The 112,559-nt window shown below is 60.3% G+C and carries 116 protein-coding genes (2 of these 116 running past the window's edge); 45 read left to right on the top strand and 71 right to left on the bottom strand.

The genetic code is table 11. The annotated features are described in order from the left end of the window. On the bottom strand, positions 1-317 hold the 5' portion of the coding sequence (gene ppc, locus C4J94_RS06515; RefSeq protein WP_124385420.1) for a phosphoenolpyruvate carboxylase. It extends 2,311 nt beyond the left edge of the window; only the first 317 of its 2,628 coding nucleotides appear in the window; it begins with the start codon at positions 315-317; its stop codon lies beyond the left edge, outside the window. A gap of 164 nt (positions 318-481) precedes the next feature. On the opposite strand from ppc, the gene C4J94_RS06510 reads away from it, so the two are divergent. The 3 genes from C4J94_RS06510 (at position 482) to C4J94_RS06500 (ending at position 2,373) form a co-directional block, all read left to right on the top strand. Continuing rightward, positions 482-826: a pilin assembly protein gene (locus C4J94_RS06510; protein ID WP_124385419.1), complete on the top strand. Its 345-nt coding sequence runs from the start codon at positions 482-484 to the stop codon at positions 824-826. A 279-nt stretch (positions 827-1,105) separates the two neighbouring features. Further along, positions 1,106-1,531, top strand: coding sequence for a DUF4398 domain-containing protein (locus C4J94_RS06505; protein ID WP_124385418.1), 426 nt, complete (start codon positions 1,106-1,108; stop codon positions 1,529-1,531). 56 nt (positions 1,532-1,587) lie between these two features. After that, entirely contained in the window at positions 1,588-2,373 is a 786-nt protein-coding gene (locus tag C4J94_RS06500) for an OmpA family protein (RefSeq protein WP_104501912.1), read from the top strand. A 29-nt stretch (positions 2,374-2,402) separates the two neighbouring features. Here the strand turns inward: C4J94_RS06500 and C4J94_RS27560 are convergent, their stop codons facing one another. The 16 genes from C4J94_RS27560 to C4J94_RS06425 form a co-directional block, all read right to left on the bottom strand. Beyond that, a complete protein-coding gene (locus C4J94_RS27560; RefSeq protein ID WP_164485558.1) occupies positions 2,403-2,579 on the bottom strand; it encodes a hypothetical protein in 177 nt (58 codons plus the stop codon). Between the two features lie 173 nt (positions 2,580-2,752). Then, a complete protein-coding gene (locus C4J94_RS06495) occupies positions 2,753-3,115 on the bottom strand; it encodes a hypothetical protein (protein WP_177413442.1) in 363 nt (120 codons plus the stop codon). A 170-nt stretch (positions 3,116-3,285) separates the two neighbouring features. Beyond that, positions 3,286-3,612, bottom strand: a complete 327-nt coding sequence (locus C4J94_RS06490; protein ID WP_124385417.1) for a hypothetical protein — start codon at positions 3,610-3,612, stop codon at positions 3,286-3,288. Further along, complete coding sequence (locus tag C4J94_RS06485) at positions 3,609-4,514, bottom strand: alpha/beta hydrolase (RefSeq protein WP_124385416.1); 906 nt, start codon at positions 4,512-4,514, stop codon at positions 3,609-3,611. The genes C4J94_RS06490 and C4J94_RS06485 overlap by 4 nt, the downstream gene beginning before the upstream one ends. A 29-nt stretch (positions 4,515-4,543) precedes the next feature. Continuing rightward, positions 4,544-5,821, bottom strand: a complete 1,278-nt coding sequence (locus tag C4J94_RS06480) for a flavohemoglobin expression-modulating QEGLA motif protein (protein ID WP_057723241.1) — start codon at positions 5,819-5,821, stop codon at positions 4,544-4,546. Positions 5,822-5,868: 47 nt separating this feature from the next. Further along, positions 5,869-6,585 (bottom strand): TetR/AcrR family transcriptional regulator, encoded by a 717-nt coding sequence (locus tag C4J94_RS06475; RefSeq protein WP_124385415.1) that lies wholly within the window; start codon positions 6,583-6,585, stop codon positions 5,869-5,871. A 106-nt stretch (positions 6,586-6,691) separates the two neighbouring features. After that, the gene (lysS, locus tag C4J94_RS06470; protein ID WP_124385414.1) at positions 6,692-8,194 is read right to left on the bottom strand and encodes a lysine--tRNA ligase; all 1,503 of its coding nucleotides are present in this window, start codon (positions 8,192-8,194) and stop codon (positions 6,692-6,694) included. 96 nt (positions 8,195-8,290) lie between these two features. After that, a protein-coding gene (prfB, locus tag C4J94_RS06465) for a peptide chain release factor 2 (protein WP_098465888.1) occupies positions 8,291-9,386 on the bottom strand; the annotation gives its coding sequence in 2 pieces (ribosomal slippage) (positions 8,291-9,313 and positions 9,315-9,386; 1,095 coding nt in all). Between the two features lie 240 nt (positions 9,387-9,626). Next, entirely contained in the window at positions 9,627-10,628 is a 1,002-nt protein-coding gene (locus C4J94_RS06460; protein WP_124385413.1) for a PleD family two-component system response regulator, read from the bottom strand. A gap of 52 nt (positions 10,629-10,680) precedes the next feature. Continuing rightward, complete coding sequence (locus C4J94_RS06455) at positions 10,681-11,691, bottom strand: chemotaxis response regulator protein-glutamate methylesterase (protein WP_124385412.1); 1,011 nt, start codon at positions 11,689-11,691, stop codon at positions 10,681-10,683. Next, the gene (locus C4J94_RS06450) at positions 11,688-13,961 is read right to left on the bottom strand and encodes a hybrid sensor histidine kinase/response regulator (RefSeq protein ID WP_124385411.1); all 2,274 of its coding nucleotides are present in this window, start codon (positions 13,959-13,961) and stop codon (positions 11,688-11,690) included. Before C4J94_RS06450 ends, C4J94_RS06455 begins: the two co-directional genes overlap by 4 nt. Continuing rightward, positions 13,958-14,659 carry a chemotaxis protein CheW gene (locus C4J94_RS06445; RefSeq protein WP_124385410.1) on the bottom strand — a complete coding sequence of 234 codons (702 nt, stop codon included), beginning with the start codon at positions 14,657-14,659 and terminating at the stop codon, positions 13,958-13,960. The genes C4J94_RS06450 and C4J94_RS06445 overlap by 4 nt, the downstream gene beginning before the upstream one ends. Further along, positions 14,656-15,915, bottom strand: a complete 1,260-nt coding sequence (locus C4J94_RS06440) for a protein-glutamate O-methyltransferase CheR (protein ID WP_124385409.1) — start codon at positions 15,913-15,915, stop codon at positions 14,656-14,658. The genes C4J94_RS06445 and C4J94_RS06440 overlap by 4 nt, the downstream gene beginning before the upstream one ends. Further along, positions 15,912-16,424, bottom strand: a complete 513-nt coding sequence (locus C4J94_RS06435) for a chemotaxis protein CheW (RefSeq protein WP_124385408.1) — start codon at positions 16,422-16,424, stop codon at positions 15,912-15,914. Before C4J94_RS06435 ends, C4J94_RS06440 begins: the two co-directional genes overlap by 4 nt. Continuing rightward, positions 16,424-18,046 carry a methyl-accepting chemotaxis protein gene (locus C4J94_RS06430; protein ID WP_124385407.1) on the bottom strand — a complete coding sequence of 541 codons (1,623 nt, stop codon included), beginning with the start codon at positions 18,044-18,046 and terminating at the stop codon, positions 16,424-16,426. Before C4J94_RS06430 ends, C4J94_RS06435 begins: the two co-directional genes overlap by 1 nt. A gap of 147 nt (positions 18,047-18,193) precedes the next feature. Beyond that, entirely contained in the window at positions 18,194-18,901 is a 708-nt protein-coding gene (locus C4J94_RS06425) for a tellurite resistance TerB family protein (RefSeq protein ID WP_124385406.1), read from the bottom strand. A 303-nt stretch (positions 18,902-19,204) separates the two neighbouring features. On the opposite strand from C4J94_RS06425, the gene C4J94_RS06420 reads away from it, so the two are divergent. Then, on the top strand, positions 19,205-20,830 hold the full coding sequence (locus tag C4J94_RS06420; RefSeq protein WP_124385405.1) for a glucan biosynthesis protein D: 1,626 nt from the start codon (positions 19,205-19,207) through the stop codon (positions 20,828-20,830). Positions 20,831-20,985: 155 nt separating this feature from the next. On the opposite strand, the gene C4J94_RS06415 is transcribed toward C4J94_RS06420, so the two are convergent. From C4J94_RS06415 to C4J94_RS06405, 3 genes are all read right to left on the bottom strand, one after another. Next, positions 20,986-21,171, bottom strand: coding sequence for a hypothetical protein (locus tag C4J94_RS06415; RefSeq protein ID WP_124385404.1), 186 nt, complete (start codon positions 21,169-21,171; stop codon positions 20,986-20,988). Between the two features lie 281 nt (positions 21,172-21,452). Next, positions 21,453-22,559, bottom strand: coding sequence for an NADH:flavin oxidoreductase/NADH oxidase (locus C4J94_RS06410; protein WP_124385403.1), 1,107 nt, complete (start codon positions 22,557-22,559; stop codon positions 21,453-21,455). A gap of 136 nt (positions 22,560-22,695) precedes the next feature. Next, positions 22,696-24,597: a potassium transporter Kup gene (locus C4J94_RS06405; protein ID WP_124385402.1), complete on the bottom strand. Its 1,902-nt coding sequence runs from the start codon at positions 24,595-24,597 to the stop codon at positions 22,696-22,698. Between the two features lie 289 nt (positions 24,598-24,886). Here C4J94_RS06405 and rimO point away from each other — a divergent pair, with 289 nt between their 5' ends. The 5 genes from rimO to tsaA all read left to right on the top strand — a co-directional run bounded on the left by rimO (position 24,887) and on the right by tsaA (position 28,904). Beyond that, positions 24,887-26,227 (top strand): 30S ribosomal protein S12 methylthiotransferase RimO, encoded by a 1,341-nt coding sequence (rimO, locus tag C4J94_RS06400; protein WP_046384502.1) that lies wholly within the window; start codon positions 24,887-24,889, stop codon positions 26,225-26,227. A 98-nt stretch (positions 26,228-26,325) separates the two neighbouring features. Beyond that, positions 26,326-26,793, top strand: a complete 468-nt coding sequence (locus tag C4J94_RS06395; RefSeq protein ID WP_124385401.1) for a GNAT family N-acetyltransferase — start codon at positions 26,326-26,328, stop codon at positions 26,791-26,793. A gap of 103 nt (positions 26,794-26,896) precedes the next feature. Continuing rightward, positions 26,897-27,607, top strand: coding sequence for an rRNA pseudouridine synthase (locus tag C4J94_RS06390; protein WP_124385400.1), 711 nt, complete (start codon positions 26,897-26,899; stop codon positions 27,605-27,607). A 71-nt stretch (positions 27,608-27,678) separates the two neighbouring features. Further along, the gene (locus tag C4J94_RS06385) at positions 27,679-28,140 is read left to right on the top strand and encodes a DUF1456 family protein (RefSeq protein WP_005785469.1); all 462 of its coding nucleotides are present in this window, start codon (positions 27,679-27,681) and stop codon (positions 28,138-28,140) included. Positions 28,141-28,208: 68 nt separating this feature from the next. Further along, a complete protein-coding gene (tsaA, locus tag C4J94_RS06380) occupies positions 28,209-28,904 on the top strand; it encodes a tRNA (N6-threonylcarbamoyladenosine(37)-N6)-methyltransferase TrmO (RefSeq protein ID WP_124385399.1) in 696 nt (231 codons plus the stop codon). Positions 28,905-29,022: 118 nt separating this feature from the next. On the opposite strand, the gene fpr is transcribed toward tsaA, so the two are convergent. Continuing rightward, positions 29,023-29,802: a ferredoxin-NADP reductase gene (gene fpr / locus C4J94_RS06375; protein WP_003189055.1), complete on the bottom strand. Its 780-nt coding sequence runs from the start codon at positions 29,800-29,802 to the stop codon at positions 29,023-29,025. Positions 29,803-29,926: 124 nt separating this feature from the next. Between fpr and C4J94_RS06370 the strand changes: the two genes are divergently transcribed. Further along, complete coding sequence (locus C4J94_RS06370) at positions 29,927-30,853, top strand: LysR family transcriptional regulator (RefSeq protein ID WP_010212678.1); 927 nt, start codon at positions 29,927-29,929, stop codon at positions 30,851-30,853. A gap of 3 nt (positions 30,854-30,856) precedes the next feature. Here the strand turns inward: C4J94_RS06370 and C4J94_RS06365 are convergent, their stop codons facing one another. The 3 genes from C4J94_RS06365 to C4J94_RS06355 all read right to left on the bottom strand — a co-directional run bounded on the left by C4J94_RS06365 (position 30,857) and on the right by C4J94_RS06355 (position 32,917). After that, positions 30,857-31,219, bottom strand: a complete 363-nt coding sequence (locus C4J94_RS06365) for a diacylglycerol kinase (RefSeq protein ID WP_017137081.1) — start codon at positions 31,217-31,219, stop codon at positions 30,857-30,859. Positions 31,220-31,294: 75 nt separating this feature from the next. Continuing rightward, complete coding sequence (gene erdR / locus C4J94_RS06360; protein ID WP_124385398.1) at positions 31,295-31,945, bottom strand: response regulator transcription factor ErdR; 651 nt, start codon at positions 31,943-31,945, stop codon at positions 31,295-31,297. Positions 31,946-32,197: 252 nt separating this feature from the next. Beyond that, a complete protein-coding gene (locus C4J94_RS06355) occupies positions 32,198-32,917 on the bottom strand; it encodes a tRNA-uridine aminocarboxypropyltransferase (RefSeq protein ID WP_124385397.1) in 720 nt (239 codons plus the stop codon). A gap of 178 nt (positions 32,918-33,095) precedes the next feature. Here C4J94_RS06355 and C4J94_RS06350 point away from each other — a divergent pair, with 178 nt between their 5' ends. Both C4J94_RS06350 and C4J94_RS06345 read left to right on the top strand, forming a co-directional pair. Further along, positions 33,096-33,530, top strand: coding sequence for a PA3611 family quorum-sensing-regulated virulence factor (locus tag C4J94_RS06350; RefSeq protein ID WP_124385396.1), 435 nt, complete (start codon positions 33,096-33,098; stop codon positions 33,528-33,530). Between the two features lie 294 nt (positions 33,531-33,824). Further along, on the top strand, positions 33,825-34,937 hold the full coding sequence (locus C4J94_RS06345; protein ID WP_124385395.1) for a TIGR00730 family Rossman fold protein: 1,113 nt from the start codon (positions 33,825-33,827) through the stop codon (positions 34,935-34,937). A 62-nt stretch (positions 34,938-34,999) separates the two neighbouring features. Here C4J94_RS06345 and recX read toward each other — a convergent pair whose 3' ends face one another. The 24 genes from recX to C4J94_RS06235 form a co-directional block, all read right to left on the bottom strand. Continuing rightward, positions 35,000-35,467: a recombination regulator RecX gene (gene recX / locus C4J94_RS06340; RefSeq protein ID WP_124385394.1), complete on the bottom strand. Its 468-nt coding sequence runs from the start codon at positions 35,465-35,467 to the stop codon at positions 35,000-35,002. An 8-nt stretch (positions 35,468-35,475) separates the two neighbouring features. Then, a complete protein-coding gene (gene recA / locus C4J94_RS06335) occupies positions 35,476-36,534 on the bottom strand; it encodes a recombinase RecA (protein ID WP_124385393.1) in 1,059 nt (352 codons plus the stop codon). Positions 36,535-36,617: 83 nt separating this feature from the next. After that, positions 36,618-37,118 (bottom strand): CinA family protein, encoded by a 501-nt coding sequence (locus C4J94_RS06330; protein WP_124385392.1) that lies wholly within the window; start codon positions 37,116-37,118, stop codon positions 36,618-36,620. A gap of 81 nt (positions 37,119-37,199) precedes the next feature. Further along, a complete protein-coding gene (locus C4J94_RS06325) occupies positions 37,200-37,700 on the bottom strand; it encodes a lysis system i-spanin subunit Rz (RefSeq protein ID WP_124385391.1) in 501 nt (166 codons plus the stop codon). Further along, positions 37,688-38,245, bottom strand: coding sequence for a glycoside hydrolase family 19 protein (locus C4J94_RS06320; protein WP_124385390.1), 558 nt, complete (start codon positions 38,243-38,245; stop codon positions 37,688-37,690). The genes C4J94_RS06325 and C4J94_RS06320 overlap by 13 nt, the downstream gene beginning before the upstream one ends. A gap of 22 nt (positions 38,246-38,267) precedes the next feature. After that, positions 38,268-39,269: a contractile injection system protein, VgrG/Pvc8 family gene (locus C4J94_RS06315; RefSeq protein WP_124385389.1), complete on the bottom strand. Its 1,002-nt coding sequence runs from the start codon at positions 39,267-39,269 to the stop codon at positions 38,268-38,270. 9 nt (positions 39,270-39,278) lie between these two features. Further along, the gene (locus tag C4J94_RS06310) at positions 39,279-39,491 is read right to left on the bottom strand and encodes a tail protein X (RefSeq protein ID WP_124385388.1); all 213 of its coding nucleotides are present in this window, start codon (positions 39,489-39,491) and stop codon (positions 39,279-39,281) included. Beyond that, positions 39,484-39,867: a phage tail protein gene (locus tag C4J94_RS06305; protein WP_124385387.1), complete on the bottom strand. Its 384-nt coding sequence runs from the start codon at positions 39,865-39,867 to the stop codon at positions 39,484-39,486. Before C4J94_RS06305 ends, C4J94_RS06310 begins: the two co-directional genes overlap by 8 nt. Then, positions 39,867-42,086, bottom strand: coding sequence for a phage tail tape measure protein (locus C4J94_RS06300; RefSeq protein WP_124385386.1), 2,220 nt, complete (start codon positions 42,084-42,086; stop codon positions 39,867-39,869). Before C4J94_RS06300 ends, C4J94_RS06305 begins: the two co-directional genes overlap by 1 nt. Positions 42,087-42,092: 6 nt before the next feature. Then, entirely contained in the window at positions 42,093-42,218 is a 126-nt protein-coding gene (locus tag C4J94_RS27775; RefSeq protein WP_256657658.1) for a hypothetical protein, read from the bottom strand. After that, complete coding sequence (locus C4J94_RS06295) at positions 42,215-42,796, bottom strand: phage tail assembly protein (RefSeq protein ID WP_124385385.1); 582 nt, start codon at positions 42,794-42,796, stop codon at positions 42,215-42,217. Before C4J94_RS06295 ends, C4J94_RS27775 begins: the two co-directional genes overlap by 4 nt. A 165-nt stretch (positions 42,797-42,961) precedes the next feature. Further along, positions 42,962-43,468 carry a phage major tail tube protein gene (locus C4J94_RS06290; protein ID WP_124385384.1) on the bottom strand — a complete coding sequence of 169 codons (507 nt, stop codon included), beginning with the start codon at positions 43,466-43,468 and terminating at the stop codon, positions 42,962-42,964. Continuing rightward, the gene (locus C4J94_RS06285) at positions 43,468-44,634 is read right to left on the bottom strand and encodes a phage tail protein (protein ID WP_124385383.1); all 1,167 of its coding nucleotides are present in this window, start codon (positions 44,632-44,634) and stop codon (positions 43,468-43,470) included. Before C4J94_RS06285 ends, C4J94_RS06290 begins: the two co-directional genes overlap by 1 nt. A 2-nt stretch (positions 44,635-44,636) precedes the next feature. Continuing rightward, a complete protein-coding gene (locus tag C4J94_RS27555) occupies positions 44,637-44,810 on the bottom strand; it encodes a hypothetical protein (RefSeq protein ID WP_164485557.1) in 174 nt (57 codons plus the stop codon). An 87-nt stretch (positions 44,811-44,897) separates the two neighbouring features. Then, positions 44,898-45,158 (bottom strand): phage tail assembly chaperone, encoded by a 261-nt coding sequence (locus tag C4J94_RS06280; RefSeq protein ID WP_256657657.1) that lies wholly within the window; start codon positions 45,156-45,158, stop codon positions 44,898-44,900. Next, entirely contained in the window at positions 45,159-45,776 is a 618-nt protein-coding gene (locus tag C4J94_RS06275) for a hypothetical protein (RefSeq protein ID WP_124385382.1), read from the bottom strand. 83 nt (positions 45,777-45,859) lie between these two features. Further along, complete coding sequence (locus tag C4J94_RS06270) at positions 45,860-46,390, bottom strand: hypothetical protein (RefSeq protein WP_124385381.1); 531 nt, start codon at positions 46,388-46,390, stop codon at positions 45,860-45,862. Continuing rightward, positions 46,387-47,115, bottom strand: a complete 729-nt coding sequence (locus C4J94_RS06265) for a phage tail protein I (RefSeq protein ID WP_124385380.1) — start codon at positions 47,113-47,115, stop codon at positions 46,387-46,389. The genes C4J94_RS06270 and C4J94_RS06265 overlap by 4 nt, the downstream gene beginning before the upstream one ends. Continuing rightward, complete coding sequence (locus C4J94_RS06260; RefSeq protein WP_124385379.1) at positions 47,112-48,107, bottom strand: baseplate J/gp47 family protein; 996 nt, start codon at positions 48,105-48,107, stop codon at positions 47,112-47,114. Before C4J94_RS06260 ends, C4J94_RS06265 begins: the two co-directional genes overlap by 4 nt. Continuing rightward, complete coding sequence (locus tag C4J94_RS06255; protein WP_124385378.1) at positions 48,104-48,436, bottom strand: phage baseplate protein; 333 nt, start codon at positions 48,434-48,436, stop codon at positions 48,104-48,106. The genes C4J94_RS06260 and C4J94_RS06255 overlap by 4 nt, the downstream gene beginning before the upstream one ends. A 12-nt stretch (positions 48,437-48,448) precedes the next feature. Then, the gene (locus C4J94_RS06250; protein WP_124385377.1) at positions 48,449-49,057 is read right to left on the bottom strand and encodes a phage baseplate assembly protein V; all 609 of its coding nucleotides are present in this window, start codon (positions 49,055-49,057) and stop codon (positions 48,449-48,451) included. Between the two features lie 3 nt (positions 49,058-49,060). Then, on the bottom strand, positions 49,061-49,576 hold the full coding sequence (locus C4J94_RS06245; RefSeq protein ID WP_124385376.1) for a hypothetical protein: 516 nt from the start codon (positions 49,574-49,576) through the stop codon (positions 49,061-49,063). A gap of 19 nt (positions 49,577-49,595) precedes the next feature. Next, positions 49,596-49,934 (bottom strand): phage holin family protein, encoded by a 339-nt coding sequence (locus tag C4J94_RS06240; protein ID WP_124385375.1) that lies wholly within the window; start codon positions 49,932-49,934, stop codon positions 49,596-49,598. 590 nt (positions 49,935-50,524) lie between these two features. After that, positions 50,525-51,268 carry an XRE family transcriptional regulator gene (locus tag C4J94_RS06235; RefSeq protein WP_177413476.1) on the bottom strand — a complete coding sequence of 248 codons (744 nt, stop codon included), beginning with the start codon at positions 51,266-51,268 and terminating at the stop codon, positions 50,525-50,527. A gap of 255 nt (positions 51,269-51,523) precedes the next feature. On the opposite strand from C4J94_RS06235, the gene C4J94_RS06230 reads away from it, so the two are divergent. From C4J94_RS06230 to fdxA, 4 genes are all read left to right on the top strand, one after another. Continuing rightward, entirely contained in the window at positions 51,524-52,012 is a 489-nt protein-coding gene (locus tag C4J94_RS06230) for a Panacea domain-containing protein (protein WP_124385374.1), read from the top strand. Beyond that, positions 52,005-52,376, top strand: coding sequence for a hypothetical protein (locus C4J94_RS06225; RefSeq protein WP_124385373.1), 372 nt, complete (start codon positions 52,005-52,007; stop codon positions 52,374-52,376). Before C4J94_RS06230 ends, C4J94_RS06225 begins: the two co-directional genes overlap by 8 nt. Before the next feature lie 184 nt (positions 52,377-52,560). Beyond that, positions 52,561-55,152 (top strand): DNA mismatch repair protein MutS, encoded by a 2,592-nt coding sequence (gene mutS, locus C4J94_RS06220; protein WP_124385372.1) that lies wholly within the window; start codon positions 52,561-52,563, stop codon positions 55,150-55,152. Between the two features lie 142 nt (positions 55,153-55,294). Beyond that, a complete protein-coding gene (gene fdxA / locus C4J94_RS06215) occupies positions 55,295-55,618 on the top strand; it encodes a ferredoxin FdxA (protein ID WP_124385371.1) in 324 nt (107 codons plus the stop codon). 459 nt (positions 55,619-56,077) lie between these two features. On the opposite strand, the gene apbC is transcribed toward fdxA, so the two are convergent. Further along, complete coding sequence (gene apbC / locus C4J94_RS06210) at positions 56,078-57,172, bottom strand: iron-sulfur cluster carrier protein ApbC (RefSeq protein ID WP_124385370.1); 1,095 nt, start codon at positions 57,170-57,172, stop codon at positions 56,078-56,080. Between the two features lie 171 nt (positions 57,173-57,343). On the opposite strand from apbC, the gene metG reads away from it, so the two are divergent. From metG to C4J94_RS06190, 4 genes are all read left to right on the top strand, one after another. Further along, positions 57,344-59,395, top strand: a complete 2,052-nt coding sequence (gene metG / locus C4J94_RS06205; protein ID WP_124385369.1) for a methionine--tRNA ligase — start codon at positions 57,344-57,346, stop codon at positions 59,393-59,395. An 87-nt stretch (positions 59,396-59,482) separates the two neighbouring features. After that, on the top strand, positions 59,483-60,436 hold the full coding sequence (gene rsxB / locus C4J94_RS06200) for an electron transport complex subunit RsxB (RefSeq protein ID WP_124385368.1): 954 nt from the start codon (positions 59,483-59,485) through the stop codon (positions 60,434-60,436). Between the two features lie 90 nt (positions 60,437-60,526). Next, positions 60,527-61,165, top strand: a complete 639-nt coding sequence (gene nth, locus C4J94_RS06195) for an endonuclease III (protein WP_124385367.1) — start codon at positions 60,527-60,529, stop codon at positions 61,163-61,165. A gap of 107 nt (positions 61,166-61,272) precedes the next feature. Next, positions 61,273-61,455, top strand: coding sequence for a PA3496 family putative envelope integrity protein (locus C4J94_RS06190; protein ID WP_124385366.1), 183 nt, complete (start codon positions 61,273-61,275; stop codon positions 61,453-61,455). 86 nt (positions 61,456-61,541) lie between these two features. On the opposite strand, the gene C4J94_RS06185 is transcribed toward C4J94_RS06190, so the two are convergent. From C4J94_RS06185 to C4J94_RS06175, 3 genes are all read right to left on the bottom strand, one after another. Beyond that, positions 61,542-62,174, bottom strand: a complete 633-nt coding sequence (locus C4J94_RS06185) for a response regulator transcription factor (protein WP_003188986.1) — start codon at positions 62,172-62,174, stop codon at positions 61,542-61,544. 625 nt (positions 62,175-62,799) lie between these two features. Next, positions 62,800-64,017, bottom strand: coding sequence for an argininosuccinate synthase (locus C4J94_RS06180; protein ID WP_065886002.1), 1,218 nt, complete (start codon positions 64,015-64,017; stop codon positions 62,800-62,802). Positions 64,018-64,145: 128 nt separating this feature from the next. After that, on the bottom strand, positions 64,146-65,054 hold the full coding sequence (locus C4J94_RS06175; protein WP_124385365.1) for an OmpA family protein: 909 nt from the start codon (positions 65,052-65,054) through the stop codon (positions 64,146-64,148). Positions 65,055-65,210: 156 nt separating this feature from the next. Between C4J94_RS06175 and pyrC the strand changes: the two genes are divergently transcribed. Further along, positions 65,211-66,257, top strand: coding sequence for a dihydroorotase (gene pyrC, locus C4J94_RS06170; RefSeq protein WP_124385364.1), 1,047 nt, complete (start codon positions 65,211-65,213; stop codon positions 66,255-66,257). Further along, positions 66,254-66,928, top strand: a complete 675-nt coding sequence (gene rnt / locus C4J94_RS06165; protein ID WP_124385363.1) for a ribonuclease T — start codon at positions 66,254-66,256, stop codon at positions 66,926-66,928. Before pyrC ends, rnt begins: the two co-directional genes overlap by 4 nt. A 63-nt stretch (positions 66,929-66,991) precedes the next feature. Here the strand turns inward: rnt and C4J94_RS06160 are convergent, their stop codons facing one another. Beyond that, positions 66,992-67,594: a peroxiredoxin gene (locus C4J94_RS06160; protein WP_057724790.1), complete on the bottom strand. Its 603-nt coding sequence runs from the start codon at positions 67,592-67,594 to the stop codon at positions 66,992-66,994. 245 nt (positions 67,595-67,839) lie between these two features. Between C4J94_RS06160 and C4J94_RS06155 the strand changes: the two genes are divergently transcribed. Further along, a complete protein-coding gene (locus C4J94_RS06155) occupies positions 67,840-68,058 on the top strand; it encodes a bacterioferritin-associated ferredoxin (protein ID WP_124385362.1) in 219 nt (72 codons plus the stop codon). 200 nt (positions 68,059-68,258) lie between these two features. Next, complete coding sequence (gene bfr / locus C4J94_RS06150; protein ID WP_124385361.1) at positions 68,259-68,729, top strand: bacterioferritin; 471 nt, start codon at positions 68,259-68,261, stop codon at positions 68,727-68,729. 196 nt (positions 68,730-68,925) lie between these two features. On the opposite strand, the gene grxD is transcribed toward bfr, so the two are convergent. Both grxD and C4J94_RS06140 read right to left on the bottom strand, forming a co-directional pair. Beyond that, complete coding sequence (grxD, locus tag C4J94_RS06145; protein WP_124385360.1) at positions 68,926-69,264, bottom strand: Grx4 family monothiol glutaredoxin; 339 nt, start codon at positions 69,262-69,264, stop codon at positions 68,926-68,928. Between the two features lie 99 nt (positions 69,265-69,363). Next, positions 69,364-71,472, bottom strand: coding sequence for a molybdopterin oxidoreductase family protein (locus C4J94_RS06140; RefSeq protein WP_124385359.1), 2,109 nt, complete (start codon positions 71,470-71,472; stop codon positions 69,364-69,366). Positions 71,473-71,904: 432 nt separating this feature from the next. Here C4J94_RS06140 and argF point away from each other — a divergent pair, with 432 nt between their 5' ends. Then, on the top strand, positions 71,905-72,825 hold the full coding sequence (gene argF, locus C4J94_RS06130) for an ornithine carbamoyltransferase (RefSeq protein ID WP_124385358.1): 921 nt from the start codon (positions 71,905-71,907) through the stop codon (positions 72,823-72,825). Next, positions 72,822-73,892 carry an ABC transporter ATP-binding protein gene (locus C4J94_RS06125; protein ID WP_124385357.1) on the top strand — a complete coding sequence of 357 codons (1,071 nt, stop codon included), beginning with the start codon at positions 72,822-72,824 and terminating at the stop codon, positions 73,890-73,892. The genes argF and C4J94_RS06125 overlap by 4 nt, the downstream gene beginning before the upstream one ends. A gap of 61 nt (positions 73,893-73,953) precedes the next feature. On the opposite strand, the gene ybaK is transcribed toward C4J94_RS06125, so the two are convergent. Further along, entirely contained in the window at positions 73,954-74,424 is a 471-nt protein-coding gene (gene ybaK, locus C4J94_RS06120; protein ID WP_124385356.1) for a Cys-tRNA(Pro) deacylase, read from the bottom strand. 325 nt (positions 74,425-74,749) lie between these two features. On the opposite strand from ybaK, the gene C4J94_RS06115 reads away from it, so the two are divergent. The 11 genes from C4J94_RS06115 (at position 74,750) to C4J94_RS06065 (ending at position 87,249) form a co-directional block, all read left to right on the top strand. After that, the gene (locus C4J94_RS06115) at positions 74,750-75,604 is read left to right on the top strand and encodes an MIP/aquaporin family protein (RefSeq protein WP_065891903.1); all 855 of its coding nucleotides are present in this window, start codon (positions 74,750-74,752) and stop codon (positions 75,602-75,604) included. A 76-nt stretch (positions 75,605-75,680) separates the two neighbouring features. Then, entirely contained in the window at positions 75,681-77,186 is a 1,506-nt protein-coding gene (gene glpK / locus C4J94_RS06110; protein ID WP_124385355.1) for a glycerol kinase GlpK, read from the top strand. Between the two features lie 95 nt (positions 77,187-77,281). After that, positions 77,282-78,037, top strand: coding sequence for a DeoR/GlpR family transcriptional regulator (locus C4J94_RS06105; protein ID WP_010212755.1), 756 nt, complete (start codon positions 77,282-77,284; stop codon positions 78,035-78,037). 276 nt (positions 78,038-78,313) lie between these two features. Further along, positions 78,314-79,852 (top strand): glycerol-3-phosphate dehydrogenase, encoded by a 1,539-nt coding sequence (gene glpD / locus C4J94_RS06100; protein ID WP_124385354.1) that lies wholly within the window; start codon positions 78,314-78,316, stop codon positions 79,850-79,852. 382 nt (positions 79,853-80,234) lie between these two features. Further along, positions 80,235-81,161: a glutamate/aspartate ABC transporter substrate-binding protein gene (locus tag C4J94_RS06095; RefSeq protein ID WP_124385353.1), complete on the top strand. Its 927-nt coding sequence runs from the start codon at positions 80,235-80,237 to the stop codon at positions 81,159-81,161. A gap of 195 nt (positions 81,162-81,356) precedes the next feature. Next, positions 81,357-82,103, top strand: coding sequence for an amino acid ABC transporter permease (locus C4J94_RS06090; RefSeq protein WP_010564125.1), 747 nt, complete (start codon positions 81,357-81,359; stop codon positions 82,101-82,103). Next, entirely contained in the window at positions 82,103-82,774 is a 672-nt protein-coding gene (locus tag C4J94_RS06085; RefSeq protein ID WP_046071144.1) for an amino acid ABC transporter permease, read from the top strand. The genes C4J94_RS06090 and C4J94_RS06085 overlap by 1 nt, the downstream gene beginning before the upstream one ends. Then, a complete protein-coding gene (locus C4J94_RS06080) occupies positions 82,771-83,505 on the top strand; it encodes an amino acid ABC transporter ATP-binding protein (RefSeq protein WP_124385352.1) in 735 nt (244 codons plus the stop codon). Before C4J94_RS06085 ends, C4J94_RS06080 begins: the two co-directional genes overlap by 4 nt. A 170-nt stretch (positions 83,506-83,675) precedes the next feature. Continuing rightward, a complete protein-coding gene (locus tag C4J94_RS06075; RefSeq protein WP_124385351.1) occupies positions 83,676-85,577 on the top strand; it encodes a sensor histidine kinase in 1,902 nt (633 codons plus the stop codon). Beyond that, the gene (locus C4J94_RS06070; protein ID WP_124385350.1) at positions 85,574-86,911 is read left to right on the top strand and encodes a sigma-54 dependent transcriptional regulator; all 1,338 of its coding nucleotides are present in this window, start codon (positions 85,574-85,576) and stop codon (positions 86,909-86,911) included. The genes C4J94_RS06075 and C4J94_RS06070 overlap by 4 nt, the downstream gene beginning before the upstream one ends. Then, complete coding sequence (locus C4J94_RS06065; RefSeq protein WP_124385349.1) at positions 86,911-87,249, top strand: GlpM family protein; 339 nt, start codon at positions 86,911-86,913, stop codon at positions 87,247-87,249. Before C4J94_RS06070 ends, C4J94_RS06065 begins: the two co-directional genes overlap by 1 nt. 122 nt (positions 87,250-87,371) lie before the next feature. Here the strand turns inward: C4J94_RS06065 and C4J94_RS06060 are convergent, their stop codons facing one another. The 6 genes from C4J94_RS06060 to C4J94_RS06035 all read right to left on the bottom strand — a co-directional run bounded on the left by C4J94_RS06060 (position 87,372) and on the right by C4J94_RS06035 (position 94,729). Then, entirely contained in the window at positions 87,372-88,769 is a 1,398-nt protein-coding gene (locus C4J94_RS06060) for a sigma-54 dependent transcriptional regulator (RefSeq protein ID WP_124385348.1), read from the bottom strand. Continuing rightward, positions 88,759-90,537 carry a HAMP domain-containing sensor histidine kinase gene (locus tag C4J94_RS06055; RefSeq protein WP_124385347.1) on the bottom strand — a complete coding sequence of 593 codons (1,779 nt, stop codon included), beginning with the start codon at positions 90,535-90,537 and terminating at the stop codon, positions 88,759-88,761. The genes C4J94_RS06060 and C4J94_RS06055 overlap by 11 nt, the downstream gene beginning before the upstream one ends. Further along, a complete protein-coding gene (locus C4J94_RS06050) occupies positions 90,537-91,661 on the bottom strand; it encodes a GNAT family N-acetyltransferase (protein ID WP_124385346.1) in 1,125 nt (374 codons plus the stop codon). Before C4J94_RS06050 ends, C4J94_RS06055 begins: the two co-directional genes overlap by 1 nt. 137 nt (positions 91,662-91,798) lie before the next feature. Beyond that, entirely contained in the window at positions 91,799-92,647 is an 849-nt protein-coding gene (locus C4J94_RS06045; protein ID WP_124385345.1) for a carboxylesterase, read from the bottom strand. Then, on the bottom strand, positions 92,644-94,038 hold the full coding sequence (locus C4J94_RS06040) for an aspartate aminotransferase family protein (RefSeq protein WP_124385344.1): 1,395 nt from the start codon (positions 94,036-94,038) through the stop codon (positions 92,644-92,646). Before C4J94_RS06040 ends, C4J94_RS06045 begins: the two co-directional genes overlap by 4 nt. After that, entirely contained in the window at positions 94,031-94,729 is a 699-nt protein-coding gene (locus tag C4J94_RS06035; RefSeq protein ID WP_124385343.1) for an MtnX-like HAD-IB family phosphatase, read from the bottom strand. Before C4J94_RS06035 ends, C4J94_RS06040 begins: the two co-directional genes overlap by 8 nt. A 229-nt stretch (positions 94,730-94,958) precedes the next feature. On the opposite strand from C4J94_RS06035, the gene C4J94_RS06030 reads away from it, so the two are divergent. Continuing rightward, on the top strand, positions 94,959-95,729 hold the full coding sequence (locus C4J94_RS06030; RefSeq protein WP_124385342.1) for a MipA/OmpV family protein: 771 nt from the start codon (positions 94,959-94,961) through the stop codon (positions 95,727-95,729). Positions 95,730-95,869: 140 nt separating this feature from the next. On the opposite strand, the gene C4J94_RS06025 is transcribed toward C4J94_RS06030, so the two are convergent. The 5 genes from C4J94_RS06025 to C4J94_RS06005 all read right to left on the bottom strand — a co-directional run bounded on the left by C4J94_RS06025 (position 95,870) and on the right by C4J94_RS06005 (position 99,514). Further along, a complete protein-coding gene (locus tag C4J94_RS06025) occupies positions 95,870-96,274 on the bottom strand; it encodes an EamA family transporter (protein WP_124385341.1) in 405 nt (134 codons plus the stop codon). Next, the gene (locus tag C4J94_RS06020; RefSeq protein ID WP_124385340.1) at positions 96,271-96,651 is read right to left on the bottom strand and encodes an EamA family transporter; all 381 of its coding nucleotides are present in this window, start codon (positions 96,649-96,651) and stop codon (positions 96,271-96,273) included. Before C4J94_RS06020 ends, C4J94_RS06025 begins: the two co-directional genes overlap by 4 nt. Beyond that, positions 96,648-97,568 (bottom strand): arginase, encoded by a 921-nt coding sequence (locus C4J94_RS06015; RefSeq protein WP_124385339.1) that lies wholly within the window; start codon positions 97,566-97,568, stop codon positions 96,648-96,650. Before C4J94_RS06015 ends, C4J94_RS06020 begins: the two co-directional genes overlap by 4 nt. 215 nt (positions 97,569-97,783) lie before the next feature. Then, positions 97,784-98,437: a DsbA family oxidoreductase gene (locus C4J94_RS06010; RefSeq protein WP_124385338.1), complete on the bottom strand. Its 654-nt coding sequence runs from the start codon at positions 98,435-98,437 to the stop codon at positions 97,784-97,786. 57 nt (positions 98,438-98,494) lie between these two features. Then, entirely contained in the window at positions 98,495-99,514 is a 1,020-nt protein-coding gene (locus C4J94_RS06005; RefSeq protein ID WP_124385337.1) for an alpha/beta fold hydrolase, read from the bottom strand. Positions 99,515-99,696: 182 nt separating this feature from the next. Between C4J94_RS06005 and metR the strand changes: the two genes are divergently transcribed. Further along, positions 99,697-100,614 carry a transcriptional regulator MetR gene (gene metR / locus C4J94_RS06000; RefSeq protein WP_124385336.1) on the top strand — a complete coding sequence of 306 codons (918 nt, stop codon included), beginning with the start codon at positions 99,697-99,699 and terminating at the stop codon, positions 100,612-100,614. A gap of 185 nt (positions 100,615-100,799) precedes the next feature. On the opposite strand, the gene C4J94_RS05995 is transcribed toward metR, so the two are convergent. The 3 genes from C4J94_RS05995 to C4J94_RS05985 are packed head-to-tail and all read right to left on the bottom strand — an operon-like array spanning position 100,800 to position 103,026. Then, a complete protein-coding gene (locus C4J94_RS05995) occupies positions 100,800-101,306 on the bottom strand; it encodes a GNAT family N-acetyltransferase (RefSeq protein WP_124385335.1) in 507 nt (168 codons plus the stop codon). Continuing rightward, positions 101,303-101,716 carry an NUDIX domain-containing protein gene (locus C4J94_RS05990; RefSeq protein ID WP_124385334.1) on the bottom strand — a complete coding sequence of 138 codons (414 nt, stop codon included), beginning with the start codon at positions 101,714-101,716 and terminating at the stop codon, positions 101,303-101,305. The genes C4J94_RS05995 and C4J94_RS05990 overlap by 4 nt, the downstream gene beginning before the upstream one ends. Continuing rightward, positions 101,713-103,026 (bottom strand): HD domain-containing phosphohydrolase, encoded by a 1,314-nt coding sequence (locus tag C4J94_RS05985; protein ID WP_124385333.1) that lies wholly within the window; start codon positions 103,024-103,026, stop codon positions 101,713-101,715. Before C4J94_RS05985 ends, C4J94_RS05990 begins: the two co-directional genes overlap by 4 nt. 221 nt (positions 103,027-103,247) lie before the next feature. Between C4J94_RS05985 and C4J94_RS05980 the strand changes: the two genes are divergently transcribed. The 4 genes from C4J94_RS05980 to C4J94_RS05965 are packed head-to-tail and all read left to right on the top strand — an operon-like array spanning position 103,248 to position 109,314. Then, complete coding sequence (locus tag C4J94_RS05980) at positions 103,248-105,122, top strand: bifunctional diguanylate cyclase/phosphodiesterase (RefSeq protein WP_124385332.1); 1,875 nt, start codon at positions 103,248-103,250, stop codon at positions 105,120-105,122. 24 nt (positions 105,123-105,146) lie between these two features. Continuing rightward, the gene (locus C4J94_RS05975; protein WP_124385331.1) at positions 105,147-106,115 is read left to right on the top strand and encodes a cytochrome-c peroxidase; all 969 of its coding nucleotides are present in this window, start codon (positions 105,147-105,149) and stop codon (positions 106,113-106,115) included. Continuing rightward, positions 106,112-107,938 carry a DAHL domain-containing protein gene (locus tag C4J94_RS05970; protein ID WP_164485556.1) on the top strand — a complete coding sequence of 609 codons (1,827 nt, stop codon included), beginning with the start codon at positions 106,112-106,114 and terminating at the stop codon, positions 107,936-107,938. The genes C4J94_RS05975 and C4J94_RS05970 overlap by 4 nt, the downstream gene beginning before the upstream one ends. Further along, positions 107,935-109,314, top strand: a complete 1,380-nt coding sequence (locus tag C4J94_RS05965) for an ATP-binding protein (protein ID WP_124385330.1) — start codon at positions 107,935-107,937, stop codon at positions 109,312-109,314. Before C4J94_RS05970 ends, C4J94_RS05965 begins: the two co-directional genes overlap by 4 nt. Positions 109,315-109,336: 22 nt before the next feature. Here C4J94_RS05965 and C4J94_RS05960 read toward each other — a convergent pair whose 3' ends face one another. Then, a complete protein-coding gene (locus tag C4J94_RS05960) occupies positions 109,337-109,828 on the bottom strand; it encodes a hypothetical protein (protein WP_124385329.1) in 492 nt (163 codons plus the stop codon). 184 nt (positions 109,829-110,012) lie between these two features. Here C4J94_RS05960 and C4J94_RS05955 point away from each other — a divergent pair, with 184 nt between their 5' ends. Both C4J94_RS05955 and C4J94_RS05950 read left to right on the top strand, forming a co-directional pair. Continuing rightward, on the top strand, positions 110,013-111,632 hold the full coding sequence (locus C4J94_RS05955) for an FMN-binding glutamate synthase family protein (protein ID WP_124385328.1): 1,620 nt from the start codon (positions 110,013-110,015) through the stop codon (positions 111,630-111,632). A 173-nt stretch (positions 111,633-111,805) separates the two neighbouring features. Beyond that, positions 111,806-112,559 carry the 5' portion of an OpgC family protein gene (locus tag C4J94_RS05950; protein ID WP_124385327.1) on the top strand. The gene runs 380 nt beyond the window's last position, so the window shows 754 of its 1,134 coding nt (coding positions 1-754); the start codon lies at positions 111,806-111,808; the stop codon falls past the right edge of the window.

Here is a 112,559-nt window from a genome sequence, read left to right as displayed (position 1 = left end):
TGCGGCAACACGCGGGACTCGAACGGCGCCGGCTGCGATTCATCGCGCCGATGAATCAACTGGTACTGCTCGGCAATGTTGGCCAGGTTGAGGAACTGGTTGAAGGCCCGCGCTACGGGCAGCAGTTCGTCTTCCTGCAGCTGATTGAGGCTCGCGCTGAGCTCATCGCCCGCACCGCGCCGGTCAGCCTTGGCGCCTTTACGGATCTGCTCGATCTTGTCGAGAAAATCATCGCCGTATTGCTCTCGAATCGTGTTGCCCAGCAGTTCACCCAGCAGGTGAACATCCTCACGCAAGCGTGCATCGATATCACTCATCAGCCAATCTCCAGCCAGAAATCCAGGACGCGCAGGTGTTCCAGAGTGCCGTCGGCGCCGGTTTCTGACAAGACACTTTAAACCTTGCCGCTTCCAGCTAGTCTCAACATCAAGCCACCGCGTCATCCACACCGGCGGCTGGTCACTCATTAATTGAGGTTGCCATGAAGATTCGAGACTTGCCCCAGCATTGGGAAGAAACCGCCAAGGGTCAGCTGACCAAAACCCAATACGCGATCCATCTGGATGTAGAGGCCGCCGCAAGGCTGGCCGCCCTCGCCGAGATGTACCCCAAGCGCCACACCGAGGAACTGCTCGGCGAACTGATCGGCGCTGCCCTCGAAGAGCTGGAAGCCAGCTTTCCCTACATCAAGGGACAGCAGGTGATTGCCACTGATGAGGAAGGTGATCCGCTGTATGAAGACGTCGGGGCCACCCCGCGATTTCTTACCCTATCGCGCCGATATCTGCATGATTTGTCAGCGAGTGCTGACGAACAGAAGCACTGAATACCTCTTGTTTAAACCCATTCACCCTTGTATTCCGGGCCTTTCAGCGGCTCGGAGTACCTCTGCGCACAGGGAAAGTTCCAATTTTCCGACCCTGACCGTTCAGTCAGATATTTTTTTAGGCAAATCGCCATCTCCGCTGAACTTTTGAAAAAAGCATCCGGTCACAGCCAGTAAGCCATCACTTGGAACGGTCGTTTGAACTGGCGTCATGTGCTTTGGCACCGGGCCCGCAAACGAACACCAAGATGGATTTTGATGTATTTCAGGAGTTAACCAATGGAGTTGAAGACGATGAAGACCAGCACTGCCAAATCCTCGTTTAACCACCTGCGCGGGCTTAAATTGGCCGCGCTGGCAATCGGCACCAGCTTCATCCTGGCTGGTTGCGCCGGCAACCCGCCGACCGAGCAATACGCAGTGACCCAGTCAGCGGTCAACAGCGCGGTCAGCGCCGGCGGCACCGAGTTCGCAGCCGTGGAAATGAAGTCGGCCCAGGACAAGCTCAAAGAAGCCGAAATCGCCATGCATGACAAGAACTACGACAAAGCTCGTCAGTTGGCTGAACAAGCCGAGTGGGACGCTCGTGTTGCTGAGCGTAAAGCCCAGGCTGCCAAGGCTGAGCAAGCGGTGAAGGATTCCCAGAAAGCAGTTGACGAGTTGCGTAAGGAAGGCATGCGCCCGGCTGCTATCCAGCAGAAGTAAGCCGCTGCCCCTTGACTGCATCGCACCTGATATCGAATTGAAAGGACGACACGACTATGCGTAAACAATTGATGATCCCTGCTCTGCTGGCGATGAGCGTTGCCTTGGCAGCCTGCTCCACCCCGCCGAACGCGAACCTGGAAAACGCACGGACCAACTTCACGGCCCTGCAAACCAACCCGCAGGCCACCAAGCTGGCCGCGCTGGAAACCAAAGATGCCAGCGAGTGGCTGGACAAGGCAGACAAGGCCTACCGCGACAAGGAAGACGAGAAGAAAGTCGACCAACTGGCCTACCTGACCAACCAGCGCGTAGAAGTGGCCAAAGACACCATTTCCCTGCGTGAATCCGAAGCCAAGCTGAAAAACGCTGGCGACGAACGCGCCCGCGCCCTGCTGGATGCCCGCGACGCACAGATCAAGCAACTGCAAGACAGCTTGAACGCCAAGCAAACCGATCGCGGCACCCTGGTGACCTTCGGTGACGTGCTGTTCGCCACCAACAAGTCCGACCTGAAGTCCAGCGGCCTGGTGAACATCACCAAGCTGGCTCAGTTCCTGCGCGACAACCCGGATCGTAAAGTGATCGTCGAAGGCTACACCGACAGCACCGGTTCCGACTCGTACAACCAGAGCCTGTCCGAACGCCGTGCGGCCTCCGTACAGCGTGCGCTGGCACAGCAAGGCGTGGACATCTCGCGCATCGTGACCCAGGGCTACGGCAAGGAATATCCGGTTGCCGACAACGGCAGCGTATCGGGCCGTGCAATGAACCGTCGCGTTGAAGTCACCATTTCCAACGACAATCAACCGGTCAAGCCACGTTCTTCCGTCGCTAACTGATTGAATGCAGCAGTATGAAAAAACCCACCTTACGGTGGGTTTTTTTTCGGTTCGTCAAACTGGATGGTGCGGTGAGTATCGTCGGCGGGCATTTGGATTTTCGAGCCATAAGTATTCTGCGACAGCTTATCCATCAGTTGCTTGAGTTCATCGTCCTCGGCGCCTTCCCGCTCCAGCGCCTGTTGCCCCCTGGCCATGTCCAGCATGTTGCGTATTGCAGCAATAGTTATCGCCACATTCTTGGCCCCGCTTTGTGTAAATTACATCGCTGTGTGGCATCTGCCGCGATGCGGTTCCAGATAGCCGGGTCAAGAACGACGGCCGGTCGCTTGTGGACATGAAAAACCGCCAATGAAGGCGGTTTTCTGGAAGGCACTAATCAGAAGCCGACCGGGCCTGTACCTTGCGATTGCGGAGACTGGATCTGGCCCTGGCCCTCGTCCTGTCCACCGCTCTGGCCATCCTGTGCGCCTTGACCACCCTGAGCACCGCCAGCCTTCTGCGCGAGCAGTTTCTTGAGTAACTCCTCCAGTGCCGTCAGGGGATCTTCCCCACCCGCACCGCTATTGCCCTGGTTTCCTTGAGAGCCTTTGGATTTGAGTTCCTGAATCTGATTCTTTACGTCTTGAATCTGCTGATCCAGACCTTGCCCAGAGCCTCCCTGGCTATTGCCAGTGTTACCCACACCGCCCATGCCGCCCATATTTGCGCCACCACCCGATACTCCGTTGATTCCCGCCATAAACGCTCACTCCAACCAATGAATAAAAATGGACTGGTCAGCATCGCTGATCAGTCCATGATCTGTGGCAGGTGAGTCAGGATGGTTCCGCTCAGCGGGGCTGGCTGACAGGCGTCAAATCGATAATCTGTGGAAGTAACGGCACTTTCCCACGGCGGGGAAGCCTGCGCTCACTGCTGCAGTTGCGGAGTTTCCTGCCCGATGCAACGCACGGCCTGCTTCTTGTTGTTCACCAGTACGCCGCTCAGGCCTTTCTGCTCGGTATCGAACATCACCAGTACACCCTCTACGCATTGGGCCACTTGAGCGGCCGGGGTCAGTGAGACTTTGTAGTCTTCGCCCGGCACGGTCTTGAGCATAGTGAAATCGCTGAGCAACAGCGCATCCTCTGGCTTGGCGAAGTGCAGGTAACCGTAGTACCACAAGCAACCGACGGTACCGATGATGGTGCCAATGCCAGTAAGTATCAGCGGGATCATGTTGCGCTCTTCACTCATTGCGGGCTCTCTGATGGGGCAGCTTTGGGAACGGGATAATTCGGAATTTCGCCGAGACGTCGCAGACCGTTGAAATGCAGCGGGTCATCCAGGTAACGCAGCATCACGGTTTGCCAGGTCTTGTCAGCGAACGTCTGCACATGCCCACCTCGCGTCAGTTGCAACACCCTGGGTGGGGGCGCCGCCTGGTACAGGCGGATGCCGTTGGACACGGGCACGATCGGATCATCCAGGCTGTGAAACAGTAACTTGGGCACGCCTGTCAGTCGGGGCATGGCGTTGACCGCGCTGTCGGCGTCGGGCACCAGCCAGGAAAGGGGCACCTGGAACGGCCAGGTTAACCAGGAAGTGCTTAGGGCGAATTGTCCTACGTCACGATAACTGGCAGGCACGCCATCCAGCACCAGGGCCTTGAGCTGGAGCTGGCGCTCGGGGTGAGCCGCCAGGTAATGCACCGCCAACGCGCCGCCCAGGCTCTGGCCAAGCACGATCAGTGGCTGGCCACGGGCTTCGGGCGCCTTGTCCAGCCAACTGAAGGCGGCGTCCACGTCCTGATAGATGGCCGGCAACGACGGCTTGCCTTCGGAGAGCCCATAGCCGCGGTAGTCCAGCAACAGCACTTGGTAGCCCTGCTCCGGCAACCACCAACTGCCGCCCAGATGCCAGGCCAGGTTGCCGCCGTTGCCGTGCAGGTGCAGCACCGTGCCTTTGACGGGCACGCCGGGCTTGGCCGGCAGCCACCAGGCATGCAGTTTCACGCCGTCGACGGTGGTGAGGCTGACGTCACGGTACGCCAGATGGGCTTTTTCCGGCGTGAACGGCAGGCCGGGCTCCGGGTAGAACAGCAACGAGCTGCAGCCGTTCAGTGTGAGTAGCAGGCAAAGAATGCCGAGGATTCTCATCCGTTGAAGCCTCGTGATTGAGATGAAATTCAGAGGATATTGGAGTAATCCGCCTCGATGCGATCCAGGCTCAAATGGTTGAGGAAGTTGGAGAAGCACATCCATGCCGCCAGTGCGTTCATATCGCGGAACTGTTCGGGCAGGTACTTGGGTGGCACTACCAGGCCTTCATCGACCAGTTGGCGCAAGGTGCGCATGTCTTCGAGCGTGGTCTTGCCGCAGAACAACAGCGGCACTTGTTCCAGCTTGCCCTTGCGCACCGCCAGCTGGATGTAGTTGTAGACCATGATGAAGCCCTTGAGGTAGGACAGGTCCTTGGTAAACGGCAGGCCGGTCGGCACCGAGCCACGGAACACCCGGCTGGCGTTGCCGTAGCTTTCCGCCATTTCAAAGCCTTGCTCGCGGAAGAACTCGAACACCTGCAGGAAGTCGGCGCCCTCCTCCACCATATGAATGGCGCGGGTACGGTTGGTCAGTTTGCGCAGCCGGCTGGGGTAAGAGGCAAACGTGATGATCTCCATCAGGATCGCCAGGCCTTCCTGGGTCACGGTGGAGGACGGTGGGCCCTTGGACAGGAACGTGCAGATCGGCTGGTTCTGGCCATTGAGGGTTGTGCCCACATGCACCAGGCCTTCGTGTACTTCCAGGGCGCGCACGTCACGGTCGTTGAACATCGCGTCGGCGCGGATCTTGATGTAGTCGGCGCCCGCCGCCGCATCGGCGACGATGCCATCGGATTCGAACACACGGATGGTTTCTTCAGCCTCGCCGAACACCTTGTTCAAGCGCGTTTGCAGCAAGGCGACGGCGTCCTTGGCGGTCAGGGTCTTGGCTTCGTCCTTGAGGTCGCCACGGCCGTCGATATTGTTCAGATAGTCCGAGAGCATCAGGCCCAGGTCGGCCAGGGTCGGGTCGCCAGCGTGGAAGGCGTCGGACGCAGCGCCGTAGAGTTCCTGGGAAATCAGGCCGAAATCCTCGGTGCCACGGGCTTCGAGCATGCGCACGACCATGCGGTACTCACGGCACATCCGACGCATGATCTGCCCCACCGGGCTGAACTGGCCAAGGCGGCGAGTGATGTCGCGCTCGATGTTCTGGAATTCCAGCTTGACCGCGCTGGAGTCGAACGACAACGGTCGGTTCAGGTAGTAATCGCGGTCCACGGCAGGCATGGCCTTGCCCTTGGCCTTGAGAAAGCCCTGGCGAATATTCTCATCCCACTTCACGGCGTCGAGGACGCGGATCGGCGTTTGCGCCAGCACAATGCGGTCGGACAAGCTGCGTATCGTCTGCTGGTAATCGTCCACCCGGTGCTTCCTCTTTAAACGTGGCCTTTATCGAACATCCCTGGTGATCAGACCGAGGCCAACACCAGGTGCATGTAGCGCTTGAGTATCTCCAGCATCTCGTCAGCGGCCAGAGGCTCTGCGCCGCCCAACAGGCCCTGATATTCCATCCGACTGATAATCGCCGTCAACACCTTGGCATCCTGTTGCGGCTCACGGGAGCCCAGTACCTGGAAAAACTGCCCGGTGCCCTGCAACAGGATCTGTTGGTGGGAGCGTACCAGTTCGGCAAGTCGCGGGTTCAACAAGGCTTCCTGGCGAAAGGCCTGCTCGGCCATCAGGTATTCGCGGCGGTTGACCAGTTGGCGCTGCACATAGTCGGCGGTCAGCCGCGCAATGTCATCGGCCAGTTGCGAGCGCGACGCCGGGCTGCCGTCACCGTAGGCGACCATCTCACGCAGCAGGCCTTCGTTGCGCACCCACAGCTTGCCCATGAAGGCCGCACTGCGTTCGACGTATTGGGCGAAGGTGTCGGTGAGCAGGTCGTCAATGTCCTTGAAGTAGTAGGTGGTCGCCGACAACGGTACGCCGGCCTCCGCCGCCACGGCCCGGTGGCGCACGGCCCGCACGCCATCGCGCACGACGATGCGCATGGCTGCATCGAGAATGTCTTGCCGGCGCTGTTCACTGCCCCGGCGGCTGGCCTTGCGGCCTTGGTACTGGACGCTTTCTGCCACGGCAGCGGCAATGCCGGCGGCGCCTTCTTGAGCCATTACGCGGTTCACCACACACATCCTTGACTGGAAAAAAATCTGGCGCTGTTTGCTTGACGCGAGTTCACGCCACATAAAAAAGCCGCCTTATAAAAGGCGGCTTCTGATTTCGCTACGGTTACGCTTGTGGCCGCATATGCGGGAACAGGATCACATCGCGGATCGACGGCGAGTTGGTCAACAGCATCACCAGGCGGTCGATGCCGATACCTTCACCAGCGGTTGGCGGCATGCCGTATTCCAAGGCACGTACGAAGTCGGCGTCGTAGTGCATGGCTTCGTCATCACCTGCATCCTTGTCGGCCACCTGGGCCATGAAGCGCTCGGCCTGATCTTCTGCGTCGTTGAGCTCGGAGTAGGCGTTGGCGATTTCGCGGCCACCGATGAACAGCTCGAAACGGTCGGTGACGTTCGGGTTGTCGTCGTTGCGACGGGCCAGCGGCGATACCTCGAACGGGTACTGGGTAATGAAGTGCGGCTGTTCCAGCTTGTGCTCCACCAACTCTTCGAAAATCATCACCTGCAGTTTGCCCAGGCCTTCGAAGCCCAGCACCTTGGCGCCGGCTTTCTTGGCAATGGCACGCGCCTTGTCGATGTCGTTCAGATCATCGGCGGTCAGCTCAGGGTTGTACTTGAGGATCGAGTCGAACACCGAGAGGCGCACGAATGGCTCGCCGAAGTGGAAGACCTTGTCGCCGTACGGCACGTCGGTGCTGCCCAGTACCAGCTGCGCCAGCTCGCGGAACAGTTCTTCGGTGAGGTCCATGTTATCTTCGTAGTCGGCGTAGGCCTGGTAGAACTCCAACATGGTGAATTCAGGGTTGTGACGGGTCGAGACGCCTTCGTTACGGAAGTTGCGGTTGATCTCGAAGACCTTTTCGAAGCCGCCAACCACCAGCCGCTTGAGGTACAGCTCCGGCGCGATACGCAGGAACATTGGCAGGTCCAGCGCATTGTGGTGGGTTTCGAACGGCTTGGCTGCGGCACCACCGGGGATGGTTTGCAGCATCGGCGTTTCCACCTCGAGGAAGTCACGCTGCATCAGGAAGCTGCGGATGTGAGCGATGACCTGCGAGCGCACGCGGAAGGTCTGGCGCACGTCTTCGTTGACGATCAGGTCAACGTAGCGCTGGCGGTAGCGCTGCTCGGTGTCGGTCAGGCCGTGGTGCTTGTCCGGCAGCGGGCGCAGCGACTTGGTCAGCAGGCGCACGTTGGTCATCTCGACGTACAGGTCGCCCTTGCCGGAACGGGCCAGGGTGCCTTCGGCTGCGATGATGTCGCCCATGTCCCAGGTTTTCACCGAGGCCAGAGTTTCTTCGGACAGGGTCTTGCGGTTGACGTAGACCTGGATACGCCCGGTCATGTCCTGGATCACCATGAACGAGCCACGGTTGAGCATGATGCGACCCGCCACCTTGACCGGGATCGCCAGTTCCGCCAGCTCTTCCTTGGTCTTGTCCGCGTACTGTTTCTGCAGGGCATCGCAGTAATTGTCGCGGCGGAAGTCGTTGGGGAAGGCGTTACCCTTGGCGCGCTCGGCAGCAAGCTTTTCCTTGCGCAGGGCGATCAGGGAGTTTTCTTCCTGTTGCAGGGCTTGCGGGTCGAGTTGTTGGTCGCTCATGTCTTTTGAAATTCCATCACAGGTACGTTTTCCCCAGCCTTCGGCTGGGGATCGCGAGGCAAGGACTAGGCGTCCCCCCCGCTCCTACAGGGTTCTTTAGAGGCCGGATTTGAGGCTGGCTTCCAGGTATTCGTCGATATCGCCGTCGAGCACCTTGTCGCAGTCGCTGCGTTCGATGTTAGTGCGCAAATCCTTGATCCGCGACGCATCGAGCACATAAGAACGGATCTGGTGACCCCAGCCGATGTCCGACTTGGTGTCTTCCAGCGCCTGGGAAGCCGCGTTGCGCTTCTGCATTTCCTGCTCGTACAACTTGGCCCGCAGCATTTTCATGGCGGTGTCCTTGTTCGCGTGCTGGGAACGCTCGTTCTGGCAGCTGACCACGGTGTTGGTCGGTACGTGGGTGATACGCACGGCCGAGTCGGTGGTGTTTACGTGCTGGCCACCGGCACCCGAGGAGCGGTAGGTGTCGATGCGCAGGTCGGCCGGGTTGATCTCGATTTCCACCTTGTCATCGATCTCTGGCGAGACGAAAACAGCGCTGAACGAGGTATGGCGGCGGTTGCCGGAGTCGAACGGGCTCTTGCGCACCAGGCGGTGTACGCCGATTTCGGTACGCAACCAGCCAAAGGCGTATTCGCCCTTGATATGCACGGTCGCGCCCTTGATGCCAGCCACTTCACCGGCCGACAGTTCCATGATGGTCGCGTCGAAACCGCGCTTGTCGGCCCAGCGCAGGTACATGCGCAGCAGGATGTTGGCCCAGTCCTGGGCCTCGGTACCACCGGAGCCGGCCTGGATGTCCAGGTAGGCGTTGTTCGGGTCCATTTCGTGGCTGAACATGCGGCGGAATTCAAGCTTGGCGAGGTTTTCCTCGAGACGGGCCAGCTCGGCGACGACATCGCCCACTGCACCTTCGTCGTTTTCTTCAACGGCCATGTCCAACAGGTCGCGGCAGTCGGCCAGGCCGGTGTTCAGTTCGTCGAGCGTGTCGACGATCTGCGCCAGCGCAGCGCGCTCGCGGCCCAGTTCCTGGGCATATTCAGGTTTGTTCCAGACGCTCGGATCTTCAAGCTCGCGATTGACTTCGGTCAGGCGCTCATGCTTTTGATCGTAGTCAAAGATACCCCCGAATAGTTTCGGAGCGCTCGGACAGGTCCTTGATGGTGTTAAGGATCGGGTTGATTTCCATGGCGGGCAGCACTCGTTGGCGAACTTTTGAAAGCCGGCGAGTATACCGGCAAACGCCTGGAAACGGCAGTCCGCCTGGTCGAAAAGGCAGGGATTTGTACACAATCCCAAGCCCCATGAAGATCTAAATGTGGGAGGGGGCTTGCCCCCGATGACGGTGGATCAGTTAGATAATCTTTGAGTGACCCACCGCTATCGGGGGCAAGCCCCCTCCCACATTTGGCTTTGAGCCGGCCTTGAGTTATTCGATGCCGACCTGGTTGCGCCCATTGTGCTTGGCGGTATACAGGCCTTTGTCCGCCGCCATGATCAACTGGCGGCAATCGGTGCCTTGCACCGGCGTCAGGGTCGACAAGCCGATGCTGATAGTCAGGCTCGAACCTTCAGCCGGCGCGATATGCGGAATGTTCAGCGCGGCCACGGCCATGCGCAGTTTCTCCGCGACCAGCCGCGCACCGCCAGGCGACGTATTGGGCAGCACCAACGCGAACTCTTCACCGCCGTAGCGCGCCGGCAGGTCCGAGGGACGGCTGCTGGCTTCGCGGATGGTGGCGGCGACCTTGCGCAGGGCTTCGTCGCCTTCGACGTGACCGAAGCTGTCGTTGAATGTCTTGAAGAAATCCACGTCGATCATCAGCAAGGAGAGCTGGGTCTGGTCGCGCATGGCACGGCGCCATTCCAGTTCCAGGTACTCGTCGAAGTGACGGCGATTGGACAGCCCGGTCAAGCCATCGGAGTTCATCAGCCGTTGCAGCACCAGGTTGGTGTCCAGCAATTGTTGCTGGCTAACCCGCAGCGCACGGTAGGCCGCGTCACGCTGGAGCAGGGTCATGTAGGAGCGCGAGTGATAGCGAATGCGCGCCACCAGTTCGATGTTGTCCGGCAGCTTGACCAGGTAATCGTTGGCCCCGGCCGCAAAGGCTGCGCTCTTGATCAGCGGATCCTCTTTGGTGGAGAGCACGATGATCGGGATATTCGCCGTTGCCGGATGATTGCGGTATTCGCGCACCAGGGTCAGGCCGTCGAGGCCGGGCATTACCAGGTCTTGCAGGATCACCGTCGGCTTGATGCGAATCGCCTGGGCGATCGCCTGGTGCGGGTCGGCGCAAAAGTGGAAGTCGATGTTTTCTTCATGGGCCAGGCCGCGCCGCACGGCCTCGCCAATCATGGCCTGGTCGTCGACCAGCAGCACCATGGCGGCGTTTTCGTCGGTCTTGAAGTCGTCGAGCTGTAAATCATTCATGTGCAGTCACCTGAATTACTACCTGCAAGCCAGCACTGCGGGAGATGTTCGATCATTTTGCAAAGACCTCCAGCAGTCGGGGCGCAATTCTATCCAGTGGGCGAATTTCAACAGCGGCGTCAATCGCCGCCGCCGCTTTGGGCATGCCGTACACCGCCGAACTGTGCTGGTCCTGGGCGATGGTCAAATATCCTTGTTCGCGCATCAACTTGAGGCCTTGGGCCCCGTCGCGCCCCATGCCGGTCAGCAATACGCCGACGGCGTCACCGTTCCAATGGCTGGCGACACTTTCAAAAAACACATCGATCGAAGGCCGGTAGATTTCGTTCACCGGCTCTGCGGTATAGGCTAGCGTGCCATTTTTCAACAAGCGAATATGGTGGTTGGTGCCGGCCAGCAAGACCACGCCGCTTTGCGGTGGCTCGCCTTCACGGGCCAGGCGCACCGGCAAGCCGGACGCACTGCTCAACCACTCGGCCATACCGGCGGCGAACACCTGGTCCACATGCTGGACCAGCACGATGGCGGCGGGAAAGTCACGGGGCAACCCCTTGAGCAGCACTTCCAGGGCCGCCGGGCCACCCGCCGAAGAGCCAATGGCCACCAGGCTTTGCCGCTTGCCGGTGCTGCGCTGCGGCGCGGTCTCGGCGCGCACGCGGCTGCCTCGCTGGCCGATCAGCCAGCCGATATTGAGGATCTTGCGCAACAACGGCGCCGCCGCATCCCTGGGATTACCCACGCCCAGCGCCGGCGTGTCCACCACATCCAACGCGCCGTGCCCCATGGCTTCAAAGACGCGGCTGACATTGGCCTGGCGGTCCACGGTGACGATCACGATCGGGCACGGCGTGTCGGCCATGATCTGGCGGGTCGCTTCCACACCATCCATCACCGGCATGATCAAGTCCATCAGGATCAGATCCGGCGTCACCTCCGCGCAACGCTGCACCGCTTCAAGTCCATTGCTGGCGACCCACACCACTTCATGGGCCGGCTCGAAACTCAAGGCGCGGCGTAATGCCTCGACGGCCAGGGGCATGTCATTGACGATCGCGATCCTCATGTCCGGGCGCCTCCAATCAATTCAACCACGGCGTCGAGCAAGGCGTCGTCATGGAAACTGGCTTTGGCTAGATAATAGTCGGCGCCGGCGTCGAGGCCACGGCGTCGGTCTTCTTCACGATCCTTGTAGGAAACCACCATCACCGGCAACGATTGCAGGCGACTGTCACGGCGCAAGAGTGTGACCAATTCAATACCGTCCATGCGTGGCATATCAATGTCAGTGATAAGCAGGTCGAAATCCTCGGAACGCAATGCGTTCCACCCATCCATGCCGTCGACCGCGACCGCCACTTCATAACCGCGATTGAGCAATAACTTGCGTTGCAGCTCACGCACGGTCAGCGAGTCGTCCACCACCAGCACCCGCTTGCGCGGTGCTTCGGTGGCCTGCTGGCTGCGCCTGGCGATTCGTTCCAGGCGGCCGGTGTTAAGCAGTTTGTCCACCGAGCGCAGCATGTCTTCCACGTCGACGATCAATACCACGGAGCCATCATCGAGCAGGGCCCCGGCGGAAATGTCCTGGACCTTGCCCAGGCGATCATCCAGCGGCAACACCACCAGCGTGCGCTCGCCGACAAAGCGCTCCACGGCAATCCCATACACGGCATCGCGTTCGCGGATCACCACCACTTTCAAGGTATCCGAAGGGGTTTGCCCCGGCGGGCGCTGCAACAGCTGGCTGGCCGCGACCAGGCCGACATGCCGGCCCTCGTGCCAGAAGTGCTGGCGACCTTCCAGTTGCACAATGTCCTCGGGGGCCAGGTCGCACATGCGCTCGATGTGCGCCAGCGGGAAGGCATAGGCCTCTTCGCCGACTTCCACCACCAGGCTGCGCACCACCGACAAGGTCAACGGCACCTCCAGATGAAAGCGACTGCCCTGCCCCGCCGTTTGCTCCAGTACCACTGCGCCGCGAAGTTGCCGCACCATATGCTGCACCGCATCCAGGCCCACGCCACGGCCGGAGACCTCGGTCACCTTGTCGCGCAAGCTGAAACCCGGCAGGAACAGGAACGTCAGCAGTTCCTCCTCGCTCAGGCGCAGCGCGGTTTCCACCGGGGACAGGTGCCGGTCGACGATGGTGCCGCGCAGGCGCTCAAGATCCACACCGTTACCGTCATCGCTCAACTCCAGCACCAGCAGCCCGGCCTGGTGCGACGCGCGCAGGCGAATCAAGCCTTCCGCCGGCTTGCCCGCCAGCAGCCGCTGCTCGGGCATTTCGATGCCATGGTCGACGGCATTGCGTAATAAATGCGTCAGTGGCGCCTCGAGCTTTTCCAGCACGTCGCGGTCGACCTGGGTCTTTTCCCCCTCGATCTCCAGACGCACTTGCTTGCCCAGGCTGCGACCGAGGTCGCGCACCATGCGCACCTGCCCGGCCAGCACATCGGCAAACGGGCGCATGCGGCAGGCCAGCGCGGTGTCGTAAAGCACCTGGGCGCGTTGGCCGGCCTGCCAGCCGTATTCGTCCAGCTCGGCATTTTTCTCCGCCAGCAGCGCCTGGGCTTCGCTCAACAGGCGGCGGGTATCGGCCAGGGCTTCCTGGGCCTCAAGGTTCAAGTCGACGACCTTGAGGTGCCCCTCCAGCACATCCAAGGCGCGCAGGCTGTTGCTTTGGATGCGTTTGAGGCGCTGCATGCTGGCCAGATAAGGCTTGAGTCGCTGGGTTTCCACCAGCGACTTGCTGGACAAGTCCAGCAGGCTGTTCAAGCGCTCGGCCGTGACCCGCAGCACGCGCTCGCCGCCTTCGGTCATACGCTTTCCCTGACGCGGCGGCTCGCTCATCACGGCAGGCGCTGGCTCAGGCTCAGGCGGCAGTGCTTCGACCACCGGTGCAGGCGCTGGCTCAGCTTTCAGCGCGACCATGGCGGTGGGCTGCGACGGGTCGAGCAGGCGCTCCATCAGCGCCACATAGGCTTGGATATCCGCCGCCCCAACGTTATTGCCCGGCGTGGCGATACGCATCAGCAAGTCAGTGCCCTGCAGCAGCGCGTCGATATGTTCGGGTTGCAGGCACAACCGGCCTTCCTGGGCGCTGACCAGGCAATCCTCCATCACATGGGCCACGCTGACGCCCGCATCCACGCCAACGATCCGCGCCGCGCCCTTGAGCGAGTGCGCGGCGCGCATGCAGGCTTCGAGCTGATCAGCCTGGGTCGGGTTGCGTTCCAGGGCCAGCAGGCCTGCGCTGAGCACCTGGGTTTGCGCATCGGCTTCCAGGCTGAACAGCTCCAACAGCGAGGCATCGCGCATCTGGTCGGGGGTCATGCGAGGCTCCGGGTCACGGCGGACAGCAACTGAGCCTCGTCCAGCCAGCGCAGGCTGCGGCCTTTCCACTGCAAAACACCCTGGGTGAAGCGTGCGCTGGCCTGGGTGCCGGAGGCCGATGCGGCGTTCAAGATGCGCTCATCGATGGCATGGATGCCATCCACTTCGTCCACCGGGACCACCACTGGGCCGTCCTGCGCGGCGATGATCAGCATGCGCGGCATGATGCGCCCGCCCGTAGCGCCGGTACCGGTGCTGTCCAGGCCGAGCAATTCCACCAGCGACAGGCAGGCCACCAATGCTCCGCGTACGTTGGCCACGCCCAGCAATGCCCGGGAGCGTTGGTGCGGCAGAGAGTGGATCGGTTGCAAGGGTGCCACTTCCACCAGGCAACGGGTGGCGATGCCAAGCCACTCTTCGCCGAGGCGGAACATCAGCAACGAGCGGGTGATTACTTGGTTATCGAGTGTTTCAGTCGCCTGCGCACGCTGGTCGTCCTGCTGCAGCGCATAGCGGTCGAGCAGGCGCGTGGCGGCGGCGGAATAGACCGAGCAATTGCGGCAATGGATGTGGTCTGCCAGCAGCGGGCAGGATTTGTCGCCGTGAATGCCGATGCGGTTCCAGCAATCATCGATGGCGTTGGTTTCAGCCAGGGTCAGGTCCAGGCCTGCGGTGTCGAGCGCGTCAGGGCTACTCATCGTTTGGACTCACTGTCAGCTCGCTCGCTACGCGCGGCGCGCGCCTGCAAACGGCGCGCTCCTGCACTGTCGCCCTGGGAGTCGAGCAACGCGGCCAGGTGCATCAAGGCCTGCGGGTGCTGCGGTTCCAGGTACAAGGCTTTGCGGTAATAACTCTGGGCTTGCTGGGCGCTGCCGGCTACATCGCTGAGCAAGCCCAGCCAGTAGAACACCTGCGCGGCCGGCGGATGGCTGCTCAGGTAGCGCTCGCAGGCAGCACGGGCCTCGGCACTCTTGCCTTCATTGGCCAAGGTGGCGATCTGGTCGAGCAACTCGCTGGCCTGCGTAGGCGGCGCCTTGACCGGCGCCGGTTGGGCGCTGAGCGTACTGAACGGGCGCGGCTTGAGCGCTACCGGCGCCGAGCTGCGCTGCCGCGTGGGTGCCGGCGTTGGTACAAACACTGGGACGGGGGCGGCCGGCTCCACATGTCGACTGAACGCAAAGGACTGCGGCACGCCAATCGAACGCATGCCATGGCGCCCGAGCAGGCCGCCTTCGGCCGGGCCGATAAACAGCACGCCGTCGACGTGGGTCAATTCCTTGAGCACATCGAAGACTTGCTTCTGGGTAGGCTGGTCGAAGTAGATCAGCAGGTTGCGACAGAACACAAAGTCGTAGGTGGGCTCATTGGCCAGCAGCGTCGGGTCGAGGAGGTTGCCGACTTGCAGGCGCACTTGTTCGCGAACCCGGTCATTGATGCGGTAAGCACCGCCGTCCTCAGTGAAATGACGGTCGCGAAACTCGATATCGGCGCCGCGAAACGAGTTCTTGCCGTACACACCGCGGCGGGCACGCTCCACGGACAGCGGGCTGACGTCCAGCCCTTGTACTTTGAACTGGTGCGGCGCCAAGCCCGCGTCAAGCAGAGCCATGGCGATCGAATAGGGTTCTTCGCCGGTGGAACACGGCAGGCTGAGGATGCGCAAGGCACGCATCTGCTTGATCTCGGCCAATCGTGCGTGCGCCAGGCGGGCCAAGGTGGCGAAGGACTCGGGATAGCGGAAAAACCAGGTTTCAGGGACGATCACCGCTTCGATCAGCGCCTGCTGCTCGTCATGGGAGCTGTGCAGGAGCTGCCAGTACGCCTCCGCCGTCTGTGCCTGGGACACCTGGCAACGCTGGCGCACCGCACGTTCGATGATCGCCTCGCCCACCGAGGCGACATCCAGGCCGATGCGTTCCTTCAGGAAGGCCGAGAAGCGCGGGTCATTGCTCATAGGCTCAACTCACTGGAAAACAGCAAGGCGCGTACGTCATCGGTCAACAGTTCGGCGACGCCAATCCATTGCATCAAGCCCAGCGCATCTTCGCGCACCGGCCCCAGGTAAGGCGCCTGGCGGTTATCCAGGCCATAGGGCTGGAATTCGGCCGGGTCGCAACGCAGGGTGTCGGTGGCCTGCTCCAGGATCAGCCCCAACCAACGCGGATCGCTCCAAGGCTGCGGCTGATAATTGACCAGCACCAGTCGTGTACTGGTACGAGCCTGGGACGGGGTGCCGAAGGTCAGGGCGCTCAGGTCGATGACCGGCACCAGCGCGCCCCGGTGGGCAAAGATGCCCGCCACCCACACAGGGGCATGGGCGATGGGTTTGAGCAGCAGGCGCGGCAGCACTTCGACCACTTCGGTCGCCTTGAGGGCAAAGCGCTCATTGCCGATGTGGAACACCAGGAACAACGCCTTTTTCGCTGCCGGGACGGCGCCGCGTTTAGCCGCGAGGTCGCTCATCACACTTTGAAACGCGACACGCCGCTGCGCAGACCGACCGCAACCTGGCTCAGTTCATCGATGGCAAAGCTGGCCTGGCGCAGGGACTCGACGGTCTGGCTGCTGGCATCCCCCAGTTGCACGAGTGCGTGGTTGATCTGCTCGGCGCCGGTGGCCTGAGCCTGCATCCCTTCGTTGACCATCAACACCCGCGGCGCGAGGGCCTGGACCTGATGGATGATTTGCGACAGTTGCTCCCCCACTTGCTGCACTTCGAACATGCCTCGGCGCACTTCCTCGGAAAACTTGTCCATGCCCATCACGCCTGCCGACACCGCCGACTGGATCTCGCGCACCATCTGCTCGATGTCGTACGTCGCCACGGCGGTCTGGTCGGCCAGGCGGCGTACTTCGGTGGCGACCACGGCAAAGCCGCGCCCGTATTCACCGGCTTTCTCGGCTTCGATGGCAGCGTTGAGGGACAACAGGTTGGTCTGGTCAGCCACCTTGACGATGGTCACCACCACCTGGTTGATGTTGCCGGCCTTTTCATTGAGGATCGCAAGCTTAGCGTTGACCAGGTCGGCAGCGCCCATCACCGAGTGCATGGTTTCTTCCATGCGTGCCAGGCCCTGCTGGCCGGAACCGGCGGCGACCGAGGCTTGGTCGGCGGCGGTAGACACTTCGGTCATGGTGCGAACCAGGTCCTTGGATGTCGCGGCGATTTCCCGGGACGTGGCGCCGATTTCAGTGGTGGTGGCCGCGGTTTCAGTGGCGGTGGCCTGTTGCTGCTTGGAGGTGGCGGCAATCTCGGTCACCGACGTAGTGACCTGCACCGACGAGCGCTGCGCCTGGGAAACCAGGGCGGTCAGCTCGGCCATCATGTCGTTGAAGCCGGTTTCCACGACATTGAATTCGTCCTTGCGCTCAAGGTTCAGGCGCTTGCTCAGGTCGCCGGTACGCATGGTTTCGAGGATATCGACGATGCGTTTCATCGGCGCCATGATTGCGCGCATCAACAGCAGGCCACACAGCGCGGCGGCAAGAATCGCCAGCAGCAGCGAGACGCCCATGCTGATCTTCGCAGCCTCGACCGCACTGTCGATGGCAGCGGTGGCGTCGTCGGCGACCTGTTTGTTCTCGTAAATGATGTCATTGAGTTTCATGCGGCCTGCGACCCAGGCGGGCGTCAGTTGCTCGTTGAATAGCCGCAGCGCCTCGGCGGCATTGTTGCCCTGATGCGCCTCCAACACCTGTGCGAGAGCCTGATTGTAGCGTTGATGCAATTTTTCAAAGGCATCGAATTCGGTGCGGTCCTGGCCCAAATTGATCGTCTTCACGTAGCTGGCCATGTGCTGCTCAAGGCGCTCCTCGAAAGACTTGTAGTCCTGTTTGTCGACGTCGGAGAGGCCCTGGTTCTTGTGGATCCCGACCAACTCCTGGGTTTGCAGGTAGCTGTCGACCCAGGCGCTACGAATCATCGAGCTGAAAAACACGCCAGGCACGGCGTCGTCCCGCACGGAACTCTCGCTGGTTTCGATTTTCAACAGCCGCGAATACGAGAGCACGACCATCAGCAGCATGATCGCGATAATTACCGCAAAGCTCGCCAAAATCCGTTGGCGCAGGGTCCAGTTCTTCACAGTAATTCCTCGAAGGGCCATTCAAATGGAGGGGAGTATAGCTGAGCGATGGTGTCTATTAATCAATGGTTTTCGGGTGGTGAAGAACATTGTGGCCGGTAGCGCCGCCATTGCAGCAGACGCCCCAGACCTGCGTGCCAAAACGGGTTATGTGTTCAGACGCACCTGCTTTTCCAATTCAAGCTTCAAACCCGGCTCAAGTTTGAGTTGGCGCGCCAGTTCGTCCAGGTAGGCTTTCTCCATGAAGTTTTCCTCGTCCACCAGCATCACGCTGGCGATGTACATTTCGGCGGCCATTTCCGGGGTGCTGGCGGCGCGGGCGACGTCGGCGGGATCGAGGGGTTTGTTCAATTCGGCGTGCAGCCAGGTTTGCAGTTCGCGGTCGTTGTCGAGCTTGGTGAACTCGCCTTCGATCAGCGCGCGCTCACGGTCATCCACATGCCCGTCGGCCTTGGCCGCAGCCACCAGCGCCTTGAGAATGCCCTGGCTGTGTTGCTCGACCTGAGCCGGCGGCAGGCGGTCAATGGTTTGTGGTTCGCCCTGGGGCGCGCTGGCCTGCTGCGCCTGCCAATTGCCGTAGGCTTTGTAGGCGATCACCCCCAAGGCGGCCAAGCCTCCGTAGGTCAGGGCCTTGCCGCCGAATTTGCGCGCCTTTTTGTTGCCCAGCAGCAAGCCCATGGCGCCGGCCGCCAGTGCACCGCCGCCTGCGCCACCGAGCAAACTACCGAGCCCGCCCTTGCCAAGCAAGCCGCCGAGGGCACCGTTGTCGGTTGATGGGCGCTGGCCGCCAGCTTTGTTCTGCAACATGTCCTGACCAGACTTGAGCAACTGATCGAGCAATCCACGGGTGTTCATTCGTAGCCTCCAGACACTTGGGTTCGTAGGACCAATAGGCCCCCAGCGTAAAACTAAGTGCCAAAAAGGCGCTGCCTAGAGTGCTTCCAGATGTAACGCCTTGCCCTGATCTCGGAAATGTCTTGTTGCATAGGGGCGCCATCACCCCGCCATCAATGATTTTTCCTTCATCATCGAACCGCTTAAGCTATCAGGCGTCTGTTAATTGTCCGTTGCGTTTGGCCGAAGGCATGTCCGAACCGTTATTTCTGATCCGTTACGTGCCAGGAACGGCGCGGGATTTGCTCACGACAGGTTGTCTCTATGCATCGCAGGAATTTGCTCAAAGCGTCCATGGCCATTGCGGCTTACACCGGTTTGTCGGCCAGTGGCCTGCTGGCCGCACAGGCCTGGGCCGGGAACCGTGCCGCCGATGGCAAGGCCGTGGCATTCGATTTCGAAGCGCTCAAGGCCCAGGCCAAACAGCTCGCTGGCACCGCGTATAAAGACACTAAACAGGTGCTGCCGCCGACCTTGGCGACCATGACCCCACAGAACTTCAACGCCATCGGCTATGACGGTAACCATTCGTTGTGGAAGGAATTGAAGGGGCAGTTGGACGTGCAGTTTTTCCACGTCGGCATGGGCTTCAAGACGCCGGTGCGCATGCACAGCGTCGATCCGAAGACTCGCGAGGCACGCGAAGTACATTTTCGCCCTTCGCTGTTCAATTATGAAAAAACCACGGTCGACACTAAACAACTGACCGGCGATCTTGGTTTCTCCGGATTCAAACTGTTCAAGGCGCCGGAACTGGACCGTCATGACGTGCTGTCGTTTCTGGGTGCCAGTTACTTCCGTGCCGTGGATTCCACCGGCCAGTACGGCCTGTCGGCGCGCGGTCTGGCGATTGATACCTACGCGAAACAACGCGAGGAATTTCCTGACTTCACGCAGTTCTGGTTCGAAACCCCGGACAAGGACGCCACCCGCTTCGTGGTCTACGCCCTGCTCGATTCGCCCAGTGCGACCGGCGCCTACCGCTTCGATATCGATTGCCAGGCCAATCAAGTGGTGATGGCCATCGACGCGCATATCAACGCGCGCACCGCCATCGAGCAACTGGGCATTGCACCAATGACCAGCATGTTCAGTTGCGGCACGCACGAACGCCGCATGTGCGACACCATCCACCCGCAAATCCACGACTCGGACCGCTTGGCCATGTGGCGCGGCAACGGCGAGTGGATCTGCCGTCCGCTGAACAATCCGGCCAAGCTGCAATTCAACGCCTTCGCCGACACCAACCCCAAGGGCTTTGGTCTGGTGCAGACCGACCATGAATTCGCCAGCTACCAGGACACCGTGGACTGGTACAGCAAGCGTCCAAGCCTGTGGGTAGAACCCACCACCGCCTGGGGTGAAGGCTCGATCGACCTGCTGGAAATCCCGACCACCGGCGAAACCCTGGATAACATCGTGGCCTTCTGGACCCCGAAAAAACCCGTGGCGGCCGGTGATTCGCTCAATTACGGCTACAAGCTCTACTGGAGCGCCCTGCCGCCAGTCAGCACACCGCTGGCCCAGGTCGACGCGACCCGCTCAGGCATGGGCGGCTTTACCGAAGGCTGGGCGCCAGGCGAGCATTACCCAGAGGTATGGGCACGCCGCTTTGCCGTGGACTTCAAGGGCGGCGGCCTGGACCGCTTACCCGCCGGCACGGGCATCGAGCCGGTGGTCACCTGCTCCCACGGCGAGGTGAAAGATTTCAGCGTGCTGGTGCTCGATAACATCAAGGGCTATCGCATTCTGTTCGACTGGTACCCCACCAGCGACAGCGTAGAGCCGGTGGAACTGCGCCTGTTTATCCGCACCCAGGACCGCACCTTGAGTGAAACCTGGTTGTATCAATACTTCCCGCCCGCGCCGGACAAGCGCAAGTACACCTGACATCCTGCCAGTCAGTTAAGAAGCAGCAGAAGCAAGCAATCATCTGTGGCGAGGGAGCAAGCTCGCGCTGGACTGCGCAGCAGGCCCATTGTTAGGGGCCGCTTCGCGGCCCAGCGCGAGCTTGCTCCCTCGCCACAGTTAGCCCGCTTCGTCATTCAGAACCGCGACACGGTTTTCATCGCCCCAATCAAATAGCGCATCGCTACCTGGTCGTTCTCGGTCAGGGCGCGATAATGCGCCAGCAATTCCATTTCATCCGAACTCAACCTGCGGCCACGCAAGGACAGCCTGCGGGTCAGAAAAGACACCACCACACCCGCTACACCATAGGACTTGGCCATGGACTGCTTCTCCTGATATCGATCCAATACTCCTGCCGCCCATTCCCCGCGTGCCGTGAAGCGTACTGCCTTCAAGGGCGAACCGACTGACTTCCCGGGCCGGAAATCAGGCTTACCTTAAGCGTAGAAACAATCCGGTTACCTGTGGGATTTTTTTAGAGTATTAACTTAAATAATTGCATCAGTAATCAATACCTACAGTGGATTCCCACGCACTTGCTGCTTGCACGAGCAAAAAAACCCACCGGGTCAGGGTGGGTTCTGTACGAACAAGCGAAGGGTCAATCCCTGAGATCCGACTCATGAATCGGCTGGTCGCGGTGCGTCGCTCGCTGATATTGTGCCGGCCAGATGGCTTTGCGCCCGCCCAGGTCATCGTCGGCATGCAGTGGCCAGTACGGGTCACGCAACAGCTCGCGGGCGAGGAAGATGATATCGGCCTGGCAGGTGCGCAGGATGTGTTCGGCCTGGGCCGGCTCGGTGATCATGCCGACGGTGCCGGTGGCGATACCCGACTCTTTGCGCACACGCTCGGCAAAGCGCGTCTGGTAACCGGGGCCGGTGGGGATTTCGGCGTTGGCGGCGGTGCCACCGGAGGACACGTCGATCAGGTCCACGCCGAGGTCTTTCAGGCGGCGCGCCAGTTCGACGGTTTCATCGGGGTTCCAGCCGTCCTCCACCCAGTCGGTGGCCGACACGCGTACAAACAGCGGCAGGTCCTGGGGCCAGACTTCGCGCACCGCGCGGGTCACCTCCAGCACCAGGCGGATGCGGTTTTCGAACGAACCGCCGTACTGGTCCTGACGCTGGTTACTGATGGGCGACAGGAACTGATGCAGCAGGTAGCCGTGGGCGGCATGGATCTCCACCACTTCGAAACCGGCCGTCAAGGCGCGCTTGGCGGCGGCGACAAAATCGGCGATCACTTGCTGGATCTGCCCTTCGTCCAGCGGTGTGGGTTGGGTGTGCTGCGGGTCGAATGCGATGGGCGATGGCCCTACCGGCACCCAACCACCGTCTGCTGGTTTGACGCTGCCATGCTTGCCGAGCCAGGGCCGATAAGTGCTGGCCTTACGACCAGCGTGGGCCAACTGGATACCGGCCACCGCGCCTTGCGCCGCAATGAAGCGTGTAATGCGCTGCAACGGTTCGATCTGTTCGTCCTTCCACAGGCCCAGGTCCTGGGCGGTGATGCGCCCATCGGCGGTCACGGCGGTGGCTTCGGTGAAGATCAGCCCGGCGCCACCGACGGCGCGGCTGCCCAGATGCACCAGGTGCCAGTCGTTGGCCAGGCCGTCCTCGCTTGAATATTGGCACATCGGTGATACCGCGATGCGGTTCAGCAGGGTGAGTTGACGCAGGGTATAGGGTTCGAGCAGCTGACTCATGGCGCACCTCTTCGGGTTCTGTGGGCAAGCTCCAAGGCTCTCTTTCATGGTGCTTAGAGCCTAGTCGACAACAACCGTTTGCACAGGGTTCAGAAGTAAACCGGGAGCCGATTGCCGGCTCCCCCACTGCAGCGCGTTACATTTCGACCTGGGTGCCCAGCTCGATCACCCGGTTGACCGGGAGTTTGAAGAAGCGCAGGTTGCCGTTGGCATTCTTGAGCATGAACGCGAACAACGCCTCGCGCCAACGAGCCATCCCTTTGATGCGCGAAGCGATCACGGTTTCCCGGCTGAGGAAGTAGGTAGTGCGCATCGGGCTGAAATCCAGATCATCCAGATGGCACAGTTTCAGCGCCTCAGGCACGTCCGGCTCATCGGTAAAGCCGAAGTGCAGGATCACCCGGAAGAAACCTTCGCCGTAGGCATCCACTTCGAAACGCCGCGCCGCGGGTACGCGGGGAATGTCTTCATAGACCACCGTCAGCAGCACCACCTGCTCGTGCAGCACCTGGTTATGCAGCAGGTTGTGCAACAGCGCATGGGGCACAGCGTCGGGCCGCGCGGTGAGGAACACCGCCGTGCCCTGCACGCGATGGGGCGGCTGCACGCGGATACTGCTGATAAAGATCGGCAGCGGCAGGCCGCCTTCGTCAAGGCGTTCCACCAGCAATTGCTTGCCGCGCTTCCAGGTGGTCATCAGCACGAACAGCACGATGCCGGCCAATACCGGGAAGGCGCCGCCCTGGATGATCTTCGGCACGTTGGCGGCAAAGTACAGCCCGTCCACCAGCAGGCAGCAGAGCAACACCGGCACCGCCAGTATCGGTGGCCACTTCCACAGCAGCAGCATCACCGCAGACACCAGGATCGTGGTCATCAGCATGGTGCCGGTCACCGCCACGCCATAGGCGGAGGCCAGCGCGCCGGAGGATTCGAAGCCCAGCACCAGCAGGATCACGCCGACCATCAGCGACCAGTTCACCGCGCCAATATAGATCTGGCCCTGTTCGGCGCTGGAGGTGTGCTGGATGTGCATGCGCGGGATATAACCCAGCTGGATCGCCTGGCGTGTCAACGAGAATGCACCGGAAATCACTGCCTGGGAGGCAATCACCGTGGCCAGGGTCGACAGCACCACCAGCGGGATCAGCGCCCAGCTCGGCGCCAGCAGGAAGAACGGGTTGCGCGCCGCTTCCGGATCGCCCAGCAGCATGGCGCCCTGGCCAAAATAGTTGAGCACCAGCGCCGGCAACACCAGGATGAACCAGGCACGGGCGATGGGCTTGCGGCCGAAGTGGCCCATGTCGGCGTACAGCGCTTCGGCACCGGTCAGTGCCAGCACCACCGCGCCGAGAATGGCCACGCCGATACCCGGATGAGCCTCGAAGAAGCGCACCGCCCACATCGGGTTCAACGCACTGAGCACCTCAGGGTGCAAGGTGATGCCATACACACCGAGGCCGCCCAGCACCAGGAACCAGGTGACCATCACCGGCCCGAACAGCTTGCCGATACGGTCGGTGCCGTGTTTCTGGATCAGGAACAGCGCCACCAGCACCACCAGCGCCATAGGCACGACCCATTTTTCCAGGCCGTCGAATGCCAGCTCCAGGCCTTCGATTGCCGATAGCACGGAGATCGCCGGGGTGATCATGCTGTCGCCGTAAAACAGCGCAGCGCCGCACAAGCCGCACACCACCAGAAAGCTGCGCAATTTCCTGCGCGTGCCTGCCGCACGGCGTGCCAGGGCGGTCAGCGCCATGATGCCGCCCTCGCCCTGGTTATCAGCACGCAGCACGAACAGCATGTACTTGATCGATACGACCCAGATCAGCGACCAGAAGATCAACGCCAGGATCCCCAATACACCGTCATGGTTGACCTGCACTCCATAACCGCCGTTGAACACCTCTTTAAGGGTGTAAAGCGGGCTGGTGCCGATATCGCCATACACCACCCCGACAGCTGCTACCAGCATGCCAATCGGTTTAGCGTTCGAATGCTCGGCACCCGCTGCCTGACTGCTTGCCTGACCCATCAACCACTCCTGCCTTTTGACCTGAGGTCTCTTATAAACAACGTGCTCATACTGCGCCTAGCATGCGCTGTTTTACTTCTCGTAACAGACGTTTTGTTGACGTTAGGTTTTTACTCACGCGCAACGGCGCGAAGCATAGCGCAGCACTCGTCGCATTTCCCTGCATAAAGCTGGTCAAGTGCGTTGCCCACCGCTAGAATTGCGCACTTTTTGATCAGAGGCGTCACAAACGCCCGTCTACCGCCGTGTCGTGCCCGACCGGCGGCGTCATTCAATACCGAGGTTAGACATGTCCACCACCATCGCAAAAGCCAACCCCAAGGTCGGCTTTGTATCCCTGGGTTGCCCGAAGGCTCTCGTTGACTCCGAGCGCATCCTCACGCAACTGCGTATGGAAGGCTATGACGTCGTGTCCACTTACCAGGACGCGGACGTGGTGGTGGTCAACACCTGCGGTTTCATCGACTCGGCCAAGGCAGAGTCGCTGGAAGTAATCGGCGAAGCCATCAAGGAAAACGGCAAGGTCATCGTGACCGGCTGCATGGGCGTGGAAGAAGGCAATATCCGCAACGTGCACCCAAGCGTGCTCGCCGTGACCGGCCCGCAACAGTATGAGCAAGTGGTCAACGCCGTGCACCAAGTGGTGCCGCCACGTCAGGACCACAACCCGCTGATCGACCTGGTGCCGCCGCAAGGCATCAAGCTGACGCCGCGCCACTACGCCTACCTGAAGATCTCCGAAGGCTGCAACCACAGCTGCAGCTTCTGCATCATTCCGTCGATGCGCGGCAAGCTGGTCAGTCGCCCGGTCGGCGACGTGCTGGACGAAGCCCAGCGCCTGGTCAAATCCGGCGTGAAAGAGCTGCTGGTGATTTCCCAGGACACCAGCGCCTATGGCGTCGACGTGAAATATCGCACCGGTTTCTGGAATGGCGCGCCGGTGAAAACCCGCATGACCGAACTCTGCGAAGCGCTCAGCAGCCTGGGCGTGTGGGTGCGCCTGCACTACGTTTACCCGTACCCGCACGTGGACGAGCTGATCCCGTTGATGGCCGCCGGCAAGATCCTGCCGTACCTGGACATCCCGTTCCAGCACGCCAGCCCCAAGGTGCTCAAGGCGATGAAACGCCCGGCGTTCGAAGACAAGACTCTGGCGCGCATCAAGAACTGGCGCGAAATCTGCCCGGAACTGATCATCCGCTCGACCTTCATCGTCGGCTTCCCCGGCGAAACCGAAGAAGACTTCCAGTACCTGCTGGACTGGCTGACCGAGGCCCAGCTGGACCGCGTTGGCTGCTTCCAGTACTCGCCGGTTGAAGGCGCTCCGGCCAACCTGCTGGACCTGGCCGTGGTGCCGGATGACGTCAAGCAGGACCGTTGGGAGCGTTTCATGGCGCACCAGCAGGCGATCAGCTCGGCCCGCCTGCAACTGCGCATCGGCAAGGAGATCGAAGTGCTGATCGACGAAGTCGACGAGCAAGGCGCGGTAGGCCGTTGCTTCTTCGATGCACCGGAAATCGACGGTAACGTGTTTATCGACGACGCCAGTGGTTTGAAGCCGGGCGACAAGGTGTGGTGCACTGTCACCGATGCCGACGAATACGACCTGTGGGCTGAAAAGCGCGACTGATCGCCGGTAACGTAAAAAGCCCTGCATCTGATCAAGATGCGGGGCTTTTTTACGTCTATCGTTTGCCCCATCGCCATTCATCGGCAGGGGCAGCGAGCATGCGTCGGCATTCGGTTATCCACACACCCAAAACCAGCGATTATCAAAAGTTGACGGACATCTGGGAGTCCTCTGTCCGGGCCACCCATGATTTTTTACCGGACAGCTACATCGAATTGCTGAGGAACCTGGTGCTGACGCATTACCTGGACAAGGTGATGCTGATCTGCACCAGGGACGCGAACCAACGCATCACCGGGTTTGCCGGAGTGGCCGCCGGCAAGGTCGAAATGCTGTTCATCGACCCGCAGTACCGGGGCCAGGGGCTGGGGCGGCAATTGCTGCATTATGCGATCGAGCACCTGAATGCCGATGAGCTGGAAGTCAACGAGCAGAACCCCCAGGCATTGGGCTTTTACCTCAAGCTGGGCTTCGAGGTGATCGGGCGCACGGAACATGACGGCCTGGGCCAGCCCTACCCGTTGCTGCATATGCGTCTGCGCCAGCAGCAGATGCACAGCGGCTGACGAAACGCATTCCCCACAAAAAACCGGCAGCACTGAAATGGGGCCGGGATTAACCGGCCCCACACAGGTACAATAGTCGCCCCCTTTTGTTACGGCCCTTGTCATGACTGACCCTATACGCCTCTCCAAACGCCTTATCGAACTGGTCGGTTGCTCCCGTCGGGAGGCTGAGCTGTTTATCGAAGGCGGCTGGGTCTTGGTGGACGGTGAAGTAATCGACGAGCCGCAGTTCAAGGTCACGACCCAGAAGGTCGAGCTGGACCCTGAAGCCAAAGCCACCGTGCCAGAGCCGGTGACCATCCTGCTGCATGCCCCGGCGGGCATGGATGCCGAGACGGCCATGGCGACGATCAGCGCCGAGAGCCTGTCGGAAGAACACCGCTTCAGCAAGCGCCCGCTCAAGGGCCATTTCCTGCGTCTGACCGCCAGCGCCGACCTGCAAGCCAAGGCCAGCGGCCTGCTGGTCTTTACTCAGGATTGGAAAATCCTGCGCAAGTTGACCGCCGATGCCGCCAAGATCGAGCAGGAATACGTGGTGGAAGTCGAAGGCGACATGGTGGCCCACGGCCTCAACCGCCTGAACCACGGCCTGACCTACAAAGGCAAGGAGCTGCCGGCAGTCAAAGCCAGCTGGCAGAACGAGAACCGCCTGCGTTTTGCGCTGAAAAACCCGCAACCGGGTGTGATCGCGCTGTTCTGCGAAGCCGTTGGTTTGAAAGTCGTCGCTATCCGTCGCATCCGCATTGGCGGCGTGTCCATTGGCAAAGTGCCGGTGGGCCAATGGCGCTACCTGTCCAGCAAAGAGAAATTCTGAACCGTAGCCCTTTTTCCCGACACGGCCTGATTGGGCAGTGTCTACCCCGTTGAAAACCAGGATTGCCCACCATGATTCACAACGACGTACTGCGCAGCGTGCGCTACATGCTCGACATCAGCGACAACAAGATGGTCGAGATCATCAAGCTCGGCGGCATGGACGTGACCAAGGAAGACTTGCTGACCTACCTCAAGAAAGATGAGGAAGAAGGCTTTGTGTTCTGCCCGGATGAGGTGATGGCACATTTCCTCGATGGCTTGGTCATCTTCAAGCGCGGCAAGGATGAGAGCCGTCCGCCGCAGCCGATCGAAACCCCGGTGACCAACAACATCATCCTGAAAAAACTGCGCGTCGCCTTCGAACTGAAGGAAGACGACATGCACGCCATCCTCAAGGCCGCCGAGTTCCCGGTGTCCAAGCCCGAGCTGAGCGCGCTGTTCCGCAAGTTCGGCCACACCAACTACCGCACGTGTGGTGACCAGTTGCTGCGCAATTTCCTCAAGGGGCTGACGCTGCGCGTCAGAGCCTAAGAACAGCCATGAGCTTCGAGCGGCAAGTTAAAGCTTGCGGCTTGCAGCTCGCAACTTGAGGCTCAGAAATGGCTTACTCCGTCGCGCCCGTCGGCTTCGTACGCTCCTGCTTCAAGGAGAAGTTCGCCATCCCGCGTCAGCCGCAACTGGCGCCGGCCGCCCGCGGCGTGCTGGAGCTGGTGGCGCCGTTCGATAATGGCGACGCGGTGCAGGGACTGGAGCAGGTCAGCCACGTGTGGCTGCTGTTTCTGTTCCACCAGGCGCTGGAAGACAAGCCACGCCTTAAAGTGCGCCCGCCCCGCCTGGGCGGCAACACCTCCATGGGCGTGTTTGCCACGCGTGCGACCCATCGCCCGAATGGCATCGGCCAGTCGGTGGTGAAGCTGGACAAGGTGGAACCGGGGCGACTGTGGATTTCCGGGATCGACTTGCTCGACGGTACGCCAGTGCTGGATATCAAGCCGTATGTGCCCTATGCCGATATCGTTGATACGGCGACCAACCGGATCGCCAGCGCTGCGCCGCAGTTGATTGAGGTGCAATGGCTCAAGGCCGCGCTGCGGCAGGCGCAGAACCATGCCCAGCGTCTGGGTGAACCGCTGGTGGAGTTGATTGACCAGTGCCTGGCGCAGGATCCGCGCCCGGCCTATCAGACACCCGGGCCTGAGCGTGAGTACGGCGTGCAGTTCTGGGATGTGGATGTGCGTTGGCACTATCCCGAGGCGGGGCTGATCTGTGTGCTTGAAGTGGTGCCGGCCACATAAACCGGGACACAGAAATGTGGGAGGGGGCTTGCTCCCGATTGCGGTGGATCAGTCACAGATGAGTTGACTGGCACACTGCTATCGGGGGCAAGCCCCCTCCCACATTTTTTGATTGCGGTTATTTTTCGACGAACGCGCGCTCGATCAGGTAATCACCCGGCTCACGCATGCGTGGCGAAACTTTCAGGCCGAAGCTGTTCAGCACTTCGCTGGTCTCGTCCAACATGCTTGGGCTACCGCACAACATGGCGCGGTCGTCCTCGGGGTTGATCGGCGGCAGGCCGATGTCGCTGAACAGCTTGCCGCTGCGCATCAGGTCGGTCAGGCGGCCTTCGTTTTCGAACGGCTCGCGGGTCACGGTGGGGTAGTAAATCAACTTGTCACGCAGGGCCTCGCCGAAAAATTCGTTCTGCGGCAGGTGCTCGGTGATGAATTCACGGTAGGCGACTTCGTTGACGTAACGCACGCCGTGGCACAGGATCACTTTTTCGAAGCGCTCGTAGGTCTCCGGGTCCTGGATCACGCTCATGAATGGCGCGAGCCCCGTACCGGTGCTGAGCAGGTACAGGTGTTTGCCCGGCTTCAAATCGTCAAGCACCAGGGTGCCCGTCGGCTTTTTGCTGATGATGATCTCGTCGCCTTCCTTCAAGTGCTGCAACTGGGAAGTCAGCGGGCCATCGGGCACCTTGATGCTGAAGAACTCCAGATGCTCTTCCCAGTTCGGGCTGGCAATGGAGTAGGCGCGCATGAGCGGGCGGCCGTTGGGCTGTTGCAGGCCGATCATCACGAACTGACCGTTCTCGAAGCGCAAACCCGGATCGCGGGTGCACTTGAAGCTGAACAGAGTGTCGTTCCAGTGATGAACACTGAGGACACGCTCGTGGTTCATGTTGCTCATGTACGGGGAACTCCTGGAAATGGGTCTGCGCCAAAGGTGAAGTGCGCAATTGCACAGCATTCTAATGGCGGCGACAATATCTGTTAACTGGATTATTAAGATAAGGGTTATCGGTTATATCGATATGCGATTCACTCTCCGTCAACTGCAAGTCTTCGTCGCCGTCGCCCAGCAGGAAAGCGTGTCCCGCGCTGCTGGCCTTCTGGCCTTATCTCAATCCGCCGCCAGCACGTCGATTACCGAGCTGGAGCGTCAATCCAGCTGCCAATTATTCGACCGCGCCGGCAAACGCCTGAGCCTTAACGCGCTCGGGCATCAATTGTTGCCTCAAGCGGTGGCGCTGCTGGACCAGGCCAAGGAGATCGAGGACCTGCTCAACGGCAAGTCCGGCTTCGGCTCACTGGCAGTGGGCGCCACCCTGACCATCGGCAATTACCTGGCCACCCTGTTGATCGGCAGCTTCATGCAGCAGCACCCCGAGAGCCAGGTGAAACTGCACGTGCAAAACACTGCGCATATCGTGCATCAGGTGGCGCATTACGAAATTGACCTGGGTCTAATCGAAGGCGACTGCAGCCATCCGGACATCGAGGTGCAAACCTGGGTGGAGGATGAACTGGTGGTGTTTTGCGCGCCCCAGCATCATTTGGCCAAGCGTGGCGTGGCGAGCATGGATGAATTGACCCATGAGGCGTGGATCCTGCGCGAACAAGGCTCTGGTACACGCCTGACGTTTGACCAGGCCATGCGCCATCACCGCAGTGCGCTGAATATCCGCCTGGAGCTGGAGCACACCGAGGCGATCAAACGGGCAGTGGAGTCAGGCTTGGGGATTGGCTGCATTTCGCGGCTGGCACTGCGCGATGCGTTCCGTCGCGGCAGCCTGGTGCCGGTAGAAACTCCGGACCTGGACCTGGCCCGGCAGTTCTACTTTATCTGGCACAAACAGAAGTACCAGACTTCGGCGATGCGCGAGTTCCTGGAACTGTGCCGCGCGTTTACCGCCGGGGTTCAGCGCAGCGACGAAATCGTGCTGCCGAGCATCGCCTGATCGCTAGATCAGGATGACCGCCCACACCAGCGTGATCATGGTCAAGGCCACGAACTGCGCGGCGCTGCCCATGTCCTTGGCGTTTTTCGACAGCGGGTGGCGGTCAAGGGAAATGCGGTCGATAGCCGCTTCCACCGCCGAATTGAGCAATTCGACAATCAGGGCCAGCAGGCACACGGCAATCAGCAAGGCCCGTTCGACGCGACTGACGTGCAGGAAGAAACTCAACGGAATCAGGATGACGTTCAGCAGTACCAACTGACGGAACGCCGCCTCGCCGGTGAAAGCCGCGCGCAGGCCATCCAGGGAATAGCCCCCTGCGTTGAAGATACGTTTGATACCGGTTTGACCCTTGAAAGGCGACATAGATGTAGGCAACTGAACCAGAGGAGTGGGGAAGCTAGAGCACGCAAAGTCAAAAAAGCGTGAATCGGTTGTAACTTAATGCTGCGAAATTGACTCAAGTTGTTGCAAGAGCAACGCCGCCTGGGTGCGCGTACGTACGCCTAGCTTGCGAAAAATCGCGGTGACGTGGGCCTTGATAGTCGCTTCCGACACGCTCAGTTCGTAGGCAATCTGCTTGTTCAACAAGCCTTCACAGACCATGGTCAACACCCGGAACTGCTGAGGCGTCAAGCTGGCCAGGCCATCACGGGCTGCCTTGGCTTCGTCGGACACATTGATTTGTTCAAACGCTTGCGGCGGCCACGACACATCGCCGTCCAATACGGCACGCACAGCCTTCTGGATATCTTCCATCGCGCTCGACTTGGGAATGAAGCCGCTGGCGCCGAACTCCTTGGAGCGCACCACCACGTCAGCTTCTTCCTGGGCCGAAACCATCACTACCGGGATCTGCGGGTATTGCCCGCGCAGCAGCACCAACCCGGAGAAACCATAGGCACCGGGCATGTTCAGGTCGAGCAGCACCAGGTCCCAGTCGGATTTTTCGGTCAGGCGCGCTTCCAGCTCGGCAATGCTGGCGACTTCGACCATGCGCACATCCGGGCCAAGGCCCAGCGTTACGGCCTGATGCAGCGCACTGCGAAACAGCGGGTGGTCATCGGCTATCAGGATTTCGTATGTGGCCATTGATTAAATGATCCTGTTTTTTAGGGGAGCCCTGATGGGTTCAGGGTTCGCCAGTACACAAGGCGACGGCCAGGCAGCCATCGCCACGGAGCACGCTCAACGTCAAAAACACGCGAAACAACGTCGAAAAACCAAGCGGGCGCCCCAATCGGCGCCCAGCATGCCCAGCGCGGCCTGGGGGGTCAAGCACTACGCCCAAGGGGATTCTAGCGGGTTGCACGATTGAGGTGCCATCATGCAAACGTCGACTGGTCATACCCTCCGAATAAAGGACGCCAAACGCGTGTGGACACCGTCCGCCTCATTCAAAGGCAGCTGAAACTTGGCGGCCAGGTAGTGCGTGCTGAAGACATCAAGGTAGGCATCCAGGACTTCGCTGGCGAGCTGATCATCGGCCAGCTCCAGACACAGCGCAGCGACCTCGGCGGTGCAGAAGTGATCATCGCGCTTGGAGCGGCGCAATTTGTAACGTGACAGCTGCTCCGGCGCCAGGCTCAACACCGGCAAATGCTCCAGGTACGGGCTCTTGCGAAACATCTTGCGCGCTTCGCTCCAGGTGCCGTCCAGCAGGATAAACAGCGGGCGCTTGCCCTCTTCTGTATTCACCACGCTGACCACTCGCTCAGGCGCCACGAATTCGCCAGGGAATACGATATACGGTTGCCATTGTGGATCGGCCAGCAAGGTGAGCAGGTCCGGATCGACTTCGGTTCGCGACCAGGCGAACGCAGTGGTGTCGCCGATAACATCGGCGATCAACCATCCGGTGTTGCTGGGCTTCATGGGTTCGACGTCGTGCATCAACAGGCACATCGCAGATTTGGCTTCAACCGTTGGTCGCCACGCGCACAGGCAATACTCGGGAATCACCCGGCAACCGGCACAACGCTCGGCACGCGAACCGCGATTGAGGAACGGCCTGACGGCTCGGGCCAGGCGCTGGGTACGCAAGCGGGAGACGGCGTGGCTCATTGAATGCGCCATAGAGACGGGTAAATCGACACGGGGTAACTCGAGAGCAATTGAAGTGGCCGCAGTTTACCAGCGATACGCCTGGCTGTAGTGGCCGGCGCTCACCTATAATTGCGCGCCACTGAACGCACAGCGCAGTGGCTGGTCTATGCACCAGTAACCGAATCAGGAGAGTTTGATGCTGCGTTCCATGCTGCGCCTCGTTGTCCCATCCGTCGCTATTGCGCTGGCCTTGCCTATGGGCGCCCACGCAGCCTCGCTGCTGGAGGCGCAAATGAACCGCAAGCTACAAAGCGTCGCGGCCGAAAGCAACAAGGACCTGCCCCGGGAAATCGATGAAAAAACCCTGGAAGTGGCCTACACCGTGGAAGGCATGCAACTGATCGATCATCTCAGCGTGCTGCCTGACCGCGCCGAACAGATGCGTGCCAACCCCAAGGCCGTGTATTTCCAGCTGGGCCGCAGCGTATGCACCAACCCAGGCTACCGCGAACTGATGGCGAAGGGCGCGGTGATGCGCTACGAAATCACCGAGAACAAGACCAACCGTCCTGTAGCCTCGGTAAAATTCGCCGAAGCCGACTGCCCCGCTCCAGCCAAGAAGAAAAAGTAACCCTGGCCTGCCTTTCGCGCGTCGCTGCCTTGCGGCGCGCACTTCCCCCGTTCTTACACCCGCTTACGACTAAACGCCATGACGAGTGACCAATAAGCGGTTGCCAGCCAAGGGTTTTTCGGCCCATGATCACCTCATTCCATCCGCCCGCCCTCAGCAGTATTCGATGCTGCGCTGTAACATTTTCAGGGCAAAAGAGGCCTGCCCTCCCGCGGCAAATAGCGACACATACAGTGTCGTGGCGCCTGCCGACTCTCGTCGGCTACCCAGGCCCTGTGAAGAAGGAGAAGTTGAATGCCTGATGAATCGAATGACCCTCTGCTCGAACTGTTTGAACAAAACGGCACTGACCTCACACAGCAGGTTGACGCGCAACTCCAGCTGATCGCCCCCGACAGCCCCAATATTCCCTTATATCGCGACATGATCCTCACTGTTATGCGCATGGCCCGGGACGACCGTGATCGTTGGAACGCCAAGATCACATTGCGCGCCATACGTGAGCTTGATCATGCCTTTCGTGTACTCGAACAGTTCAAGGGGCGACGTAAAGTCACGGTATTCGGCTCGGCACGTACGCCAATAGAAAGCCCGCTGTATGCATTGGCTCGAGAAGTCGGTGCGACGTTGGCGCGCTCCGACATGATGGTTATCACCGGCGGTGGCGGTGGCATCATGGCTGCGGCGCATGAAGGCGCGGGCCTGGAACACAGCCTGGGGTTCAACATCACACTGCCGTTCGAACAGCATGCCAATCCGACCATCGATGGCACCGACAACCTGCTGTCCTTCCACTTCTTCTTTACCCGCAAACTGTTCTTCGTCAAAGAAGCTGACGCGCTGGTCCTGTGCCCAGGTGGTTTTGGCACCCTGGACGAAGCCCTGGAAGTGCTGACCCTGATCCAGACCGGCAAAAGCCCGCTGGTGCCAGTGGTCTTGCTGGACGCACCGGGCGGCGGCTTCTGGCAAGGCGCCCTGGACTTTATCCGCAGCCAGTTGGAGGCTAATCGCTACATCCTGCCGACCGATCTCAAGCTCATACGCCTGGTATACAGCGCAGAAGAAGCAGTGGATGAGATCAACCGGTTTTATGCCAACTTCCACTCCACGCGCTGGTTGAAGCGCGAGTTTGTAGTCCGCATGAATCATCCGCTCAGTGATCACGCCCTGGCCCATTTGCAGGATGAATTCGCCAGCCTGCGGCTGAGCGGAGCGTTCCAGCAGCTTGCCTACACCGGTGAAGACCATGACGAACCGAGGTTCAGCCATTTGACCCGGCTGGTATTCAACTTCAACGGCCGCGATCAGGGCCGGTTGCGCGAGCTAGTGGACTACATCAACTTGCCGGAAAATTGGGTTCAGTCTCAGGACGAGGCGCAACAGCGCGTGGCGCCACAGCCCGCGTGAGTTTTCTGTAGACGAAAAAAAAGGCCCACTATTTTCATAGTGGGCCTTTCGTTTTGTGGCGCTCAGTCATCCATGTCTCTGCCGCTTAACAAGCGACTGATCATGTCCATCGAAAACCCGCGATAACTCAGGAAACGCCCTTGCTTGGCGCGCTCTTTAGCATCCATAGGGAGATGACCTGAAAACTTGCGGCGCCAGGTCTCTTCCAACTGCGACTGCCAACTGATACCGCACTCACGCAAGGCGAGGTCGATATCGGCACGTTGCAGGCCTCGCTGGCTCAACTCTTCGCGAATTCGCGCAGGGCCATAACCGGAGCGTGCGCGGTAGGATAAAAAGCTTTCGAGGTATCGGGACTCTGACAGCAGCCCCTCTTCCGTCAAACGGTCGAGGGCTGTTTCGATCATTTCAGCCTCTGCGCCGCGCTGACGCAATTTGCGCGTCAGCTCGACTCGACCATGCTCGCGACGTGCGAGCAGGTCCATCGCAGTGCGCCGAACGGCGACCAGTGTATCCAGTACAACAGTCATCGTTTGCTTCAGACGTCAGTGTCGGCTTCTTCCATCTCGTCAACCGGCTCGCGGTTGGCAGCGGCTTTGACGTCGGGCGCAGGGGTCAGCAGCTTGTCGCGAATCTGCTTCTCAAGCGTGGCGGCGATATCCGGGTTGTCCGCCAGGAACTTGGCCGAGTTGGCCTTGCCCTGACCGATCTTGCTGCCGTTATAGGCATACCAGGCACCGGACTTCTCGACGAAACCATGCAGCACGCCCAGGTCGATCATCTCGCCATTCAGGTAGATACCCTTGCCATACAGAATCTGGAACTCTGCCTGACGGAAAGGTGGAGCTACCTTGTTCTTCACGACTTTAACGCGGGTTTCGCTACCGACAACCTCGTCACCTTCTTTCACCGCGCCGGTACGGCGGATATCCAGACGGACCGAAGCGTAGAACTTCAGCGCGTTACCACCGGTGGTGGTTTCCGGACTGCCGAACATCACACCGATCTTCATACGAATCTGGTTGATGAAGATCACCAGGCAGTTGGCGTTCTTGATGTTGCCGGTGATTTTACGCAGCGCCTGGGACATCAGACGGGCTTGCAGGCCCACGTGCATGTCGCCCATTTCGCCTTCGATTTCTGCCTTCGGTACCAGCGCCGCCACGGAGTCGACCACGATCACGTCGATGGCGTTGGAGCGCACCAGCATGTCGGTGATTTCCAGGGCTTGCTCGCCGGTGTCCGGCTGGGAAACCAGCAGGTCATCAACGTTGACGCCCAGCTTGCCGGCGTATTCAGGATCCAGGGCGTGCTCGGCGTCGACGAACGCGCAGGTAGCCCCCATTTTCTGAGCCTGGGCAATCACCGACAGGGTCAGGGTAGTTTTACCGGAAGATTCAGGACCGTAGATTTCAACGATACGGCCTTTTGGCAGGCCGCCAATGCCGAGCGCGATGTCCAGACCCAGAGAGCCAGTGGAGATAGCCGGGATCGCCTGACGGTCGTGATCGCCCATACGCATTACGGCACCCTTGCCGAATTGACGTTCGATCTGACCCAGGGCCGCAGCCAAGGCTTTCTTCTTGTTGTCGTCCATTAAAGTCCTCACGTAATCAATAAGGCCTGACGGCCAACACCTGTATAAGTAGACAGTATTGTTCCACAAAGATCGAAGATCGCCTACCCCTGATTGTCTATTTCTGCTGCAGCTCGTCGCAACAAGCCCTCCAGTGCGGCCTTTACCGTTTGTCGGCGGACCTCATCGCGGTTGCCGGGAAAGTGCGCAAGCTCGGCCGTGACCTCCTCTCCCACGCCAAACGCCAGCCACACCGTGCCCACCGGCTTGTCCGGCGAGCCACCGTCCGGGCCCGCCACGCCGCTGACCGCCACGGCAAAGCGCGCCAGGCTTTTTTCCTGCGCCCCCCGCACCATCGCTTCCACCACGTCCTGGCTGACGGCGCCGACTTTGGCAAACAGCTTTTCCGGCACATTCAATTGCCGGGTCTTCTGCCGGTTGGAATAGGTGACGTAGCCCGCCTCGAACCACGCCGAACTGCCCGGTATCCGCGTAATGGCTTCGGCAATACCGCCGCCGGTGCAGGACTCGGCGGTGGTGACGTGGGCATTGAGCACCTGCAAACGGCGCCCCAGTTCAGCAGCCAGTTGAGTGATTTCCTTCACGGTCGTCTCCAGGAATGGGCGGTGGTTCGCCTACCCTACAGCAGCCCATCGGCCATGCAAGTTGCAGAATGCATCAAAAGACTAACGCGCGACGGCCTGCACATAGGCCTGGCAGGCACGCAAGGCGATCAGGGCGTTATCGCCGTCGTCGGTGATGCGGATAATTCGTTGAGCATGCGCCGGGTCAAGTCGGGCTCGTGTGGCTGCATGAACCACGCCGCCGGGGGTGGCGGAGGTGGGCAGCGCAGCGCAGCTGGCGGTGTCGGTGGCGTCGAGAAGGACTGACAACCGCACATCAGCAGTGGCCAGACGGTCGCGCAGAGCCGCTTGGTTACGTTGGGCATCGCTCAACTCCTGAGCATGGTGTTGGTCGTTGGCGCTGAGTTGCTGCTCCAGGGCCAGGCGTTTGTGCTTGTCTGCCTGTTGCTGCGCGAACGCGGCCTGACTCTGCTGGCTGAGCGCCAACGCATGCCCGGCCGCCTGACGCTCAAGCTGCGCACCATAGCGCCAGGCCTGAACTTGCCAGACCAGCGCAAGCAGCAGACAAACGCCAACCCAACGCCACAAGTCTAGGAAACGCATAACACCGCCTTCGCCCGCTCCCACAATTGCAATCGGTCCTGCAGCCCGTTCAAGCCACCGTTGATGCGCCGGGTGATGGTGGTGAACTGGTCCTTGTCGGCCAATTCGTTGAGGCCGTTGGTTTGCCAGAACCAGGCGGCGGACTCGCAGGCCCATTCGGGCTGCTCCAGCAGTTGCGGTTGTTGCAGCAGGCGATCATCGCCAAACAAAGCCTGGCTGCAAGACAGGTAGTTACGGCGACCAGTGACCTGAATCAGCCCCCGCCCCCGGTATTTCTGGCCATCGCCATCCGCCTCGGGGGTATTGCCCAAGCGTGCAGCCAGGGTGCCGGTGTCGTACTTGCTGAGGTACTGGTCGCTACCGAGTTCACGCACGTAGCGCAGTTCGGCGGATTCATGGCCGACTTGGGCGAGGAAGGCGGCGATGCGCTTGGCATTGCTAATCTCGTACCGAACGAAGGCTGCGTTTAAAGGGGACAAAAAAATGCCCGCTCGAAGGCGGGCCCCAGGCATCACACCCAGAAGCTGGGCAAGTGTCATCAGCATTGGCTTTACTCTGAATAAGTGTCTACACCGACAAACCGCTGGCCTGGATCGTGCACCGGTAGCCGCCTGCTCGTTTACCGCTGGCCGTCACCTTCTTGATCGACCAGCGCCCCTGCATAAAGCCCGGCCATGACTCGTCCAGCAGCAGCAACCCTTCAGCGGCCAACGACGGATTACCGGGACATACCACATCGATCAGCAGCCCTTCTCGCCACACGCGCCGCATCTCGCCCTGCGCAGCCGAGCGCGCTTCGTCTTCGCTCTGGTAGCGCTGAGTGACTATCTTGAAGGGTGCGATGCCCACGTCCACGACCTGCTTTTTGCCGGCCGCCGCATCCCACCAGGACGCTTGGGCGCCGCTGTATTTGGCGCGACTGTCTTCGGTAAGCTTGGCGCTGATGAACGCGCGGTCACCCGGGCGATTGTCATGGGTTACGGACAACCGCACATCCGGCAGCGCCTTGCCCGACAACGACTTGACCTGGCCTTTGCGCCCCAGCACATACAGCTCGTCGACAGGCTTGGCCACCGCATCGAAGCGCTTGGCCAGCCGGGTCAGAAAAGCCATATCGCTTTCATTGGTCTGATCGATGTGCGCGATCTGCTCGCCATCGAGTTCAGGCGCCACACGCGGGGAAAACCCGTAGCGGCTGGTCAATTGGCGAAACAGTGCGCCCAGGGTTATCGGCCCATGGCTAGCGGTGCGGCGCTGCTTGAAGGAGGGCTCATCGAACGGTGCCGCGGTGGCCACCAGCGCCAGCCGCATCGGGAAGAGTGACGGTGTACGCTGAGTGATCGTGAAGACGCCCTTATCCACCAGGCCGGACTCAAGGTAACCCACGCGCAAACCGATCTTCCCGCCCAGATCGGGCAAGCCTTCAAGGCCCTCGATATCCAGGGTCAACTTGAGTTGGTCGGATACAAATCCGGCTACGTCGGTATGTTCCCATTCCACTAGCCGCTCGTTGAACAACGCGGCATTGGCGCCATAAAGCTCCACTGCGGGTGTGAATCCAAGTGCCATGATCGCTCCTTAATCCCAGGCTGAAACCGGCCGGTTCGCGACCGGCTGCGCCGCCAGTTCAGGCACCAGCACGCTGACGCCTGCGGGCAATACCGCGCCTTTTTCCGCCAGTTCCGGATTCAAGCGCCACAGCGCTTCCTCCGCGGCATCATCACAACGCCCCAGCTCTCGATAGAGCAGCAGGTTCACCGAGTCGCCAGCAATACTTCGGACCCTACGCATTGACGAACTCCTCCAATACCAGCGACCAACCGATCGCCATTGCGGTACCGTCGTCGATCACGCCGGCTTGTTTTTCGTTGACCGACTTGATCGTCCACAATCCCCAGTTACGTCCCAAGCCGTCCACCAGCGGCAACGGTGCCCGCAGATCTTGCAGGGCACGCAACTCATCCAGGCGCTGCATGCCCTTGGCACGCACCGCCTTGCCGCCCAGGGTCAAGGTTTCGAGGCCCTGCCCCACTTGGCTGGACTTGGGCTTGCCGGCAATGATGTCCAGGCTGACCCAGCCACCCGTGCTTCCACGATCAAGGGTGTCGTAGGCGAACCCGCGTGACAGCCCGAAAATAAAAGTACCCAGCACCATCTGTTGTCGCATCACACAGCTCCATCGGTGAGTGCCGAACCACGTCGCGTCGCCAGCAGGTTATCCATCGACAGCGGCGTAAATTGCGCTTCGATCTGTTGCACCACGAGCGTCGCCAATTGTTCATAGCTGGCTTGTTCCGGCGCGTTGATAGTGATTTGCGGAGCGAAGTTGATTTGGCGGTTATCGGCTTGAGGGTTGGTGAGGGTGTCGCTGACCTGCGACGGAGGCGGCAAGCGATCCTCGGAGCCCATGACTTTTTCAGCCAGCCAGGCGCCCACGTCGCTGCCGACGAACGTCCCCACGGCACCGCCAACCACCTTGCCGATGGCACCACCGGCAACGCCGCCCATCACACCACCCAGCACGGTGCCGGCACCCGGTACCACCGAACCGATCACCGCCCCCGCTAGCGTACCCACCGCTCGGCCCAGCGCCATGCCGGCGAATTCACCGGCAAAACCACCGGCGACGCCGCCGCCTATCGAGCCCACGCTAGTGCCAACCGCTTCGCTCAGATTCCCCGACCGCGCGCCTTGGACGACGTCGACTGCGGCGTTTGCCAGCAACAACCCCGACGAAACCCGTCTGGTAATTTTGCTGACCCGCCCCGCTTTACCCGGGCTCTGGGGCGCCGAATCCTGCGTGCGCTTGCCTGTAGGTGCGTCGTTACCCGCAGAGGGCTGCGGGCGGGTGGGCGAGTTGCCGCCGGCAGCACCCTCGCCAAAAATTTTCCCCGCGACCTTTTCAAATACCTTGTCTTTCACGGCGTCGAACACGCCGGCAATCAAAGGCCCCAGCGCAGCACCTGCCAACGTGACCGCGGCGGTGGCCTGAGGCAGGGCTTCGGCCAACCAGCTCACAGCATTGACCAAACCGGTCATCGCCGTCAGCGAGGTATCCACAAGGGGCGCCAAGGCGGCGTCGGTGGCGGTGTCCAGGCGAGTCGTGCTGGCCTCGTAAGCCTGCCGGCGTGCCTGGGTGGAATCGGCGCGAACCGCTGCCAGGCGGGCAACAGAGCTCTGATCCCCCAGCGCCGAGGTGGCGTAGCTGGAGGGTTCGGCCACCAGCGAAAAAGCCTGCTTCACGCGGTCGATGGTCGGTACCAGGCTCAGAATCGTTTGGTTACCGTCGAACAGTTGCGTCGCCAGCGCCGCCTGCCTTTGCGCCGGTTGCGACTTGAGCGCTTGCAGCACGGTCACCAGGGTCTGCGCAGCATCGTGTTTCATCCCGACAGCCAAGGCTTCGGGATCAAGTTTGAGCGCTGCCCAGGCACTGCGCTGCCCAGGGGAGGCGCTGTCGCCTTTAGCCAGGGCGGTACTGATTTTTTCCAGGCCGAGGCCTGCAGCGCCTTTGCTGTTACCCGCGCTCAGCAACGCCGCCGACAGCGCCGCCGCCTGCGCGGGGCTCATGCCCGCCTGCGTCGCGGCAGCGCCCTGGTGTTGTACGATCGCCGCGATATCCGCCGACTCGGCCTTGAGCGTGACCACATTGCCCAACACGTTTGTGGCGTCGGCCAAATCCAGGGTTTGTGCACGGTCGAGGTGCATCGACTCGCGCCAGCCCCCCATGAGTTCGCCGGCATTCTTGATATCAATCTTGAAGGCCGTCGCCATTATTGCGGCGTCGCGGGCGAACTGTTGCAAGTCTGCCTGGCGCCCGGCCTTGTCAATATTGCCAGCCGCGTCAACCCGGTCGCTGCCGATACCCGACTTGGCGGCCACATACTCGACCTTCGCAAGGTCAACGGCGCTCGCGCCACTGGCCGCCACCATCGGCTCGGATGCCATGGCAAGGTTGGCTTCGCGCATCGTCTTGCGCTCGCGCGCGGCGAACTGCAACAGCTGGTCCAGGTCGGTCATCGCGGCGTCCAGTGCCTGCGACGGTGTGCCCGTATCAGCCGCCTTATGGGCCGGTGTATCGCTCGCCCCCGCCGCATCGGCGGCGTCGATTTGCCGAGCGTCCATCAGTTTGAGCAACGAGGCGTTGAACAGCTCGAGCGTGTCCACCAGCCGCGCCTGGCCGGTGGCCAAGAGGTTGATCTCCAGGCTGGCATCGGCCAATGCCAACGCCAGGTTGCCAGTACTGCCCGGCACAGCCTCGGACGAACTCGACAGCGTTTGTGCGATAGGTTTGAGGCTGGCCTGCGCACCACTTTTTTCCAGTGGGCCCAGAGTCAGCGGGTCGTCCTTGACGATGGCTGACTCAGCCGCGTGATTACTGTCTGCCATCCCGCTCTACTCCTGTTTGACGCCAAGGCGACTGATCGCGATGTCGTAGCGGCGCAAGGCTTTGCCGGCGTCCCAATCGAGAATTTCCGCTTCGTTTACCGAGTAAACCAGCGGCACTACATCGAGGATCACTTCGATGTCGCGCTCCGAAAGAAGTCCGCCGGTTTGTTTAAAAAATCGTCGATGAGCCCCTGCAGTTCGGTCCAGTCGGGCACGGTCAGGCCGGCGAGGTCAGGAATCATCAGGCCGGCGCAATGAGCGGTGATGAACTCGGCACGCTCTTTGTTGGTGGGCAGTTTTTTCATCACTTTGGTGGCGCGCAGCGCAGGCATTTCCAGGGCGATGTGAGTAAGGGTGCGACCGCTCGCTTGAAGGGGAAGCAGCAGCGCGACCTGCTCGGCCGTCAACGATTCGCGCGGCACAGCAGCTTGATCGAGAAAGAACGATGCAGGCTGGGTCGACATCTCGTGTACGTATTGCGCAATGCTTACGTAGTCCGGACGCTTGAGTTGGTCCAGTTCTTTTTCCGACAGGCCGGTGGCGAGTTTCGCCAGTTCGAAGAACTGGTCATCCTCGTCGTCACCGGCGCGTGCCAGGGCTTCTTTCTGTGGCGCGTAGAACAACGGCTTGAGTTGAATCTGCTCGATCACGGCACCGGTGTCGGCGGTGATCGGGGACAGCAGGGTATGTAGCGCAGGCTTCCAGGCCATGGGGCAATTCCTTGTTTATCTATTGAAACGCATCAACGGGCCGAGGTGGGCGCAGTGAATGTGGGAGCGGGTATCGCCTGGGTACTGCAGGCAAACTGCGTCGCCTGCATCGCGGGCAAGCCCGGCTCCTACATTGACCGTGCCCGCTTTGGGCTGCGGTAGCCGTTAAGGCATCAGCACCGCGCGGCGGGCATCGCCGAGGATGTCGACACCGTTGAGCACGAACTTCTGGGTGCGCACGTCGATGTCGATCACCGGAATACCGTTTTCCAGGCGGTTATAGGTGCGGCAGGACAGTTCCAGGGTGGTGACGGGCTTGGCATTCATCGTCAGCGCAGTTTCGGTCAGTGACTTCAACTTGCCGCCCACGGTGTGGTAGGTGAAGTAGGTCTTGCCATCCTGGTCCTGACCGGCTTCTCGCACGTTCAACAGGATGTCATCACCCTGCGTGACGCCAAGCGCCAACAACACTTGTGCGCCAACTCCTTGCAGCACCAGGGTTGCGCCCAGCACCTTGGCGCTTTTGGCCACCTCCTCGGCGATAAAGCGCCCGCCGGTCATCGCGTCCATTTCGAACTCGATCTTCGGCGGCGTAAAGGAATCGACCGTGGCCGACAACGGCAGGCCTTGAAGGGTGGCCGCAATGGCCTGTCTGACTCGGTTGGTAAACATTAGAGAACGTCCTCCAGGAACTGCTCGATGATTTCATCGCGGGCGTTGAGTTGATAAACCATGTGTTCGTTCGGCGCGTAGCGGCCGTAGTCGATGACGATGAACCAGGTGCCGTTCTTGTACTTCTCGACGCTGTTCAACTCCGGGTGCAGGTACACGCTGCCGCCAGGGATGGTTTCGTCGGCGATCAGGGTTTGCAGCCAGTCGTTGATGCGCTTGACCTCCTGGTCCATGAAGGACTTGGTGAGGTTCTTGGCCATGGCCTTCTGGCCGGCCTTGACCAGCTTGCGGCTGATGGCGTCTTCCAGGCCGACGTAGCTGATGAACTTGCCGGTGATGGAGCGGTTGCCCAGCAGCGAGAAACCGCCGAGAACCGTGCGCGCGTAGTAGCTCACGCCGTAACGGTTGAGCAGGTCGCCTTCGGTGGAAGTGTCGAGGATGTTGTACTCGACGACGCGGGAAACGTCTTCGGCGAAGGTCACCTGATTACCTGGGCTTTCCCATTGCTTGACCTTGGCAAGCGCGGCGATGGCCAACGAAGACGGCGACAGGAACACATTCTTTTTCGCCGCCTTGGAGTACACCGACGGCATGTTGTGCACCAGCAGGCAACGGTCGAAGCCGAGGTCGGCACCGCCCAGTTCGCCGCTGTACGTCACTTGATCAGCGACCGAAGCGTCCTTGCCATCCAGCACCACACGGGCCTTGATGCGCTTGCCGAAGGCGGCGAACTCGCCGGCCACGGCCTTGGTGCCGGTGAAGCCTGGGGCGCCGATGATGGTCAGGTCTTCAGGTACGCTGCTCAGGGCCGCCAGGCCAAGTTTGCGACCGGTGACGGGGTCGTTGCCGCCGATCACGTTGTTGACCGTGTCAGCCGGGGTGGCGCCTTCTTCGACGATAACCACATAGACCGGCACCTTCACCACTTTGAGGATCTGGTACACCGCCTGAAACAGCGTGCCCGACTCGGTACCGGTAGGGTCCAGCAACGCCTGCGTGGTGAAACTGTTGATGCGGAACGGGGCGTTTTTGGGGATAGAGGCATGGGCGTTGGGGGCGGTACCCACCAGGCCAATGACGTTATCGCCCAGGCCACCCATGGCCTCGGGAGATTCGGTGGCATTCACAGTGATGCCGTTGTGCTCGAAGTTCAAAACCTCAGCCATGATTAGTCAGCCTTCTTGGGGGTGGAGTTGAGGACGCTGGTCAGTTCCAGACGGCCAGCGATGCGCAGCGCGGATGCTTCGACGTCCAGCAGTTCCAGCTCCTCGCCAGCGGTAGACCAATGGCCGTTACCGATGGGGAAAGGGATAAGGACGGTGTAGGTTTGGCGGGTGGGCATGGGTAGGATTCTCCGGGTGAGAAACGCCAAAGCCCCTGCGGGGAGGGGCTTTGGGGGGGCGAAAAAAAACCGCTTTCGCGGTCATCTTTATTTGAGAAAACTTGGCTTGTCTGGCCATACAACGGTGAAGGGATCTCCTACATCTTGCGGGACGTTTCGCAACAATTTTCGATATGTAGCGGCCTCAGCACGCTGGACGTCAGTTAGGGGGCTGTCTTGAACTTGGGTGTGATCGGTGTCGCGCAACAGTCGATCACGACGAACTCGAATGGAAGACCACTCCAAAAGCTCCAACCCCTCTTTACTAACCACAAGAGAAGGAAAAACATCCATAGAAATGTCGCTCATTTAAAATTCCACCGTCGGAGAAAGAGAAAGTTTTGACTTGATATCCCCAAGTTTAATCGACCGATAGCGGCCGATCTGCATCGTATCAATTCGTAGCGAAGTCACATACACATTAGGGATCTTAATCCTACAAACAGCATTACCAGCAGCGTCGGCATAAATAGCAGGGTCAAATTTTCCGAAACATGACTGATTAAGCACTGCTCGCTGAGGCGAATAAACATAACCTGCGAAAGTTTCATCGAGCACCAGCGAACTACCGTAACTGTAGCCACGAACATTCAGCCAAAACATCTGATCATCGGTGTTAATTGAGAATGGCAATTTGAAATGCGCGTACACATTCATCGAGGACCCCAAGTCCGTGGCAACCATCCCGCCCGTTGCGCCGACGTCATAAGGGGCGCCTGTTCCCCAAATAAGGCCTTGGAAGACGCTCATTAGCAACGTACCGGGCGCACCCGCTTCGCCTACAACATCTTTGAGAGAACGAAACTGATCAAACTCTGCGCGCGCCTGATCCATTCGTGCATCTATAGAACCAATTTTACCATTTACAGCATTTGTCAGACTATTAGAAGCCTGGACAAGACTTGCAATTTGCGTTTCCGTGCTCAAAATATTTACTCCCTTGTTTATCCCCAGTGGACATGGCGTCATAGAAAGCCATAGAACAGCTACCTATTGATTAACGCCAAGCCCTATTTAGACTCAAGTTTCATGACGCGAAACAGCACATCAAGATGACGAGCCATATTATCAATATTTGCCGACGCCACCGACGCCAACTCTTCAGCTATCAAGATATTCAGGTTTTCCGACCCTACAATTACCGTCACGCTATCCACCGGCAACGGCGAAATATCCAGCGTGAACTTCTGCAGTACCCGAGCCGCCGCCGCTTTATACGTCAGCAACTTCCCTGCCACGGAATACACCGCCAGCAAGGTCCCGCTGGCGAGGTAAAAGCCGAACTCGCCAATCTCGTACTCATCGTCGCCGTCGAACAGCGCGGCCATGCGGAGTTGGCGTTCGCCCAGGTCTTCGTAATCCACAATGGCGACCCGTTGGCGCTCATCGCGCAAGGCCTCTTCCGTGCCGTCGGGGTTGTAGCGGCCGGTACCGGCGCCGATGTGGGTGATTTCGCCTTTGAGGCCCTGATTCTTTGCCTGCAGCACTTCATCCAAACCCTTGGAGGTGAAGCGCACCAGGCGCGTGATGTCATCTGTCATGGCTGCGCCCTGAGGTCGTAGTCGTTAATGGTGTGGTGCCGGGCAACCCCGGCACCGTTTAGCCGGGCGCCAAGCCCGAGTTCCGGCAGCACGCCTTCAAGCAGCAGCTCGCCATCGCTCAGGGGGATATGAGCGGCGCTGTTGAGGGAGAACGCACCGTGTAGCTTCACTTCGGGCAAGGCGCCGGGAGGGCTGTCTTCGCCGATGCTCAACCCAGGATCAGCCGCGCCGGCCAGTCGCAGGCCCTGGGTGGTTTCATGCACGACGGTAATCGTGGCCTGGTCCCGCTCGCTCTTGGCTGCGTTGATGCGACGGATCAGCCGGTTGTGATCGCCACTGGACCAACTGCGCCCAATGATCGCCTGCACGTCGAAGGTATAAGGTGTGCCGATTGGCCGCTGCTGATACCAGGCGCTGATATTGGGGGTGAAGCCCAGTGACTCCACGGCATAACTCAAGGCCTTGGGCGTGCCGGCCTGGCGCTGGATCTGCCAGGACAAGGCCACGGTCAGGCGCTTTTCCGATTCGCTGGCGTCGGCATCCCATTCGCTGACACCCCGGTCGGCGGCCAGGTAAGGCAGAAATTCGCTGGGGGTTTGCAATGGGTTCATCAGCGCTGGAAACGGCGGCGTGACTCGCTCAAGCAATTTGCCGAAACCCAGGTCCAGAGCCTTTTCCAGCGGTGAACTGTTGGCCGGCAACAAACTCGCGTCGGATTCACTCATAGCGTACGCACCTCCACCTCGACACCCGTGCAATACGGGGCCTGGAACGCACTGCTGACAATCGGCACCAGCGGTTCAAGGATTTGCAGCTGCGCCGCCCCTGCACTGTGGATGGCGTAGTCGATCCAGCTGGGGTCGACGCGCCCTTCCAGGCGATGACAGGAATCAGCGTAGTTTTGCAGCAGCTGCTGCGCCGCCACCTGGGTCAGGCCCGAGTCCGGGCCGGCGTTGATCTTGGCGATGACGCGGATCTTGTAAGGCTGAATCTGTGCGCCCTGGACCGCGACCAGATCGGTTTCCGGCCGTACATCGGGCCGTGCGAAATGTCGTCGTACACCGTCAAGCAAATCCGCAGACGGGGTACCGTCGCCCTCACGAGACAGCACGGTGACCATCACCTCGCCGGGCGCGGTGCGGCGGCCATTGCCATCCTTGACCTGAGCCGCATAGCCGTCCGGGTCGAAGGTGTAGTTGACCGTCACCACACCCGGCGATGCGCTCTGAACCTTTACGGTGGGTCGCTCGCCGAGGGTGAATACTTCGCGGCGATACTGCATCCGCGAGCCCGCGGCCGGAGCGTGGGGTGCCAGGTAGTAACGCAAGCGGGCGTCGTCGTCGCTTTCCAGCGTCGGCGGCACGGGCGGGAAAGCCGCCGGGTCGCCGGGATCGAGCACTTGGCGTTCCAGGCCCATGTCCGCCAGGCGCGCATCCAGGTTGCTGCCGGTCGCCCACCACGCCAGCATCTGCTTGATACGCGCATTGTATTTACGCTCGTGGGTTTGCAAGCGCACGCAAAACGCCTCAAGCGCCAATGTCAGTAGCTCACTTTCGTTGTCGAGGCTGACTTTGAGTTTTGCCGCGCTTTGCGGCGCCCGGGTGGCGACGTAATCGACCACGAACGTCTTGAATTCGGCCAACAGCGGCTCGAACTCATCGACCGCGATAATCGCCGGCTCGGCCAGCTGGTTCTGGCCAGGGATCAGCATGCTCATGTCACGACCTCAAAGGATTGTTGGCGGTTTTTCCAGGTGCCGGCAAAACGCAGCAGCAGCCCGGCGCCCTGGCGGGTGGCAACGATGACCTGGGGCTGAAAGTCGCCGATGCCGTTCTGCGCGTTATAGAACGCCTGGGCGGCATGGCTCTGGGCGAGCAGCAGCAGGTCATCGCCAAGGTTTTGCCCGAGCAGCTGCGGAATCAGCGAGCCATACAGCGGACGCTTCTGCCGCGTACCGATGGGTGTGGTCAGCGCTCGGGTGGCGCGCTGCACGAATTGCAGCCAGTCATCGACGGCTGCCCCGGTGTTGCGATCGATACCGATCATGGGATGTCCTTGTCACGGGCTGATGACCCGACCCTGTTGGTCTATCACCGGGCCGCTGAAGTGAGCACCGCCAGCATCCAGCAGCAATGCGGTGCCACCGATCTGCAGCGTGATGCCCTGCGGATTGAGGGTCAGGCTGGCGGCGCCGACCTTGAGGTCGACCTGCTCGCGGGAGCCGCTGAACGTCGTCGGCCCATTGGCCCAGTTGAAGGTGTGACTGGCGTCGTCGTAATCGCTTTGCGTGCCGTCTTGATGGCGCCGCCGGGTCAACGAGGGAACAGTGGAGACCGGCGGAAAAAGACTACTGTTGAGGCCGAACAAAGCCACGGACTGCGAGCCCCCTTCCCCACCGCCGTAGTTGAGCAGCAGGCATTGTTCGCCTACTGAAGGGATACGGGTTTCGGTTTGCGCACCGGCGCTGGGGTTGAAAAAGCGGATAGCCGGCGTCAGCAACTCACCGTGGCTGACCCTGCAGGTATTGCTGGCGGCGTCGACCTGCTGGCAAACGCCAATCCGGCAGAAGCTTTCAGCGCGCCGGTAGAGGTCTTCGAGCTGGGCTTCCATCTCCGCCAGGCGCTCGACGATAGGCCCCAGTTGCATACGTAACAGCGCGTCGAACATGGGCTACTCCGCCAGTGGCTTGTATTGGTCGGGGTCGTCGATGCTCAAGACGTCCCAGGTGCAGGCGAACAGCGGTTGGCCTGTAGGATCGTTGAGCAACGCAGGTCCGAGGTAGAGGGTTTGGGTGAAGGACACAGTCCAGGTGTCATAGTCCGTTGCCGCTGCAGTGCGCATAGAGGGCGCAGCTACAATGTTCGCGGGCAAATCGCACTGGGACTGAGGCAGGTTCCAACGGTTATCCAGCACCAGGTCCATCAACTGGCTGGCCAGGTCGCAGGCATCGAACGGCAATGCACCGGGGGCAACCATGGCCTTGAGCGAAATGCTCAGGACGTGGGCCTTGCGTCCTTCGCGGGAACGAATGCCCGGGCCGTTACCTTCAACCGCGACCATCACGCCGGTGTTTTCCCCGTCGCCCTGGAAGTCCTGGTGGCTACCGACCCTGAGGTCCGGGAAGGCCGCATGCAGCGCCACGCCGATGGCTTGGGGCAGTTGGGATGGCTTTTCGATAAAGGTCATGTGAGTAGCGTCCTTGCGATTACTGCGGGTCCTGGCGGGAACCTTGGTTGATCCCGATGCGCTTGGCCGCCCAGCGCTCATAAAGGCCGATGGCCACGTCTGCACCGGCCATGGCGGTGAGGCAGCCAATGGCGCCGGCGGTCCAGATCGACATACCGGCGGCGTAACACAGCATCAAGGCCGAGACCCCACATACCATGCACGCCCCGGAGCGCAGTGCCAGGCGCCGAATCAGCGACCAGCCGCGGGCGCCCTCCTTGTCGGCCCGCCACATTTCACCGGAAACCCCGCCGATCAAGGCCAATATGATCACCAGCCAGATGGGCATTTCCGCTAACGCTTGTTGTTCGTTTGTCATGTCACGCCTCCTGGCTGAGCACTGATAGTCCGTTTTTTTCAATTGCACATACTTCGATAGGTAGGCATTCCAAAAAGCCCGGTTGCCCGGGCTTTTCAGTAATGATGTCCTCGGACTGTCGGCGCTACTGGCGCGGTACGGTCCTTTCCTCAATGTTTTTCCGACCACGATCCCTGTCTGCCGGATAACTGCTTCTGGTGCTTTACGCTGCACACCCGGGTCAGTTGCCAACCCTCTGAACCGTCAAGGCCGGTTCATCGCTGCCTGTTTTTGAAGCGGTACTACTAAAGAGCGTCGGCATCCTTGCCGGTGTTGCCTGGCATCCCTGCCATCGCTTCGATGGCGTCCTTGCCGGTATTGCGTGCCTTCCTTGTCTTCCTTGGCAGCATCCTTGCCGCCTCCACCAGGCCTTGTTGGCTGGCTTGAGATGAAGAATATGCATGTATGCATATACAGTCAATGCGTAAATGCATTTATTTTGGCTATTGAAATGCGCCAGCGCATAGAAGGCCAGCAGCCACAGGGGTTGCCGGTTTTTTAAAGCCGAAAAAAAACCCGCTCGATGGCGGGCTTTGTCTTACGTAAGGAGGTTACCGGGCGTACATGCCCCACCAAAACACATGACCGAGGATGCTGATCTGCTCATCCTGGATATCCTGGAAGCTGTAGTCTTCATCCGGATGCTCATCGCGATTGAAGCTGCGCAGGCGAATCCCGGAAGGCAGGCGGTAGAGCTGTTTAACCCGCAGCTGGCCATTGTGGTTGATGGCATAGAGGTCACCATCGACGATGTCACCAATCCCGCTCTTGCCGGCATTGACCCCCACCGTCGCGCCATCGCGCAGCACCGGTAACATACTGTTGCCACGCACCGTCACGCACTTGGCCTGATCGAACTGCACGCCGTTGTGCCGCAGGCTGCGCTTTCCAAAGCGCAGGCTGGCCTTTTCGCTTTCCTCGATGACGAATCTTCCTGATCCAGCAGCCAATTCAACCTCGCGCAGAAAGGGGATCGACACCTCGTCATCATTAACGGGCGTGTCGTCGTCCCACAGGCTTATGTCCTTGAGTTCCGAATGCATCGGGTCGCGCCCATCATCGCGCAAAGCCCCAACAGCTGCGCGCCCGCGCAGGTAATCGGTGCTCACGCCAAAGTACTCGGCAATGCGAGAGATGTGTTTGTCCGACGGATCAACGATCTTGCCGCTGAGGATCCGGGACAGGGTGGATTGAGGCACGCCAGTGCGCCGATGAAGCTCCGTGGGAGAGATTCGGTCGCGATCCAGCAGCTCTTTCAAGACGATAGAAACGTTGCGTTTTTGCATAAAGCGGATAGTGACGAGAGTTTTTGAGCTTTGCAAATGCTAAATCGCATATTTATGCATTAAACAGCCGATTCCGATGAGCCTGAAACAAAATACTGTATATACGAACAGTTAATCTACCTCTATTATCTCGTGCAGCTCGATATACCCAAAGCGCAACGGGATGTAACAGGGCACAGATTGACAGTCGCCCTTGCTTATCGACAATTCAGGGCCTATGTATAAAGCTCTGTAATAACTTAGCCAGCAACGCCGGAGGTGCTCATGGCTTATTCAGCTCTAGCTGTCGCTAACGCCTTCATTGAACGCGCGAAGGAAGGCAAGCTTTCAGGCCTGACGCCAATGAAGCTGCAAAAACTGCTGTTCTATACCCAGTCCTGGCACCTGCGCGAGCGGGATCAACCGCTTATGGATGACCACTTTGCCCGCTGGCAATATGGCCCGGTGATTCCATCGCTGTACCATGAGTTGAAATCTTACGGTAATCGCCCGGTGACGTCGCTGCTCAGCAACCTGAAGCCCGACGCCGAAGACGTTGTCTTCGTTACACCGAGGGTTCCTGAAAGCGATACCTACACCCATCGTTTGATTGACCGGATCATTAACAAATACGGCAAATGGTCTGGCACTCAACTGTCCAACCTTTCGCATGAGGACGGCACAGCCTGGGCCCTCAAGGGCGCCGACGGTTCCGCCATTGACTGGGAAGACATGGCAGCACTCATTCATCCAAAGAGCCGCATCCGTGAGTGAAGAACTCGACAATCTGGAACTCACCCTGCCCCCCGTGGCAGGGCCTGACCAGGACTCCCAAGCCGGTGGCGAGCAAGCCATAGGCACCGACGATGAAAGAAACCAGAATCTGAAAGACCAGAAAGCCGAAAGGCAGTTGCGCAAGAAATATGCGGGACGCGCCTTTTGGTTTGCTGCCTGCGGCGTGATCTTCTGGGCAGTCCTCCTGGTATGGAATGGCTGGTCGACGTATTACTCCGGTAAAGCGCCGTTCTCGGATAACGTATTGATGGCCATCACCACTGCAACTTCGATCAATCTGTTTGCGGCTTTCCTTGGGGTTATCAGAGGTTTGTTCCCTGCCAGCGGCCGCAGGTCAAAGTAAAGCCTCTACAGACGGCACTTCATGCACCTTTAATGCACAGCCGCTTTTCTTCCCGCGTAGTACCTGGTTTTTTTGCAACCTGCGAACCCTCGACCTTGCGTGTTAACCTTGCCGCCATCGCAAAAAATGCTGGGCCAAGCGCCCCCTTTGCCCCATCACTTTCAACGAACTTGCCTATTACCCAATGAGTAAAAACACCTCCGATCTATCCTCCCACACCCCGATGATGCAGCAGTACTGGCGCCTGAAGAACCAGCACCCTGATCAGTTGATGTTCTATCGCATGGGCGATTTCTACGAGATCTTCTATGAGGATGCGAAGAAGGCCGCCAAGTTGCTGGACATCACCTTGACCGCCCGCGGGCAGTCGGCGGGGCAGTCGATTCCGATGTGTGGGATTCCTTACCATTCGCTGGAAGGGTATCTGGTTAAGCTGGTGAAACTGGGCGAGTCGGTGGTGATCTGTGAGCAGATCGGCGACCCGGCGACCAGCAAGGGGCCGGTGGAGCGGCAGGTGGTGCGCATTATTACACCGGGCACGGTGAGTGATGAGGCGCTGCTCGATGAGCGCCGCGATAACTTGATCGCGGCGGTTCTGGGTGATGAGCGTTTGTTCGGACTGTCGGTACTGGATATCACCAGCGGCAATTTCAGCGTGCTGGAGATCAAGGGCTGGGAGAACCTGCTGGCGGAGTTGGAGCGTATCAATCCGGTGGAGCTGCTGATCCCGGACGATTGGCCCAAGGACCTGCCGGCAGAGAAGCGACGTGGGACCAAGCGGCGTGCGCCGTGGGATTTCGAGCGCGATTCGGCACTGAAAAGTCTGTGTCAGCAATTCTCCGTGCAGGACCTCAAGGGCTTCGGCTGTGAGACCTTGACCTTGGCCATCGGCGCGGCCGGCTGCTTGCTCAGTTATGCCAAGGAAACCCAGCGCACTGCCTTGCCACACTTGCGCAGCCTGCGCCATGAGCGTCTGGACGATACCGTGGTACTGGACGGCGCCAGCCGTCGCAACCTGGAACTGGATACCAACCTGGCGGGCGGGCGTGACAACACCCTGCAGTCGGTGGTCGACCGCTGCCAGACCGCCATGGGCAGCCGCCTGCTGACCCGTTGGCTGAACCGTCCATTGCGCGATCTGAGTGTGCTGCAGGCGCGTCAGTCGTCCATTACCTGCCTGCTGGACGGCTATCGCTTTGAAAAGCTGCAGCCGCAGTTGAAAGAAATCGGGGACATAGAGCGCATCCTGGCGCGAATCGGCCTACGCAATGCGCGCCCACGTGATCTGGCGCGCCTGCGTGATGCCCTCGGTGCTCTGCCACAACTGCAGGCGGCGATGACCGAGCTGGACACTGCGCACCTGCAACAGCTGGCCGCCACCGCCGGCACCTATCCGGACCTCGCGGCGCTGCTGGAAAAGGCCATTATCGATAACCCGCCGGCGATCATCCGTGATGGCGGTGTTCTGAAAACCGGCTACGACAGTGAACTGGACGAACTGCAATCGCTGAGCGAAAACGCCGGGCAATTCCTGATTGACCTGGAGGCGCGGGAAAAAGCCCGCACTGGGCTGGCCAACCTTAAGGTCGGCTACAACCGTGTGCACGGCTACTTTATCGAGCTGCCAAGCAAGCAGGCCGAATCCGCGCCTATCGACTATCAACGTCGCCAGACCCTCAAAGGCGCCGAGCGCTTTATCACCCCAGAGCTCAAAGCGTTCGAAGACAAGGCGCTGTCGGCCAAGAGCCGTGCCCTGGCGCGGGAAAAAATGCTCTATGAAGCCTTGCTCGAAGACTTGATCAGCCGCCTGGCACCGCTGCAAGACACCGCAGCCGCCCTGGCGGAGCTGGATGTGCTGAGCAACCTTGCGGAACGTGCGCTGAACCTGGATTTGAACTGCCCGCGGTTTATCAGCGAACCGTGCATGCGCATCGTGCAGGGACGCCATCCGGTGGTAGAGCAGGTGCTGACCACGCCGTTCGTCGCCAACGACCTGTCGCTGGACGACGATACCCGCATGCTGGTGATTACCGGTCCGAACATGGGCGGTAAATCGACCTATATGCGCCAGACTGCATTGATCGTGCTGCTGGCACACATCGGCAGTTTCGTGCCGGCGGCCAGTTGCGAGCTGTCCCTGGTGGACCGGATTTTCACCCGGATCGGCTCGAGCGACGATTTGGCCGGTGGGCGCTCGACGTTCATGGTGGAAATGAGCGAGACCGCCAACATTCTGCATAACGCCACCGACCGCAGCCTGGTGCTGATGGACGAAGTGGGGCGCGGCACCAGCACGTTCGACGGCTTGTCGCTGGCATGGGCGGCGGCCGAGCGCCTGGCACATTTGCGCGCCTATACGTTGTTCGCTACCCATTACTTCGAACTGACCGTCTTGCCGGAAAGCGAGCCACTGGTAGCCAACGTGCATCTCAATGCCACCGAGCACAATGAGCGCATTGTGTTTCTGCACCATGTGCTGCCGGGCCCGGCCAGCCAGAGCTACGGCTTGGCGGTCGCACAGTTGGCCGGCGTGCCGACGGATGTCATCACCCGCGCCCGCGAGCACCTCAGCCGTCTGGAAACCACGGCGCTGCCCCATGAAACCATGGTCGCCAGCCCTGCCAAGGCCAGCAAAAAAACCGCCGCGCCGCACCAGAGCGACCTGTTCGCCAGCCTGCCTCATCCGGTACTGGATGAGTTGGCTAAGCTTGATCTGGATGACGTGACGCCGCGCAAAGCGCTCGAAATGTTATATGCACTGAAGACTCGGATATAACGCAGACGCTTGCAAGCTGGTAGACTCTCGCGCGGTTTGGGATGCTGTGGGCTTTTAGCCGGGCCTGCAGACTATCGCTCCCGAACCTCGCGAGCCCTGCCATAAAGGGTTTCGCTGCCGCCGCCTGAGGAGAAAATTAGAAATGACCTTCGTCGTCACCGACAACTGCATCAAGTGCAAATACACCGACTGCGTAGAAGTGTGTCCGGTGGACTGCTTCTACGAAGGCCCGAATTTCCTGGTCATCCACCCGGACGAGTGCATTGACTGCGCCCTGTGTGAGCCAGAATGCCCGGCCGTTGCGATTTTCTCCGAGGACGAAGTCCCGGCAGAGATGCAGGAATTTATTCAGTTGAATGTTGAGCTGGCGGAAATTTGGCCGAACATCACCGAGCGCAAAGACCCGATGCCCGATGCAGCGGAGTGGGACGGCAAAAAAGGTAAGATTGCACACCTCGAACGCTGATAGCGTCGTCGCCCTATAAAAAGGCCCCTTGCGGGCCTTTTTGCGTTTCTATGTGGCCGGTTTCACTTTTCTACAGGCGAAAAAAGGGGCGGTATGACCCGCCCACATTTTTTCCCTAGTCCCTGTATTCCTTTTCATCATCCTGATGAATCGCATCCTGCGACATTCCTTCGAACCATCGTTCCTTGATGGCCGTGCCAATCCGTGGACACAGGGCTGATGTTAGAGAGTCCTGAAATAAGTTCAACGGCACCCAACTGGGCAACTGCCTGGCGCGGACGCTCAAGCAGCGTTAAATAATTGTTCTATTTCAAATGGTTAGAAACATCTCTCACGAATTCGAGGCGCTCATTCCCTGTAAAAAGCCCTAATACTTACGTAAAAGTAAGCGAATGCTTACATCAGTTATTGGGCAAAAGCGTAACAAGCCTAGCGTGCGCCTCCCTATACAGGAAGGATTCAGTCATCGCTGACCGTAATCGTCGGCATCGCAGGAGCAGCCGCTTCCTGCAGCACTATCCGAGCCCCCACATGGCGGGCCAGCTCCTGATAGACCATGGCAATCTGGCCATCGGGCTCGGCGGCCACGGTGGGCTTGCCGCCATCGGCCTGCTCACGGATCGCCATCGACAGCGGAAGAGAGGCCAGCAGTTCGACGCCATATTGAGTCGCCAGCTTCTCGCCTCCTCCCTCACCGAACAGGTGCTCGGCATGGCCGCAGTTGGAGCAGATGTGCACCGCCATGTTTTCCACCACCCCCAGCACCGGAATGTTGACCTTGCGGAACATCTCTACGCCTTTCTTTGCGTCCAGCAGTGCCAGGTCCTGAGGCGTGGTAACGATCACCGAGCCGGCCACCGGGACTTTCTGCGCCAGGGTCAGCTGGATATCACCCGTACCAGGCGGCATATCGATCACCAGGTAGTCCAAATCGCCCCAGGCGGTCTGGGTAACCAGTTGCAGCAGCGCACCGGACACCATCGGCCCGCGCCACACCATCGGGGTGTTATCGTCGGTGAGGAAGGCCATGGACATGACCTCCACGCCCAACGACTCGATGGGCACAAACCACTTCTGGTCCTTTACCTTCGGCCGTGTGCCTTCGGCAATGCCGAACATCACACCCTGGCTCGGGCCATAGATGTCGGCATCGAGGATACCCACACGGGCACCTTCACGGGCCAGGGCCAGGGCCAGGTTGGCGGCGGTGGTGGATTTGCCCACGCCGCCCTTGCCCGAGGCCACGGCAATCACATTCTTGACGTTAGCCAGGCCTGGGATCTGCGCCTGCGCCTTGTGCGGCGCGATCACGCATTGGATGTCGACCTGGGCCGAGCGCACCCCATCGAGGCCTTCGATGGCGATTTGCAGCATCTGCGCCCATCCCTTCTTGAACAGGCCGGCGGCATAGCCCAACTCAAGCTGGACCGATACCTGGTCACCCCGCACCTCGATAGCCCGTACACAACCGGCCGTGACCGGGTCCTGGTTCAAATAGGGGTCGGTGTACTGGCGAAGAACGGCTTCCACCGCTGCGCGATTGACGGCGCTCATGGGCAACTCCCGAAAAAGACTGACTGAAACAGGCGGCTATCCTAACCGTTCCAGGCCGCCAGCGGCATGCTTTTGCAGGTTGCGAAAATTCTGAAACAGCACCACGGGGTGAAATAAATTTCCCGGCGCTTTATAGTGGCCGACCTCCGTTTCATCAAGTAGCCGAGCCCCATGTCCGAGCCACGCAAGATCCTCGTCACCAGCGCCCTGCCCTATGCCAATGGTTCCATCCATCTTGGCCATATGCTTGAGTACATCCAGACCGATATGTGGGTGCGCTTCCAGAAGCACCGCGGCAACCAATGCATTTATGTCTGCGCGGACGACGCCCACGGTTCGGCCATCATGTTGCGCGCCGAAAAGGAAGGCATCACCCCGGAACAATTGATCGCCAATGTGCAGGCTGAACACAGCGCCGACTTTGCCGAGTTCCTGGTGGATTTCGACAACTTCCATTCGACCCACTCCGACGAAAATCGTGAGCTGTCGAGCCAGATCTACCTGCGATTGAAGGAAGCCGGGCACATCGACCAGCGGTCGGTCACCCAGTATTTCGACCCGGAAAAGAAAATGTTCCTGGCCGACCGTTTCATCAAGGGCACCTGCCCGAAATGCGGCACCGCAGACCAGTACGGCGACAACTGCGAAAAATGCGGCGCAACCTACGCACCGACTGACCTGAAGGATCCGAAGTCGGCGATCTCCGGCGCCACCCCGGTGCTCAAGGACTCCCAGCACTTCTTCTTCAAGCTTCCCGATTTCCAGCAGATGCTGCAAACCTGGACGCGCAGCGGCACCCTGCAGGACGCCGTGGCCAACAAACTCTCCGAATGGCTCGACAGCGGCTTGCAGCAATGGGATATCTCCCGCGATGCGCCGTACTTCGGCTTCGAAATTCCAGGCGAACCGGGCAAGTACTTCTACGTCTGGCTGGATGCGCCAATCGGCTACATGGCCAGCTTCAAGAACCTCTGCGACCGCACGCCGGAGCTGGACTTCGATGCGTTCTGGGGCAAGGACTCCACCGCCGAGCTGTACCACTTCATCGGCAAGGACATCGTCAACTTCCACGCGCTGTTCTGGCCGGCGATGCTCGAAGGTTCGGGTTACCGCAAGCCGACCGGCATTGCCGTGCACGGTTACCTCACCGTAAACGGGCAGAAGATGTCCAAGTCCCGCGGCACCTTTATCAAGGCGCGTACCTACCTGGACCACCTGTCGCCGGAATACTTGCGTTACTACTACGCGTCCAAGCTGGGCCGTGGCGTCGACGACCTCGACCTGAACCTGGAAGACTTCGTACAGAAGGTCAACTCGGACCTGGTCGGCAAGGTCGTCAATATCGCCAGCCGTTGTGCCGGGTTTATCCACAAGGGTAACGCGGGTGTACTGGTCGCTGAAAACGCTGCGCCGGAACTGACCGATGCATTCCTGGCGGCCGCACCGAGCATCGCCGACGCCTATGAAGCCCGTGACTTTGCCCGTGCGATGCGTGAAATCATGGGCCTGGCTGACCGTGCCAATGCCTGGATTGCCGACAAAGCGCCATGGTCGCTGAACAAGCAGGAAGGCAAAGAGGCTGAGGTTCAGGCGATCTGCGCCACTGGCGTCAACCTGTTCCGTCAGTTGGTGATCTTCCTCAAGCCGGTGCTGCCGCTGCTGGCCGCCGACGCAGAAGCGTTCCTCAACGTTGCGCCACTGACCTGGAACGACCACACCACGCTGCTCGGCAACCATCAGCTGAACGCGTTCAAGCCACTGATGACGCGCATCGACCCGGTGAAGGTCCAGGCCATGACCGACGCTTCGAAAGAAGACCTGGTCGCCAGCCAGACCGATACCGGCGCGACCGCGCCTGCAACTGACAGCGAGTTGGCCAAGGACCCGATCTGCGCTGAAATCGAGTTCGACGCCTTTGCCGCCGTTGACCTGCGGGTTGCACTGATCGTCAAGGCAGAAGCCGTGGAGGGTGCCGACAAGCTGCTGCGCCTGACCCTGGATCTGGGTGGCGAGCAGCGCAACGTGTTCTCCGGCATCAAGAGCGCCTACCCGGACCCGTCCAAGCTCGATGGCCGCCTGACCATGATGATCGCCAACCTCAAGCCACGGAAGATGAAATTCGGCATTTCCGAAGGCATGGTGATGGCGGCCGGCCCTGGCGGGGAAGAGATCTACCTGCTGAGCCCGGACAGCGGCGCCAAGCCGGGTCAACGCATCAAGTAAACCCTGCAAGATGCCCCGGCGTTTCGGCGCCGGGGCTTTTCAGCCTGCCTGCATCGGTGGGCCGGGCGTCAACGCTATGATCAAAGCATGAACCTCATTCAACGTATCGACGCGCTGCTACCGCAGACTCAATGCGGCAAGTGCGGGCACCCGGGTTGCAAGCCTTACGCCGAAGGCATCGCCAACGGCGAGGCAATCAACAAGTGCCCACCCGGCGGCCAGGAAACCATCGCCGGGCTTGCGCAATTGCTGCGCTTGCCGGTGCTGGCCCTGGATACCAGCCGCGGCGACGCGCCGGCACAGATCGCCTATATCCGTGAGGCCGAATGCATCGGCTGCACCAAATGCATCCAGGCTTGCCCTGTGGACGCCATCATCGGCGCCGCCAAGTTGATGCACACGGTGATTATCGACGAATGCACCGGTTGCGACCTGTGTGTCGCGCCCTGCCCTGTCGACTGCATAGAGATGCGCCCACTCGTGGAAGGTCTGCCTATCGTGGGCGGCCTGGCGGCTAGCGACGACGAACGGCGCGAACGTGGACTCAAACGCGACCGTGCGCGACGGCGTTTCGAGCAGCGCAACGCACGCCTGCAACGTGAGGAAGCCAATAAGCTCGCCGAACGCCTGGCCCGCGCTAAACGCACAACACCCGTGGCGGCAGCACAAGCCGATACCGCTGGGGATTCCGTGATCAAGCAAGCCAAAATCAGTGTCGCCATGAGCCGCGCTCAACTGCACAAGTCCCTGAAAGCGTTTGGGCACCCTCCGACCTTCGAGCAACAGTCGCAATTGATTGTCCTGCAACGGCAGTTCGAGGCCTCGGAGCGGGCGCTTGCAGCGCTGGAAGACAACAGCCCAGCGCTGCCGCCCCCGGCCATCAAGAGCCCTGAACTCAAGCGCGCGAAGATCCAACTGGCGATGCGCCGGGCCGAGCTGAAAAAGGCCCAGGATCAACAGGCTGATGAACAACAATTGGCACGCCTGAGCGCGGCGTTGAACGCCGCCGAGCAAACGTTGCATGATCTCGCAGCTGAGTGATGGAGACTCCTCCCACAGGGGATTACAGCTGATGCTGCGCTGTGTATTGCGATAATCAAGTCGACCGCCTGCAAGGAAACATCCACTCCTATGAATGCCGCCAAACGCCTGGAAATCTTCCGCCGGTTCCATGAAGACAATCCGGAACCCAAGACCGAACTGGCCTACTCCTCGCCGTTCGAGCTGCTGATAGCGGTGATCCTGTCGGCCCAATCCACCGACGTGGGCGTGAACAAGGCCACGGCCAAGCTATTTCCAGTAGCCAATACGCCGGAGGCGATTTATGCCCTCGGTGTGGAAGGGTTATCGGAGTACATCAAGACCATCGGCTTGTACAACAGCAAGGCCAAGAACGTGATCGAGACGTGCCGCCTGTTGATGGAGTTGCACGCCAGTGAAGTACCGCAAACCCGAGAAGCACTGGAAGCGTTGCCCGGAGTCGGCCGCAAGACCGCCAACGTGGTGCTCAATACCGCGTTCAGGCAGCTCACCATGGCCGTGGACACCCATATTTTTCGCGTCAGTAACCGAACCGGCATCGCTCGCGGCAAGAATGTGGTCGAGGTCGAAAGGCAGCTGATGAAGTTTGTACCCAAGCCCTATCTGCTCGACTCCCATCATTGGCTGATTCTTCACGGACGCTATGTCTGCCAGGCGCGCAAGCCACGGTGTGGCAGCTGCAGGATCGAAGATTTGTGTGAATACAAGGACAAGACATCTGACGATTGAGGATTACGGGCTTTTCTCTATCGGTCGATTGAAAAAATCTTTTTTACCCGTTCGTGGAATATCGTTATAAGGGGCGCCAACGGCAGTCTTAGCCTGGAGTGAACCTTATGAGCACTGGCAAAGAAGAACTGGAAGTCGATGACGACCTGGTGGAGTTGGAAGACGATGAGGCGCCAGCGCCCGTCGTAGAGGTGGCGAAGACCAATTTGAGCAAACGCCGGACTATCGACAACCTGCTTGAAGAGCGACGCTTGCAAAGACAGTTGGCCGATTACGACTTCGATCTTTGACCACCTGCCAGATGGCCGGAAGCCTCCCTGACGGAGGCTTTTTTGTGCCGGTTGTTACACACGTGTCGGAACGTTGAGCGCCCTCCTCACACCAGACCATTACGCTGGGCCAGTTCTATCAGGTCGACCAGAGAGCGGGCATTAAGCTTTAATAGCAGGCGCGTCTTGTAAGTGCTGACGGTCTTGTTGCTGAGGAACATGCCATCGGCAATCTCCTTATTGGTTTTGCCGCGGGCGAGCTGTTGCAGCACCATCATTTCCCGCCCGGACAAACGTTCAACCATGTCAGCTTCACTGGCGTTGCCCATGGTGGAGCGCACCGAGTTGAGCGCCTGGTTCGGGAAATAGCTGTAGCCGGAAAGCACTGCCTTGATGGCGCTCAGCAACTCGGTCAGGTCCTGCTGCTTGCACACATAGCCGGCGGCCCCGGCCTGCATGCAGCGCATGGAAAAGTGCCCAGGCGCCTGGGACGTCAGCACCAGCACCTTGAACGATACAGCTTGCTTGGTCGAGGCCAACCGGCAAATAACTTCAAGGCCATCAAGTTTGGGGATTCCAATATCCAGTATGACAATGTCCGGCATATGTTCCCGCGCAAGTTGCAACGCATCGACACCGTTATCAGTCTCGGCAACGACCTCATAACCATGACGTTCCATTAGCATGCGCACAGCAAGCCGAATGACGGGATGATCATCCACGATCAGCACTTTATTCATGAGAAAGTCCAATTTCGCTGTTCGAATTATTTAGAGAAAGCACAATAGCCTAGTCGTCTACTAGTTGGCATAGCGTTCCCCCCCAAGCAACAGCAGGCAGAGACCCAACCCACAACAAGATAGGAATTGACCTACAAAAATTCGCCAACTTGGATGTATTCAGCTTTATGGAGCCTTTCAGACTTTTCCCTGCCTGTACATATTTTGAATGAAATGTCCTCACTCCCAGGCATACTCGGTAAACGTGGCGCACAGGCCTTTCAGGAAATGCCCCTTGTACGCTACTGCGATCTAAATGAGGGGCTGAAAAAACCGTATCGACTTTAGTTCCATTTAACATATTTATTTACACTCCATTTTCCTACAGAAAATTCTATAAATTACATGTCCATTGCTCCTGCATGAGTGAAATTTCTTTAAGACATAGTTCCTATTCATATGTAAAAAACCTTTCCTTAGAAAAGCAAAAATTCGGAACCGGAAAAGTTTTCAAAGACGTGAAGCAAAATTCTTAAACACGTGTTAAACATTTGTAAACGCCGCCTTGATTAATGCTCCCATGGGTATATTCAGGGCAAAAAAAAAGCCCCTTGCATAAGGGGCTTTTTCACCACAGGCAAAACACTCAGAACAACTTGCGTCCTTTGTTGGCCGCGATGCGCATGCGCAAGGCGTTCAACTTGATGAAGCCTGCTGCATCCGCCTGGTTGTAGGCACCGCCATCTTCCTCGAAGGTCGCGATGTTGGCATCGAACAGCGACTCGTCGGATTTGCGACCGGTAACGATTACATTGCCCTTGTACAGTTTCAGGCGCACGACGCCGTTCACGTGGGCCTGGGAGGCGTCGATCATCTGCTGCAGCATCAGACGCTCAGGGCTCCACCAATAGCCGGTGTAGATCAGGCTGGCGTATTTCGGCATCAGCTCATCTTTGAGGTGAGCGACTTCGCGGTCCAGGGTGATCGATTCGATCGCACGGTGAGCGCGCAGCATGATGGTGCCGCCCGGTGTTTCATAGCAGCCACGGGACTTCATGCCCACGTAACGGTTCTCGACGATGTCGAGACGACCGATACCGTGTTCACCACCGATACGGTTCAGGGTCGCCAACACGGTGGCTGGAGTCATCTCGACGCCATCCAGCGCGACGATGTCGCCGTTGCGGTAGGTCAGTTCCAGGTACTGCGGCTTATCTGGAGCGTTCTCCGGGGAGACGGTCCATTTCCACATGTCTTCTTCGTGCTCGGTCCAGGTGTCTTCCAGCACGCCGCCTTCATAGGAGATGTGCAGCAGGTTGGCATCCATCGAGTACGGGGATTTCTTCTTGCCGTGACGCTCGATCGGGATCGCGTGCTTTTCAGCGTAATCCATCAGCTTTTCACGGGACAGAAGGTCCCATTCACGCCAAGGGGCGATCACTTTTACGCCGGGCTTGAGGGCGTAGGCACCCAGTTCGAAACGCACCTGGTCGTTGCCCTTGCCGGTGGCGCCATGGGAAATGGCATCGGCGCCGGTTTCGTTGGCAATTTCGATCAGGCGCTTGGCGATCAGCGGACGGGCGATGGAGGTACCCAGCAGGTACTCGCCTTCGTAGACGGTATTGGCGCGAAACATCGGATAAACGAAATCGCGGACGAACTCTTCGCGCAGGTCGTCAATGTAGATCTCTTTCACGCCCATGGCTTGCGCCTTGGCACGTGCAGGTTCGACCTCTTCGCCCTGACCCAGGTCAGCGGTGAAGGTCACCACTTCACAGTTATAAGTATCCTGCAGCCACTTGAGGATCACCGAAGTGTCCAGGCCGCCGGAATACGCGAGAACGACCTTGTTTACGTCGGCCATGCCATCACTCCACGGGGTTGTACGGAAAGGCGACGATTCTACCGATCAAAACCGCGAAATTACAGGGGCGCGACAGCAAATGAAGATAAAGCGACAGATTATGTCAAGCGCGCGACCGATGGTCGCACTTACGAGGTCGCTGCGGGGTTGCTCGGCGCAGTTGCTTGGGACGCTGGTTTCTCAGGCGCAGCCACGCGCTCAAGCTGCACGTTGACCCGACGGTTGCGGGCTCGGTTGGCGGCGTTGGTGTTGGGCGCCAAGGGGTAGCTTTCACCGTGAAACCGCAGGGTGACCTGCGATTCCTGGATGCCGTTGGCCTTGAAGTAGTCCATCACCGCCAGGGCTCGGCGTCGCGAGACATCACGGTTGGTCAGGCGGTTGCCGCTGTTGTCCGAGTGGCCGTTCAACTCGATGTGGTTCACGGTGGGGTCAGCTTTCATGAAAGCGACAATCACCGACAGCTTCTTCTTGGCTGCTGCATCCAGCTCAATGCCCCCCCCAGGGAAACCCACTTCCGTCTGCTTGACCTGATCGTAGTTCATCGGCAACAGCTTGGCCGTACATAGCTGATAGTCGTTGTAGGCCTTGTTGAACTTCACCGGCAGCAGGCGTATTTCCGAGTACCCCCCCTCGCGGCCGTAATGCCGTACGGTCGGGCTGCGGCCTTCGAGCAAGCCGGTGAACAGCCGCCCGGCCTGGGCCTGAGAGCTGTTGAACAACACATCGCCACTGCCCACGCGCACCGCACCGAGGTTGATATCACCGCGCCCCGGTTGCCAGGGCGCAGCGGCGGCCAACAACGTGGCGGAGCCGGCACCGAGCGAACCGTTATAGGCTTTCAGACGAAATGTCGCCTGCTCGCCCGCCCGACGCACGAACTCACCCGAGCCGAAATCGGTGATCGGCTGGGTCAGGCGGCATTCGAACTGATCGCCCTCCACCTTCCACTCAATATTTTCCAGACGTGTCTGGAACGTGAGGGCCATCGCAGGCAGGCTGGCGAACACACTGAGCAGGGCTAGATAATGCTGGCGCACGGGAGGCTCCACTGGTTTCTACAACACTTCAAAGCGTCATACATCGTTAAGGCATACCCAGTGCTATCGGTCGTATCCTGCAAAACTTGATAGCGAGTGCCTGCACGAGTCTTTTCCGGTAGCATTCCCACCAGATTGACCCGCCTGGAATCCCCAATGTCCGACCGCCTGACCCTGCTGCGTCCCGACGACTGGCATATTCATCTTCGCGATGGTGCTGCGTTGCCCCAAACCGTGGCCGATGTAGCGCGCACGTTTGGCCGCGCCATCATCATGCCTAACCTGGTACCACCGGTGCGTAACGCAGCCGAAGCCGATGCCTATCGCCAGCGAATCCTCGCTGCGCGCCCGGCCGGCAGTCGCTTTGAACCGCTGATGGTGCTCTACCTTACCGACCGCACCCAGCCCGAAGAAATTCGTGAGGCCAAGGCCAGCGGTTATGTTCACGCCGCCAAGCTGTACCCGGCGGGCGCGACCACCAACTCCGATTCCGGCGTGACCAGTATCGACAAGATCCTGCCGGCCATCGAAGCCATGGCCGAGGTCGGCATGCCGCTGTTGATCCACGGTGAAGTTACACGTGGCGATGTCGACGTGTTCGATCGCGAGAAGATCTTCATCGACGAGCATATGCGCCGAGTGGTCGAGCTGTTCCCGACCCTCAAGGTGGTGTTCGAACACATCACCACCGCAGATGCCGTGCAGTTCGTCACCGAGGCTTCGGCCAACGTCGGCGCGACCATCACCGCCCATCACCTGCTGTACAACCGCAACCACATGCTGGTGGGCGGGATTCGACCGCACTTTTATTGCTTGCCGATCCTCAAGCGCAACACCCACCAGGTGGCTTTGCTGGACGCCGCCACCAGCGGCAACCCGAAGTTCTTCCTCGGTACAGACTCGGCGCCCCACGCGCAGCACGCCAAGGAAGCCGCCTGCGGTTGCGCGGGGTGCTACACCGCGTTTGCCGCCATCGAGCTGTACGCCGAAGCGTTCGAACAACGCAACGCCCTGGACAAGCTCGAAGGCTTCGCCAGCCTCAACGGCCCGCGCTTCTATGGCCTGCCGGCGAATACCGACCGCATCACCCTGGTTCGTGAAGACTGGACCGCCCCTGCCAGCCTGCCCTTTGGCGAGTTGACCGTTATCCCGCTGCGCGCCGGTGAAACACTGCGCTGGCGCCTGCTGGAGGAAAGCAAGTGAGTGAAGACCATTACGATGACGAACAGGAACATGGCGGTGGCGGCGGTTCGCGCCATCCGATGGCCGAACGTTTCCGCGGCTACCTGCCTGTGGTTATCGACGTAGAAACCGGCGGCTTCAACTGCGCCACCGATGCCTTGCTGGAAATTGCCGCGACGACTATCGGCATGGACGAGCAGGGCTTCGTGTACCCGGAACACACCCACTTCTTCCGCGTCGAGCCGTTTGAAGGCGCCAACATCGAAGCGGCGGCCCTGGAGTTCACCGGGATCAAGCTCGATCACCCATTGCGCATGGCGGTGAGTGAAGAAGCGGCGCTCACCGACATTTTCCGCGGCGTACGCAAGGCGCTGAAGGCCAATGGCTGCAAACGCGCGATCCTGGTAGGGCACAACAGCAGCTTCGACCTGGGTTTCCTGAACGCCGCCGTGGCGCGCCTGGACATGAAACGCAACCCGTTCCATCCCTTCTCCAGCTTCGACACCGCCACCCTCGCCGGCCTCGCCTACGGTCAGACCGTACTGGCAAAAGCCTGCCAGGCCGCCGGTATCGACTTCGACGGCCGCGAGGCTCACTCGGCCCGCTACGACACCGAGAAGACCGCCGAGCTGTTCTGCGGCATCGTCAACCGCTGGAAACAGATGGGCGGCTGGGAAGACTTCAACGATTGAAGTTAATCCCGCGCATAAAAAAACCGGCCTTTTCAGGCCGGTTTTTTTTACCTTGAATCTGGCTTACAGCTTGCCAGCGTTCTCGGTCAGGTAAGCCGCAACACCTTCGGTGGAAGCGGTCATGCCTTTGTCGCCTTTTTTCCAGTTGGCAGGGCAGACTTCGCCGTGCTCTTCGTGGAATTGCAGAGCGTCGACCAGACGAATCAGCTCTTCCATGTTACGGCCCAGTGGCAGGTCGTTGATGATCTGCGAGCGCACAACGCCCTTATCGTCGATCAGGAACGCGCCACGGAACGCTACGCCGCCTTCGGACTCAACGTCGTAGGCCTTGGCGATATCGTGCTTCATATCGGCTGCCATGGTGTATTTGACTTTGCCGATGCCGCCATCGTTGATGGCGGTGTTGCGCCAGGCGTTGTGGGTGAAGTGGGAGTCGATGGAAACGGCGACCACTTCAACGTTACGCGCCTTGAAATCGTCCATGCGGTGATCCAGAGCGATCAGCTCGGATGGGCAGACGAAGGTGAAGTCCAGCGGGTAGAAGAACACCAGGCCGTATTTGCCTTTGATGGCTTCAGACAGTTTGAAGCTGTCTACGATTTCGCCATTGCCGAGGACGGCGGGTACGTCGAAATCCGGGGCTTGTTTGCCGACGAGTACGCTCATTGGATATCTCCTGATGTAAGGGTGACGATTGAAGTAACAGGACCAGCATCGAGTCTGCCTTCGTTCAGCGACAGACCTGTGACGCGGTCACGCTTCGTAAAGATCGACCATCATACACCGAAAAAACCGTTCGTCAGCGCACAGGCAATGTGCGCCGGATTGATGATGAAACTACTTTGACAATCATTCTCGTTAACATTAAGATCCATCGCACTTAAGCCCTAAACCCGCGACGGTTCTCCCTTATGTATGTGTGCCTCTGTACTGGCGTCACCGACGGACAAATCCGCGAAGCAATCTATGAAGGTTGCTGCAGCTACAAGGAAGTGCGTGAAACCACCGGCGTTGCCAGCCAGTGTGGTAAATGCGCCTGCCTTGCCAAGCAAGTGGTACGGGAAACCCTCACGCAGTTGCAGACAGCCCAAGCCGGGCTGCCCTACTCGGCAGAATTTACACACGCTTAAATAAGCGTGTTTTAAAGAACCGGACCCAGTGTCCGGTTTTTTTATGCCCGCAATTCAATTAGTTAGCGCGAAGACGCGGAACACAAACATTCTTATTCCGATTAATTTTCATTTATTATTCAATAACTTAGGTTTGACACCAAGATTGCCGCCGCTCAAACTCCGCCCATACACAGCGATTACAGGGCAGGACCCCAGTCATGAAAGGCGACATTTCAGTCATCCAGCAACTCAACAAAATCCTTGCCAATGAACTGGTCGCGATCAATCAGTACTTTCTGCATGCGCGCATGTATGACGATTGGGGCCTGGAAAAGCTCGGCAAACGCGAATATAAGGAATCGATCAAGGCCATGAAGGACGCCGATGCGCTGATCAAACGCATCCTGTTCCTGGAAGGTCTGCCGAACGTGCAAGACCTGGGCAAGCTGAATATCGGCGAGCACACCCAGGAAATGATCGGCAGCGACCTGGGCTTTGAACGCAAGAGCCACAGCGACCTCAAGGCCGCCATCGCTCACTGCGAAACCACTGGCGACTATGGCAGCCGCGAACTGTTGGAAGATATCCTCGAAGACCAGGAAGAACACATCGACTGGCTGGAAACCCAACTGGGCCTGATCGACAAGGTCAGCCTGGAGAACTACCTGCAGTCGCAGATGGGCGAATAACGCCTGCGGCTCTCGTTTAATTTTGATGTAGGAGCGAGCTTGCTCGCGAAGAACTCAGCGCCACCGCGTTTATCCAGAATGAACGCGTTGCCTGGGCGTTTTTCGCGACCAAGCTCGCTCCTACAGAGAAGCCAAAAAAAGCCCCGCTCTCTTTTGAGAAGCGGGGCTTTTTATTGCGAGGCCTTTTACAGGAGCATCACGCTTCGGTTTTGGCTGCCGCTTTTGCCGCTGCGTCTTTGACCAGCGCTTGCAACGAGCCATCAGCTGCCATTTCAGTGATGATGTCGCTGCCGCCAACCAGTTCACCGGCTACCCACAACTGCGGGAAGGTCGGCCAGTTGGCGTATTTAGGCAGGTTGGCGCGAATTTCCGGGTTTTGCAGGATATCCACGTAAGCGAACTTCTCGCCACACGCCATGATGGCCTGGGACGCTTTCGCGGAGAAACCGCACTGAGGAGCGTTCGGAGCGCCTTTCATGTAAAGCAGAATGGTGTTGTTGGCAATCTGCTCTTTGATCGTTTCGATGATATCCATGGAACACCTCTGCAGGAACTTTGCGACTCACAGGTCGGCACGGTGGCGCATTGTAACGCAAAAAACCCACAGGATGCTCAGGCGCGCCGACAGCCAGCATCAAGCCGCGGCAACTTTCACGGGTACGCCATTGAGCGCTGCATTGCCCGACAGTTCGTCCAATTGCCGCTCATCGGTCAAATCATTCGCACTTGCCCCCGGCTGGCTACTGGCAATGCTCATTTGCACGCCCGGGCGCCCGTGGCCCCAGCCGTGAGGCAGGCTGACCACGCCAGGCATCATGTCCAGGCTGGCCACCACTTCCACCTCCACCATGCCGATCCGCGAGCTGACACGCACTCGCTGGCCATCGCTCAGCTGGCGACGGGCCAGGTCATCGGGGTGCATCAGCAGTTGATGGCGCGGCTTGCCCTTCACCAGCCGGTGATAGTTATGCATCCAGGAATTATTGCTGCGCACATGGCGACGGCCAATCAGCAGCAGCTCGTCCGCCCCAGGCAGCGGTTGCGCCGCAAAACGCGCCAGGTCCGCCAGGATCACCGACGGCGCCGCCTGCACCTTGCCGTCGGCGGTTTTCAGCCGGGCGGCCAGGTTTGGCGTAAGCGGCCCCAGGTCCACGCCATGGGGATGATCGGCCAGCATCGCCACGGACAACTGGTGCGGGGATGCATCACCGTAAGTCCCGGCGCGCAAACCGAAGTCGATCATCTGCGCGGGTGGCATTGTTGGTTTGAGCGCCACACCGGTGTGCGCCGCAAATGCCTTGGCCAAACCGACAAAAATTTCCCAGTCGTGCAGCGCACCTTCAGGCTTGGGCAGTATCGCGCGATTGAAGCGTGTGACGTTGCGCACCGCGAACATATTGAAGGTGGTGTCGTAGTGATCATTCTCCAGCGCCGACGTGGACGGCAGGATCAGGTCGGCATAGCGCGTGGTCTCATTGATGTAAAGGTCAACGCTGACCATGAACTCCAACCCATCCAGCGCCTGCTCCAGTTGGCGGCCATTGGGCGTCGACAATACCGGGTTGCCGGCCACCGTCACCAGGGCGCGAATTTGCCCTTCACCTTCGGTGAGCATCTCTTCGGCCAGGGCAGACACCGGCAACTCTCCCCCGTACTCGGGGCGCCCGGACACGCGGCTCTGCCAGCGATTGAAATGCCCGCCGCCGGTCGAGGCCACCAGATCCACCGCTGGCGTTGTGCATAAGGCGCCGCCCACGCGATCCAGGTTGCCGGTCACCAGGTTGATCAACTGCACCAGCCAATGACACAACGTGCCGAACGCCTGGGTCGAGACGCCCATGCGCCCGTAGCAAACCGCTTTATCCGCCGCCGCGAAATCCCGCGCCAATTGGCGGATTTGCTCGGCAGGCACTGCGCACTGAGGGCTCATGGCCTCGGCGGTAAACCCGGCGATCGCCCGGCGCACATCGGCCAAACCTTCAACCGGCAAATGGCTGTCGCGGGTCAGCCCCTCTGCAAACAAGGTGTTGAGCAGCCCGAACAACAAGGCTGCATCGCCACCGGGGCGCACGAACAGATGCTGATCGGCAATCGCCGCCGTCTCGCTGCGTCGAGGGTCGACGACCACCACTTTGCCACCTCGGGCCTGGATCGCCTTGAGGCGCTTCTCTACATCGGGCACGGTCATGATGCTGCCGTTTGAGGCAAGGGGGTTGCCGCCCAGAATCAGCATGAAGTCGGTGTGGTCGATGTCCGGAATAGGCAGCAACAGGCCATGGCCGTACATCAGGTGACTGGAAAGATGATGGGGCAACTGGTCTACCGACGTCGCCGAGTAGCGGTTACGTGTTTTCAACAAGCCAAGAAAGTAGTTGCTGTGGGTCATCAGCCCGTAGTTATGCACGCTGGGGTTGCCCTGATACACCGCCACCGCATTCTGTCCGTGCCGGGCCTGGATGCCCGCGAGGCGTTCGGCTACCAGCGCAAAGGCATCGTCCCACGGGATCGGTTGCCATTCGCTACCCACCCGCAGCATCGGCCGGTGCAGGCGGTCCGGGTCATTCTGGATGTCCTGCAACGCCACCGCTTTGGGGCAGATATGCCCTCGACTGAAGGTGTCCAGCGGGTCGCCCTTGATCGAAGTAATCGCCAGGCTGCCGGCGTCGTCCTGGGTCGTTTCCAGGGTAAGGCCGCAGATGGCTTCGCACAGGTGGCAGGCACGGTGATGGAGAGTCTTGGTCATGGCCAGTCTCTTTTATAAGGGCTTTGTTCAACTATGGGCTGCGGCCGCGCAGTGCGCCAGTAACGTTCGTGCTGTGAATCGCCGGACATAGGCCAAGGCACGGCTAAGCGTGAGCAAATGTTTCGAGAACGCCCCGCACGCGCCTCAAACCGCTATAAGCACGCCCGCAGGCGCCCCTGCGCATTGCAAAAGGTCTCGATGCCAGTGTACAAATGGGCCGCTGCTGTCTGGAAACCGTCTTCAAACGCGCTTCGGCGCCCTGCTTGAACACCCTTGAAAACCGTAGCCCTATTGGTAAGACGCGACATTTAATGTCAATATCGCGCCTTCCCCTATTTCGTCGCCCCGTGCGGCTTTCGCCGCAGGTCTCGCCCGTTGTCACAATAAACAAGGCTTTGAGTATCTGCGGTCTGTTGCAAAAGGTAGTTAATGATGAGCGCAAGGCACTTTCTCTCCCTGATGGATTGCACGCCCGAAGAGCTGGTCAGCGTGATCCGTCGAGGCATTGAGCTTAAAGACCTGCGTAACCGCGGCGTACTGTTTGAGCCTTTGAAAAACCGCGTGCTCGGGATGATCTTCGAGAAGTCCTCGACCCGCACCCGCTTGTCCTTCGAAGCCGGCATGATTCAACTCGGTGGCCAGGCTATCTTCCTGTCGCCCCGCGATACCCAACTGGGCCGTGGTGAGCCGATCAGCGATTGCGCCATCGTGATGTCGCGCATGCTCGACGCCGTGATGATCCGTACCTTCGCCCATAGCACCTTGACCGAATTTGCCGCCAACTCGCGCGTGCCCGTGATCAACGGCCTGTCCGATGACCTGCACCCATGCCAGTTGCTGGCCGACATGCAAACCTTCCTCGAACACCGCGGCTCGATCCAGGGCAAGACCGTTGCCTGGATCGGCGACGGCAACAATATGTGCAACAGCTATATAGAAGCTGCCATCCAGTTCGACTTCCACCTGCGTATCGCCTGCCCGGAAGGTTACGAACCCAGCGCCGAGTTCATGGCCAAGGCCGACGGCCGTGTGCAACTGCTGCGCGATCCGAAAGACGCGGTGGTCGGCGCACACCTGGTCAGCACCGACGTCTGGACCTCCATGGGCCAGGAAGACGAAACCGCCAAGCGCCTGGCCCGGTTCGCGCCGTTCCAGGTGACCCGCGCCCTGCTCGACCTGGCTGCGCCGGACGTGCTGTTCATGCACTGCCTGCCCGCCCACCGTGGCGAAGAAATCAGCCTCGACCTGCTCGACGACCCACGTTCGGTCGCCTGGGACCAGGCTGAAAACCGCCTGCATGCGCAAAAGGCCCTGCTCGAATTTCTCGTCCCACCGTCGTACCACCACGCATGAGCCAGCCATTACTGCTGAACCTGCGCAATCTGGCATGCGGCTATCAAGATCAACGAGTGGTGCAGAACCTCAATCTGCACCTCAACGCCGGCGACATCGGTTGCCTGCTGGGCTCTTCGGGCTGCGGCAAAACCACCACCCTGCGTGCGATTGCCGGGTTCGAGCCGGTGCACGAAGGCGAAATCAGCCTGGCGGGTGAAGTGATCTCCAGTGCCGGTTTCACACTGGCACCGGAGAAACGTCGTATCGGCATGGTGTTCCAGGATTACGCGCTGTTTCCCCATCTGAGCGTGGCAGACAACATTGCGTTCGGCATTCGCAAGCACCCGCACAAAGACCGTGTGGTCGCCGAGTTGCTGGAACTGGTCAACCTCAAAGACCTGGGCAAACGCTTCCCCCACGAGCTTTCCGGTGGCCAACAGCAACGCGTCGCCCTCGCCCGCGCCTTGGCGCCGGAACCGCAACTGCTGCTGCTGGACGAACCCTTTTCCAACCTGGATGGCGAACTGCGTCGCAAGCTCAGCCATGAAGTGCGCGACATTCTCAAGGCTCGCGGCACCAGCGCGATCCTGGTCACCCACGATCAGGAAGAAGCGTTCGCCGTCAGCGACCACGTTGGGGTTTTCAAGGAGGGGCGTCTTGAGCAATGGGACACGCCCTATAACCTCTATCACGAACCGCAGACGCCTTACGTCGCCAGCTTTATCGGCCAGGGCTACTTCATTCGTGGCCAATTGAATTCACCGGAATCGGTCAGCACCGAACTGGGCGAGCTGCGTGGCAACCGTGCCTACACCTGGCCGACCGGCGGCGCGGTGGACGTGCTACTGCGCCCGGATGACATCGTCTACGCGCCGGACAGTGCGCTCAAAGCACGGATTGTTGGCAAGACCTTCCTCGGCGCGTCGACCCTCTACCGCCTGCAACTACCGACGGGCGCACAGCTGGAGTCGATTTTCCCCAGCCATGTCGATCAGCAAATGGGCGCGGATGTGGGCATTCGGGTGGCCGCCGAGCATCTGGTTCTGTTCCAGGGCGTAAGTAGCCGCCTGACGAAACCGGACTAAAAATGTGGGAGGGGGCAAGCCCCCTCCCACATTGGATCACCATTCACCATAGGGCTGAAAATCAGACTCGGCCAATCGGTGCAAAAGTGGCTTGGGTATGTTCAGCCAACACACTGGCCGGTAATTCAACTTCCAGCCCCCTGCGCCCGGCGCTGACAAAAATCGTCGCAAACGGCTGCGCCGTCACATCGATGAAGGTGCGCAAGCACTTCTTCTGCCCCAACGGGCTGATACCGCCCAGCAAGTATCCCGTGGACCGCTGCGCCGCCGCCGGGTCGGCCATTTCGACTTTCTTGACGCCTGCCGCATGCGCCAGGGCTTTGAGATCCAGGCTTCCGACGACCGGCACCACCGCCACCAGCAATTCGCCCTTCTCACTGCTGGCGAGCAACGTCTTGAACACCTGCGCCGGATCGAGGCCCAATTTTTCCGCGGCCTCCAGGCCATACGAAGCCGCCTTGGGATCGTGTTCATAACTGTGGATACGATGTTCGGCGCGAACTTTTTTCAACAGGTCCAAGGCAGGGGTCATGCGGGCTCCAAGCGTGCAAACTGATGGCCAATTCTAGGCCAAGCGCGCCGAAAACGCTCTAGTACAGAGGTTCACGGGCACCGATGCCCAGCGTCCATTGTGATCATTCACCATACCAATAGTTAGGAAATGACCAATGGTTCACTTTCGACCTTTGACAGCGGTCATTCTTGTCTATATTTTTTCGTTTCCGAATACTGTAGGAATAGCCCTAGGTACTCGAGCAGTAAGCCGTGGCGCAGGATGGGGATCCTCCTCACGGTGAAAATCGCGCAACCGCCCGTTGAGGCAGTGCGCCAGACAAGAACAACAACTGAGGTTTTCCATGACAACTGCTCTTCAACAGCCTTCACTTTCGAGCCAATGCATGGCCGAATTCCTCGGCACTGCGCTGCTGATCTTCTTCGGTACCGGTTGCGTCGCTGCGCTCAAGGTCGCGGGTGCGAGCTTTGGCTTGTGGGAAATCAGCATTATCTGGGGGGTCGGCGTAAGCATGGCGATTTACCTGAGTGCCGGGATTTCCGGGGCTCACCTCAATCCGGCGGTGAGTATCGCCCTGTGTATTTTCGCCGATTTCGAAAAGCGCAAACTGCCCTTTTATATCCTCGCTCAAATCGCCGGCGCCTTCTGCTCCGCCGCGTTGGTGTACACCCTCTACAGCAACCTGTTTTTCGATTACGAACAAACTCACCACATGGTACGTGGCTCCCAGGCCAGCCTGGAGTTGGCTTCGGTGTTCTCCACCTATCCTCATGCACTGCTGAGCACTGCCCAGGCATTCTTGGTGGAAATGGTCATCACGGCCATTCTGATGGGCGTGATCATGGCCCTGACGGACGATAACAATGGCCTGCCACGCGGCCCGTTGGCCCCGCTGCTGATTGGCCTGCTGATCGCCGTCATCGGCAGCGCCATGGGCCCATTGACCGGTTTTGCGATGAACCCGGCGCGGGATTTCGGGCCCAAGCTGATGACCTTTTTCGCGGGCTGGGGTGAAATGGCTTTCACTGGCGGTCGCGATATTCCTTACTTCCTGGTACCGATTTTCGCACCGATTGTCGGCGCATGCCTTGGCGCTGCAGCGTACCGCGGGCTGATCGCCCGTCACCTGCCGAGCGCCGCACCTGCTATAGCTGAAACACCTGACACGGCTGTCAACGGCAAAACCCGTATTTCCTGAAAGCGCCAGCCGGGCTCCCTGCCGTTCGTGACCCCGGCTGATTCCTGACTTCCTTATTTCGTCCAAGGCAATTGACATGACCGACCTTCAGAATAAGAACTACATCATTGCCCTTGATCAGGGCACCACCAGTTCCCGCGCGATTATCTTCGACCGTGATGCCAACGTGGTGTGCACCGCCCAGCGTGAATTCGTCCAGCATTACCCGCAGCCCGGCTGGGTCGAGCATGACCCAATGGAAATCTTCGCCACCCAGAGCGCGGTGATGGTCGAGGCACTGGCTCAGGCGGGCCTGCACCATGACCAGGTCGCCGCCATCGGCATCACCAACCAGCGCGAAACCACCGTGGTGTGGGACAAGGTCACCGGCCGCCCGATCTACAACGCCATCGTCTGGCAGTGCCGCCGTAGCACCGAAATCTGCCAGCAGCTCAAGCGCGACGGCCATGAGCAATACATCAGCGACACCACGGGCCTGGTCACCGACCCCTACTTCTCCGGCACCAAACTCAAGTGGATCCTCGACAACGTCGAAGGCAGCCGCGAACGTGCGCGCAACGGCGAGTTGCTGTTCGGCACCGTCGACAGCTGGCTGATCTGGAAATTTACCGGCGGCAAGACCCACGTCACCGACTACACCAACGCTTCGCGCACCATGCTCTTCAACATCCATACCCTGGAGTGGGATGCGAAGATGCTCGAGATTCTGGACATTCCGCGGGAAATGCTGCCGCAAGTGAAGTCGTCGTCCGAGATCTACGGCCGCACCAAGAGCGGCATCGCCATTGGCGGCATTGCCGGCGACCAGCAAGCCGCGCTGTTCGGCCAGATGTGCGTCGAAGCCGGCCAGGCCAAGAACACCTACGGCACCGGCTGCTTCCTGCTGATGAACACCGGCGACAAAGCGGTGAAATCCAAGCACGGCATGCTCACCACCATCGCCTGCGGCCCACGTGGCGAAGTGGCCTACGCACTGGAGGGCGCTGTCTTCAACGGCGGTTCCACCGTGCAGTGGTTGCGTGACGAGCTGAAAATCATCAACGACGCCCACGACACCGAATACTTCGCCGGCAAGGTCAAGGACAGCAACGGCGTCTACCTGGTGCCGGCCTTCACCGGCCTGGGCGCGCCCTACTGGGACCCGTATGCCCGAGGCGCACTGTTCGGCCTGACCCGTGGCGTACGCGTGGATCACATTATTCGCGCAGCGCTTGAGTCGATCGCCTACCAGACCCGTGACGTACTCGACGCCATGCAACAGGACTCGGGCGAACGCCTCAAAGCCCTGCGCGTCGACGGCGGCGCAGTGGCCAACAACTTCCTGATGCAGTTCCAGGCCGACATCCTCGGTACCCAGGTCGAACGCCCGCAAATGCGTGAAACCACGGCACTCGGCGCCGCCTACCTGGCGGGCCTGGCCTGCGGCTTCTGGAGTAGCCTGGACGAATTGCGCGGCAAAGCGGTGATCGAGCGCGAATTCGAACCACAACTGGATGAGGCAGCCAAAGAGAAGCTCTACGCCGGCTGGCAAAAAGCAGTCAGCCGCACCCGCGACTGGGAACCGCACGAAGGCGCCGAATAAGCCAAGCGCCGGATCTATATCGGGTTGTAACTGGCAGGGAGCGGATTCCTGCGTCATCATGGGCCACTTTTGTATGGCAGCCCAAAGGACGCCCCATGAATCTGCCTCCCCGCCAACAACAAATCCTCGAACTGGTCCGCGAACGCGGCTACGTCAGTATCGAGGAAATGGCGCAGCTGTTCGTTGTCACCCCGCAAACCATCCGCCGCGATATCAACCAGCTCGCGGACGCCAATCTGCTGCGCCGCTACCACGGCGGCGCGGCCTATGACTCCAGTGTCGAGAACACCGCCTACGCCATGCGTGCAGACCAGATGCGCGACGAAAAGCAGCGTATCGGCGAAGCCATCGCGGCGCAGATTCCCGATCATGCCTCGTTGTTCATCAATATCGGCACCACCACCGAATCCATCGCCCGCGCCCTGCTCAACCACAACCACCTGAAAATCATCACCAACAACCTCAACGTCGCCACCATGCTCAGCGCCAAGGACGACTTCGATGTGTTGCTGACCGGCGGCAATGTGCGGCGTGACGGCGGCGTGGTTGGCCAGGCCAGTGTCGACTTCATCAACCAGTTCAAGGTCGACTTTGCACTGGTGGGGATCAGCGGCATCGATGAGGATGGCAGCCTGCTGGACTTCGACTATCAGGAAGTTCGGGTCTCCCAGGCGATCATCGCCAATGCGCGCCAAGTGATTCTGGCGGCGGACTCCAGCAAATTCGGGCGCAACGCCATGATTCGCCTCGGGCCGATCAGCCTGGTGGACTGCCTGGTGACTGACCAGCAACCGGTGCCGGCGCTGGTGCAGTTGTTGAATCAGCACAAGGTTCGGCTGGAAGTCGTCTAGCGCCTGTACTGACGCCATCGGGGGCAAGCCCCCTCCCACATTGAATGCGTTCACACATCAAAGTGTGGGAGGGGGCTTGCCCCCGATGGCGGTCTATCCAACGCCCCTTTCTTGAGCCCTCCCCTCCGGCTCATGTTCACAAATTTTCCTTTCCCCACCCTTCGATGAGTTTTTTCAATCGAAGTCGACTGGCTGTGCCCGCGTTTATCAGCTACCATTTTCGCAAATGAACATTAATGTTCGAATTCCAATACGAAAAGATCGCGAGGCCAGCCGATGAACCCTTCTACCTTGCCTGCCCCACCGCTTGCCGAAGTCTATGACGTTGCCGTTATCGGCGGCGGGATCAATGGCGTCGGCATTGCAGCAGACGCAGCCGGTCGCGGTTTGTCGGTATTCCTTTGCGAAAAGGACGACTTGGCCAGCCATACCTCCTCGGCCAGCAGCAAGCTGATCCACGGTGGTTTGCGCTACCTGGAACACTACGAGTTCCGTCTGGTACGCGAAGCCCTGGCTGAGCGTGAAGTGCTGCTGGAAAAGGCCCCGCACATCGTCAAGCAGATGCGCTTCGTGCTGCCGCACCGTCCGCACCTGCGTCCGGCCTGGATGATCCGTGCCGGCCTGTTCCTGTATGACCACTTGGGCAAACGCGAAAAACTGGCCGGTTCGAAAAGCCTGAAGTTCGGTGCGGACAGCCCACTGAAAAGCGAAATCACCAAAGGCTTCGAATACTCCGATTGCTGGGTCGACGACGCCCGCCTCGTGGTACTCAACGCCATGGCCGCACGGGAGAAAGGTGCGCACATCCACACCCAGACCCGTTGCGTCAGCGCACACCGCAGCAACGGCCTGTGGGAAATGAACATGGAGCGCGCTGACGGCAGCCTGTTCTCGATCCGCGCTCGCGCATTGGTGAACGCCGCTGGCCCGTGGGTCGCCAAGTTCATCAAGGATGACCTGAAGCTGGATTCGCCGTACGGCATCCGCCTGATCCAGGGCAGCCACTTGATCGTCCCGAAACTCTACGAAGGTGCGCACGCGCACATTCTGCAGAACGAAGACCAGCGCATCGTCTTCACTATCCCGTACCTGAACCACCTGACCATCATCGGCACCACCGACCGCGAATACACCGGCGATCCGGCGAAAGTTGCGATCACCGAAGGTGAAACCGACTACATGCTCAAGGTGGTCAACGCACACTTCAAGAAACAACTGAGCCGTGACGACATCGTCCACACCTATTCGGGCGTGCGTCCGTTGTGCAACGACGAATCGGACAACCCGTCGGCCATTACCCGCGACTACACCCTGTCGTTGTCCGGCGGCACCGGCGAAGCGCCGATCCTGTCGGTGTTCGGCGGCAAGCTGACGACCTACCGCAAGCTCGCCGAGTCGGCCATGGCGCAGCTGGCGCCCTACTTCACGCAGATGCGCCCTAGCTGGACCGCCAAGGCCAGCCTGCCTGGTGGTGAAGACATGACCACGCCAGAAGCCCTGGCCGAGGCCATCCGCAGCAAGTTCGACTGGGTGCCGAGCGAGATCGCTCGCCGCTGGTCCACGACCTACGGCAGCCGCACCTGGCGCCTGCTCGAAGGTGTGCAAAGCCTGGCGGATTTGGGTGAGCACCTGGGGGGCGGCCTTTACACCCGCGAAGTCGACTACCTGTGCGCGCAAGAGTGGGTAACGCAGCCGCAGGACGTGCTGTGGCGCCGCACCAAGCTGGGCCTGTTCACCACCCCGGCGGAACAGGACAACCTGCAGCGCTACCTGTCCAAGGTTGAACAGAACCGCAGCAAGTTCGAAGCGGCCTGACCCTCCCTCCCGTCACTTTTGCAGGAGCGAGCTTGCTCGCGAAAAACCTGAGAGCGCCGCGTTTATTCAGAATAAACGCGGCGTTTTTGCGTTTTTCGCGAGCAAGCTCGCTCCTACCTTATGCGCGCGTGCCATTCGGTTTTCCGAACGCAACACCTTTCCCTATTCGGTTTGCCGTACCCGAGCGATTAACCGCAATCGTCACATAAAGTTAATACCTATAAAAATCAGCAAGTTAAGCTTTTGTATGCGGTATGGCACGAGTCATGCTCTACACTTCCTGACGATTGCCCGGGACGCCTCAGGAGCCGTCAAGGCATTCGCTGTACAAGAGAGCCGTTTAGCTGGCTTCATAAAAAAAACAAATGTCGAGGAAGTATTGATGCGCATCGTTCCCCATATCCTGGGCGCAGCTATCGCTGCTGCTCTGATCAGCACTCCAGTTTTCGCCGCCGAACTCACCGGCACGCTGAAGAAAATCAACGACTCCGGCACTATCACTCTCGCTCACCGTGACAGCTCCATCCCGTTTTCCTACATTGCGGATGGCTCGGGCAAACCCGTGGGCTACTCCCATGACATTCAGCTGGCCGTCGTTGAAGCCCTGAAAAAAGACCTGAACAAGCCCGATCTGAAGGTCAAATACAACCTGGTGACGTCGCAGACCCGTATTCCGTTGATCCAGAACGGCACCGCGGACCTGGAATGCGGTTCCACCACCAACAACGCCGAGCGCGCCCAGCAAGTTGACTTCACCACCAACATCTTCGAAATCGGCACTCGCTTGCTGGTCAAGAAAGACAAGGATGGCAAGCCTTCCTACGCTGATTTTGCCGATCTCAAAGGCAAGAACGTCGTGACCACCGCCGGCACCACGTCCGAGCGCATCATCAAAGCGATGAACGCCGACAAGCAAATGGGCATGAACGTCATCTCCGCCAAGGACCATGGCGAATCCTTCCAGATGCTCGAAAGCGGCCGCGCCGTTGCGTTCATGATGGACGACGCCCTGCTGGCCGGCGAAGAAGCCAAGGCCAAGAAGCCGGATGACTGGGTCATCACCGGTACTCCACAGTCGTTCGAAGCCTACGCGTGCATGGTGCGTAAAGACGATCCTGCCTTCAAGAAAGCGGTGGATGACGCCATCGTCGGCCTGTACAAATCCGGCGAAATCAACAAGATCTACGCCAAGTGGTTTGAAAGCCCGATTCCACCAAAAGGCCTGAACCTCAACTTCCCTATGAGCGACAAGGTCAAGGAACTGATCAAGAACCCGAGCGACAAGCCGGCTCCGGAAGTAAAGATCTAAATCCTGACTAATCTTATCTCCTGAGGGAGCCAAACCTCCCTCAGGCGTCTGTAATTACCTGCTGGCTTTAACTTGGAACACTCGACCTGGCGGTTTTCGAGCCGATTGTGTGTGCCTGGCGTTCAACGTCAGGTGGGGAAAGGACCTTCCCCAAGTGGGTGCTTGTACATCGATCGATCTCGAGGGGAGACCCTAATGAATTACAACTGGGACTGGGGCGTGTTCTTCAAGTCCACTGGCGTTGGCAGCGAGACTTATCTCGACTGGTACATCGCCGGCCTGGGCTGGACCATCGCCATCGCTGTCGTGGCATGGATTATCGCCTTGCTGCTGGGCTCCATTCTGGGCGTCATGCGTACCGTGCCAAACCGCATCGTATCGGGCATCGCGACCTGCTACGTGGAGCTGTTTCGTAACGTGCCGCTGCTGGTTCAGCTGTTCATCTGGTATTTCCTGATACCCGATCTGCTGCCGCAGAACCTGCAGGACTGGTACAAACAAGACCTGAACCCGACCACCTCGGCCTACCTGAGCGTTGTCGTGTGCCTGGGCCTGTTCACTGCCGCCCGTGTATGTGAACAAGTGCGCACCGGCATCCAGGCGCTGCCGCGTGGCCAGGAAGCCGCTGCCCGCGCCATGGGCTTCAAGCTGCCGCAGATCTACTGGAACGTGCTGCTGCCCCAGGCTTATCGCATCATCATTCCGCCGCTCACCTCCGAATTCCTCAACGTGTTCAAGAACTCCTCCGTGGCGTCCTTGATCGGCCTGATGGAGCTGCTGGCGCAAACCAAGCAGACCGCCGAGTTCTCGGCCAACCTGTTTGAAGCCTTCACCCTGGCCACGCTGATCTACTTCACCCTGAACATGAGCCTGATGCTGCTGATGCGCGTGGTCGAGAAGAAAGTCGCGGTGCCCGGCCTGATCTCCGTGGGGGGTAAATAATGGACTTCGATTTCAGCGGTATCATCCCCGCGATCCCGGGCCTGTGGAACGGCATGGTCATGACCCTGCAGTTGATGGTCATGGGCGTGGTCGGCGGCATCATCCTGGGTACGATCCTCGCGCTGATGCGCCTGTCGTCCAGCAAGCTGCTGTCCCGTGTGGCCGGCGCCTATGTGAACTACTTCCGCTCGATCCCGTTGCTGCTGGTCATCACCTGGTTCTACCTGGCGGTGCCGTTCGTGCTGCGCTGGATCACCGGCGAAGACACACCGATCGGCGCGTTCACCTCGTGCGTCGTGGCGTTCATGATGTTCGAAGCGGCGTACTTCTGCGAAATCGTGCGGGCCGGCGTGCAGTCGATCCCCAAGGGGCAGATGGCCGCTGCGCAGGCGATGGGCATGACCTATGGCCAGACCATGCGCCTGATCATCCTGCCCCAGGCGTTCCGCAAGATGACCCCGCTGCTGCTGCAGCAGAGCATCATCCTGTTCCAGGACACTTCGCTGGTCTACACCGTGGGCCTGGTGGACTTCCTCAACTCCGCCCGCTCCAACGGCGACATCATCGGCCGCTCCAATGAGTTTTTGATCTTCGCCGGTGTCGTCTACTTCATCATCAGCTTTTCCGCCTCGCTGCTGGTCAAGCGTCTGCAAAAAAGGTTTGCCGTATGATCTCTATCAAGAACATCAACAAGTGGTATGGCGACTTCCAGGTGCTGACCGACTGCAGCACCGAGGTTAAAAAAGGCGAAGTGATCGTGGTGTGCGGGCCGTCCGGCTCGGGCAAGTCCACCCTGATCAAGTGCGTCAACGCGCTGGAACCGTTCCAGAAAGGCGACGTCGTGGTCGACGGCACCTCTATCGCCGACCCGAAGACCAACCTGCCGCAACTGCGCTCGCGCGTGGGCATGGTGTTCCAGCACTTCGAGCTGTTCCCGCACCTGACCATCACCGAAAACCTGACCATCGCGCAGATCAAGGTGCTAGGCCGCAGCAAGGAAGAAGCCACCCAGAAAGGCCTGCAACTGCTTGAGCGCGTAGGCCTGTCGGCACATGCCCACAAGCACCCTGGCCAACTGTCCGGCGGTCAGCAACAACGTGTGGCGATTGCCCGCGCCCTGGCCATGGACCCGATCGTCATGCTGTTCGACGAACCGACCTCGGCGCTGGACCCGGAAATGGTCAACGAAGTGCTGGACGTGATGGTGCAACTGGCCCACGAGGGCATGACCATGATGTGCGTGACCCACGAAATGGGCTTCGCCCGCAAAGTGGCCGACCGTGTGATCTTCATGGATGCCGGCAAGATCATCGAAGACTGCCCGAAAGAAGAATTCTTCGGCGACATCAGCGCCCGCTCCGAACGTGCGCAGCACTTCCTTGAGAAAATCCTGCAGCACTAAGTACTACACAGCGCCAACTGTAGAAACCGGACCCATGTGGGAGGGGGCTTGCCCCCGATAGCGGTGCATCAGCGATAGATATACCGACTGACAAACTGCAATCGGAGGCAAGCCTCCCTCCCACCTGGACCGCACAGGCCGGCAGCGCTGGTTGACCCAAGGCATCTGTGATGAAATGCGACCCCAACTCCTATCGCGCTGCGCCGCCATCACTTGCCGTGAAGCCTCGCCTGATACGCCAACTGTTCCTGCCGCCGTTGATCATCGCCCTGATGATCGGCCTGGGTTATATCGGCTTCTGGACCAGTGAGCACTATGGCATCCGTACCCTCAGCGACAACGGCGAACGCCAGTTGGAGCTGCACGCCCGCACTGTCGAAAGCGAACTGAGCAAATACACCTACCTGCCCAGCCTGCTTGAGCTCGAATCCAGCGTTTCCCTGCTGCTGGCCGACCCCAACCAGGAAACCCGCAAGACCGTCAACGATTACCTCGAAGGTTTGAACCGCCGCAGCCGCAGCCGGGCCATCTACGTGATGGACACTACCGGCCGGGTGCTGGCCACCAGTAATTGGCGCGACGCCGACAGTTACCAGGGTGAAGACCTGTCCTTTCGCGCCTATTTCCAGAACGCCGTACGCGGCCAGCCCGGTCGTTTCTACGGGATCGGCAGTACCAATGGCGAACCCGGCTATTACCTGGCCCACGGCCTGGAAGAGCACGGCAAAATCATCGGCGTGGCCGTGGTCAAGGTGCGCCTGGAAGCGCTTGAAGAGCGCTGGCAACGCGCGCGCCTGGAAGCCTTCGTCAGCGACGAAAACGGCATCATCATCCTCTCCAGTGACCCGGCCCGCCGCCTCAAGGCCGTGCGCCCCCTGAGCGATGACACCAAAGACCGACTGGCGCACAGCCTGCAATATTACTGGGCGACGCTGAGCGCGCTGGAGCCCCTGGCCCGCGAGCGCTTGAACGAAGGCAGCGAAAAGCTCACCTTCCCGGCCAACAGCGAAGTGGCCAGCGACAAGCACGAAGTCAGCTACCTGGCGCAAACCCGACCATTGAACGACACACCGTGGAACTTCACCCTGCTCACCCCGCTCAACGAACTGCGCCGCGCCGCGATCAACCAGGGCATCCTGGTAGCCGTCGCGTTTGGCCTGGTGGCGTTCCTGCTGATTGCCTGGAACGAGCGGCGCAAAGTCATCGCCACTCGCCTCGCCGCGCGCGAAGCCCTGCAGGAAGCCAACAGCCAACTGGAGCGACGGATTGCCGAACGCACCGCCGATCTGCGCGCCAGCAATGAACGGCTCAAAGGCCAGATCCGCGAACGGCGCCAGGCCGAAGAAACCCTGCGTCGCGCCCAGGACGAACTGGTGCAGGCCGGCAAACTCGCAGCGATCGGCCAGATGTCCACCAGCATCGCCCACGAATTGAACCAACCCCTGGCCGCGCTGCGCACCCTGTCCGGCAACACCGTGCGTTTCCTCGAACGCGGCGCCCTGGACACCGCCAGCACCAACCTCAAGACCATCAACGAACTGATCGACCGCATGGGCCGCATCACCGCCAGCCTGCGCTCGTTTGCCCGGCGCGGTGACGACCAGGGCGAAGCGAACCTGGGCAAGGCCGTGGACGCCGCGTTCCAGGTGCTTGGCGCGCGTCTGGACAGCCGGCCCCTGGCCGTGCACCGTGACTTCACCCCCGCCCAATTACAGATCGACCAGACGCGCCTGGAGCAGATCCTGGTCAACCTGATCGGCAACGCGCTGGATGCGATGCAGGCTCAACCGGCACCGCAGTTGTGGCTGGAAGGTCAAAGTATCGAGGGCAAATATCGCCTGCTGGTGCGTGACAATGGTCACGGCATCGACCCCGAGGCCCGCAAGCATCTGTTCGAACCTTTCTTCACCACCAAACCCGGCGAGCAAGGCCTGGGCCTGGGCCTGACCCTGTCCGCGAGCCTCGCCGCGGCCACCGGCGGCAGCCTGGCCGTGGAGCATCCGGCCAATGGTGGTACCGCGTTTGTCCTGAACCTGCCGCTGGCGGGCGCTGAAAAAGTTGAGTCGACATGAATATTGAACCCCAAGACCTCACCGTCCTGATCGTCGAGGATGACCCCCATGTGCTGCTGGGTTGCCAGCAGGCATTGGCGCTGGAAGATATTCCCAGCGTTGGCGTGGGCAGTGCCGAGGAAGCGCTGACGCACATCGGCGAGAATTTTGCCGGCATTGTGATCAGCGATATCCGCCTGCCGGGCATCGATGGTCTGGCGTTGCTCACACGCCTCAAGGCCCTGGATAAAAGCCTGCCGGTGGTGCTGATCACCGGGCATGGCGATATCTCGATGGCCGTCGGCGCCATGCGCAACGGCGCCTATGACTTCATGGAAAAACCCTTCTCCCCCGAGCGCCTGGTGGACGTGGCCCGCCGTGCCCTTGAACAGCGCGCTCTGGCGCGGGAAGTCTGGTCGCTGCGGCGCCAGCTGGCCGAGCGCGATTCGCTGGAAGGTCGCATCATCGGGCGCTCGCCGGCGATGCAAAACCTGCGCGAACTGATCGCCAACGTCGCCGACACCTCCGCCAATGTGCTGATCGAGGGTGAAACCGGCACCGGCAAGGAGCTGGTCGCCCGTTGCCTGCACGATTTCAGCCGGCGCCACGCCCACCAGTTCGTCGCACTGAACTGCGGTGGGCTGCCGGAAAACCTGTTCGAAAGCGAGATTTTCGGCCACGAAGCCAACGCGTTTACCGGCGCCGGCAAGCGCCGCATCGGCAAGATCGAGCATGCCCATGAGGGCACGCTGTTTCTCGATGAAGTGGAAAGCATGCCGATCAACCTGCAGATCAAACTGCTGCGGGTCCTGCAGGAACGCACCCTCGAACGCCTGGGCTCGAACCAGAGCGTCGCCGTGGATTGCCGGGTGATCGCCGCCACCAAGTCCGACCTCGACGAACTGAGCCGCGCCAGCCAGTTCCGCAGTGACCTGTACTACCGCCTCAACGTGGTCACCCTTGAACTGCCGCCCCTGCGCGAGCGCCGTGAAGACATCCTGCAGTTGTTCGAACACTTCCTGCAGCAATCCTCACTGCGCTTCGACCGCACCGCGCCGGAGCTGGACAACCAGACCCTGTCGAGCCTGATGAGCCACGATTGGCCGGGCAACGTGCGCGAGTTGCGCAACGTCGCCGAACGCTTCGCCCTGGGCCTGCCCGCCTTCAAGAAAACCGGCGCTGGCGGCAGCAACCATGGCCTGGCCTTTACCGAGGCGGTGGAAGCGTTCGAGCGCAACCTGCTCGTTGACGCCCTGCAACGCAGCGGCGGCAACCTCACCCAGGCCAGCCAGGAACTGGGGATGGCCAAGACCACGCTATTCGACAAGGTCAAGAAATACGGGTTGAATCACTGATGGATCTGTTCGTGAAGGCCGCCCTCGGCGCGGCGGTGGTGCTGATTCTGGCCGCACTGGCCAAGACCAGAAACTATTACATCGCAGGCTTGGTGCCGCTGTTTCCGACCTTTGCGCTGATCGCTCATTACATCGTCGGCAAGGGCCGCTCGGTGGAGGACTTGAAGACCACCATCGTGTTTGGGATGTGGTCGATCATTCCGTACTTTGTGTACCTGGCGACGTTGTATGTGATGGTGGACCGGATGCGGCTGGAGGCATCACTCGCCGTGGCGGCGGTGGCCTGGTTGATGGCAGCCACCGTGCTGGTGAGCCTCTGGGTACGCCTGCACACCTGACCCCACTCGGTCAAAAATGTGGGAGGGGGCTTGCCCCCGATGGCGGTGGGTCAGTCAATAAATCTGTGGCTGATACACCGCTATCAGGGGCAAGCCCCCTCCCACAGTTTGATCACAGTGTGTCAGCGGACGATCTTGTCGACTTGGATACCCAGCTTTTTCAAGCGGTACCAGAAGCTACGCTCCGAGATACCGATCTTCGCCGCCGCTGCGGCCTGTACGCCGTTGCTCTCGTGCAACGCCGCCAGAATGTAGGCTTTCTCCACTTCCGCCAGCGCCGCATCCAGATCCTGCGGCACGCCCGGCGCGTCACTCAGGATCGTCGCCGCGCCAGCCTCGGCAGGCCGAGAGGCGAACAGGTAACCCGGCAAATCGATATCTTCGATCACCGGCGAAGCGGCCACGATAGTCGCTCGCTCCACGCAATTCTGCAGCTCGCGGATATTGCCCGGCCAGTGGTACGCCGCCATGGCCTGCAAGGCTTCGGGGCTGAACCCGGTGATGCGTTTGCCGGCCGTCGCGCTGAGGGTACGAGCGAAGTGCCGGGCCAGCGGCGCGATGTCTTCCACACGTTCGCGCAGGGCCGGCAGTGGAATCGGAAACACATTCAGGCGGTAATACAGGTCTTCGCGAAATTCCTTGTTGGCCACCGCGTCCAGCAGGTTCTTGTTGGTCGCGGCGATCACCCGAACGTCCACCTTGCGCTCGCGGGGGTCTCCCACCGGTTCGATCACCCGCTCCTGCAGGGCGCGCAGAATCTTGGCCTGCAACGCCAACGGCATGTCACCGACTTCATCCAGAAACAGCGTGCCCTTGTCGGCCTGCATAAAGCGCCCTACCCGGTCGGCCACAGCGCCGGTGAAGGCGCCTTTGCGATGGCCGAACATCTCGCTTTCCAGCAGCCCTTCGGGAATCGCCGCGCAATTGACCGCCACGAACGGCTGGTCGGCGCGGCTGCCATGCTTGTGGATAGCGCGGGCGACCATTTCCTTGCCGGTGCCGCTTTCGCCGGTCAGCAGGATGGTGGCGCTGCTGTCGCGCACCGAGTCCACCGCTTGCAGTACTTTACGAAACGCCGGGCTGTCACCGACCAGGCTGTCGAACTGTGCATGTTCATCCAGCTCGGCACGCAGGCGTGCGTTATCGCGCATGATGTCGCGAAACTGCAGGGCCTTGGCCACGGTGATGTCCAGCTCGTCGATATCGAACGGCTTGGCAATGTAGTCGTAGGCGCCATTGCGCATCGACTGCACGGCATTTTTCACCGTGCTGTAGGCCGTCATCACGATCACCGGCAAGTGCGGATAGCGCTGCTTGATCTCGGCCAGCAACGCCGGCCCGTCCATGCCCGGCATGCGCCAGTCGCTGATGACCAGGTCAATGTCCTCCTGCTCCAGCACCTTGAGCGCGTGCAGGCCGTTGCCGGCGGTAAACACCTGGATGCCATTCTGGCTCAGGGCGGATGACAGCAGGTCACACAGCTTGGGCTCGTCGTCCACCACCAATACGTTATGCGTCATGCCCGTCCTCATCCTCGCCGTCGTCTTCACCGTTAGCCGGAATGTACAGGCTGAAGGTGGCGCCGGCATCTTTCTCGGTGGCGCACTCGATGCTGCCATCGTGACTTTCCATGATCGAATAGACTTTGGCCAGGCCAAGGCCTGTGCCCGAGGCCTTGGTGGTGACAAACGGCGTGAAGATGCGCTCGACCATATCCGCCGGGATGCCCTGGCCGGTATCGGCGATGCTGATCACGGTGTTATCACCCACGCTGCGGATACCCAGAGTCAAGCGCCCGCCGTCAGGCATCGCGTCGATGGCGTTGAGAATCAGGTTGAGACAGGCCTGCTTGAGCTGCTTGGCGTCCGCGTAGATCGTCGCGTCGGGCGCTTGGTCATCGATCTGCGCGTCGATGTTGTGCGTGCTCAACTCCGGCCCGCAGAACCCAAGAATCTCTTCGACCAGGGCGCGAGCCGGCTGCAGCACACGTATCGGCGGGTTGGGCTTGGCGAAGTCGAGGAACTCGGTGATCAGCTCGTTGATCCGGCTGACCTCACTGATGACGTACTCCAGGTGACGCTTGTCGGTATCGGCAAGGTCGGCGCGCCGGTGCAACAGTTGCGTGGCCGTCTTGATAATGCCCAATGGGTTGCGGATTTCATGGGCCAGGCCCATGGCCACTTCACCCAGGGCATGCAGGCGATCACGCCGGCGCAGTTGAGCTTCCAGATGATGCAGTTCGCCCAGGCGCTCAGTCATGTGGTTGAAGGTGCTGCTCAACTGCGCCAGCTCATCGCCGCCGCTGACCACCACACGGTGCGCGTAATTGCCGGAAATCACCGCGTTCACGCCCTGGGACAAGTCGCGCAGGGGCTGGGTCAGGCGGCGCGACACCCACACGCCCGCGGCCAGCGACAGCGCCGAGCTGACCAGGAAAATCAGCACGAACAGATTGCTCTGGTTCACCAGCCCCACCAGGCTCGTGTGGCGCAACAGGCCGCTGAAGATCACGCCCTGCAGCTCGCCGGCATCGTTGAATATCGGCCAGTACAAACCGCTGTACTGGTTGGTGAACTGCTCGCTCGGCTGCCGGGTGTTGCGCAGGTCGGCTTCGACGTTCTCCGGGATGCGCGACGGGTGATTTTCGAAGCGTTGGGTGGAAAATATCTCGGAAAACCCCGATGCGTTGGCCAGGTACAGGCGCAGGTCGAGGGAATGCACATCGGCCACGCTGGTGAGGAAACTGCTGTCCAGATACGTGGCCACCAGCAACAGATAATCCACGCCATCGCGGTTGGTCTCGAAGGTCGACACCACCATGCCCGTGCTGATGCCGGCCACCTGGACGGTCTGTAACACCGCGTTGCTGGTCAGGCTGATCTGCTTGACGATGTCATCGGCGGCGGTGCTGAACATCACCTTGTGGTCACTGGTGCGAATCAGCGCCACGACATCGATGTCGGTGGCATCGGCGATGTCGGCGGTGAGCCGGTCATGCCGTTCGGCCTGTTTGGAGGAAGGTGGGCTGGTGTAGCGCAGGAACAGCTTGGCCATGCGCGCGTTGTCGTGAAGGATGTCGCCGATCTCGTCCTTGACGATCTTGGTCGACTCCTGCAGCCAGATACGCACGTTACTGTCGAAAATCTGCGACAGCGTGGTGGCGGCCAGTTCCGCCGCAATCATGGTCGGAATGACGCTGACCAGCCAGAAGGCCAGCACCAGCTTGCGCTGGACGCTCCAGCGCGAAATGGCAAAGGGGCGGGCTTTCTGGCGGGTCTTGGTGATCATCAGGTTTCGCTTATCGCAGCAGCCATGGCAGGGTCGGAACGATCCGGTCGGAACAGCATTTTGACTAACGTGAGCACGCCGTTGACCCACCGATTGCGGTGGCGGAAGAACAGGCTGTTGCCCTGGAACTGGCAGCCCAGGCGCAGTTTACTGGCATACCCGGCCTGGCCGCACTCATACACCGCAATATTGTGTTGAATACAGTAGTCGACGTTGGTCAGCCAGCTGCGAAAGTACAGGTTGTATTCCCGGCTGAACGCGATGTCATGCCCGAAAAACTTATCGATCAGCCGATGCTCGTCGAGCAGAATCAGGTTGAACGCCACCAGGTGCTCGTCCACCCAGTAAAGCGCACACACCGCACGCTCCTGCAGCTGTTCGAGAATCCCCGTGAAGTAACCGGCGGGCAGGCGTTCGAACTGCAGGTCCGAGCGCGTGAGCGTGGCTTCATAGAGCCGCATCACATCGGGCAGCACGTCATCGATATTGCGCCGCCACTCCACCCGCGGTCCCGGCGCGCGCAGTTTGCGGCGCAGGTCCTTGCGCGTGGATTTACCCAGCGAGCCCAGGTAGGCGTCCACTGAGCCGTAGGGCAACGGCAGCATGCCCGTGGGCAGGCTCGGCATGCTTTGAAAGCCCGCAGCGCGACAACTTTCGGCCCAATACGGGTCGTTGCTCGGCGCGTCCTTGACCGCCACCAGGCCGATGCCGAAGTCATCGGCATCCCGGCGCGCCACTTTGAGCAGGTGCTTGAGCAACAGAGGGCGCTGCGCATCCGCCACGCCATTGGCAAAACCCACGTCGCAGCGCTCGGCCACCGGGGAACCAAGGGCATACAGCCCCAGTTGCAAAAGGCCCGGCCACAGTCGCGCCACACGCTCGGTCACGCGTTTGCCGGCGCCCGACACCGTGGTGTCGAGACGGTAATGGGTGATAAACGCGACGGCCACTGCCGCCAGCGTTCCCCCTTCGTAAACCGCCAGGTAACGCCACTGGAAGTCATCGATCGCGGCGTTTTCTACGGCGACGTAGTAGTCCCAGTCTTCCAGCGCACCGGGAAAACACTCATTCCAGGCATCGCGCTGGATAGCCCGGATGGTGGGGAAGGCTTGGGTGGTTATCACAGTTTTTCCTTATCGACACCGCATCCCAGTAGGAGCGAGCTTGCTCGCGAAGATCGCACAGACACCACGTTGAGCCTGACAGTACGCGTTATCGTTAACGACCTTCGCGAGCAAGCTCGCTCCTACAAGTAAAGAGATCACGCCACACGATTGAGTTGCACCGAATGCTGCTCGACAAACTGCGCACTCAGCTCGATCACCCGCCGGTATTGCAGGTCGACCGTGATCATGTGGTAGCAGTTATCCAGCAAAATCTTGGTTACCGGGCCACCGAGGTGGCGCTCTACGTAATCGGCGTTCCAGCGGCTGGTGATGTCGTCTTCGATGGAATGCAACACCAGCGCCGGCACCTTGATCTCAGGCATGCGTTTCTTGACCACGGCGTTCATGCGGTGCAACTCGCGCACGGTGATGCCTTCCATGGTCAACAAACCCGCCTCGCTGCTCTGGCCTTCCTTCATCTGTCGCTCGACGATGGCCCGCAGGCGTTCGTTCTTGATGCCGTAGGGCGGCTTCTCTTCGAAACTGCAGACGTGCACGCCGAATGGAATCTTCATCAGCAACGGCGTGAGGAACGCCAGTTTGTTGATGCTCCAGCCGTCGTACTTCAAGGTAGTGGAATACATCAGCAGCCCGGCGACGCGCCCCGGGTGTTCGGCCGCCACGTACATCGACATCACCGCGCCCATGGACAAGCCGCCAACGAACACTTGCTCGTGACGCTGGGCGATCTGCCCGAAGGTCTTGCGCACCCCTTCGTACCAATCGCGCCAGCCGGTGGCCTGCAGGTCGCTGTTATCGCCGCAATGCCCGGCCAGGGTGGGCACGTACACCGTGCAATTGCCCGCCTTGACCAGCCCCCTGGCGACCTGTCGCAGTTCCGTCGGCGTACCGGTCAGGCCGTGGATCAACAGGATCCCGACCGGACCAGCACCGAGAACGAAGCCGGCATCACCTTCACCGAGGTCGATCTCGCCGGCACTCACCGCGTGGTCGCTCGCACCAGCAGTTGCTCGAGCAGCTTCAAGCCCAGGTCGATTTCCGGGTAGCTGATTTCCAGCGACGGCGCCAGGGTGATTACGTTTTTGTAGTAGCCGCCCACATCAAGGATCAGGCCGAGTTTCTGGCCGTCGACCACCATGTCACCTTTCATGCCTTCCTCGACCATGTAGTCCAGGGTCGCCTTGTCCGGGGTAAAGCCGTCCGGGCCGCAGATTTCGCAGCGCAGCGCCAAGCCCAGGCCGTCGACGTCGCCGATGATCGGGAAACGTTTCTGCAAGTCTTGCAGGCCTTCGAGGAAGTATTTGCCCTTGGCCATGACCATCGCGCCGTAGTCGACTTCGCTGGTCATCTTGAACATTTCCAGGCCGACCGCCGTGCCCAACGGGTTGGAGGCGAAGGTGGAGTGAGTGGAACCCGGCGGGAAGACCTTCGGGTTGATCAGTTCTTCACGGGCCCAGATGCCGCCCAGCGGGTTGAGGCCGTTGGTCAGCGCCTTGCCGAATACGATCACGTCCGGCTGCACGTCAAAGTGCTCGATCGACCACAGCTTGCCGGTGCGGTAGAAGCCCATCTGGATTTCGTCGCTGACCATCAGGATGCCGTGCTGGTCCAGCACGTGCTTGAGTTCGCGGTAGAAGTTCATCGGCGGAATGACGTAGCCGCCGGTGCCCTGGATCGGCTCGACGTAGAACGCGGCGTACTCGCACTGGTTGGTTTTCGGGTCCCAGACACCGTTGTATTCGGTCTCGAACAACCGCGCGAATTGCTGCACGCAGTGGCTGCCGTACTCTTCCTTGGTCATGCCCTTCGGGCCGCGGAAGTGGTACGGGAACGGGATGAAATTGGCGCGCTCGCCAAAGTGGCCGTAGCGGCGACGGTAGCGGAAGCTGGAAGTGATCGACGAGGCGCCGAGAGTGCGCCCGTGGTAGCCGCCCTCGAAGGCGAACATCAGGCTCTTGCCGTTGGACGCGTTACGCACCACTTTCAGCGAGTCTTCAATCGACTGCGAACCGCCGACGTTGAAATGCACACGGCCGTCGAGGCCGAACTTGTTCTTGGCGTCGACCGCGATCATTTCCGACAGCTCGATCTTGCCTTTGTGCAGGTACTGGCTGGCGATCTGCGGCAGCGTGTCGATCTGCTGTTTCAGCGCGTTGTTCAGGCGCGGGTTGGCATAGCCGAAGTTGACCGCCGAGTACCACATTTGCAGGTCGAGGTAGGCCTGGTCTTCGGTGTCCCAGACGTAGGAGCCTTCGCAACGGCTGAAAATACGCGGCGGTTCGATGTAGTGCACGGTGTCGCCGTAGGAGCAGTACTTGGCTTCTTTATCCAGAAGGATCCGGTCTTCGGCGGTAGCGATACGGATATCAGACATGGTGGAAAATTTCCTGAGTGTCGGCAGTAAAAGAGGTGGCGTTGGCGGCGATGCCTTGGGGCAGTTGAGCCAGCAGTGCAGGCACTTCGGCGAAGGTGTCGAAGCGCGCATGGGGAATCTGGTTGGCGACGCAATACTCGGCGAGGCTGCCCTTGGCGAACACGAAGTCGGCGGTGGAAGCCACGCACATGTCGGACTTGCCGTCGCCGATCACCAGCACGCGCTTGTTACGCGGCGTGGATTTGCATTTGCAGTTGCCCGACGCGGCGCGGCAGGCATCGCTGGCATACGGGAAATCGATGCGCCAGCTGTTCTGGTCGACCTGGCGCAGACGGTTGGCGAGGATCGGCAGCAAGGTCACGTAGTTGCGCGACAAAATGCGCGCGATGCCCTGCTCGATGCCGTCGCTGACCACTTCGAGGGTCGCGCCCAGGCCCATCACGTGGTCGACGAAATCCGGGAAGTCCGGGTCGATCTCGACACTGTCGAAATAAGCCAGTAACTCGCTCGGCGTCGCCTTGATCAGCGCCAGTTGGCGGCTCAGGCATTCGCGTGAACCGATATGCCCGTCCAGCCATTCCTGCTCGATGGTTTCCCACTCGGGGCTGGCGAAGCGTTGGAGGACGTTGTCGATGACATCGGTGGGGGTGATGGTCCCGTCGAAGTCACACACGATATGCCATTGGATCATTGCGTCTACCTTTGGAAAGAGGCGCGCTGTATGCGCTTGCCTTAGCGGTAGAGCAGGGAGCGTGCCAATCGCTCAAAGCCCAGCGGGGCTGGGGGTTTGATCGATACGCCGGCTGATATGTGTGCTGGAAGCTACAATTTTTGTAGCTTGCTACAAACAAGATGAGTGCTTGCGCAGGCGCGAGGGTTCGCGCGTTCATGCGCGCATGATCACAAAAGGAACTCGCTGCATGTCCAAGCTCACCTCTGCTGCATTCACCGGTTTACTTGGGCTGTGGAGCTTTTCCAGCGCCGTGTGCGCAGCAGGCGTCAGCGGCGACGTGGGCGCCGGCCTCAGTTACCAGCCCCATGACCCGAGCGGCAGCCGCTACGAAACGCGCCCGGTGCCTTATCTGGACCTGGACTGGGTCAACGTCAGCCTGAGCACGGATGACGGCTTGACCTGGAGCGCGCTGAACACCCATGGATTCACCGCCGGTCCATACATCAATTACCTGTCGGGGCGTACCTCCAACGGCGCGCTACAAGGCCTGCGCAATGTGTCGGACATGGCCGAGGTCGGGGGTTTCATTCAGTACGCCCCGGCCGATTTCTGGCGGGTCTATGCGCAGCTGGGCCAGGCCGTGGGCGGCGGCCATTCCCAGAGCGGCGCACTCGGCAAACTGGGTGGCGAGCTGGGTTATCCATTGGGTGGCGGGATTATCGGCAGCACAGGCCTGGTCGCGCATTTTACCGATGCACGCCAGGCCAACACTTTCTTCGGCGTCGACGGCAACGAAGCCGCCGCCACGGGGTTCAAGGCCTACAACGCCGGTGGCGGGTTCCAGAACGTCGCCTTGAGCCAGAGCTTCCAGTTCCCCCTGGCGCCCCACTGGTCATTGCTGACCAGCGCCAGCTGGGTGCACCTGGTTGGTTCGGCAGCCAACAGCAGCATCGTCAGGCAGGCCGGCGAGGTGAACCAGGGCCAGGTGCAGACGGCGATCAGCTATACCTTCGATTAAAAAAACCGGTGCAGGTCTGCCTGAGGTAAGGCGTTCAAAATGTGGGAGAGCGCTTGCCCCCGATAGCGGTGGGTCAGTCGCAGATGCACTCACTGGCACGCCCTCATCGGGGGCAAGCCCCCTCCCACATGGGTCCGTGTTCAGTTCTCTTCGCCCTCGGCCAGCAAGGCGATACCCGCAATGATCACCGCAACCCCCACCCAGTGCAGCGGGCTGATGTGTTCCCCCAGCCCCAACCACGAACCCAGCAGCACCGCCACAAACACCAGCGAACTCAACGGAAACGCCAGCGACAAACTGCTGCGCCGCAGGATCAGCATCCACACGAAAAACGCGCTGATATAACTGGCAATCGCCGCCAGGATCCCAGGGTTGCGCGCAACATCCGCCAGCCATTGCCAGGTGAAATCCATCTGCCCCAGTTGGTCACCGGCCACCTTGGTAAACAACTGGCCGGCGCTTTCCGTGGCGATCAGCAACGCCCACAGCACCAGCGTGCCAACACGCCCATGCAACCAGCCGGTGTCGATTGTCTGCGTACTCATACCGGGTTCCCCGCGATCGCCACCAACATCACACCGAAGGTAATCACCAGGGTGCCCAGCCAACGGCGTCGGCTGACGGTTTCCTTGAGCACCCATCGGCCCGCCAGCACCACCAGGCAATACGCCAGCGCCGCCAGCGGAAACAACAGGCTCAACGGCGCGCGGGACAACGCTTCGAGCCAGACGAAAAACTCGACGACATAGGCGCCGATGCCGGCCCACAGCAGCGGAGCATTGAACACCTGGCGCCAGAACGCGCGCAGGCGAAAACCGCCATCCAGTTGCGGCAAACGGTCCACGCCCAGCTTGAAACAGAGTTGGCCAATCACATCGAGCACGATGGAAAAAGCCAGCAACAACACCACGGTCAGGGTCACGGGAACAGCTCCTCGAACAGGTCGATCAGGGCGGCATTGGTCGCCGCATTGCGCTGCAGGTCCTGGGCGCTCCAACGCTCGGGCGGGGGCTGGTCGGACTTGGCTTCCCAGCGCTTGAAGGCGTTGCTGAACGCAGGCGCTGCGAACTCGCCGCACACGTCGATACCGATGATGCGTTTGTGCGCCGCCAACGCCCGCAGGGCCTGGAGAAGGTGGCTCAGGCGCATGCCGCCCTGGTCCCAATTGGTGGCCGCGTCTTCGCTGGCGAGCACGTCCTTGTCGACGGTGATCCAGACCGCTTCGGTGGGCAGGCTGGCGATCATCTGGTCAAGGAAGGTCGCCCAATCCAGTTCCGCCAGGTTGCGCCAGTGCAGGTGATTTTCCTGCTGTCGGTGCCCGGCGCCGTCGCCAACCCGGCCCCAGACTTTCGAGGGCGGGTGCTGCCAGGGGAACAGCTGCAACGTGCCGCACTTGAGGGCGCCGAGGTTGCCGCCGCGCAGTTGCGGGTTATGCAGGTCGTCACTGCAGGGGCCGAGGGTGACGATGCGTTTGATCGCTGGCATTTTCAGCGCGCGATTGACCCAGGAACCACAGTGGCGCTTGGGCGCAAAGCGCACCCAGTCGGGGTGGTTGTCGAAGTGGATCAGGCTGATGGGTTCCTTGAGATCGGCGAGGAATGCCGGCGTAAGGTGGTGATAATCGCCGGAGCCGACGAACAGGATTTCCGGGCGCGCATCGCTGGGCCGTGGCCGCTGGGCCAGGCGCTCGACAAAACGCTTCCAGGTTTTTTCGGTGGACCACAGGCGCAGTTTCGGGCCCAGGTCCAGCAGATCGAGGCGCGTGGCCCGGCCGCTGGCCAACCGCTGGGCGATCGGCGCCTGACCGGTGAGGCTGTGGTCGAGGTCAAGAATATTCAAGGTAGTGTTTCACCCCTAATGGCAGCGCCCAGCCGCAGACCGGATGGGCTTTAGGGGGTCAATGCAAGGGGCGCGCCAGGGGTATCTGGAGACGTACACAAAACCAATGTGGGAGGGGGCTTGCCCCCGATAGCGGTGTTTCAGTCACTGCATGGTTGACTGACCTTCCGCCATCGGGGGCAAGCCCCCTCCCACACTGTGTTGTGTGCCAGGCCTTATTGTTTGGCTTCTTCGATGATCTGGCGAATCGCGCCCACAAAGGCTTCGGCCGGCTGACCGCCGCTGACCGCGTACTGGTCGTTGAACACGATGGTCGGCACCGAGGTCACGCCACGGCTGGTCCACAGTTTCTCCTGCTCACGCACTTCTGCGGCGTACTCGTTGCTGGCGAGAATCTCGGCGGCGCGCTTGAGGTCCAGGCCAACGCTTTCGGCGATGATCGCCAGGGTCGCGTGGTCGGAGGGGTCCTGGCCGTCGCTGAAATAGGCCTTGAACAGCGCCTCCTTGAGGTTGTATTGCAAGCCTTCCAACCCAGCCCAATGCAACAGGCGATGAGCATCGAAGGTGTTGTAGATACGGCTATGGCCATCGGTGCGAAAGGCAAAGCCCAGCGCGGCGCCCATGTCGCGAATGCGCTCGCGATTGGCCTGGGATTCTTCAGCGCTGGAGCCGTATTTCTCAGTGATATGTTCGACGATGTTTTGCCCTTCGGCGGGCATGTTCGGGTTCAGCTCGAACGGCTGGAAATGAATCTCGGCCTGCACCTCGGCGCCCAACTGGTCGAGGGCTTCGGTCAGGCCGCGCAGGCCGATGATGCACCAGGGGCAAGAGGCGTCGCTGATGAAGTCGATTTTCAGGGGAGTACTCATGGGCAGGCCACCTCGCTGGCATTAATGCGCCGCAAAAGTCACCACGATACACCACCTTCACAGCAGCTTCGAAGGTTCGCCCAAATCGATCTGCGCCCAATGCGCGGTATCTTCGCGATGGGCTTGCAGGTAAGGCAGCACCGCCGCCAGCAACGGCGCCTTGAAGGCCTCCTGAAAACGGTGGGCCAGGCCCGGAATCAATTTCAACTGGCTGCCCTGGATATGCGCGGCCAGATGAACGCCATGCATCACCGGCAATAACGGGTCGGCGGTGCCATGAACCACCAGGGTCGGCACCCGCAGCTGGTTGAGCAAGGGCACGCGACTCGGCTCGGCGAGGATCGCCATGATCTGGCGCTTCACGCCTTCGGGGTTGAACGCGCGGTCATAGGACAGCGCCGCCTGGTGCAGCAACGCCTGGCGATCATCCTGCACGTTCGGGCTGCCCAGCGCGGCGAGCAAATCGGCTTGCTGTTCCAGCGCCACTTCACGGTTGGGCGCGCTGCGCCGCGACAACAACTGCACCAGCGCCGCATTCGGCGCGGGCAGGCCTTCGGCGCCGGAGCTGGTCATGATCAGGGTCAGGCTTTCCACCCGCTGCGGCGCCATCGCCGCCAGGTGCTGGGCGATCATGCCGCCCATGCTCGCGCCCAGCACATGAAATTGCTGCACCTGTAGAGCATCCATCAAACCCAGGGCATCGTCGGCCATGTCAGTCAGCGTATAGGGCGCCGCCACCGGCAGGCCGAGCTTGTAGCGCAACACTTCAAAGGTCAGGTTGGCGCTGGCCGGCGCCTGGCGCCAAGTGGACAGACCGACATCACGGTTGTCGTAGCGGATCACCCGAAAACCTTGCTGGCACAGGGCGACCACCACTTCATCGGGCCAATGGATCAGCTGCCCGCCCAGGCCCATCACCAGCAGCAACGCCGGGTCGGACGCACGCCCGATACTCTGGTAGGCGATGCTCACCTGAGCCAGGTCGGCCGTTTGAGTCGGCACATTGACGTCACATCGAGAAGCCGCAAAAGACGGCAGGCCGAACAACAGAGCGGCCATTAAAAGCAACACACGCATGAAAAACACCGAAACGCAGAACCCCAGTAGAGCGCGAGTCTGATGAAGTTTGTTCAAGCGCGCCGCCACAGTTCGATGACAGTTTGATGAAGAGTGCCGGGCGGTCTTGATCGACACACGCTGCAACATGAGACAAACTCACGCCATCCTGCTTCGTCACAAATTGTCTTCATGGAGAGCCCGTGCTCGAAATCCGCCACCTCAAGACCCTGCATGCCTTGCGCGAAGCCGACAGCCTGGTGGAGGCGGCCGAGCGCCTGCACTTGACCCAGTCCGCACTGTCGCATCAGTTCAAGGAGCTGGAAGAGCGCCTGGGCATGCCGCTGTTCGTGCGCAAGACCAAACCAGTGCGTTTCACCAGCGCCGGCCTGCGCCTGCTGCAACTGGCGGACGCCACCCTGCCCCTGCTGCGCGGCGCCGAGCGCGATATTGCGCGTCTGGCCGGCGGCACTGCCGGGCGCCTGCACATGGCCATCGAATGCCACAGCTGCTTCCAGTGGCTGATGCCGACCATCGACCAGTTCCGCGATGCCTGGCCCGAAGTCGAACTCGACCTGGCCTCGGGCTTTGCCTTCGCGCCGCTGCCGGCCCTGGCCCGCGGCGATCTCGACCTGGTAGTCACCTCCGACCCGTTGGAGCTGCCGGGCATCACCTATGTGCCGCTGTTCACCTACGAAGCCATGCTCGCCGTGGCCAACCAGCACCCGCTGGCGAACAAGTCGTATATCGTGCCGGAAGACCTGCTGACGGAAACGCTGATCACCTACCCGGTGGAACGTGACCGCCTGGACATCTTCACTCGCTTCCTGGAACCGGCCGACGTGGAACCCGCGCAAGTACGCACCTCGGAACTCACGGTGATGATGATGCAACTGGTGGCCAGCGGTCGTGGCGTGTGCGGCATGCCCCATTGGGCGCTGCACGAATACAGCTCCCGGGGTTATGTGAAGGCCAAGCGGCTGGGGGAAAAAGGCTTGTTCGCCACGCTGTATGCAGGGATCCGAGCTGACATGCTCGATGCGCCGTATATGCGTGATTTTTTGCTGACGGCCAAGGACACCTCGTTTTCCACCCTGGATGGGGTCAGTGCGGTGCGCTGAGCAGGTGGGAGGGGCTTGCCCTAATGCCAGTCAGTTAAGGCTTTTTGTAGGAGCGAGCTTGCTCGCGAAGAACTCAGGGCCCCCGCGTTCATCCAGAATGAATGCGTTGCCTGGGCGTTTTTCGCGAGCAAGCTCGCTCCTACACTGGGGCTTGCCCCCGATGGCGGCTTGCTTGCACAGTGAATTCACTGGCCTTTCAATTCGCGCCACATATGAATCTTGTCGAAATACTCGACGCCGACCCGCACCGCCAACGGCTCAAGGCCGTACTGGACGAAACCGCAGCGCTGGTAAAGCGCTAACGCCACGTCATTACCGGCAGTGACGGTCAGTTGAATCAGTTTCAGATGCGGCTGCCGACGGGCTTCTACCAGCGCCGCCTCCACCAGCCGCCGGCCCATGCCCTTGTGCTGAGACGCCTGGGTCACGTACATGCCGAACAGGGTCACCTTGTGCCGCGCTTTTTCCCGCGGCTCGTAGGCCAGGCCGACAATGCCCGCCAGTCGCGCCCCATCAAAACCGCCCAGCACGCAATCCAGCGGGTTGTCGAGGCGCTTTTGCCACCAGTTCAACGGCATCGCTGCACGCTCGGCCACGCTGGAGGTGAACGCCTGGGGATAGGCGCCATAGGCCTCGAGCATCAAGGCTCGATAGGCGTCGGCATCGCAGGCATTGAGCCGGCGAATGATCATGCGCGGGTCAACGACGCGCGGTAGAGCGGCAGGATCTGATCGCGGCTCAGCGGCGCCAGGTGCAGGCCGCCGTCGCCCATGGGGTCGATCCAGCGTATTTCTTCAATTTCAGCGGCCGGGGTGACCGCCACGTCGATGTGCAGCTGGAACATGTCGGCCTGCACGGTAAAGCCCGGCTCGTTGGCGGCGGGCCCCGAGAACTGGCCGAGGTACACCGCGTCTGCCGGGTCGATGCGCAGGTTCAGTTCTTCGTGCAGCTCACGGGCCAGCGCCTCGACGGGTTGTTCGCCCGCATCGATCTTGCCGCCCGGTTGCATGAAGGCCAGGGTCCCGCGTTTGCGCACCAGCAGGGTCTGGCCGTTTTTATCGATCAGGACGGCGGCAGCGATGCGGATAGTGGAATGGCTCATGAGGGAATCGTTATCTCGTCGGGTTGTTTGATGAATACGCTGTATTTTGCGCCCTCCATTGCCTCGAACGCGATCAGCTTGTCCACCAGCGGCAGGTTGAGCACCTTGCCGGCATTGAGCAGCAGCATGCCGTTATCGGCGTTGAGGTTGCGCGCCAGGACCATGCCGGCTTCAAGTTCGCGGGTAGTGAGGACTTTGACCGTGGGATCGCCCAGGGTCACATCGCTGAGGAAGGTCGCGCAGGCCTGTACAAAATCCTCGACCAGTTCCGGGTCATACAGGCGCCCGGCGTATTTGCGAATGTACAACAATGCTTCATCGCTGTTCAGGTGCCGTTCCAGGATCAAGCCTTTTTGCAACTCGATGAAATCCACGGCCAGTTTCAGCAGCCGCGAACCCGGCGGGATCGCGTCGCCCTTGAGATGGTCGGGAAACCCCGAGCCGTCCCAGCGCTCCTGATGGTGACGGATGATCCGCGCCGCGTCCTTCATCGGCTCCAGGGTCATCAACAGCGACTCGCTCTGGGTCGGGTATTCGCGATACAGCGCGCGGTCGGTGCTGTGCAGCTTGTCGGACGGCGCAACCATCATGCTGTCGGTCCAGCTCAGTTTGCCGATGTTGTACAGCGCGGCGGCCATCGTCAGGTCGCGGGTGCTGGCCTCATCCATGGATTGGGCGGCGCAGTACACGCGGATCAGTTCGATCAATGCGCGGTTGGTCTGTTTGTCCTTGGGCAAGCGCAGGTTGGCCAGCAGCGAAAAAACTTCAGTGCCGGTCACGTAGCTGCGCTTGAGCTCGTCGTAGGCCAGGTCGAGCATGTCGGCGGTCTGTTGCAGTTCGGCGGTGCGCGCCGTCACGCGTTTTTCCAGGGTGGCGTTCAGCGCTTTGAGCTGATCGTTCTGGTCAAGGGTCAGGCGTTCGAGGCGCTGGTGTTCGAGGGTTTGTTGCAGGACCAACTGCAACTCCTCGTCATTCCAGGGTTTGCTGATGTAGCGGTGAATCTGCCCGTCATTGATGGCCTTGATGATGGTGGTCAGGTCGGCGTAACCGGTGAGCAGGATGCGGCTGGTGGCCGGGTACAGGCGATGGACCTCGGCCAGCAGCGTGGCCCCGTCCATGCCGGGCATGCGCGCGTCGCTCATCACCAGATCAATGGGGCGAGCCGCCATGATCTCCAGCGCCTGTGCGCCGCTGGTGGCCAACACCACCTCGTAAGGCTGGCTGCGCAACAGGCGGCGCAGGCTGTTGAGGATCGACTCTTCATCATCGACCAGCAGAACAGCGGACTTGGTAGCGAGTTGTTCATCCATGGCGACTCTGCCTTCACATTAAACGAAGTTAAGCTCAATTGAACCCGTGCGCCGTGCCGGTTCAGGCCAGCAGCGCGAAAACGCTGTTGATTTGACGCCAACTGGCCGTCGATATCAAGGGAGCTCAGCTATGCTGTCACTGCATGCCCACACCCGCTCAGTTGCAGGACCAGGGAAGGAATCATTATGCCATCGAGTTTGTTGCACAGGCGCAGGGTGCCATGAACCCGAACTCAGGGCGGGCCAACCGCCGCATCCTGATCGTCGATGACACGGCCTCGATCCACCAGGATTTTCGCAAGATCCTCTGTGCAGACGAGCACGGCGAGCCCTCCCTGGACACATTGGAATCAGCCCTTTTCGGTACGGCTGCGCCAGTACGCCAGGCGTTCGAGCTGGACTCCGCCTACCAGGGCCAGGAAGCGCTGGCGCTGGTGAACAAGGCGTTAGCGGCCAATGCCCCCTACGCTATGGTGTTTATCGACATGCGCATGCCCCCTGGCTGGGACGGGCTGCATACCATCGAACAGTTGTGGGACGTGGATCCCAACCTGCAAATTGCCCTGTGCACCGCCTATTCCGATTACTCCTTCGAGGCGATCGAAGCGCGCTTGAAGTACAACGATCAGTTGCTGATCCTGAAAAAGCCGTTCGACCACCTGGAAATCCGCCAGATGGCCAGCGCCCTCACCTGGAAATGGCAACTGGCCCAGGACGCCGCGCTCAAGGTGATCAGCCTGGAGCGCATCATCGAAGAGCGCGTACAAGAACTGCTCAAGGTGTCGCACCTGTTGCAGTACGATGCCCTTACCGCGCTGCCCAACAGTACGCTGCTGGGCGACCGGCTGACCCAGGCCATCGCCCTGGGCCGGCGACATGACACGCAACTGGCGGTGATGTTTATCGGGCTCGACCGCTTCAAGCGCATCAACAACGCCCTGGGCTACCCGGTCGGCGATGAAGTGCTTGAGCAGGTCAGCCAGAATCTGGTGGCAACGGTGCGGGCGTCGGATTCGGTGTTTCGTTATGGCGCCGATGAGTTCGTGATCCTGCTCAATGACATCCAGCATCCCCAGCAAACCCAGCACATTGCGCAAAAGGTGCTCGATGCCGTCAGCGCGACGCGCCACGTCGCGGGGCACGACCTGAGCGTTACCGCCAGCCTGGGCATCAGCATTTACCCTGACGACAGCGCCAATGCGGTGGGCTTGCTCAAGCAGGCTGAAACCGCCATGCGCACCAGCAAGGAACGCGGCCAGAACGACTTCAGTTTCTATACCGAAGACATGAACCTGCGCGCCCAGCACCAGCAGAACCTGGAGAGCGCGATCCGCCAGGCACTGGAACGCGATGAGTTCGTGGTGCATTACCAGCCCAAGCTGGATCTGGACTCCGGGCAGATCGTCGGCGCGGAGGCGCTCACGCGCTGGTTTCAACCGAGGTCCGGCTGGGTCAGCCCGGCCGAGTTCATTCCGGTCGCCGAAGACAGCGGTCTGATCGTGCGCCTGACCCAGTGGGTACTGCGCCAGGCCTGCGCACAAGCCCAAGCCTGGCGGGAGATGGGCCTGCCACCGCTGCGCATGTCGGTGAATATTTCGGCGATCGACTTTCGCCAGCGGGACTTCGTCGACAACCTGGCCGCCATCCTTGAACAGACCGGCCTGCCGCCCGCCCTGCTGGAGCTGGAAATCACCGAAAGCGTGCTGATGCAAAATGTCGACGACACCGTGACTCTCCTGCAAAGGATCAAGGCGATGGGCGTGCGCCTGGCCCTGGATGATTTCGGCACGGGTTACTCCAGTCTCAGCTACCTGCGACGCTTTCCCATCGATGTGCTGAAGATTGACCAATCCTTCGTGCGCGGCCTGAGCATTAATAGTCAGGATGAACAACTGATCAGCGCTATCATCGGCATGGGTAAAAGCCTGGAGCTGAACATCATTGCCGAAGGCGTGGAAACCGTCGAACAGCTGAACTTCCTCAAAGCCCAGCGGTGTGAAGAGGGCCAGGGCTTTCTCTTCAGCAAGGCGTTGGCGCCGACCGATTTCGTGCAGTTGCTGCAAGCGGGTTGCGCGACACTGATGCCCGATCAATAGCCCCAGGCCGCAAGGAGTGCTCGCTTGAGCAATGTTTCAACTGTCTGTATTGGCTTTATTTTCGCGTTGTGCCTAGGCACCGGCGCGCCGCTGGCAGCCGCACCGCTGAACGAGGCGCTCAAACCCCTGCCGCCGGTACCGACGCTGGACCCGGCCAAGGTTGAGCTGGGCCGCCAATTGTTCAACGAGCCGCGCTTATCGGCCAATAACACGCTGTCCTGCGCCAGCTGCCACCGCCTGGAATCCGGCGGCGCCGACAACAAGCCGTTCTCGATGGGTTTTGACGGTAAACCCGTGGAACTCAACACGCCTTCGGTGTTCAACGCCAGCCTGAACTTCAAGCAGTTCTGGAACGGTCGGGTAGACACGCTGGAAGCTCAGGTCGAACAAGTGGTCACCAGCCCCGTGGAAATGGGCAGTGACTGGGAAACCGTGGTGCAGAACCTGTCCGCCCTGCCCGTCTACCAGAACGCCTTCAGGCAGGCGTACCCCGATGGCCTCAGCGCCGCCAACGTGCAAAACGCTCTGGCGACTTACGAGCGCACGCTGCTCACGCCCAACTCGCGGTTCGATCAGTACTTGCAAGGCAACACCGAGATACTCACCACCCAGGAAAAGTACGGTTACCAGCGCTTCAAGGATTACGGCTGCATTGCCTGCCACCAGGGCGTGAATATTGGCGGCAACATGTTCCAGAAGTTCGGCGTGATGGGCGACTACTTCCAGGCGCGCGGTAATCCGCAGGAGTCGGACCTCGGACGTTACCTGCTGACAAAAGACGAAGAGGACCGCCATGTGTTCAAGGTGCCCAGCCTGCGCAATGTGGCCGTCACCGCACCGTACTTTCACGACGCCTCGGCCAAGACGTTGGAAGACGCGGTCGATGTGATGTTCAAGTACCAACTGGGGCGCAACCCGATCCAGGAAGACAAGGACCTGATCATCCAGTTTCTCAAGACCCTGACCGGCGAATGGGCGGGCAAGCCGCTATGAGACGACTGTTACCCTTGTATCGCCGCCGCGCCAGCCAGGTATTGCTTGGCCTGATGACCCTGTTTCTGGCCTCCACGCTGATGTTTTTGTACCTCAAGTCGTCCCGCGACCAAACGGCCACCTATACCGAGTCACGGGACCTGCTCCGTCAACTCCAGCAGCTCAACGCCCAATGGGACAGCGAAGTGCTCAAGGCGCGGATCGCGATTACCCATAACTACGACCCGCTGGTCACGCCCCTTACGGAAATGACCCGGATCGGGGCGCAATTGGAGAGTCGCGACGGCTACCACAACTCGACCGACCTGCCGGCCTGGCAAGCCAGCCTGGCCGAGTATCGGACGGCCATCCAGGAAAAAGCCCGGCTGGTGGACCAGTTCAAATCCCACAACGCCGTGTTGCGTAACTCACTGGCATTCTTGCCCACCGCCGAAGACGACATCCAGGCCCAATTCAGCAGCATGAACGATGAAGGCCGGCTGCAACTGCAGGGCGTGGCCACCGACACCTACGACCTGCTGCTCAGCAGCCTGGAGTTCGCCCAGGTCACCAGCGACGAGCGCGCCGCCGATATCCTGGTGGGCCTGGGCAAACTGGCGATCAACAAACAGAGCCTGCCCGTTGAGTTCCGGGCGCCGGTGGACATCCTCAGTAACCATATTTCGCTGATCCTGCGCGAACAGCCCTTGGTCAACAGCCTGCTTGAGCGCATTGCTGCCGTGCCCGTGGCCGAGCGCCTCGATGCGCTGACCACCCACCTCGATCAGGACCAGCAGGCCGCCGACCTCATCGATCATCAGTACCACCGCTACCTGCTGGTGTTCTCGACGTTGCTGGTGGTGTTGCTGCTCTACCTGGCGGTGCGCCTGCTGCGCAGTTTCGCCGAAATCAACCGCGTCAACCGCGCCCTGCAGTCGGCCAACGAAACCCTGGAGCAGCGAGTGGAACGGCGCACGCAACAACTCAAGGATGCCCAGAGCGAACTGCTGGACAGCGCCCGCCAGGCGGGCATGGCCGAGATTGCGACCAACGTGCTGCACAATGTCGGCAACGTGCTTAACAGCGTGAATATCTCCGCCGACCTGGTCAGCCGCAAGCTGCGCAGCAGCAAGGCCCAGGGCCTGGGCAAAGCCATGCAATTGATCAACGCGCATCAGGGCGACCTGGGCACCTTCCTTACCGAGGATGAAAAAGGCAAATTGCTGCCGGGCTACCTGAACCAACTGGTGGAGGCGATTGCCGTCGAGCAGCAAGGTATGAGCGATGAGCTGACGCAACTGAGCAAAAGCGTCGACCACATCAAGGACATCGTCTCGACCCAGCAATCCTATGCTGGCGTTTCCACACTGCTGGAGCCTGTGGATATCGGCACCTTGATGGACGATGCCCTGCGCATGAACGCCGGCGCGCTGAGTCGTCACCACGTCACGGTGGTCAAGGAGTACGCGCCGGTGCCGCAGATTCTGGGGGACAAACACCGGCTGCTGCTGATCATGGTCAACCTGATCAGCAACGCCAAGTACGCCATGTCCGGTCTTTCCGAGCGGCCACGGCAAATCACCCTGAGGGTCGAGCAGGTAGGTGACGAGACCCTTAAAATCAGTGTGAAGGACGATGGTGAAGGCATACCGACCGAGAACATGACACGGATCTTCACCCACGGCTTTACCACCCGCAAGGAAGGCCACGGTTTCGGCCTGCACAGCTGCGCCCTGGCCGCCGTGGAAATGCATGGCCAACTCACGGCGCACAGCGACGGGCCGGGCCTTGGCGCGGTGTTTACCTTGACGATTCCCTTGACCCTTGCCGGAAGTACCTCATGAACCAGCCTCCCAACCGGCGCATCCTGCTGATCGATGACACCCCCTCCATCCATGAGGATTTCCGCAAGATCCTGATGCCGAGCGCGCAAACCAACCAGGCGCTGGACGACATGGAGTCGGCGCTGTTTGGCGATGCCGTCAAGCCGCAAGCCCAGGCGTTCGAACTGCATTGCGCTTACGGCGGCGAAGAAGGCCTGGGCTTGCTGACCACTGCCATGGCGGAACAACGCCCTTACGCGCTGGCCTTCGTGGACATGCGCATGCCCCAGGGCTGGGACGGCGCGAAGACCATCGAGCAACTGTGGAAGGTCGCGCCTGAACTGCAAGTCGTGGTGTGCACCGCCTACTCGGATTACTCCTGGGACGAGCTGTTGTCTCGCCTGAACGCCTATGACCGCTTGCTGATCCTGAAGAAGCCGTTCGACAACATCGAAGTCCAGCAAATGGCCAATACCCTGGCCAATAAATGGGACATGGCCCGGCGAGCTTCCCTGCAAACGCAACATTTGGAACAACTGGTGGAACAACGCACCCAGGCGTTGCAATTGGAGATCGACGAGCGCAAACACCTGGAAAGCCAGTTGGTGCAGTCGGAGAAGCTCGCCTCACTGGGGCAACTGGCGGCCGGCGTCGCCCACGAGATCAACAACCCGGTAGGCTTCATTTCATCCAACCTCAGCACCCTCGACAGCTACTTCAACCAGCTGCAACAGATGCTGGAGGCTTATCAACACAGCGAAGCACTGATCCCGGCGCAGGACCAGCGCGACCGGCTCAAGGCACTGCGCACGGACCTGGAACTGGACTTTCTCAAGGAAGACATCCCGGTGCTGATCCGCGAGTCCAAGGACGGCATTGGCCGCGTGGTCCAGATCGTCAAAGACCTGAAAAACTTCTCGCGGGTGGATAACGACCAGACCTGGCAGTTCGCCAACCTGCAACAAGGCATCGACTCAACGCTCAACATCGTCGCCAGCGAACTCAAGTACAAAGCCGATGTGGTCAAGCACTACACGCCACTGCCGGACATCGAATGCCTGGCCTCGCAGCTCAACCAGGTGGTGATGAACCTGGTGATCAACGCGGCCCAGGCCATGGGCCCGGAGCGCGGCACCATCACGATCAGCAACGGCGTGGATGGCGAGAACATCTGGCTGGAAGTGGCGGACAACGGCTGCGGGATTGCCCCCGAAGCCGTGCAGAAGATTTTCGACCCGTTCTTTACCACCAAGCCGGTGGGCGAAGGCACCGGGCTGGGGTTGTCATTGTCTTACGGCATCGTCAAGAAACACCGGGGCGATATCTCGGTCAGCAGTGAAGTGGGCAAGGGCACCAGGTTTCGCGTGGTGCTGCCGATTCGGCAGACGGCGGCGTAGGGCACGCCGCCGGCTCTGCGCATCAAGCCCCCAGCGTGGTTTTTTGCTGACGCAGCATAGCGGCCAGGCTTAACAGGCCGGAACCTTCGCGCAACGCTTTCTTGACCGACTCAGGGGTGGCTTCGTTCTTTATCACCGCATCGAGGTAACCGGTGGCGATAGCCGAGTAGTCCCCGGTGGCCGCCCCCAGAAGCGCCTTGTCAAAACCGTCTTCGCGGGTTTTGTGAAACCCGTCCAGCGCCCCGCTGACAACGCCGTCAAGGCCTGGCTTGGCCTTTGCCGCCCCCAGCAATACGTTGCTCATGCCTGGGATAAACCACAGGTTCTTGCCCACTTCAGCGGCAAACCGCTGGAATTTTCCCGTTTGGGTGCCGTGGGGCTTCCCATGGATAGCGTCATGCTGAGCGGGCTGCATCCGATGCCTGGTTTGAGCGACAGACTGCTCACGGGCAATCGCTCCGTGCGGGCGCTGATCGATGATGGGATGAGTGGAAGCAGCAGGCGTGATCGGCATGAGCAATGACTCCAAGGGCATGAAAAAGCGGGCGTCCTGCACACTAGTGGCCGGCTTTTGCTGATCGGTTCCATGGGTTGCGCCGGTGCAAATCACGTCCCAGAGCCTTCGATCCTTGTCCGTTGTTTCCGTAGAGGCGCAGAATGGCAGATCGACCTCGAGAGTCCGAACCAAGGAAAACCGTATGAGCCTGTCGTTACTAAGCCGTTACGCGTTCTTTGCCGTCTGCATCCTGTTCACCTTCGCCAGCTTGCCCTTTATCCACCATGAATGGCTCTGGCCCATCACGTTAGTCACCGGCATCCTCAGCCTGATCGGCCTTTTCGACCTGCTGCAAAGCCCCCACGCCGTGCGCCGCAACTACCCGATCCTGGGCAATATCCGATATCTGGTTGAAGCCATCCGCCCGGAAATCCGCCAGTACCTGCTCGAATCCGACAGCGATGCCCTGCCCTTCTCACGGGCCCAGCGTTCACTGGTGTATTCGCGCGCCAAGAACGAAACCGCCGACAAACCCTTTGGTACCCTGATCGACGTTTACCAGTCGGGCTTCGAGTTCATCGGTCACTCCATGCGGCCCGCACCGTTGAGCGACCCCAGCGCGTTTCGCGTGATGGTCGGCGGCCCGCAGTGCACGCAGCCGTACTCGGCCTCGGTGTTCAACATCTCAGCGATGAGTTTCGGCTCGCTGAGCGCCAACGCCATTCGTGCGCTGAATCAGGGCGCCAAGCTTGGCAACTTCGCCCATGACACCGGCGAAGGCAGCATCAGCCCCTACCACCGCGAAAACGGCGGCGACCTCACCTGGGAACTGGGCAGCGGCTACTTCGGCTGCCGCACCAGTGACGGCCGCTTTGACCCGGACCGCTTTGCCACGCAAGCGCAAAACCCGCAAGTGCGCATGATCGAAATCAAGATGAGCCAGGGCGCCAAACCCGGCCATGGCGGGATCCTGCCCAAGCATAAAGTCACCCGGGAAATCGCCGACACCCGCGGCATCATGATGGGTGAGGACTGCATCTCGCCGTCACGTCATAGCGCGTTTTCCACGCCGATCGAGATGATGCAGTTCATCGCTCAACTGCGCGAGTTGTCCGGCGGCAAACCGGTGGGGTTCAAGTTCTGCCTGGGCCACCCCTGGGAGTTCATGGGCATTGCCAAGGCCATGCTCGAAACCGGCATCCTTCCTGATTTTATCGTGGTCGACGGCAAGGAAGGCGGTACCGGCGCCGCACCGGTGGAGTTCACCGACCACATCGGCGTGCCGCTGCGCGAGGGCCTGCTGTTCGTACACAACACCCTGGTGGGCCTGAACCTGCGCGACAAGATCAAGCTCGGTGCCAGCGGCAAGATCGTCAGTGCCTTCGACATCGCCAGCGTGCTGGCCATCGGAGCCGACTGGGCCAACTCGGCGCGCGGCTTCATGTTTGCCATCGGCTGCATTCAGTCGCAGTCGTGTCACACCAACAAGTGCCCGACCGGCGTCGCCACGCAAGACCCGCTGCGCCAACGGGCACTGGTGGTGCCGGACAAGGCCCAGCGCGTGTTCAACTTCCACCGCAATACCCTTCACGCCCTGGCGGAAATGCTCGCCGCGGCCGGCCTGGACCACCCGTCGCAGTTATCGGCCAAGCACTTGGTACGACGCATGTCGGCGACCGAGATCAAGTTGTTCTCGCAACTGCATGTGTTCCTCAAACCGGGCGAGTTGCTCACCGGTGAGGTGAACGGCGAATTTTATTCGCGGATGTGGCAGATGGCGCGAGCGGACAGTTTTGAACCGCATGAAGTAGCCGCCGCCTGATTCTCACGGTAGATGCCTGCCCGGCCACGGGCAGGCCATAGAGACATTCAGTAATACCCAGCCTTTGCAATTGCTTACAAATACCGCCAACCTGCGCCCGCCCGACGTGCGGCGTACGACAATACGCGCGCTCGCCAACCTTCACTCAACAATTTGTTCAAGAGCCCGCTGCCATGCTGAACGGACGCGACCCGCGCATCGATTTTTTTCGGGGTCTGGCGTTGATCTTCATTTTCTGGGATCACGTCCCCCACAATCCCCTGGCCAATGTCACCGTGCAGAATTTCGGGTTCAGTGACGCCGCTGAAATCTTCGTGTTCCTGGCCGGTTACGCGGCGGTGCTGGCGTACGGCAAGATCCTGCAGCGTGACGGCTATCTTTATGCCTGTTTGAAGATACTGCGCCGGGTGTGGACGCTTTACGTCGTGCACATTTTCCTGCTGGCGCTGTTGATGGGCATCGTGATTTTCGCCAACAGCCATATCGAAACCCGCGACCTGGTGCAGGAGATGGGCCTGGAGCATTTCCTCAACAACACCCAGCAGGCCTTGGTCGATGAGCTGCTGCTGCGGTTCAAGCCCAACCTGACCGACCCACTGCCGCTGTATATCGTGCTGATTCTCAGCCTGCCGCTCACGCTGCCATTGCTGTTGCGTGTGCCGAGGGTAGCGGTGGCTATTTCGGTGGCGGTCTACCTACTGGCGCCCTGGCAGGGCTGGAACCTGCCGGCCAGCAACGGTGGAGTATGGTATTTCAACCCGGTTACCTGGCAGTGCCTGTTTATCCTCGGCGGCGCAGCAGCCTTGCGTTCGGCGCGCCCGGCTGAACAGCGGCCGGTGTTGCGTCAACCGCTGTTCCTAGCGGCTGCGATGTATGTAGTGACGGGCTGCGTGATCACCCTGTCGTGGCGTTGGCCCGAGGTGCACG

The organism is Pseudomonas sp. R5-89-07, from assembly GCF_003851685.1.
In the GTDB taxonomy this organism is placed as follows: Bacteria; Pseudomonadota; Gammaproteobacteria; order Pseudomonadales; family Pseudomonadaceae; genus Aquipseudomonas.
Note: the sequence above shows the minus strand (reverse complement) of the source record. Positions and strands in the feature narration are given on the sequence as shown.

Bases quoted from the DNA above. Each gene is read 5' to 3' on its own strand.
- C4J94_RS06455 (WP_124385412.1), bottom strand. From the start codon at position 11,691: ATGAGGATCGCGATCGTCAATGACATGCCCCTGGCCGTCGAGGCATTA.
- recA (WP_124385393.1), bottom strand. From the start codon at position 36,534: ATGGACGACAACAAGAAGAAAGCCTTGGCTGCGGCCCTGGGTCAGATC.
- C4J94_RS06505 (WP_124385418.1), top strand. From the start codon at position 1,106: ATGGAGTTGAAGACGATGAAGACCAGCACTGCCAAATCCTCGTTTAAC.
- C4J94_RS06255 (WP_124385378.1), bottom strand. From the start codon at position 48,436: ATGATCGGTATCGATCGCAACACCGGGGCAGCCGTCGATGACTGGCTG.
- C4J94_RS06280 (WP_256657657.1), bottom strand. From the start codon at position 45,158: ATGAGCGACATTTCTATGGATGTTTTTCCTTCTCTTGTGGTTAGTAAA.
- C4J94_RS06405 (WP_124385402.1), bottom strand. From the start codon at position 24,597: ATGGGTCAGGCAAGCAGTCAGGCAGCGGGTGCCGAGCATTCGAACGCT.
- C4J94_RS06070 (WP_124385350.1), top strand. From the start codon at position 85,574: ATGAATATTGAACCCCAAGACCTCACCGTCCTGATCGTCGAGGATGAC.
- C4J94_RS06365 (WP_017137081.1), bottom strand. From the start codon at position 31,219: ATGTCGCCTTTCAAGGGTCAAACCGGTATCAAACGTATCTTCAACGCA.
- C4J94_RS06090 (WP_010564125.1), top strand. From the start codon at position 81,357: ATGAATTACAACTGGGACTGGGGCGTGTTCTTCAAGTCCACTGGCGTT.
- C4J94_RS06445 (WP_124385410.1), bottom strand. From the start codon at position 14,659: ATGAGTAGCCCTGACGCGCTCGACACCGCAGGCCTGGACCTGACCCTG.
- C4J94_RS06350 (WP_124385396.1), top strand. From the start codon at position 33,096: ATGCTGCGTTCCATGCTGCGCCTCGTTGTCCCATCCGTCGCTATTGCG.
- pyrC (WP_124385364.1), top strand. From the start codon at position 65,211: ATGTCCGACCGCCTGACCCTGCTGCGTCCCGACGACTGGCATATTCAT.
- fpr (WP_003189055.1), bottom strand. From the start codon at position 29,802: ATGAGCAACATGAACCACGAGCGTGTCCTCAGTGTTCATCACTGGAAC.
- grxD (WP_124385360.1), bottom strand. From the start codon at position 69,264: ATGGATATCATCGAAACGATCAAAGAGCAGATTGCCAACAACACCATT.
- C4J94_RS06305 (WP_124385387.1), bottom strand. From the start codon at position 39,867: ATGCGACAACAGATGGTGCTGGGTACTTTTATTTTCGGGCTGTCACGC.
- C4J94_RS06460 (WP_124385413.1), bottom strand. From the start codon at position 10,628: ATGAATGATTTACAGCTCGACGACTTCAAGACCGACGAAAACGCCGCC.
- C4J94_RS06240 (WP_124385375.1), bottom strand. From the start codon at position 49,934: ATGACAAACGAACAACAAGCGTTAGCGGAAATGCCCATCTGGCTGGTG.
- bfr (WP_124385361.1), top strand. From the start codon at position 68,259: ATGAAAGGCGACATTTCAGTCATCCAGCAACTCAACAAAATCCTTGCC.
- C4J94_RS06035 (WP_124385343.1), bottom strand. From the start codon at position 94,729: ATGATCCAATGGCATATCGTGTGTGACTTCGACGGGACCATCACCCCC.
- C4J94_RS06315 (WP_124385389.1), bottom strand. From the start codon at position 39,269: ATGGCACTTGGATTCACACCCGCAGTGGAGCTTTATGGCGCCAATGCC.
- C4J94_RS06065 (WP_124385349.1), top strand. From the start codon at position 86,911: ATGGATCTGTTCGTGAAGGCCGCCCTCGGCGCGGCGGTGGTGCTGATT.
- C4J94_RS06270 (WP_124385381.1), bottom strand. From the start codon at position 46,390: ATGACAGATGACATCACGCGCCTGGTGCGCTTCACCTCCAAGGGTTTG.
- C4J94_RS06435 (WP_124385408.1), bottom strand. From the start codon at position 16,424: ATGAGCGACCTCGCGGCTAAACGCGGCGCCGTCCCGGCAGCGAAAAAG.
- argF (WP_124385358.1), top strand. From the start codon at position 71,905: ATGAGCGCAAGGCACTTTCTCTCCCTGATGGATTGCACGCCCGAAGAG.
- rimO (WP_046384502.1), top strand. From the start codon at position 24,887: ATGTCCACCACCATCGCAAAAGCCAACCCCAAGGTCGGCTTTGTATCC.
- C4J94_RS05970 (WP_164485556.1), top strand. From the start codon at position 106,112: ATGAGACGACTGTTACCCTTGTATCGCCGCCGCGCCAGCCAGGTATTG.
- ybaK (WP_124385356.1), bottom strand. From the start codon at position 74,424: ATGACCCCTGCCTTGGACCTGTTGAAAAAAGTTCGCGCCGAACATCGT.
- C4J94_RS06440 (WP_124385409.1), bottom strand. From the start codon at position 15,915: ATGAGCAATGACCCGCGCTTCTCGGCCTTCCTGAAGGAACGCATCGGC.
- C4J94_RS06180 (WP_065886002.1), bottom strand. From the start codon at position 64,017: ATGGCCGACGTAAACAAGGTCGTTCTCGCGTATTCCGGCGGCCTGGAC.
- glpD (WP_124385354.1), top strand. From the start codon at position 78,314: ATGAACCCTTCTACCTTGCCTGCCCCACCGCTTGCCGAAGTCTATGAC.
- C4J94_RS06010 (WP_124385338.1), bottom strand. From the start codon at position 98,437: ATGAGTACTCCCCTGAAAATCGACTTCATCAGCGACGCCTCTTGCCCC.
- C4J94_RS06185 (WP_003188986.1), bottom strand. From the start codon at position 62,174: ATGAATAAAGTGCTGATCGTGGATGATCATCCCGTCATTCGGCTTGCT.
- C4J94_RS06040 (WP_124385344.1), bottom strand. From the start codon at position 94,038: ATGTCTGATATCCGTATCGCTACCGCCGAAGACCGGATCCTTCTGGAT.
- C4J94_RS06285 (WP_124385383.1), bottom strand. From the start codon at position 44,634: ATGGCTGAGGTTTTGAACTTCGAGCACAACGGCATCACTGTGAATGCC.
- C4J94_RS06125 (WP_124385357.1), top strand. From the start codon at position 72,822: ATGAGCCAGCCATTACTGCTGAACCTGCGCAATCTGGCATGCGGCTAT.
- C4J94_RS06005 (WP_124385337.1), bottom strand. From the start codon at position 99,514: ATGCGTGTGTTGCTTTTAATGGCCGCTCTGTTGTTCGGCCTGCCGTCT.
- C4J94_RS27555 (WP_164485557.1), bottom strand. From the start codon at position 44,810: ATGCCCACCCGCCAAACCTACACCGTCCTTATCCCTTTCCCCATCGGT.
- C4J94_RS06290 (WP_124385384.1), bottom strand. From the start codon at position 43,468: ATGTTTACCAACCGAGTCAGACAGGCCATTGCGGCCACCCTTCAAGGC.
- C4J94_RS06415 (WP_124385404.1), bottom strand. From the start codon at position 21,171: ATGGCCAAGTCCTATGGTGTAGCGGGTGTGGTGGTGTCTTTTCTGACC.
- C4J94_RS06295 (WP_124385385.1), bottom strand. From the start codon at position 42,796: ATGGCCTGGAAGCCTGCGCTACATACCCTGCTGTCCCCGATCACCGCC.
- C4J94_RS06385 (WP_005785469.1), top strand. From the start codon at position 27,679: ATGATTCACAACGACGTACTGCGCAGCGTGCGCTACATGCTCGACATC.
- C4J94_RS05995 (WP_124385335.1), bottom strand. From the start codon at position 101,306: ATGATCATTCGCCGGCTCAATGCCTGCGATGCCGACGCCTATCGAGCC.
- C4J94_RS06190 (WP_124385366.1), top strand. From the start codon at position 61,273: ATGAGCACTGGCAAAGAAGAACTGGAAGTCGATGACGACCTGGTGGAG.
- C4J94_RS06495 (WP_177413442.1), bottom strand. From the start codon at position 3,115: ATGGCGGGAATCAACGGAGTATCGGGTGGTGGCGCAAATATGGGCGGC.
- apbC (WP_124385370.1), bottom strand. From the start codon at position 57,172: ATGAGCGCCGTCAATCGCGCAGCGGTGGAAGCCGTTCTTCGCCAGTAC.
- C4J94_RS05960 (WP_124385329.1), bottom strand. From the start codon at position 109,828: ATGCCGATCACGCCTGCTGCTTCCACTCATCCCATCATCGATCAGCGC.
- rsxB (WP_124385368.1), top strand. From the start codon at position 59,483: ATGAACCTCATTCAACGTATCGACGCGCTGCTACCGCAGACTCAATGC.
- C4J94_RS06425 (WP_124385406.1), bottom strand. From the start codon at position 18,901: ATGAACACCCGTGGATTGCTCGATCAGTTGCTCAAGTCTGGTCAGGAC.
- erdR (WP_124385398.1), bottom strand. From the start codon at position 31,945: ATGGCCACATACGAAATCCTGATAGCCGATGACCACCCGCTGTTTCGC.
- C4J94_RS06310 (WP_124385388.1), bottom strand. From the start codon at position 39,491: ATGCGTAGGGTCCGAAGTATTGCTGGCGACTCGGTGAACCTGCTGCTC.
- C4J94_RS06025 (WP_124385341.1), bottom strand. From the start codon at position 96,274: ATGAGTACGCAGACAATCGACACCGGCTGGTTGCATGGGCGTGTTGGC.
- C4J94_RS06485 (WP_124385416.1), bottom strand. From the start codon at position 4,514: ATGAGAATCCTCGGCATTCTTTGCCTGCTACTCACACTGAACGGCTGC.
- C4J94_RS06265 (WP_124385380.1), bottom strand. From the start codon at position 47,115: ATGAGTGAATCCGACGCGAGTTTGTTGCCGGCCAACAGTTCACCGCTG.
- C4J94_RS06355 (WP_124385397.1), bottom strand. From the start codon at position 32,917: ATGAGCCACGCCGTCTCCCGCTTGCGTACCCAGCGCCTGGCCCGAGCC.
- mutS (WP_124385372.1), top strand. From the start codon at position 52,561: ATGAGTAAAAACACCTCCGATCTATCCTCCCACACCCCGATGATGCAG.
- C4J94_RS06115 (WP_065891903.1), top strand. From the start codon at position 74,750: ATGACAACTGCTCTTCAACAGCCTTCACTTTCGAGCCAATGCATGGCC.
- C4J94_RS05955 (WP_124385328.1), top strand. From the start codon at position 110,013: ATGAGCCTGTCGTTACTAAGCCGTTACGCGTTCTTTGCCGTCTGCATC.
- C4J94_RS06055 (WP_124385347.1), bottom strand. From the start codon at position 90,537: ATGATCACCAAGACCCGCCAGAAAGCCCGCCCCTTTGCCATTTCGCGC.
- C4J94_RS06420 (WP_124385405.1), top strand. From the start codon at position 19,205: ATGCATCGCAGGAATTTGCTCAAAGCGTCCATGGCCATTGCGGCTTAC.
- C4J94_RS06390 (WP_124385400.1), top strand. From the start codon at position 26,897: ATGACTGACCCTATACGCCTCTCCAAACGCCTTATCGAACTGGTCGGT.
- C4J94_RS06230 (WP_124385374.1), top strand. From the start codon at position 51,524: ATGGCTTATTCAGCTCTAGCTGTCGCTAACGCCTTCATTGAACGCGCG.
- C4J94_RS27560 (WP_164485558.1), bottom strand. From the start codon at position 2,579: ATGCTGGACATGGCCAGGGGGCAACAGGCGCTGGAGCGGGAAGGCGCC.
- C4J94_RS06140 (WP_124385359.1), bottom strand. From the start codon at position 71,472: ATGACCAAGACTCTCCATCACCGTGCCTGCCACCTGTGCGAAGCCATC.
- C4J94_RS06320 (WP_124385390.1), bottom strand. From the start codon at position 38,245: ATGCTGATGACACTTGCCCAGCTTCTGGGTGTGATGCCTGGGGCCCGC.
- metG (WP_124385369.1), top strand. From the start codon at position 57,344: ATGTCCGAGCCACGCAAGATCCTCGTCACCAGCGCCCTGCCCTATGCC.
- C4J94_RS06095 (WP_124385353.1), top strand. From the start codon at position 80,235: ATGCGCATCGTTCCCCATATCCTGGGCGCAGCTATCGCTGCTGCTCTG.
- C4J94_RS06325 (WP_124385391.1), bottom strand. From the start codon at position 37,700: ATGCGTTTCCTAGACTTGTGGCGTTGGGTTGGCGTTTGTCTGCTGCTT.
- C4J94_RS06300 (WP_124385386.1), bottom strand. From the start codon at position 42,086: ATGGCAGACAGTAATCACGCGGCTGAGTCAGCCATCGTCAAGGACGAC.
- C4J94_RS06490 (WP_124385417.1), bottom strand. From the start codon at position 3,612: ATGAGTGAAGAGCGCAACATGATCCCGCTGATACTTACTGGCATTGGC.
- C4J94_RS06030 (WP_124385342.1), top strand. From the start codon at position 94,959: ATGTCCAAGCTCACCTCTGCTGCATTCACCGGTTTACTTGGGCTGTGG.
- recX (WP_124385394.1), bottom strand. From the start codon at position 35,467: ATGACTGTTGTACTGGATACACTGGTCGCCGTTCGGCGCACTGCGATG.
- C4J94_RS06395 (WP_124385401.1), top strand. From the start codon at position 26,326: ATGCGTCGGCATTCGGTTATCCACACACCCAAAACCAGCGATTATCAA.
- C4J94_RS06370 (WP_010212678.1), top strand. From the start codon at position 29,927: ATGCGATTCACTCTCCGTCAACTGCAAGTCTTCGTCGCCGTCGCCCAG.
- C4J94_RS05985 (WP_124385333.1), bottom strand. From the start codon at position 103,026: ATGGATGAACAACTCGCTACCAAGTCCGCTGTTCTGCTGGTCGATGAT.
- tsaA (WP_124385399.1), top strand. From the start codon at position 28,209: ATGGCTTACTCCGTCGCGCCCGTCGGCTTCGTACGCTCCTGCTTCAAG.
- C4J94_RS06450 (WP_124385411.1), bottom strand. From the start codon at position 13,961: ATGACCCCCGACCAGATGCGCGATGCCTCGCTGTTGGAGCTGTTCAGC.
- fdxA (WP_124385371.1), top strand. From the start codon at position 55,295: ATGACCTTCGTCGTCACCGACAACTGCATCAAGTGCAAATACACCGAC.
- C4J94_RS06080 (WP_124385352.1), top strand. From the start codon at position 82,771: ATGATCTCTATCAAGAACATCAACAAGTGGTATGGCGACTTCCAGGTG.
- C4J94_RS06250 (WP_124385377.1), bottom strand. From the start codon at position 49,057: ATGTTCGACGCGCTGTTACGTATGCAACTGGGGCCTATCGTCGAGCGC.
- C4J94_RS06085 (WP_046071144.1), top strand. From the start codon at position 82,103: ATGGACTTCGATTTCAGCGGTATCATCCCCGCGATCCCGGGCCTGTGG.
- C4J94_RS06060 (WP_124385348.1), bottom strand. From the start codon at position 88,769: ATGACGCATAACGTATTGGTGGTGGACGACGAGCCCAAGCTGTGTGAC.
- C4J94_RS06075 (WP_124385351.1), top strand. From the start codon at position 83,676: ATGAAATGCGACCCCAACTCCTATCGCGCTGCGCCGCCATCACTTGCC.
- lysS (WP_124385414.1), bottom strand. From the start codon at position 8,194: ATGAGCGACCAACAACTCGACCCGCAAGCCCTGCAACAGGAAGAAAAC.
- C4J94_RS06245 (WP_124385376.1), bottom strand. From the start codon at position 49,576: ATGACCTTTATCGAAAAGCCATCCCAACTGCCCCAAGCCATCGGCGTG.
- C4J94_RS06345 (WP_124385395.1), top strand. From the start codon at position 33,825: ATGCCTGATGAATCGAATGACCCTCTGCTCGAACTGTTTGAACAAAAC.
- C4J94_RS05990 (WP_124385334.1), bottom strand. From the start codon at position 101,716: ATGAGCCATTCCACTATCCGCATCGCTGCCGCCGTCCTGATCGATAAA.
- C4J94_RS06260 (WP_124385379.1), bottom strand. From the start codon at position 48,107: ATGAGCATGCTGATCCCTGGCCAGAACCAGCTGGCCGAGCCGGCGATT.
- C4J94_RS06500 (WP_104501912.1), top strand. From the start codon at position 1,588: ATGCGTAAACAATTGATGATCCCTGCTCTGCTGGCGATGAGCGTTGCC.
- C4J94_RS06105 (WP_010212755.1), top strand. From the start codon at position 77,282: ATGAATCTGCCTCCCCGCCAACAACAAATCCTCGAACTGGTCCGCGAA.
- C4J94_RS06155 (WP_124385362.1), top strand. From the start codon at position 67,840: ATGTATGTGTGCCTCTGTACTGGCGTCACCGACGGACAAATCCGCGAA.
- glpK (WP_124385355.1), top strand. From the start codon at position 75,681: ATGACCGACCTTCAGAATAAGAACTACATCATTGCCCTTGATCAGGGC.
- C4J94_RS06410 (WP_124385403.1), bottom strand. From the start codon at position 22,559: ATGAGTCAGCTGCTCGAACCCTATACCCTGCGTCAACTCACCCTGCTG.
- C4J94_RS05980 (WP_124385332.1), top strand. From the start codon at position 103,248: ATGAACCCGAACTCAGGGCGGGCCAACCGCCGCATCCTGATCGTCGAT.
- nth (WP_124385367.1), top strand. From the start codon at position 60,527: ATGAATGCCGCCAAACGCCTGGAAATCTTCCGCCGGTTCCATGAAGAC.
- C4J94_RS06510 (WP_124385419.1), top strand. From the start codon at position 482: ATGAAGATTCGAGACTTGCCCCAGCATTGGGAAGAAACCGCCAAGGGT.
- C4J94_RS06160 (WP_057724790.1), bottom strand. From the start codon at position 67,594: ATGAGCGTACTCGTCGGCAAACAAGCCCCGGATTTCGACGTACCCGCC.
- C4J94_RS05965 (WP_124385330.1), top strand. From the start codon at position 107,935: ATGAACCAGCCTCCCAACCGGCGCATCCTGCTGATCGATGACACCCCC.